88 protein-coding genes, 1 tRNA gene and 1 riboswitch (2 of these 90 cut by a window edge) are annotated in these 115343 nt (G+C 56.3%); of the genes, 22 read left to right on the forward strand and 67 right to left on the reverse strand.

What is annotated here, in order from left to right:
* The 8 genes from GCU45_RS10505 to GCU45_RS10540 all read right to left on the reverse strand — a co-directional run.
* Window positions 1-422 carry the 5' portion of a carbohydrate ABC transporter permease gene (locus GCU45_RS10505; protein WP_145028972.1) on the reverse strand. Its footprint begins 391 nt before the window's first position, so 422 of the gene's 813 nt are visible here — the first part of the coding sequence; the start codon lies at window positions 420-422; its stop codon lies beyond the left edge, outside the window.
* Window positions 419-1408, reverse strand: a complete 990-nt coding sequence (locus GCU45_RS10510; RefSeq protein ID WP_076175657.1) for a carbohydrate ABC transporter permease — start codon at window positions 1406-1408, stop codon at window positions 419-421. Before GCU45_RS10510 ends, GCU45_RS10505 begins: the two co-directional genes overlap by 4 nt.
* Before the next feature lie 25 nt (window positions 1409-1433).
* Window positions 1434-2699, reverse strand: a complete 1266-nt coding sequence (locus GCU45_RS10515) for an ABC transporter substrate-binding protein (RefSeq protein WP_105441931.1) — start codon at window positions 2697-2699, stop codon at window positions 1434-1436.
* A gap of 131 nt (window positions 2700-2830) precedes the next feature.
* Window positions 2831-4012, reverse strand: a complete 1182-nt coding sequence (locus tag GCU45_RS10520) for a response regulator transcription factor (protein WP_152398882.1) — start codon at window positions 4010-4012, stop codon at window positions 2831-2833.
* Window positions 3972-5735: a cache domain-containing sensor histidine kinase gene (locus tag GCU45_RS10525; RefSeq protein WP_152398883.1), complete on the reverse strand. Its 1764-nt coding sequence runs from the start codon at window positions 5733-5735 to the stop codon at window positions 3972-3974. The genes GCU45_RS10520 and GCU45_RS10525 overlap by 41 nt, the downstream gene beginning before the upstream one ends.
* A 215-nt stretch (window positions 5736-5950) precedes the next feature.
* Entirely contained in the window at window positions 5951-7660 is a 1710-nt protein-coding gene (locus tag GCU45_RS10530) for an amylo-alpha-1,6-glucosidase (protein WP_152398884.1), read from the reverse strand.
* Between the two features lie 183 nt (window positions 7661-7843).
* Window positions 7844-8740 (reverse strand): phytanoyl-CoA dioxygenase family protein, encoded by an 897-nt coding sequence (locus tag GCU45_RS10535; RefSeq protein ID WP_152398885.1) that lies wholly within the window; start codon window positions 8738-8740, stop codon window positions 7844-7846.
* A gap of 133 nt (window positions 8741-8873) precedes the next feature.
* Entirely contained in the window at window positions 8874-9656 is a 783-nt protein-coding gene (locus GCU45_RS10540) for an AraC family transcriptional regulator (RefSeq protein WP_244364507.1), read from the reverse strand.
* Between the two features lie 207 nt (window positions 9657-9863).
* Here GCU45_RS10540 and GCU45_RS10545 point away from each other — a divergent pair, with 207 nt between their 5' ends.
* Window positions 9864-10475: a hypothetical protein gene (locus GCU45_RS10545; protein ID WP_152398886.1), complete on the forward strand. Its 612-nt coding sequence runs from the start codon at window positions 9864-9866 to the stop codon at window positions 10473-10475.
* A 143-nt stretch (window positions 10476-10618) separates the two neighbouring features.
* On the opposite strand, the gene GCU45_RS10550 is transcribed toward GCU45_RS10545, so the two are convergent.
* The gene (locus tag GCU45_RS10550) at window positions 10619-11425 is read right to left on the reverse strand and encodes an aminoglycoside phosphotransferase/kinase family protein (protein ID WP_152398887.1); all 807 of its coding nucleotides are present in this window, start codon (window positions 11423-11425) and stop codon (window positions 10619-10621) included.
* A gap of 83 nt (window positions 11426-11508) precedes the next feature.
* Window positions 11509-13071, reverse strand: a complete 1563-nt coding sequence (locus GCU45_RS10555) for a sigma-70 family RNA polymerase sigma factor (protein WP_152398888.1) — start codon at window positions 13069-13071, stop codon at window positions 11509-11511.
* Between the two features lie 271 nt (window positions 13072-13342).
* On the opposite strand from GCU45_RS10555, the gene GCU45_RS10560 reads away from it, so the two are divergent.
* A complete protein-coding gene (locus GCU45_RS10560) occupies window positions 13343-13969 on the forward strand; it encodes a DUF3298 and DUF4163 domain-containing protein (protein WP_152398889.1) in 627 nt (208 codons plus the stop codon).
* Between the two features lie 199 nt (window positions 13970-14168).
* On the opposite strand, the gene GCU45_RS10565 is transcribed toward GCU45_RS10560, so the two are convergent.
* From GCU45_RS10565 to GCU45_RS10600, 8 genes are all read right to left on the reverse strand, one after another.
* Complete coding sequence (locus GCU45_RS10565; protein WP_105442000.1) at window positions 14169-15029, reverse strand: carbohydrate ABC transporter permease; 861 nt, start codon at window positions 15027-15029, stop codon at window positions 14169-14171.
* Window positions 15030-15134: 105 nt separating this feature from the next.
* Window positions 15135-16007: a carbohydrate ABC transporter permease gene (locus GCU45_RS10570; protein ID WP_116233896.1), complete on the reverse strand. Its 873-nt coding sequence runs from the start codon at window positions 16005-16007 to the stop codon at window positions 15135-15137.
* 1 nt (window position 16008) lies between these two features.
* The gene (locus tag GCU45_RS10575) at window positions 16009-17091 is read right to left on the reverse strand and encodes an ABC transporter ATP-binding protein (RefSeq protein WP_152398890.1); all 1083 of its coding nucleotides are present in this window, start codon (window positions 17089-17091) and stop codon (window positions 16009-16011) included.
* 54 nt (window positions 17092-17145) lie between these two features.
* Window positions 17146-18462 (reverse strand): ABC transporter substrate-binding protein, encoded by a 1317-nt coding sequence (locus tag GCU45_RS10580; protein ID WP_076175633.1) that lies wholly within the window; start codon window positions 18460-18462, stop codon window positions 17146-17148.
* A 218-nt stretch (window positions 18463-18680) separates the two neighbouring features.
* The gene (locus GCU45_RS10585) at window positions 18681-19277 is read right to left on the reverse strand and encodes a glycerol-3-phosphate responsive antiterminator (protein ID WP_244364508.1); all 597 of its coding nucleotides are present in this window, start codon (window positions 19275-19277) and stop codon (window positions 18681-18683) included.
* Between the two features lie 44 nt (window positions 19278-19321).
* A complete protein-coding gene (locus tag GCU45_RS10590) occupies window positions 19322-20164 on the reverse strand; it encodes a metallophosphoesterase family protein (protein WP_244364510.1) in 843 nt (280 codons plus the stop codon).
* 103 nt (window positions 20165-20267) lie between these two features.
* A complete protein-coding gene (locus GCU45_RS10595) occupies window positions 20268-20942 on the reverse strand; it encodes a hypothetical protein (protein WP_152398891.1) in 675 nt (224 codons plus the stop codon).
* Complete coding sequence (locus GCU45_RS10600) at window positions 20915-21922, reverse strand: ROK family protein (RefSeq protein WP_152398892.1); 1008 nt, start codon at window positions 21920-21922, stop codon at window positions 20915-20917. The genes GCU45_RS10595 and GCU45_RS10600 overlap by 28 nt, the downstream gene beginning before the upstream one ends.
* 304 nt (window positions 21923-22226) lie before the next feature.
* On the opposite strand from GCU45_RS10600, the gene GCU45_RS10605 reads away from it, so the two are divergent.
* Genes GCU45_RS10605 through GCU45_RS10615 form a run of 3 tightly spaced genes read left to right on the forward strand, consistent with a single transcriptional unit; the run spans window position 22227 to window position 25381 of the window.
* The gene (locus GCU45_RS10605) at window positions 22227-23360 is read left to right on the forward strand and encodes a CobW family GTP-binding protein (RefSeq protein ID WP_152398893.1); all 1134 of its coding nucleotides are present in this window, start codon (window positions 22227-22229) and stop codon (window positions 23358-23360) included.
* 35 nt (window positions 23361-23395) lie between these two features.
* Window positions 23396-24388: a permease gene (locus tag GCU45_RS10610; protein ID WP_152398894.1), complete on the forward strand. Its 993-nt coding sequence runs from the start codon at window positions 23396-23398 to the stop codon at window positions 24386-24388.
* A gap of 51 nt (window positions 24389-24439) precedes the next feature.
* A complete protein-coding gene (locus GCU45_RS10615; RefSeq protein WP_167527112.1) occupies window positions 24440-25381 on the forward strand; it encodes a TIGR03943 family putative permease subunit in 942 nt (313 codons plus the stop codon).
* Window positions 25382-25506: 125 nt separating this feature from the next.
* On the opposite strand, the gene GCU45_RS10620 is transcribed toward GCU45_RS10615, so the two are convergent.
* Together GCU45_RS10620 and GCU45_RS10625 are read right to left on the reverse strand one after the other, a co-directional pair.
* On the reverse strand, window positions 25507-26361 hold the full coding sequence (locus tag GCU45_RS10620) for an NAD-dependent epimerase/dehydratase family protein (RefSeq protein ID WP_152398896.1): 855 nt from the start codon (window positions 26359-26361) through the stop codon (window positions 25507-25509).
* A 57-nt stretch (window positions 26362-26418) separates the two neighbouring features.
* Window positions 26419-27357: an aldo/keto reductase family protein gene (locus GCU45_RS10625; protein WP_089548652.1), complete on the reverse strand. Its 939-nt coding sequence runs from the start codon at window positions 27355-27357 to the stop codon at window positions 26419-26421.
* A 146-nt stretch (window positions 27358-27503) separates the two neighbouring features.
* Between GCU45_RS10625 and GCU45_RS10630 the strand changes: the two genes are divergently transcribed.
* A complete protein-coding gene (locus GCU45_RS10630; protein ID WP_076175611.1) occupies window positions 27504-27848 on the forward strand; it encodes a winged helix-turn-helix transcriptional regulator in 345 nt (114 codons plus the stop codon).
* 44 nt (window positions 27849-27892) lie between these two features.
* Here the strand turns inward: GCU45_RS10630 and GCU45_RS10635 are convergent, their stop codons facing one another.
* Window positions 27893-29398, reverse strand: a complete 1506-nt coding sequence (locus GCU45_RS10635; RefSeq protein WP_152398897.1) for a serine hydrolase domain-containing protein — start codon at window positions 29396-29398, stop codon at window positions 27893-27895.
* A 187-nt stretch (window positions 29399-29585) separates the two neighbouring features.
* Window positions 29586-29879, reverse strand: a complete 294-nt coding sequence (locus tag GCU45_RS10640) for a hypothetical protein (RefSeq protein ID WP_152398898.1) — start codon at window positions 29877-29879, stop codon at window positions 29586-29588.
* 224 nt (window positions 29880-30103) lie between these two features.
* Here GCU45_RS10640 and GCU45_RS10645 point away from each other — a divergent pair, with 224 nt between their 5' ends.
* Window positions 30104-30682 carry a TetR/AcrR family transcriptional regulator gene (locus GCU45_RS10645; RefSeq protein WP_076175603.1) on the forward strand — a complete coding sequence of 193 codons (579 nt, stop codon included), beginning with the start codon at window positions 30104-30106 and terminating at the stop codon, window positions 30680-30682.
* Window positions 30683-30983: 301 nt separating this feature from the next.
* Window positions 30984-32108: a cytochrome P450 gene (locus GCU45_RS10650; RefSeq protein ID WP_105441947.1), complete on the forward strand. Its 1125-nt coding sequence runs from the start codon at window positions 30984-30986 to the stop codon at window positions 32106-32108.
* Window positions 32109-32317: 209 nt separating this feature from the next.
* On the opposite strand, the gene GCU45_RS10655 is transcribed toward GCU45_RS10650, so the two are convergent.
* Window positions 32318-33265 (reverse strand): aldose epimerase family protein, encoded by a 948-nt coding sequence (locus GCU45_RS10655; protein WP_152398899.1) that lies wholly within the window; start codon window positions 33263-33265, stop codon window positions 32318-32320.
* Window positions 33266-33295: 30 nt separating this feature from the next.
* Window positions 33296-36637 carry a DUF5107 domain-containing protein gene (locus GCU45_RS10660; protein WP_152398900.1) on the reverse strand — a complete coding sequence of 1114 codons (3342 nt, stop codon included), beginning with the start codon at window positions 36635-36637 and terminating at the stop codon, window positions 33296-33298.
* 192 nt (window positions 36638-36829) lie between these two features.
* Here GCU45_RS10660 and GCU45_RS34170 point away from each other — a divergent pair, with 192 nt between their 5' ends.
* Complete coding sequence (locus tag GCU45_RS34170) at window positions 36830-38008, forward strand: AraC family transcriptional regulator (RefSeq protein WP_244364511.1); 1179 nt, start codon at window positions 36830-36832, stop codon at window positions 38006-38008.
* 247 nt (window positions 38009-38255) lie between these two features.
* Here GCU45_RS34170 and GCU45_RS10675 read toward each other — a convergent pair whose 3' ends face one another.
* The 4 genes from GCU45_RS10675 to GCU45_RS10690 form a co-directional block, all read right to left on the reverse strand.
* Window positions 38256-40382 carry an alpha-galactosidase gene (locus GCU45_RS10675; protein ID WP_425281274.1) on the reverse strand — a complete coding sequence of 709 codons (2127 nt, stop codon included), beginning with the start codon at window positions 40380-40382 and terminating at the stop codon, window positions 38256-38258.
* Between the two features lie 131 nt (window positions 40383-40513).
* Entirely contained in the window at window positions 40514-42139 is a 1626-nt protein-coding gene (locus GCU45_RS10680) for an ABC transporter substrate-binding protein (RefSeq protein WP_105441949.1), read from the reverse strand.
* Window positions 42140-42278: 139 nt separating this feature from the next.
* Window positions 42279-44093, reverse strand: a complete 1815-nt coding sequence (locus GCU45_RS10685; RefSeq protein ID WP_152398901.1) for a cache domain-containing sensor histidine kinase — start codon at window positions 44091-44093, stop codon at window positions 42279-42281.
* On the reverse strand, window positions 44062-45609 hold the full coding sequence (locus GCU45_RS10690) for a response regulator (protein ID WP_152398902.1): 1548 nt from the start codon (window positions 45607-45609) through the stop codon (window positions 44062-44064). The genes GCU45_RS10685 and GCU45_RS10690 overlap by 32 nt, the downstream gene beginning before the upstream one ends.
* Before the next feature lie 266 nt (window positions 45610-45875).
* Here GCU45_RS10690 and GCU45_RS10695 point away from each other — a divergent pair, with 266 nt between their 5' ends.
* From GCU45_RS10695 to GCU45_RS10710, 4 genes are all read left to right on the forward strand, one after another.
* Window positions 45876-46847 (forward strand): ABC transporter permease, encoded by a 972-nt coding sequence (locus tag GCU45_RS10695; RefSeq protein ID WP_105441951.1) that lies wholly within the window; start codon window positions 45876-45878, stop codon window positions 46845-46847.
* A 21-nt stretch (window positions 46848-46868) separates the two neighbouring features.
* Window positions 46869-47762: a carbohydrate ABC transporter permease gene (locus tag GCU45_RS10700; RefSeq protein ID WP_076175584.1), complete on the forward strand. Its 894-nt coding sequence runs from the start codon at window positions 46869-46871 to the stop codon at window positions 47760-47762.
* A gap of 1164 nt (window positions 47763-48926) precedes the next feature.
* A complete protein-coding gene (locus tag GCU45_RS10705) occupies window positions 48927-49373 on the forward strand; it encodes a DUF5301 domain-containing protein (RefSeq protein WP_152398903.1) in 447 nt (148 codons plus the stop codon).
* 715 nt (window positions 49374-50088) lie between these two features.
* Window positions 50089-50988, forward strand: a complete 900-nt coding sequence (locus tag GCU45_RS10710; RefSeq protein ID WP_152398904.1) for an aminoglycoside 6-adenylyltransferase — start codon at window positions 50089-50091, stop codon at window positions 50986-50988.
* Between the two features lie 243 nt (window positions 50989-51231).
* Here the strand turns inward: GCU45_RS10710 and GCU45_RS10715 are convergent, their stop codons facing one another.
* From GCU45_RS10715 to GCU45_RS10750, 8 genes are all read right to left on the reverse strand, one after another.
* Window positions 51232-52515 (reverse strand): SGNH/GDSL hydrolase family protein, encoded by a 1284-nt coding sequence (locus tag GCU45_RS10715; protein WP_152398905.1) that lies wholly within the window; start codon window positions 52513-52515, stop codon window positions 51232-51234.
* On the reverse strand, window positions 52502-53146 hold the full coding sequence (locus tag GCU45_RS10720; protein WP_152398906.1) for an HAD family hydrolase: 645 nt from the start codon (window positions 53144-53146) through the stop codon (window positions 52502-52504). The genes GCU45_RS10715 and GCU45_RS10720 overlap by 14 nt, the downstream gene beginning before the upstream one ends.
* A gap of 17 nt (window positions 53147-53163) precedes the next feature.
* Window positions 53164-54939 (reverse strand): alpha-1,3-galactosidase-related protein, encoded by a 1776-nt coding sequence (locus GCU45_RS10725; protein ID WP_152398907.1) that lies wholly within the window; start codon window positions 54937-54939, stop codon window positions 53164-53166.
* Between the two features lie 164 nt (window positions 54940-55103).
* Entirely contained in the window at window positions 55104-56771 is a 1668-nt protein-coding gene (locus GCU45_RS10730; RefSeq protein ID WP_244364512.1) for an extracellular solute-binding protein, read from the reverse strand.
* Window positions 56772-56899: 128 nt separating this feature from the next.
* Window positions 56900-57808 (reverse strand): carbohydrate ABC transporter permease, encoded by a 909-nt coding sequence (locus GCU45_RS10735; protein WP_076175564.1) that lies wholly within the window; start codon window positions 57806-57808, stop codon window positions 56900-56902.
* 15 nt (window positions 57809-57823) lie between these two features.
* Window positions 57824-58765 (reverse strand): ABC transporter permease, encoded by a 942-nt coding sequence (locus GCU45_RS10740; protein WP_244364514.1) that lies wholly within the window; start codon window positions 58763-58765, stop codon window positions 57824-57826.
* Window positions 58766-59031: 266 nt separating this feature from the next.
* A complete protein-coding gene (locus GCU45_RS10745; RefSeq protein ID WP_152398908.1) occupies window positions 59032-61323 on the reverse strand; it encodes a helix-turn-helix domain-containing protein in 2292 nt (763 codons plus the stop codon).
* A 275-nt stretch (window positions 61324-61598) separates the two neighbouring features.
* Window positions 61599-63938, reverse strand: coding sequence for a glycoside hydrolase family 95 protein (locus tag GCU45_RS10750; protein WP_152398909.1), 2340 nt, complete (start codon window positions 63936-63938; stop codon window positions 61599-61601).
* 199 nt (window positions 63939-64137) lie between these two features.
* Here GCU45_RS10750 and GCU45_RS10755 point away from each other — a divergent pair, with 199 nt between their 5' ends.
* Complete coding sequence (locus tag GCU45_RS10755; protein WP_152398910.1) at window positions 64138-65004, forward strand: helix-turn-helix domain-containing protein; 867 nt, start codon at window positions 64138-64140, stop codon at window positions 65002-65004.
* Window positions 65005-65092: 88 nt separating this feature from the next.
* On the opposite strand, the gene GCU45_RS10760 is transcribed toward GCU45_RS10755, so the two are convergent.
* The 11 genes from GCU45_RS10760 to GCU45_RS10810 form a co-directional block, all read right to left on the reverse strand.
* A complete protein-coding gene (locus GCU45_RS10760) occupies window positions 65093-65920 on the reverse strand; it encodes an aldo/keto reductase (protein WP_152398911.1) in 828 nt (275 codons plus the stop codon).
* 96 nt (window positions 65921-66016) lie between these two features.
* Complete coding sequence (locus tag GCU45_RS10765; RefSeq protein ID WP_152398912.1) at window positions 66017-68623, reverse strand: carbohydrate-binding protein; 2607 nt, start codon at window positions 68621-68623, stop codon at window positions 66017-66019.
* A 30-nt stretch (window positions 68624-68653) separates the two neighbouring features.
* The gene (locus tag GCU45_RS10770; RefSeq protein WP_152398913.1) at window positions 68654-70714 is read right to left on the reverse strand and encodes an alpha-galactosidase; all 2061 of its coding nucleotides are present in this window, start codon (window positions 70712-70714) and stop codon (window positions 68654-68656) included.
* A gap of 707 nt (window positions 70715-71421) precedes the next feature.
* Window positions 71422-72093 (reverse strand): ThuA domain-containing protein, encoded by a 672-nt coding sequence (locus GCU45_RS10775; protein WP_152398914.1) that lies wholly within the window; start codon window positions 72091-72093, stop codon window positions 71422-71424.
* A 53-nt stretch (window positions 72094-72146) separates the two neighbouring features.
* Window positions 72147-72848 carry an SDR family oxidoreductase gene (locus GCU45_RS10780; protein WP_152398915.1) on the reverse strand — a complete coding sequence of 234 codons (702 nt, stop codon included), beginning with the start codon at window positions 72846-72848 and terminating at the stop codon, window positions 72147-72149.
* 28 nt (window positions 72849-72876) lie between these two features.
* The gene (locus tag GCU45_RS10785; protein WP_152398916.1) at window positions 72877-73329 is read right to left on the reverse strand and encodes a VOC family protein; all 453 of its coding nucleotides are present in this window, start codon (window positions 73327-73329) and stop codon (window positions 72877-72879) included.
* Window positions 73330-73468: 139 nt separating this feature from the next.
* Entirely contained in the window at window positions 73469-74506 is a 1038-nt protein-coding gene (locus tag GCU45_RS10790) for a LacI family DNA-binding transcriptional regulator (protein WP_152398917.1), read from the reverse strand.
* A 357-nt stretch (window positions 74507-74863) separates the two neighbouring features.
* Complete coding sequence (locus tag GCU45_RS10795; protein WP_152398918.1) at window positions 74864-76594, reverse strand: allophanate hydrolase; 1731 nt, start codon at window positions 76592-76594, stop codon at window positions 74864-74866.
* Window positions 76591-80223: an urea carboxylase gene (gene uca / locus GCU45_RS10800; protein ID WP_152398919.1), complete on the reverse strand. Its 3633-nt coding sequence runs from the start codon at window positions 80221-80223 to the stop codon at window positions 76591-76593. The genes GCU45_RS10795 and uca overlap by 4 nt, the downstream gene beginning before the upstream one ends.
* Window positions 80216-80884, reverse strand: coding sequence for an urea amidolyase associated protein UAAP2 (locus tag GCU45_RS10805; protein ID WP_152398920.1), 669 nt, complete (start codon window positions 80882-80884; stop codon window positions 80216-80218). Before GCU45_RS10805 ends, uca begins: the two co-directional genes overlap by 8 nt.
* 2 nt (window positions 80885-80886) lie before the next feature.
* Window positions 80887-81609 carry an urea amidolyase associated protein UAAP1 gene (locus GCU45_RS10810; RefSeq protein ID WP_152398921.1) on the reverse strand — a complete coding sequence of 241 codons (723 nt, stop codon included), beginning with the start codon at window positions 81607-81609 and terminating at the stop codon, window positions 80887-80889.
* Between the two features lie 119 nt (window positions 81610-81728).
* A riboswitch (guanidine-I (ykkC/yxkD leader) is annotated at window positions 81729-81837 on the reverse strand.
* Window positions 81838-82098: 261 nt separating this feature from the next.
* Between GCU45_RS10810 and GCU45_RS10815 the strand changes: the two genes are divergently transcribed.
* Window positions 82099-83430, forward strand: a complete 1332-nt coding sequence (locus tag GCU45_RS10815; protein WP_152398922.1) for an APC family permease — start codon at window positions 82099-82101, stop codon at window positions 83428-83430.
* A gap of 128 nt (window positions 83431-83558) precedes the next feature.
* Here GCU45_RS10815 and GCU45_RS10820 read toward each other — a convergent pair whose 3' ends face one another.
* The 16 genes from GCU45_RS10820 to GCU45_RS10895 all read right to left on the reverse strand — a co-directional run bounded on the left by GCU45_RS10820 (window position 83559) and on the right by GCU45_RS10895 (window position 105748).
* On the reverse strand, window positions 83559-84167 hold the full coding sequence (locus GCU45_RS10820; protein ID WP_152398923.1) for a YdcF family protein: 609 nt from the start codon (window positions 84165-84167) through the stop codon (window positions 83559-83561).
* A gap of 154 nt (window positions 84168-84321) precedes the next feature.
* Window positions 84322-84395, reverse strand: a tRNA-Pro gene (locus GCU45_RS10825).
* A gap of 390 nt (window positions 84396-84785) precedes the next feature.
* Entirely contained in the window at window positions 84786-85277 is a 492-nt protein-coding gene (locus GCU45_RS10830; RefSeq protein WP_152398924.1) for a hypothetical protein, read from the reverse strand.
* A 228-nt stretch (window positions 85278-85505) separates the two neighbouring features.
* A complete protein-coding gene (locus GCU45_RS10835) occupies window positions 85506-89168 on the reverse strand; it encodes an S-layer homology domain-containing protein (RefSeq protein ID WP_167527113.1) in 3663 nt (1220 codons plus the stop codon).
* Window positions 89169-89316: 148 nt separating this feature from the next.
* Window positions 89317-91935, reverse strand: coding sequence for a winged helix-turn-helix domain-containing protein (locus GCU45_RS10840; RefSeq protein WP_152398926.1), 2619 nt, complete (start codon window positions 91933-91935; stop codon window positions 89317-89319).
* 196 nt (window positions 91936-92131) lie between these two features.
* On the reverse strand, window positions 92132-92641 hold the full coding sequence (locus GCU45_RS10845) for a metallophosphoesterase family protein (RefSeq protein ID WP_145948344.1): 510 nt from the start codon (window positions 92639-92641) through the stop codon (window positions 92132-92134).
* Between the two features lie 358 nt (window positions 92642-92999).
* Window positions 93000-93317 carry a cupin domain-containing protein gene (locus GCU45_RS10850; protein ID WP_152398927.1) on the reverse strand — a complete coding sequence of 106 codons (318 nt, stop codon included), beginning with the start codon at window positions 93315-93317 and terminating at the stop codon, window positions 93000-93002.
* 36 nt (window positions 93318-93353) lie between these two features.
* Entirely contained in the window at window positions 93354-95669 is a 2316-nt protein-coding gene (locus GCU45_RS10855; RefSeq protein WP_152398928.1) for a heparinase II/III domain-containing protein, read from the reverse strand.
* A gap of 204 nt (window positions 95670-95873) precedes the next feature.
* On the reverse strand, window positions 95874-96641 hold the full coding sequence (locus GCU45_RS10860) for an SDR family NAD(P)-dependent oxidoreductase (RefSeq protein ID WP_152398929.1): 768 nt from the start codon (window positions 96639-96641) through the stop codon (window positions 95874-95876).
* Entirely contained in the window at window positions 96638-98491 is a 1854-nt protein-coding gene (locus GCU45_RS10865) for a sensor histidine kinase (RefSeq protein WP_167527114.1), read from the reverse strand. Before GCU45_RS10865 ends, GCU45_RS10860 begins: the two co-directional genes overlap by 4 nt.
* 1 nt (window position 98492) lies before the next feature.
* Complete coding sequence (locus GCU45_RS10870) at window positions 98493-99533, reverse strand: response regulator transcription factor (protein ID WP_152398931.1); 1041 nt, start codon at window positions 99531-99533, stop codon at window positions 98493-98495.
* 106 nt (window positions 99534-99639) lie between these two features.
* Window positions 99640-101211, reverse strand: coding sequence for an extracellular solute-binding protein (locus GCU45_RS10875; protein ID WP_152398932.1), 1572 nt, complete (start codon window positions 101209-101211; stop codon window positions 99640-99642).
* Between the two features lie 124 nt (window positions 101212-101335).
* Window positions 101336-102208, reverse strand: coding sequence for a carbohydrate ABC transporter permease (locus GCU45_RS10880; protein WP_152402962.1), 873 nt, complete (start codon window positions 102206-102208; stop codon window positions 101336-101338).
* Between the two features lie 25 nt (window positions 102209-102233).
* Window positions 102234-103205, reverse strand: coding sequence for an ABC transporter permease (locus tag GCU45_RS10885; protein ID WP_152398933.1), 972 nt, complete (start codon window positions 103203-103205; stop codon window positions 102234-102236).
* 983 nt (window positions 103206-104188) lie between these two features.
* Entirely contained in the window at window positions 104189-105001 is an 813-nt protein-coding gene (locus GCU45_RS10890) for an SDR family oxidoreductase (RefSeq protein WP_152398934.1), read from the reverse strand.
* A gap of 339 nt (window positions 105002-105340) precedes the next feature.
* The gene (locus tag GCU45_RS10895; protein WP_152398935.1) at window positions 105341-105748 is read right to left on the reverse strand and encodes a MerR family transcriptional regulator; all 408 of its coding nucleotides are present in this window, start codon (window positions 105746-105748) and stop codon (window positions 105341-105343) included.
* A gap of 182 nt (window positions 105749-105930) precedes the next feature.
* Between GCU45_RS10895 and GCU45_RS10900 the strand changes: the two genes are divergently transcribed.
* From GCU45_RS10900 to GCU45_RS10920, 6 genes are all read left to right on the forward strand, one after another.
* Window positions 105931-106311: a carboxymuconolactone decarboxylase family protein gene (locus GCU45_RS10900; RefSeq protein ID WP_152398936.1), complete on the forward strand. Its 381-nt coding sequence runs from the start codon at window positions 105931-105933 to the stop codon at window positions 106309-106311.
* Between the two features lie 148 nt (window positions 106312-106459).
* Window positions 106460-106792 (forward strand): YheC/YheD family protein, encoded by a 333-nt coding sequence (locus tag GCU45_RS34175; protein ID WP_244364516.1) that lies wholly within the window; start codon window positions 106460-106462, stop codon window positions 106790-106792.
* Entirely contained in the window at window positions 106735-107217 is a 483-nt protein-coding gene (locus tag GCU45_RS34180; RefSeq protein WP_244364517.1) for a YheC/YheD family protein, read from the forward strand. The genes GCU45_RS34175 and GCU45_RS34180 overlap by 58 nt, the downstream gene beginning before the upstream one ends.
* Before the next feature lie 173 nt (window positions 107218-107390).
* Complete coding sequence (locus GCU45_RS10910; protein WP_145948355.1) at window positions 107391-107873, forward strand: DUF2975 domain-containing protein; 483 nt, start codon at window positions 107391-107393, stop codon at window positions 107871-107873.
* Between the two features lie 10 nt (window positions 107874-107883).
* Window positions 107884-108108 carry a helix-turn-helix domain-containing protein gene (locus tag GCU45_RS10915; protein WP_076173767.1) on the forward strand — a complete coding sequence of 75 codons (225 nt, stop codon included), beginning with the start codon at window positions 107884-107886 and terminating at the stop codon, window positions 108106-108108.
* 22 nt (window positions 108109-108130) lie between these two features.
* A complete protein-coding gene (locus GCU45_RS10920; RefSeq protein WP_116233959.1) occupies window positions 108131-108901 on the forward strand; it encodes a DUF817 domain-containing protein in 771 nt (256 codons plus the stop codon).
* A gap of 122 nt (window positions 108902-109023) precedes the next feature.
* On the opposite strand, the gene GCU45_RS10925 is transcribed toward GCU45_RS10920, so the two are convergent.
* The 4 genes from GCU45_RS10925 to GCU45_RS10940 all read right to left on the reverse strand — a co-directional run bounded on the left by GCU45_RS10925 (window position 109024) and on the right by GCU45_RS10940 (window position 114675).
* Window positions 109024-109437 (reverse strand): DUF6508 domain-containing protein, encoded by a 414-nt coding sequence (locus tag GCU45_RS10925; RefSeq protein ID WP_152398937.1) that lies wholly within the window; start codon window positions 109435-109437, stop codon window positions 109024-109026.
* Between the two features lie 138 nt (window positions 109438-109575).
* The gene (locus tag GCU45_RS10930; protein WP_152398938.1) at window positions 109576-110700 is read right to left on the reverse strand and encodes a response regulator; all 1125 of its coding nucleotides are present in this window, start codon (window positions 110698-110700) and stop codon (window positions 109576-109578) included.
* 18 nt (window positions 110701-110718) lie between these two features.
* Window positions 110719-113829 carry an ATP-binding protein gene (locus GCU45_RS10935; protein WP_152398939.1) on the reverse strand — a complete coding sequence of 1037 codons (3111 nt, stop codon included), beginning with the start codon at window positions 113827-113829 and terminating at the stop codon, window positions 110719-110721.
* Window positions 113830-114174: 345 nt separating this feature from the next.
* Window positions 114175-114675 carry a CYTH domain-containing protein gene (locus GCU45_RS10940; RefSeq protein WP_152398940.1) on the reverse strand — a complete coding sequence of 167 codons (501 nt, stop codon included), beginning with the start codon at window positions 114673-114675 and terminating at the stop codon, window positions 114175-114177.
* 377 nt (window positions 114676-115052) lie between these two features.
* On the opposite strand from GCU45_RS10940, the gene GCU45_RS10945 reads away from it, so the two are divergent.
* Window positions 115053-115343, forward strand: the 5' portion of a protein-coding gene (locus GCU45_RS10945) for a class I SAM-dependent methyltransferase (RefSeq protein ID WP_152398941.1). It continues 459 nt past the right edge of the window; 291 of the gene's 750 nt are visible here — the first part of the coding sequence; the start codon lies at window positions 115053-115055; its stop codon lies beyond the right edge, outside the window.

A 115343-nucleotide genomic window follows, 5' to 3' on the forward strand; every position in this document is an offset into this window, starting at 1 on the left:
CATGACGGAACGATCAGCGGCTTGAGCGTATTGATCCACCCCAAATAATTGAACTCCATATACTGCGGGATCATCGTCACTTCCCACGGAATCATCATCGTGGCCAGCACGATCAGAAACAGCAGGTTCCGTCCCTTGAATTCGAACCGGGCGAAGCCGTAGGCCACAAGCGTACAGGATACCAGCTGGCCGAGGGTGGATAGCAACGTGACGATCAGCGTGTTTTTCAAAAACAGGTTAAAGGGCTGAATATTCCAGGCATCCGCAAAGTTGCTGAACCGGAAGACGGATGGAATCCATTTGGGCGGAAACAGGTACAGCTCCTGCGGAGACTTGAGCGCTGTCGTAATGGCCCAGAACAATGGCGCGATAAAGAGCAGGGACAAGAGGATCAGCGCAAGATAGCTCAGCGTCTTTTTCATCCTACCCTCCCTCCTTTCGCCGGCTTCGGCTTCTTCTGCGGTCCACGCTTCATTTCGCCTTCGTAGAACACCCACGCTTCCGAAGACTTGAACACCAGGAACGTCAGCGTCAGCACGATCAGGAACATGAACCAGGCGTTGGCGGCGGAGTAGCCCATTTTGAAATATTTAAATGCGTTCTCATACATGTACATCGCGTAAAAATACGTCGCTTTCATCGGTCCCCCGCCCGTCAGGAGCAGCGCCAGCGTCAGCTGCTGGAACGCCGCTATAATCGACGTGATCAGGTTGAATAGAATCGTCGGGGTGATCATCGGAACCGTGACGCTGACAAACTGCCGAAGCTTGCCTGCGCCGTCGATGGAGGCCGATTCGTACAGATCCTTCGGGATGCCTTTGAGCCCCGCCAGAAAAATGAGCATCATCGAGCCCTGTCCCCATAAGCTGGCGACGACCATGGCGACCAGCGACCATTTGGTGTCGTTCAGCCAATCCGGCCCCTGAATCCCGAAGATCGACAGAAAATAGTTCAGGATGCCGTAATCGCCGCTGTATACCCAGGACCAGATCATGGCCAGCGCCACACCCGAAATAACGGACGGGAGGTAGAACGCCGTGCGGAAAATCGCGCTGCCCCGAACCTTCTGGTTGAGCAGCATCGCAAGCCCGAGGGCGACAATGATGTTCAGCGGCACGAACAGCACGGCGAATTTCAGCGTCACCATCAGCGATTTCCAGAACAGCGGATCGTCGGTGAACATTTCCACGTAGTTGCCAAGCCCGATAAACGTCACTTTGCCGACGATCGGCCAGTCAAAGAACGAAATGACGAGCGAAAACAGCAGCGGTCCCAGCGTGAAAACCAGAAAGCCGAATATCCACGGAAAAATGAAGAGGTAGGGGGCAGCCCCACCCCGTCTGCGTTTCTTCAAGGCCTTGAGGGCGGCTGACTGTTCCCGTGCCGGGTGGAGGTAGGTTTGAGCCATCTCAAAAACCTTCTTTCTTCAGGTATTATTTCATGTAGCGCTCGCTGTCCTTTACGGCCTGGTTCAGCACATCCTGGGCATTACTGCCGTGCATGACCGATTCCACCGCGGCGGAGAGCTGCCGGTTAACCTCATTCCACTTCGGATTCAGCAGGAACGCCGGGGTGTTGTCGGAACGCTCCAGCATCGTATAGTACGGCTTGTAGAGCGGATCCTGGTCCTTTTTCAGCTCGGTCACGACGCTTTGACGCACCGGGAGGTCGGCAACCCGCATTTTGATCGACGCATCGGATACGTAGAACTTGATGAACTCCCAGGCCAGATCCTTCTGCTTGGAATCCTTCGCGATCGACAGCGCCGATTCAGCCAGTACGCCTTTGACCGGTTTGCCCGGGAAGGCCGGCATTTCAACCGTCCCTACATCGACACCTGCCTGACGGAATGATTCCAGCGGCCAGATGCCGCTTTCCCACATGGCGATTTTGCCTGCCTTGAAAATGTCGTCGCCGCTCTGCTGCCCCTTTCCGCCGGTCAGCACGGCCGAGCCGTTCTTCACCATGTCGCCGAACATCTGGATCGCCTCTGCGGTTTCCTTGCTGTTCATGTAGCCGTCGATCGTCTTGCCGTCAGGAGAAATGAACGAGCTCCCGTTGCTCCATACGAACCCCTGCAGATCGTAAGTGTCGTTCTCCGCGCGGACGCCGAAGCCGTACTGCTTCTTGGATTTGTCCGTCAGCTTTCCGGCCATCTCCTGGAATTCGGGCCAGGTCCAGCCGTCCTTCGGATGCGGCACGCCCGCCTCGTCAAACAGTTTCTTGTTGTAATACACCACCCGCGTCGTAAAGCCCGCCGGAATGCCGTACAGGGTACCGTCGATTTTGCCGTAATTGAACAGGCCCTTGTAGAAGTCGTCAATATTTAAGTCCTTGTCTTTGTCCGCATAACTGTCCAGCGGCTCCAGCGACTGGTGGTACGTCGGAAAATCCCACATGTACATCACGTCGGGCGGATTGGCAGCGCCGAAGCCCGCGGCGAGCTTCTGATCAAAGCCGTCCGCGTATGCCTCCACCTGCACCTTCGTGCCCGGATGGCTCTCTTCGAACTTCTTGGCGATGTCCTGCTCAATTTTGAGCGCATCCCCCGTATCCCAGGTGGCAAAGCGCAGCGTCTTCTCCGATCCGGAACCGCCGCCCTGGCCGGCCGTTTCGGCCTTGCCCCCGCTGCCGCCGCAGGCCGACAGTGACATCATCAACGCCGCTGCAAGAACGATAAGTGAAACCTGTTTTTTCATATTGTCAGCTCCTCTCGCGAATGAGGCATCTCATTTTTGAACCGCTTTCATCGTAACGCTTTTGAAAGCGGTTCAAAACGTGTGTTCATCGGCAATTTGGCGTCTTTTTGTTTGAACTTTCGTGCGGGGTGTCAAACTGTCCGGTCCGATTCGCCTTTTTGCACGGTCCGGAATTGGCTTGGAGTCTGGCCCGTGCAGCGCTTGAACCATTTGCTGAAATACTTGCTGTCGCCAAGCCCCGTCCGCTCGGCGATATCCTGCATCGTCAGGTCCGTATCCCGCAGCAGTCCCTGGGCCAGCCGGAGCTTCCGCTTGTATTGGAACGCGATGAAGCTGTCGCCGACCGTCTTTTTGAACAGGATGGAAAAATGGCTGCGGCTGAGCCCGACCTCTTCCGCCAGCTCGCTCGCCGACCAGTCGGAACCGGGCTGCTCATGAAGCAGCCGCACCGCCTTTTGGATCGGCTCGGGCCAATCTCCGCCGGATACGCCGTACGCCCGTTCCAGCTCGGCCTCTTTATGCAGGGAGCGGAATGCTTCCGCGATGGCGCTGCTGGTGCCCAAGGGGCCCTTGGCTGACCATTTCAGCAGGCCATGGCTGCCCTTGGCTTCGATCAGCAGGCTGTTGGCCGCCTCCTGCAGCCCTTCCGGCACGATCCAATAGCAGGCGTCGCCGCCATAGGGGATGACCGCTTCATTTTCCGAGCTGTGTACGAGCTGCTTCGCTTTCAGCCATTCGGCCCACGGCATGCCGCAGCCCTCCGTCCGGACAAGGTACACATGCACGTCCTGGCCGCCGAAACGCCATGCCTCCGCGCGAAGCCGCTCCAGCTCGGCGGGAAATCTTCCGCTGCTGCCGCTGAGCCAGCCGAACAGGAGCGCCTCCAGCTTCTCCCCGTCCAGCGGTGCCGGGGACGGACGCCGCTGAAGCTCCCGCCGCAGCTTCTCCAGCAGCCCTTCCAGCTCTTCGTCCTCAAACGCGGTCTTCAGAAGGTAGCCCGAAGCCCCCAACTGGATGCCCTGCTGCGCGTATTCAAAATCCCGGTGGCAGCTGAGCAGGATGATCTTCGTCCGTTCCTCGGCCTCCTTGACCCTGCGCAGCAGCTCGATGCCGTCCATCTCCGGCATCACGATATCGGTAATGACGATGTCCGGGCGGTGCTCCTTGAAGGCTTCCCACGCCTTCGCCCCGTTGGGCGCGTCGGCCACGACCTCCATACCGAACCGCTCCCAGGGCACCGTCGATCTCAGGCCTTTGCGCACGATGCTCTCATCATCGGCAATCAGCACTTTCAGGTTGTTTGCGTTCTCCATCCGGATGCTCCTCCTTTTTGGGCCAGCGAATCAGTATCGATGTTCCCTTTCCTTTGATTGAACGTACCGTAAGTCCGTACCGCGGGCCGAAATGCAGCTTGAATTTCTGGTCCGCGTTTCTTACGCCGAGCCCGCCGCGGCCGCGGGGCTCAGGATTCGGAGCCAGCAGCTGCGCAAGCTTCTCTTCGCTGATGCCGGCCCCGTTGTCTTTTAGTTCCAGCAGCAGCTCCTCCCCTTGCTCCCGGACGCGCAGCTCGATGACCCCGGCCCCGTCAGTAAAACCGTGGAAAAAGATGTTCTCAAACAGCGGCTGCAGCGTCATCCGCGGGATGACAAACCGTTTCAGAGCTTCCTCGCAGTCCAGCTTATACTGGAATACGGCTCCGTAGCGGATCTCCTGGATTTTCAAAAAATGCCCGATCATCCGCAGCTCCCGCTCCAGCGTGACGAGCTCCTGCGATATATCGAGGTTGCCTTCCAGCACCATCGTCAGGTGATACAGCATTCGGCGGATTTCCTCCGCCCCTTCCAGCCTGGCCTTCCACTGGATCGAGTTCAGCGTATTGAAGAGCAGGTGCGGATTGATCTGATAATGGAATGCCTTCAGCTCCGCCTCCTTCTTAAGGCGCTCGCTTCGCTCCACTTCCTGGACGAGCGACTGCACGCCGCTGACCATTCGGTTGAAGCTGATATCCAGGCTCCCGAGCTCGTCCCGTCCTTCGACCGGAACTCGCGTGTCCAGTTTGCCGAAGCTGACCTTTTGCATCGATTCCTTCAGGGAACGGATGCGCCCCGTAAACCGGGACGTAAACAGATAGGCCAGTCCGAAAGCGAGCAGGCAGGACCAAACCGCCACAATGACCGTGTTCGACCGGATGACTCCCGATGACTGGTAAAACGCCTTGGCAGGCAGCCTTGCCTCGATCTTCCAATGATTGACGGACAGCGTCTTGTCCCAGATGATATCGTTATCCCTCGGCGTAAAGGATTCCGTGCTTTCGTAAACGGTCCGGCCGTCCGGCGCTTGAATCGAAAGATGCGCCTTCGTGTCCTCCTCGAACTGACGGAACATACGCAGCAGCTCCCGGGCGTCCTCTTCAATCAGGATCGTGCTGCCGTCCTGGGCGCCGCCCGGGTTCCGGATCGGCACGGCCAGTCCGAGGACCGCGGGGCCGGCTTGCTCCGAGGCGGATATCGCATGGTTCTGCATGTAGAAGCCCAGCCAATAAGGGCCGCTATTCGAGACGGGCATGCTCTTCCAGGCCGGAATACCGGCGAGCTTGCCGACGTCGAGGTTATTTTCGCCGTAGTAATAGCCGGAAGGCGTAATAATATAAATCCCGGCCGTCTGGTCGTTAGCCAGCGATCTCAGGACGGATTCGAAGTCGTTCTTCTCCATAATTTCGCCGTAGGTGACCGGCGGATCGCTCCCGAGGTCCGCATGGGCGGGATCCAGCAAATACGAGTAGATCGTCTGGCTCATCTGCTTCATGCGGACCAGCATGGAGTCCGACTGCTGCTGCAGCTGGGCCACCGCGTTCTCGCCGTAACGGCCGAACTGGGAATTGACCGTTTTCGCCGACTGGTAGTAAGAAAGCGCCCCGAGCGAGAGCAGCGGGATCAGCGTCACAATCAGAAAGCATACAAGCAGTTTGGTCCGGATGCTGCGGTAAGCTCCTGCCGGAAGCCAGCGCCGCAGCGGTCCGTGCCGGCGGATATTCATGGCGGATCCCCTCCTCTTCACGGTAGTCGTCTATCTGCATTCTAGCATGGACGGACAGGGGACGGAGCCCTTTCGCCGCGCAATTGTTACCGCTTACAAGAAATCCGTGGTCAAGTGCCTTGTTTGCGGAAGCCAGGCACCTTTCAGAAACGGGAAAAGCACCTCCCCGGAGGACTTTTCCAAAAAGTCCCTTCCGAAGAAGTGCATGATCCCACTCATAGTTCCCCGTATTCGTGTCCGAGGATCAAAAATACGCTCGACGTCCAGGTAAAAGCCCTGTCCCGCAGCCCTTCCCCCGTCAGCGCGTCGAAGTTCTCCGCCATGCCGCTCTTGTTCAGCATGCGGCAGAACCGCTGCGCCACCTCTCTGGCGAGCTCCGTATCCCCCGCCGCGGCGGCGCCTTCCACAAGCAGCATGGTCGACGGCGCCCAGATCGGCCCGCGCCAGTAGCCGTCGGGCTGGTAATACGGGCTGCGGACGCTTTCGGTCGCCCAGCCGTTGCCGGTGAGGAAACGGCCCTCCTCCCGCAGCCCCTGCAGCAGCGCGGTCCGTATCTCTTCCGGCAGCCGGTTACCGAGCAGGATCGGCACGAACAGCAGTAGGCTGTCGCCTTGCGAACGCTCATGCGTCCCTGACCGGCATGCCGTGAACCGGCCGTTTTTCCAGAAATGGCTTAGCATGGCGTCCAGCGTATCCCCGGCAAGCCGGCGCCACCGCGCCGCTTCCTCCGCCTTGCCCAGCAGCCCGGCAATCTCGGCCAGAAGCTCCGCCTGCAGAATCAGAAAGGCCGACAGATCCGGGCTTTCCACCGGAATGCCGTTATTGAACGCCGTGCTGTTGTCCCAGCCGGAATCGTTGCCGTGATTGTACTGGGGAATGCCGTCGCCGTCGCCGTCCCGGTACCAGAACCACCAATCCGTCCATTTGGACAGCGGCCCGTATACCTCCCGAAGCTGCGCTTCGCCGATCCAATCGGTCCGGCGCATCATCCAGCCGAGCGTCCAGCCGTGGATCGGCGGCTTGTTGCAGTTCCACAGCTCGTACTTGTCGTTGATAAAATCGGGAAGCAGCCCGCTCTCATCCTGCCGGTCAAAAAAGATCATAAACTGGTCCCACGCCAACTTCGGATCGTGACGCACCAGCGCCATGGCGTTAAAGCAGTGGTCCCAGCTCCATATATTCGTCATCCAGTTCTTCGACATGTACATCGCTGGGCGCGTCAGGCAGCCTTCGGCAGGAACGAGACACGACCACGTAATGTAAGCCGCCAGCTCACGCCCTTCCTGCCAGCGCGCCGGAACCGCAAGGCTGTGATCCAGCCAGGCCGCAAATTCGGCCTCGGCTTCCTTCACCGCCGCCTCAAAGGGCTCCCAGTCCGGCCGCGGCTTCCACACCGTACGGAACTCTTCAATAGCGAATTCGGCCGTACCCGCGGCTCCGTCGGGCCTGAACTCCGCCACGATGCGCGAGCTCTTGATCTTGTCCCATATCACTTCCATCTTCATGCAGCCAGCGAGACGGGTCAGCATAAACCGGCATTCGTGCGTAAAGCTGTTCACTTCCCAGCTGCCGGGCACCACCTCGTAGGCATAATCGTAAGCCGCCGGCTGAAAGGTCAGCCGGATGCCGCAGCCTCTGGTCCGGAAGCGCGCGGTGCGGCTGTCCGATATGCACAGCTCTGCATAACTACCGCTGTCGAGGGCAGCTAGCTTCACGCTGGCGGGATTGGCTTCGGCCTTGAACGGCAGAAGCTCTCCGGCGTCACCCAGCAGCTCGATGCGGAACGCCTCCCCGAACTTGTCATCCCCGCCCCGGACGGTGCGCAGGTACAGCCCGGCTGGTCTATTTTTACCCTCAGGCAGCAGCGAAACCGCCAAAAACGTCTCTCTGCGGCTGAAGGGTACTACGTTCAGGTCAAAGTTCATGGCTGTTCTCCTTTTATCCAGGAATATAACGCTTTCATTGTAAACTGCGGCGCCTGGAAGGGAAACGGCCAGGTGTTTCCATGTACCTGCACATTTGTTGGGGACGGCTTTATTTTCCGGGCAATCGTGTCTTTTTGTCAGGTGGAAGGGGGGGCGATTGTTAGATTCAGCAATTTGCCTCCCTCATACGCCCCATTCCTTGCGGGCATCGGCGAGCGGCTTGGGCGTCGTTTTACCCCATGCATAATGCCCCTTCGGCTTGCGGCCCACCCATCTCTCATCGACCGGCTCCGATGCGAGCTGATAGCGGGTATCTGAGCTGATCCGGTAGCGGTCCGTCGTGTTGTTAAGCGAAGTATGCATCATGTACATGCCGAAAATAATGGCATCGCCCGCTTCGAAAGACGTTGTGGCCCATCGTCCCCCAAACGTATCGACGATTTCCACCGGGTCTTCGGAAAACCAGCCTGTCGCGACATTATCCCGGTCCACATCCATCTCGCCGTACGTTTGCCTAATTTTGCTGAAATGCTGGGAACCCAGGCACATGGCCAACGTGCCGAGCTCAAGCGGCGTGTCTCCGAAAGGGGTCCACACCGTATATACGTTTTTGGTGCCCCTTCCCATATACACGACGTCGTAATGCGCGCCGGTATTCCCGCCATGAGCTACGGCCCGCGGCCATTTATAGTCGTATGTCATCGATTTGCCGCCAAGCAGACGGTCAAAAAAATCCAGGACCGAAGGATGGTTCACCACATCCAAAAATCGGGGGAAGTCCGCCTGCAGTTCTTCCGCGCCGCCGCCCCACATCATGCTGCGGTTGTCTTGGGAAATGCGCCCTTCGTCCATCGGAGTCCCCGGCTCCAATCTGCCCATGGCCTGGAGTTTGCGTAAAAACTCCTCCCTTGCGGACAGCACCCGCTCGCGGTCGTGAAATCCGCGGATCAGCAGGTATCCTTCCTCCGCCAGACGTAATCTCAGCGCTTCCGTGCCCCCCAAAATATCGTTGCTGCTGCGCAGCTCGGTCAAATACCGGCTTCCCATCACAAGCTCTCTCGTTCCGATCGTCACGTTCATGCCGCTCTCTCCTTTCGAGGTATCACCGCGTTCCTGGCGGAAGCGGAAGATTCCCCCTCATCATAGCCCCCGCTTCAGGAGAAAGTCGTTAATCGAAACCCGCCACAATTTACGCAAAACCGGACCGGATGTCTTAATGATGGTCGCGGCGCTGCCTCATTCTCCACTCCGACGGTGGACAGCCTTCGGTCTTTTTGAACCACAGCGAAAACGAGTGCAGCTGAGCAAAGCCGATCTGCTCGGCTATGGCCTGCATATCCTTGTCCGTCGAGCTGAGCAGCCACTTGGCTTCTTCCAGGCGGCACATCTGCTGATACTGCTTGGGCGTCATGCCGTAGGCTTTGAAGAACCGTTTGCGGAAGCCTTCCTCCGACAGGCCGGCCATCTCCGCAAGGCTGCTGATGATAATAGGTTCTTGAAGATGCCGGCGAATATAATCGCCTGTATGCGATACCGTGAACGACTTCTGGTCCGGGTGGGAATGCTCGTTTAAAAACAGCAGCAAAATTTCGATCCAGGCCAAATCATTTCGGACCGGCTCTTTCAGCGTAGACGAACGGCTCCTCAGCCATTCCCGGAACAGCCGCTCGTAGCGGTCCTGGTCGAGGCGGGATAAGGCAATGAGGCGCGGTTTGCCAAGGACAATCAGCCGTTCGAACAGCTCACGTACATGCATCGGCATTCCGTCAACGAGCACAACCCCGAACCGGATCGGGGTCATCGCATGGAAAGAATGCGCAGCTAAGGACGGGATCAGCGCGACATGCCCTGCTTCGACCCGCCTTTCTTCCTGTTCATGAACAAAGCGCCCGCTTCCTTCCAACACGACGGTGATTTCCAAATCAGGATGGCTCCACTGCCGCTCGTCCTCCCAGTCTTTGCCGTGGGTTCCGATAAAACCTCTAATTTCAGGCAAAATCGCTTCATCCTCCTTGTCCGCAAGCTTGGGCCAAGCCAAGCGCTTGATGATGTTATGTTCACTATACATCAATCGCGAAGAGGAGCTACAGTCCCAAGCCTTATTGCTTGTCCATACTTTTTCATATCTCAGTTTTCAGCCTATGGTATAATCAGGAAAACTTATGTTTTAATGGTATATTGACAATAAGGGAGGAACTGGATCATGGGATGGTCGGAACTGCGGGCGGTGCCCAATGATTACGATGAGGAAATCCATGCGGTCGATACGCAGCTGATTGAGCTGCTCAACCACCGGAAAGCCCTGACGAAGGGGCGCCGGTGTTTTCCGCCTAAGGATGTGATGAAGGAGTTTGAAGAGAAATTCGGCTTGAAGCCTCCCCATTTGAATTGGCTGTTCCATTCGATTAACGGAGGGTTTCATCGCCCACGCTCCGACGGTCCCGGCGAGCTGCAAGGCATCCTGCAGATTATGAAAACAACCGTGCAGGAAGGGTACCAATACAGGATCACCCATGCGATGCAGCATGAGCATGGCAGTATCGTACATATCGAAATCAAACAGCTGGAGGATGTGGATGAATTCACCGATTTCCGCCCTCTTCTTCAGCTCGATGTTACTAGCCAAGATGGAGAATACAGTGTAGGGCGCAACGGATCCCGCGGTGGTGGAGGAATCAGCTCCATGTCCTTTATCGTCGAACCGCGCCTGCCGGAGCAGCTGGACACTGTGGACTTTGCGCTGATCCCGTTCGAAGAGCCTATGGATTTTAGCCGGAAGGAGATCTTTCTGGATCAGGAGGTTCATTTCGAGTAAGTCCTCGTGGATGAGTAAAAACAGAAAGAGTCAGATCCTTATGTACACCAAAGCAAAGAAGCAGGTAAGATGCCTGCTTCTTTGTCATGATCTGAACCTATGGCCGGTAGGACGGCGTCTGCTCATCCTGAGAAGATTCCACATCAACAAGGAAATGATGCAAGGTGCTCAATGATGGGCCTAAACGCCTCCGCTTCGGTGAAAAAGCGCTCCGTGTCCTCCCCGCAAAATATCGCGGATACCGACAGGCGGAAGATGACCGCCCGTAACAGCATTTCCCGGTAATGCCCGTCATTCGGCAGCAGACCTAGATCTGAGAGCGGACATCCCTGCCAGGCGATGCCGTCGCAGACGAGAATCGCTTCAGCATACGCCTGCGGGGCAACTGTCGGGGAAAAGTCGATGATCAGCGGACCGAGGGTCTCGTCGAACAGGATGTTCCCGGCCAGATCGCCGTGGATCAGCTGAACGGAATATTCCCCGCTTCTCTTGACCTTACCGAGCAGGCCCGCCAGGAAATCCCTCACAGGGACAGGGAACCCGGCCGGGAGTCCTTCGGTCTGCCACGCGATCCGGTGGCCCCGGGACCAAGGATGGTCCGGCTCCGAAAACCCGGCATAATGAATGCTGGCCAGATCCCGGTGGAACAACCGGGCGATTTTAAGCTTTTGTTCCAAACACCCTTGTACTTCCCTGCCCGGCTCGAACCGGCTGCACGTCCATCCATCGCTGACAAAAGACCCGTTCCGTGCCGGAACAGGCCTGGATACCCGGTATCCGCGCGGCTGAAGACCGTGCATGATGCCAAGCACCCACTCGTCATGCTGTTCATTTTCCGACGGTTTGAGAACCGCGTCCTGTACCTTCACCGACGTATTTTGCCCGCCTTCGAGAGGAACCGCCTCCCCTTGAAGCCCGAACGAATCCAGAATTCCCCTAGATAAAAGCATGACCTCTCTCACCTCCCTTCACCCTTCTATCTTACTGTATGGCGGCGATGATTTTGACCGGATTTCGCCTCCGATGGCCGTTCCTACTCCCCGCATTTCACCAGCCTTCTCCGATCCTGATCCCAACGCCACACAGGCTGGTCACCGCTCAAATGAACGCCTCCGTACCACCGGTCGATGCCGCAACGTTCCAGGTAATCCTCCCCGCGTAAAACCCGGGTCCCCCATTCCGTGATCTGGACCTTGCTGTCCCGGAAAGACGGAGAAGGTCCCGCATAGCCGGGAAAGGATTCCGCCCCCTCCAGCGTCAGCAGCGGACTTGGGCCCTGACACAGGCTGCGCAGTACATCCCAGTACTGCAGGTCGCCCATGCCCAACCCGTGCAGCCGGTCGCCGATCTGCCTGAACAGGTCCAGCGGCGAGTGAATCCCTTCGCTTACCTTTTCCAAAGTCATTTGCTCCACGATCCCCAGTCCGTTATAAACGGAAGGAAAACGGGACAGGTGCAGCTCAAACGCCTCCCGCACGAACGGAAGCGCCGAGGTGTCCTCCTCCAATAGCTGCTGGAGCTTCATCGGATCAGGTGAGGTGTATGCCTCCCAGACCCTGCTCCCCAGCTTCAGCTCTTCCGCTCCGATATGATGCCACGTTCCGGACAACGTCTTCAGCTGGCTGGCCGTTAGCTGGCCAAGTCCGCGGAACAGGCCGACTCCCGGATAATCTCCGATACAGAGCAGATTCAGCTTCGTCCCGCCAAGAGACTGCCGTCCAAACCAGTGCAGCAAATAAGACAGCATCGTTTGGTCAAACAGGTCATGCTCGAACCACAGCACGATTTCGTCATACTGCCGGAATCCGGCCAGTTTTTGCTCCTGTTCCTCGCAATTCCGGATATACTCATCAGCCGGGATGCCCATGTCTTTCTCAAGGTATCCCGCCCGGACCGCACGGCTCTCCGATTCCGCCGGCTCCAGAAACACCGGGCCTTCCGAATATACCTCGCGCCATACCAGGATATCCCCCTGAACGACTCCCTGCTTGAGCGTCTCGGCGACCGTATCGCCGTTAACAATATGCAGCATGCGTTTTCCTCCTTCGTGTAAATGCTTGAATACATGCGCGAAGTCAGCGACCGGCAGCGTGCCCCTCAACTTGCGGCGTGCGTCGAACAGCCGCTTTTTGAGCGCCGTCACCGGCGTTCCCGCATACTCCGAAATTTCCTGCAGACTATAGCCGTGAAAATAAAACAGCTGGATCGCCTCCCGCATGCCGGGCGATAAGGCCTGGACCGAATCGTGAAGCATCCGGTACAGCTCCTGCCGGGCCACGACCTCTCCGATATCCGGCTGGTCGGGTGCAGTCACTTCCCCTTCCTCCAGCGCGGAAGTCTGCGGCTTTCTGCGAATCAATCGATAGCACTGGCGATGCACAATCGTGCGCAGCCACCCCGGAAAGGCGTCCGCTTGCTGCAGCCGGCTAAGGTGGACGAATGCTTCCGCAAACGCCTCCTGCACCGCTTCCTCCGCCAAATCGTGATCCTGCAGCTTTCCGTATGCGGCCGTATGCGCCATCGCATAATACTGCCGGAAGAGACGGTTTAGCGCATCCCCGTCTCCCTGCCGGGCTTGTTCAATGATCTGCCGCACACCCACTCTCCTCCCTTTGATCTTGGTTTCAACCCTATAGTGCAATTTCAGATCCGTAAGGTTACCAGAGCCTCGGAATATTTTAAAAATATGCTGAGCCTGTTCAGAAAAATCGCCTGAACGCGGCGTGACCACTGTTCTCGTATTTACATTATATCGATTAGATCGGCTGACCTCAGGTGGAAGTAAGCTCCCGCGCTCCATTCGCGTCACCGAACGCCCAGGCCCGGAATAGGCTGGTATATACCATTCAACGATTGGAGCGAACCGCATGCCTCAATACGTACCGCCGGTCACCATCCATACCGTCACCTTTACGGCCCCCGGCACGGTGATCCACTATCCGCAGGTAACCGGGCTCGCCGACAAAACGGCCGAAAACAAAATCAACCACACGATCATCCGTACGATCCAAGACATGCAGCGCGCCCAGCAGGCGGTCCAGACGGGAAGCCAGCCGGAAACGACCGGAAATTTCGAGATCAAAACGAACGAGCGCGGCATTCTCAGTCTGGTGCTGAGCAATTACACCTATTCCACACCGATGGCGCATGGATACACGATCGCCAAGGGATTGACCTTTTCCATGCAAACGGGGAGCACCTATACCTTGTCCAGCCTGTTCAAACCGGGCTCCCCTTACCAAACGGTCCTGACCGCTGCCGTCAAGAAGCAGGTGCAGGAGCGGAATCTTCCGGTACTGGATGCGGGGAGCATCACAGTCGCGCCTAACCAGGATTTCTACCTCGCCGACAAGGCGTTGGTGCTCTTTTACCCATTGTACGCGATCACACCCTATTATGTCGGCATTCCGATGTTCCCGATTTCGGTCTATGATCTGCAGGACATCGCCGCTGAAAACGGCCCGCTTACGATACTTGCCGCAGATATCGTGTGAAGCAGCGCCCCAGATGACGGAGCTGAGAGGCCGCCGTTAACCATTTTCGCAGCCTAAAGTTACCCCCTATCTACAAGCTGGATAACTCCAAAAAAGCAAAGAGCCGCTTCCGTATCGTCCGATAGACGAAGGAGCAGCTCTTTTACACGTAAGCCTGCGTTCATGGTCACTGTGATACACGTGGCATACAGCATCCCTCTTACTTGACGCCGTTGTACACAAACGCTTTGATGATATGCTTTTGCGCCAGGAAAAAGGCGGCCAGAATCGGCGCGACCAAAATGACGTTGCCGGCCATCAGAATGTTCCAGGTGCCGCCGCCCTCGACCTCGCGGATTTTGGCGATGCCGATCGGCAGCGTTCGCGCCGTTTCGTTCGTCGTCATGACGAGCGGCCAGAAATAATCGTTCCAGTGTGCGATGAAGCTGAACAGGGCAAACGTCACAAGCACCGGCTTCACCATAGGCACCATGATGCGGACGATGATTTTCCATTCCTTGGCCTGATCCAGGCGGGAAGCCTCCACCAGCTCCTCAGGGATCTGCCGGAACGCCTGCCGGAGCAGGAAGATGCCGAACGCGCTGGACGCGAACGGGAGGATCAGCCCGAGATGGGTGTTCAGCAGCTTGAAGGCGCTCAGCTCCAAATATACCGGCAGAAAGATGAGCTGGGTCGGGATCATGAGCGTCACCATGACCAGGCTGAACAGAAAGCCGGAGCCGACAAACCGGTATCTGGCGAATGCGTACGCAGCCGGAATGATCGTCAGCATCTGCAGCAGCAAAATGCTGACCGAGATGACCGCGCTGTTCGTAATGTAATGCAGGAACGGCCCGGTTTGCCACGCGGAGGCGTAATTGCTCCATACCGGATTCCGGGGAATCCACTCCGGCGGGAAGATCATCGTCTCCGGCAGCGTTTTGAGGGATGTCGAGAGCATCCAGACAAACGGCATGGCAAAGATGAGGACCAGCAGCAGCAGCGCCGCCACATTCAGCGCCTTCAGCAGCAAGACGGCCGCGGAGCGCAGAAGGGCAGGTCTGCCCGGCGCTTCCAGCATGCGTCCGCCGGGAACGGCGACGGTATGCCCGTCAAAGGCACGGTTTGCGGGTTCCACGCGGTTTTCCCCCTTTTCTAAGATCATAGAAGCAGAAGTCGTTACCGGTTAACGGTAATGAACACGGCTGGACAGCAGCCGGAAATAGACGATGGTCAGGATGCCGACGATGAACAGCAGGATGACGCCGGCCGCTGAGGCATACCCGATTTTGAAGAAGCGGAAGCCGGCCTCGTAGATGTAATACACCAGCGTATTGGTCGAGTTGACCGGGCCGCCCTGCGTCATGATCGCGATCGTTTCGAACACCTGAAACGACCCGATCAAATTGATGATGACGAGGAAAAAGATCGTCGGCGACAGCATCGGCAGAATCAGCCGCGTGAACGTGGTCCACGGCCTGGAGCGGTCCAGGGAAGCTGCCTCGTATATATCCTGCGGGATGCTCTGCAGTCCCGCGATAAACACGAGCGTGTTATAGCCGAGCCCTTTCCACACGGCCACGATCACCAGGGAGATCAGCGAGGTGCTCGGATGGGACAGCCATTCCAGCTTCCCGAAGCCGAACAGGCCGATCACCCAGTTCAAGAGCCCGTATTCGGGGTCCATCAGCCAGCTCCACAAGAGCGAAATCGATACAAGCGAGATGATATGGGGGCTGAAGATCGCCCCCTGTACCAGGCCGTAGAAGAAGCCGCTGCGGTTCAGCCAGATCGCCATGAACAGGGAGAGTCCGGTCGTCAGCGTAACCGTCAGCACCGTATAAAGGGTCGTGTTCGACAGCACCTTGCGGAAATCCGGCTCCGACAGCAGATCAACGAAGTTCTGGATGCCGACGAACGTTTTTGTCGGGCTGACGAAGTTCCAGTCGAACAGGCTTAAGTACATCATGTAAAAAATCGGGTAGATGAAAAACATAGCAAAGACGATAATTGCCGGCGCGACCATGCTGTACGGGCGCAGCCGTTCCCAGACGGTCATGCTACACCCCTCCCGCTATCAGCTGCCGTGAGGGGGTCTTCTCGTTCGCCCCTCCAGACGTCTCCACCCGGCTGCCGTTGAGGCTGAAATAATAGAGATGCCCGTGCGGTACGGCGATGCGCACCCGCTCCGCCGTCACCAGCGGCTTCAGAAACGTTTTGACAAAAAACGCCCCCGCCTTGGAACGGATCTGATAGATGTGCTCCGCCCCCAGGCTCTCCCGAGTCAAGATGTCTCCTTCGAGCACAAGCCCTTCCACCGGGGTGTCCGGATTGATCTGTGCATGCTCGGGCCGGAAGCCGACATGGTAGGCTCCGGACTCGGGCTGGACGCGCAGCCCCTTGATGTCGCCGACCTTCATGATGTTCATCGCCGGCGTGCCGATAAACTGGGCGGTGAACAGGTTGGCGGGCTGTTCGTACAGCTTCATCGGCGAGTCCGCCTGCTGGACCGCCCCTTCGTTCATGACGACGATCTCGTCGCCCATGGACATGGCCTCGACCTGATCATGCGTCACGTAGACGAAGGTTGTGCCAAGGCGTTCGTGCAGCTGGATCAGCTCGGTACGCATCTGGTTCCGCAGCTTCGCGTCCAGGTTGGACAGCGGTTCGTCAAGGATAAACACCTTCGGCTGCTTCACCATCGCCCGGGCGAGCGCCACGCGCTGGCGCTGGCCGCCGGAGAGGTTCTGCGGCTTCTTGTCGAGGTATGGCCCGAGTCCGACAATTTCCGAAATGTCGGAGATCAGGCGCTCCCGCTCCTTGCGGGAAACGCCGCGGTTCTTAAGGCCGAACTCGATATTGCCCCGGACCGTCATGGTCGGGTACAGCGCGTAGTTTTGGAACACCATCGCCACGTCCCGTAGGCCGGGCGGCGTGTCGTTCACGCGCTGGCCATCGATGAGAATATCTCCTGCGGTCTGTCTTTCCAGCCCGGCCACCATGCGCAGCGTCGTCGATTTGCCGCAGCCGGACGGCCCGACCAGGACGGTAAACGAACCGTCCCGGATCGTCAGGTTAAGGTCCTGAATTACGGTTTCTTCCTTGTATTTCTTGCAAATGCCGATCAGCTCGATTTGGGCCATGCCGAATGCCTCCTTGTTTGGCGGGTCTGTTTCATTGCCTGACAGGTGATAAGCTTACTTGCCAAGCAGCTTATCCGACTTGGCCGCGGCTTCGTCCAGCGCTTGCTGCGGCGTCGTCTTCGGATCGATAATCGCCTTCTGGATCGCATCGCGGACGATCTTGGCGACTTCCGGATATCCGTTCTCCATCGGGCGCGGTCTCGCGTATTTCAGCTGGTCGACGGCGACTTTATACTGCGGATACTGGGTAAAATGCTCCTTGAGCTCTTCGCTTTCCACCGCCGACGTGCGGGTCGGCAGGTATCCGACATGCTTATGCTGGTAAATCGTGTTTTCCTGGGAGGTCATCCATTTCATGAATTCCCATGCCGCCGCCTTCTCCTCGGCGCTGCTCTTCGACGTCATGACAAGCTGGCATCCGCCTGTCGGCACGCCGTAATCCTTGTTGGCCGGCATGAAGGCCGTCTCCAGCTCAAAGCCGTTGCCTTTGGCGATTTCCAGGCTTTGAGACACGCCGGCGGTCGAGGCGAACTTAAACGCGGAAATTTGGTTCGCCCAATCCTTGTCCGCCGTATCCCCGGCTTCGTCGCCGACCGGCATTTTGATCAGGCCTTCGTTCACCAGCCGCTTCCAGAAGTCCACTGGCGCCACGCCGGCCGCGTTGTTGAAGGTTGCCTTTTTGCCGTCCTCGCTCAGCATCGTGCCGCCGCTCTGGGCCACCAGCGCCTCGTAGAACCAAATATCGACCGGCACGGTCATGCCGAGCTTGCCTTTCTCCTTGAGCACTTTGGAGTACTGCTCGAACTCATCCCACGTTTTGGGCCCGGATGGATCCAGACCGGCATCTTTCAGCATCGTCACGTTCTTGTACATGATTGGAGTACTGCGCATAAAAGGCAGCCCGTACAGCTTGTCGTCCACGTAGGCGTTCCCCATCAGTCCGGGGATAAAATCGTCCAGCTTCAGCTGGTCCTTGTCCTTCTCGGCGTATGAGGTCAGGTCTTCAAGCATGCCGGAATGGGCGAACACGCCCGTAGAGGCAATTTCCAGATCCGTGACCGCCGGGGCGTCCCCAGCCGCAAAAGCCGCCTGGACCTTCGCATGGAGATCATCGTAATTCCCCTGATGCTCGGCAACCACCTCGATCTTGTCCTGGGACTCATTGAACGTTTGGACCATATGCTGCTTAGCTTCCTCGATCTTGTCGCCGAAGGCGTACCAGTACTTGATGACGATTTTTTTATCCGGCTTGGCCGCTGCCGCTTCTGCTGTCTCGCTGCCGGCCGCCTTCTCGGCTCCACCGCCGCATCCGGCCAGCATGCCCGTCATTACCGCGGACAGTGTAAGCAGTGCGATCTTTTTCTTGAACATCGATTGATTCCTCCACCCTTGAATTTGGTTTATGTTTGCTGTACAACGACGGCTGCAGCCAAAAAATAAAGAAACCCGAATACCGCCGAGCAGGAACGCTGGCTTAGCGCTCTCTCGACAGATCAGGTTTCTCCATAACTCCAACCGTTCTATTTACTTGTCGATTTCATCATAAGGGACAACTATTAACGCGGTTTATGCGGAATATTAACGGGACATCAAATGATCTTTCTTCTCCACAGCTCAGGGCGGGACGCGGAAATGGCGGTCGCTCCCTGGTCCAGGCACTCCTGTGCATGGCTGTGCTCATACAGCAGGCCGCCGGTGATGATCGGGACTTCCGTAAAGCTCTTCACTCTGCGGATCATGTCCGGAATGCGGGCAGGCATCAGCTCGATGATGTCCGGCTCGGCCTGGGACAGGCTCTTCGCGATGTTCTCCAGCCCTTCGCTGTCGACGAGAAAGAAACGCTGCACCGTGAGCAGACCCATTTTTTTGGCGGTTTTGATGACGCTGGTTTTGGTCGAAATGATGCCGACCGGGCGGATGCTCTTGGCCAAATAATCCAGGCCGTAATGGTCCGTGCTGAGCCCGCCGATTTTTTCCAGATGCATGAACACCGGCAGACCGTGCTCCCGGAATACGTTCACATAGCCTTTGGCGACACCGATATGGCCCATCAGCAGAAAGACGCCGCTCAGCTCATCCCGGTGCTTCAAGGCGATTTCAATGTGGCGGGGGTCTTTGATGGAGGCAATCCGTTTATGCTTGGCGAGACCTTTGAAAAAATGCTCCCGGGTCATAACGTCATTCATGCGTGTACAGCCTCCCTTTCACGAAGGTCGTGATTACTCTATATTCAGATTTGCGGCGCAATCGGCAGCGGAACGAGGAGAGCCCGGTCGTCTTCCATCCCTCTCGCATCCGGATTCGGGCTGAAATGCTTCATATGCTGGTGAAGGAGCGCCATGTGATCCGGCAGCGTCGGGTCCATCACTTCGACCGGTGTGATGCGGATCGCGTCCTCCGCGATATCGACGATCCGGAAGCCCGGCTGATCCAGGCAGGCCGACAGCTGCACAAAAGACCAGTCCTGCCGATGGGCGATCGAGTCCATATGCGTATGGCCGTTGAAATAGATACCAATGCCCTGCTTTTGGTTCAAAATGCTCCACATGTCGATGATGGGATGAATCGAGCCCTTATCCTTCTCCGAACCCGCCGTCGTATTGTATACGGGGTGATGGCCGAAGACGAGCAGCGGCTTGTCTCCCGACAGTCCGACCTGCTCCTCAAGCCAGCCCAACTGTTCGGGATCGAGCCAGCCGCCCCAGTCCTTAAAATCCATTTCCTTGGCCGTGTCGAGAAACACGAGCATCGCTTGATCCGTGTCGATGGCATGGTACCTCTCCTGGCCTGTCATTTCCAGCACCTCGGCTCTGCGCTGCGCATACAAGTCATGATTGCCCAGCACGTGAATGAACGTCTTGTCCTGGCGGCGAAGCAGGTCGTACACTTCGCGAAGCTCGGAGGCCGTGCCGAAGTTGGTGAGATCCCCCAGCGAAATATACAGGTCCGCTTCCTGCTCCAAAAACTGCTCCAGCACCGTTTGATAGAATGCCCGCCGAGCTTCCTTCAGCCCCGGTACCGACTCGTCGATTTCGTGGTAATGCAAATCACCCAACAGCGCCAATCTCATCATTTCTCTCCTCCCGGCTTGTTCGAATTGGATTTTTCCTCCTTCATCTTATCGATGGATTGTTTCCGATCCGTTAATTGGGAAGGCTGATTATGTAAAATTACGGTTAATCGATTGTGGTCACGCTTCCGTTGGAAGGGAGGGATTCATCCTGAGTGACCTGATGGATGATGTTTCCGCTCTGGTCGTAGCCCGTAATCTCGAACTTCATGCCCTGTGACGCGTCCATAAACACATAGAACAATTTAAAATTTTGCTCGACGGAAACGATCTGCGCCTGCTTTTCGTAGCCGGTGGGGTCCTTGACCACAATGCGGCTGATGTCGGGATGCAGGGCGATACCGCAGTACAATGGAAAAGGAGTGCTTCCGACGTCCGTACCTTCCGTCCCCGGAAAGTACTCCGCATGGAAGCTTTCCTTGCGGGCTTCGGCATCGGAGAGCCCGGGACGATAGTTGCCCGCTGTGAACATTCCACCCCAAACATATTTCCATCCATCGGTGCTTTTCCTAACGTAATCCACAACAATGGCTGTGCCGCCGCTCTGTAATTTTCTCAGAAAAAAAGCCACTTCCCCATCAGCAACCGGATGTTCATGGATCATATAAGACACGAATCCTTTTCCATTGATCTTCTCAATCGCCTCCACCACCGTCGGGCTCCCTTCCGCTTTCTTATCTTGAAGGCCGAACAACTTTCCCTCGAAAGCGTAAATAACGACCAGGATGACCGCAGCCAGCACCAGCAGCATAATCAGCCTGTTAGCCCACTGTCTGACCATGAATTCCCTCCTTTCAAACGTCCGTCCGCATACACGGCGGCGCCCAGCATCCCGGCCTTGTCCCCAATCTCGGCCTGCACGATGCGGCAGACGCTGGCGGACAGCTGCAGCGCATGGCGGGCTACCGTCTCGCGCACCGGGCGCAAGAGCCGCTCACCGGCCGCGGCCATGCCGCCACCTACAATGATCATTTCGGGATTCAGCAAATTGATGGCGTTCGCTAGTCCATACCCGAGAAGCTCTCCCGTCTCGTGCATGACTTCAATAGCGAGCGCATCCTGCCGGTCATAGGCATCTGAAATGAGCTGTGCCGTCATTTGCGAGGGATCGTTGCCCGTCCATTCCTGAATGACGCTCTTCCGTCCTTCCGCCAGCTTTTCCGCAAACGTTCGGACCATGCCCACCGCGGACACGTAGCGGCCTAGGCAGCCCGAGCTGCCGCAGCGGCACGGCCGCCCTTCCCTGTACATGTTCATATGGCCAATCTCGCCTGCGCTCGAAGACGTGCCGTAGACAACCTTCCCCTGATAAATAATTCCCGAGCCCAGTCCGGTTCCCAAAGTAATGAGCATCAGGTTCCTGCAGCCCCTGCCGGCGCCAAACCGCCACTCCCCGTACATGTTGACGCGAACATCATTATCAATGAAAACCGGAAAAGCGAACTCCTCCCGCATCCGGTTTACGACGTGGATATTTTCCCATTCCGGAAAGTTGGGAGACAGAATCGACAGCCCTTCCCGCGGATCCAGGAGCCCCGGAATGCCCATCCCCATGCAGCTCACGTCCATCGGCCCGATCCCCGCTTCCTTCATCAGTTCATGAACGATCCGCTTCATCCGGTTCAGCACATGCTCCGGTCCCTTGTCCGCTTCGGTGGCGTCCATTCTTTCCGCGGCGATCCTCCAACCGGCATCCGCGTCAAATACCGCCGATTTGATCCGGGTTCCGCCGAGGTCCATGCCAATGACAAATTTGCTCATGCCTTCCTTCTCCTCCTCCGGAAATCCTTGGTCGCTGACATAAACCTATCATAAACGACTTCGGTCCGGATATGAATGGATCTATAGCATTCTTTTCCAGATTTCTCCTCAGCAGGTTGCCCGGTAATGGCATCAATCGCCGCGTTTCTGAATCAATCAGCACCTCCCGGACCGCCATATTCATAGGCATTAAATCGTAATCTTTACGTATAGATAAAATGGGAGAAAAATTCACGCTTGGTACAGGCTGTATCCCTGGGCCTGCTCTATATTCGACAACGAGGATAAAGGAGATGAATCGCACATGGTAACGCCCGTCATCATATTAAGTGGATTTTTGGGAAGCGGCAAAACAACGCTGCTGCTGTCCGTGCTCAAGGAGTGCTCGGCCCGGGGGCTGACCCCCGGCATCCTGATGAACGAGCTGGGCAAACGGGATGTGGACGGAACGATTCTGGAGGAACAGGCAGGGGTTCAGGTGCAGAAGCTGCTGGACGGATGCGTCTGCTGCAGCCGGAAAAGCGAGCTGCCGCAGGGTCTATCCACCTTGCTGGAGCGGTCGCCCGACGTCATCGTCATCGAGCTCACCGGCGTGGCCGATCCCGAAGAGATCCGCCGCACCCTTCAGGAGCCGGGGCTTGCCGACCGGTTACGGCACCATTATACGGTGACGATGCTCGACGCGGAGAACGTGCTGGAGTTCAACAGCCGCTTCTCCGCCGACAAAGAGCTGGTCCGCACGCTGCGCAAGCAGATCGAAAGCGCCGATCTGATCGCGGTCAACAAGCAGGATCTGGCCGCCCCGGGCACCATCGGCAAGATCGAAAGCATGATCCGTAAGCATAATCCCGAGGCTGCGATCGTATACACAGAGTATAGCCGGATTGACTTGTCCAGCCTGCTGGACGGGGTCGACCGCCGCCAAGGGTCCAAGGCCGCTGCCGTCCGGGCTGGTGCACAGACCCCAGCGCAGGAGGCGCTGAGCAGCCAGGCACAGCACAGGTTCGGTGGAGCTGTTGACCCTGCCGCTTCGCATGCTCACCACCTTGCCCATAACGGTCACGGTGCGGGATTTACGGCCACTGCCCACGCGCATGAAGGGCATGGCGGCCACGGCGGGCATGAACATCATGACGAGACTGCCTCTTTTTCCAAAGTCGTCACCGTCACGCTGACCTTTCCCCCGGCGGAGCAAAGCCCGGCTTCCCTGTCCAGGGAGCGGCTGGAGGCGTTCTTCCGTGAGTGCGGAGACGCGCTTCTTCGTGCCAAGGGGCATGTGGCGCTCGCCCGCCATGAACCGGTCCAGCTCGTCCAGTATGCCGGGACGCACACCTTCTGGGAAACCTCCCGCTACCCCGGCGCACCGTATCTCGTTATGATCGGCCTGAATTTGAACGAGGCGCGGCTGAAGGAACGCTGGTCCGAACTGTTTCGTTAAGCTTCATTATTCCTGTGGAAGGAGCTGATCCCGCCATGACCATCCTCTCCCCTTTTAAAATCATCCCGCTGCTTCTTCCCGCCGTCTTTCTGATTATCCTGCTCGTCCTGTGGCTGCCGGGGCGCATCGAGCTGCTGGATAACGTCTATATGGACACGTTCAAAACCAGCTTCGTCGGCATTCTGCTGGAGGCGCTGCCGTTCGTGCTGGCCGGGGCACTGCTCTCTTCACTGCTGCAGGTGTTTGTGCCGGACGAGGTTCTGTCGCGCTGGATTCCGAAAAAGCCGGTTCCGGCCATCCTGTTCGCCTGTCTCCTCGGCGTGATCTTCCCGGTGTGCGAGTGCGGCATGATCCCGCTCGTCCGCCGGCTCATTCATAAGGGCATGCCCGTGTATGTCGCGATCGTGTTCATTTTGTCCGGACCGATCATCAATCCGGTCGTCTACGGAGCCACCTTCATGGCGTTCCGCAGCCATCCGGATCTCGCATACGCCCGGATGGGACTGGCCTTCGCCGTCGCTTTCCTGATCGGGCTCATCGTCTACGTTACGGTAAAAAAATCGCCGGTGAGATGGTCGATGGAGCGGGAAACCGGCGGGAATGCTCATCTCCATGCCGCACGTGGCGGCCGGCTGGCGTCGGTATTCGTCCATACGTCGGACGAGTTTTTCGACATGGGCAAATATTTGATCATCGGCTGCCTGCTGACGTCGGGCATTCAGACGTTTATGGTCCGGGAAAGCCTCTCCGCCATCGGCGGCCATCCGCTGGGCTCGTATCTGTTTATGATGGGGCTAGCTTTTGCGCTCTCCCTTTGCTCCACGTCGGACGCTTTTGTCGCTTCCACCTTTCTGCACACTTTTCCCGCCGGTTCGCTGATCGCGTTCATGGTGCTGGGCCCGATGCTGGATTTCAAAAACGCCATGATGCTGATGGCGCTGTTCAAAACCAAGTTCGCCCTCTATCTGTTCTTCTTGATCGCCGCCTGCGTCTTTGTCGGTTCGGTTCTGATTTCGGCCTGGCTGTAAACGGACTGCTGGTTGTAACCCCATCCCTAATCCGACTGGAGGTTGAGCCAAGTGAACGACTCCCGCAGCATCCGGCTGCATTACCTGTTCCGGGCGGCCGTGCTGGCGGCTTTCGCCCTCTATATTCTGCACCTGATGCAGCAGGACGCGCTGCATTATTACGTCGCGCCTGCCCTGGCGAGATGGATCCGGCTGTGCCCGGTTCCGCTGGGCCTGATGGCGCTCAGCCTGGTGATCCAGGCGCTGCTCGGACGCAGCCAGGTGCTGTGTAACTGCGATCACCGCCTGCCTGCCGGCTTTTTGAAAAGCACCGGCCTGTACGGCTTGTTCGTGCTCCCGCTGCTGCTCGGGTTTCTCCTTCCGGATAAGGCCCTCGGCAGCATCGCCGCCGCCAAGAAGGGCATCTCCCTCTCCTATTCGGCGATGGAGCCGGAGAAGGCTATTCCCAGCGCATCCACAGTGCCGAACAAGTCAATTACCAGTGCTCCCACAGGTCCGGATACCACCGTCACCTTCGAGACTTCCGATCCGTATGCCAAGGAATTCGCCGAGCTCGCCAAGCTGCTGTACGCCCAGCCCGTCATCCCGGTCTACCCGGCGATTTACTCCGAGACGTTCGGGGCGATCGAGATGTTCAAGGAGCAGTTTGAAGGCAAGGAAATCGCCGTATCCGGCTTTGTTTACCGCGACCAGACAAGTGGAGCAAGCGGCCCTTTCGCGGTCAGCCGCTTTCTGGTGCAGTGCTGCACAGCGGACGCCACCCCTTTCGGCATTATGGTCGATCCGCAGCAGAAGCTGGCCCTGCCGGCCGATTCCTGGGTCAAGGTACAGGGCAAACTGAAGATCGTGTCCCAAGGGGGCAAGAATCTGATCGAGATCGAGGCTTCGCAAATCACGCCGATTGCCCAGCCACAGACCCCTTACATCTATACGAGCGCCGACTCGGTCGCCGCCTGGAAAGAGCTGCAGAAGGACGCCTCCAAGGCAAAATAGCAAGAAATGACCGACAAAAAAACCAAGAAGACTCCGGAACGATGCCCAGGTCTTCTTGGTTTGGAGTTTGCATAGAAGTATCTATTTCTGTGGTCCATGCTTCTTGCGGGTACTCCCAGCTGCGTTCAGCGAAGCTTCGCAACCTCGTCGCGCCAGCGGTGCTGCGGCTGCCAGCCGAGCAGGCGCTTCGCCTTCTCGTTGCTGAGCAGGGTCTCATGCCCCGCCAGCGGTGCGCGGATGTCCGTCACGCCGGGATACCTGGCGGCCAGCAGTTCGCGGCTCGGAACCGCCATGCTGGAGTCGTCGGCGGCCACGTTAAGGGCCACCGCACCGAGCCCGTCCGCCTCGACGGCCAGCCGGATGGCCGAAGCAGCGTCGCGGGTGTCGATGTAGCTCCACAGAATGCGGTCCCGTTCTTCGGGCTTGTCGATGAATGAGGGAAAACGCTCATACCATTCCGGAGGGATGACATTCCCGAGGCGAATGGAGACGACCTGCATGCCGGTGCGCCGGTGGAACATGTCGGCCGTCAATTCATTGACCACCTTGGATAGTCCGTAGCTGTCCTCGGGCAGCTGCGGATGCGCCTCGTCCACGGGCACGTACTGCGGGCTTAAGGGACTGACTGCAAATACGATGCCGTAGGACGATTCGCTGGACGCGATCACTGCTTTGCGGATTCCGAGGCCTGCGGCGGCCTCCAGCACGTTGTACGTCGACATGACGTTGTTCCGGAACGTAACTTCCGGCGTGCGGATATGCGCCGCCGGGATCGCCGCCAAATGAACGACGGCATCCGCCCCGGCCAGCGCACCGTAGGTCTCTCCCAAATCCTCAAGATTCGCAATCAGCGTAGGGCAGAGGTTCTCGTCGGGACGCCGGAAGTCCACGTTCAGCACCTCATACCCCTGCTCGATAAGATGACGCACGACCCACTGTCCAAGCATGCCGCTTCCGCCTGTAATGACGACTTTGGCCACAGGTAACGCCTCCTCTTCGCTTCGGTTCAAACCTGGCCGAACCCTTGGCCGGTCCGATTATTTCAGAATGTCTTCGATCCGCTCCTGCACGTCTTCGCTCAGGACGATACCCGAAGCCTTGGCATTCTCCGTCACCTGCTCCGGACGGCTTGCGCCGACCAGCGCGCTGGCCACGTTGTCTTTGCGCAGAATCCACGCAAGGGCCAGGTTGCCGACGGAAATGCCGAGCTCTTTGGCTACGCCTTCAAGCTGCTGCACTTTGGCAATTTTTTCTTCGGTGATGCCTTTGCGCATCCAATCGAGCTTCGCCGCGCGGCTGTCCTGCGGAATATCGGAAGCCGACGTGTATTTGCCTGTCAGCAGGCCTTGAGCCAGCGGGGAGAACACCACTTGTCCGATCCCTACGCGTTCGCTGAGCGGCATGACTTCCTTCTCGATGTAGCGCTCGAACATGTTGTAAATCGGCTGGTTGACCACAATGCGGTCCAGCAGATAACGGTCGGCTACGCCGATCGCTTCGGCGATCTGCGATGCCTGCCATTCGCTCACGCCGACGTATAGCACTTTGCCTTGGCGAACCAGGTCGTCGATCGCGCGCAGCGTCTCTTCCAGCGGCGTCTCCGGATCATGGCGGTGGCAGTAGAAAATGTCCACATAGTCATGTCCAAGCCGCTTCAGGCTGGCATTCGCCTGCTCCGTAATATGCTTGCGCGACAAGCCGCGGTCGTTCGGGCCTTCGCCCATCGGCCAGAACGCCTTGGTCGCCAGCACGTAGGATTCGCGCGGATACGCTTTCAGCGCTTTGCCGACAAGCTCTTCCGCCGCGCCTTTTTCATAGACATTCGCCGTATCGAAAAAGTTGATGCCCAAATCGTAAGCCGTTTTGATCGAATTCACCGCATTTTCGCGTTCCACGTAACCGCCATATGTAAGCCAGCTGCCCAAGCTGATTTCGCTGACTTTAAGCCCGCTTCTTCCCAGTCTCCGGTATTTCATTCCATCTACCTCCTTGTTGTCCTGTTACCCTTTTCATTCTATAAAAGTTCATATATGATTTAAAGAAGTGAAATGTTTTTCACTTAATTATATCAAGGGTAGATACTATATAGAGTATAGTTATATACATATAAGGAGGAGAGTCTATGGAAACAGTCAAAAAAGCGAGCAGTTACATTCCGAAAAACCCGACGCATATCGAATGCAACATTGAAAAAACACTGGATGTGCTGGGCGGAAAATGGGCCTTTCTCGTCATCCGCGAGCTGTTCTGCGGCACTCTTCGCTTTGGTGAGCTGCAGCGCCGTATTCCCAGCGTAAGCCCCCGCGCCCTGACCAGTACGCTGCGCCATTTGGAGGAGCAGGGCGTGCTGGAGCGGGAAGTATTCCCTACCGTACCGGTGACGGTGGAATACTCGCTCACGCCTAAGGGACAGGACCTGCATGTCATCTGCCATGAAATGAAGCTGTGGGCGGCCCGCTGGACTTAAGTAGCTCACGATTCGGAAATGTCATCAAGAAAAAAGCTCAGGCACTAGGCCTGGGCTTTTTGGTGTTCCCGTAATATCGCAACCATGTAGAGGGCCTTGCGGACGAAGCCGATTGCGCCAAACGCCGACAGCAGCGCCAGCCAAATCACGACGCTCGGCATCAGCAGGAAAATTTGCTCCCATTTCACCACTCTCCCGCCGCCAACGAAGGTCAGGATCTGCGGCAGGCTGATGAAAATCGCAAGCGGGATCAAGGTGGCGAGCATCCGCAGCGAAGTTAGCCAAACGCGGCGCTGCCGGGCCTTGTGTTCCCACCGCTTCCAGCGGAAAAAGAATCCCCGCACCCACAGCAGGACGGTCAGCAGCGTCAGCAGCGCGATCCCCGCTTCGATCATCCCTACGGAAATCGCTGACTTTGGCGGCTCCTCCCCGCTCAAAATGTCGGCAATGCCTGAAGCAAAGGTGCCATAGTTAACCAGCGCATTCAAACCGCTGTCAAACAGGATGACGATCCCGTAGCCGCTCTCCGGCATCAGCAGCTGATCCGCCTGATACGTCCACAAAATGCCGTTATGGCTTAACCTTGCACCGTCTACCGTCCATCCCATACCGTAACGGCTCTCCACACCGGCGGGAGCTTCGCGCATTGCCGCAATCCCCTCCGGGCTGAGCAGACGTGTTCCCCCATAAGTCCCCCCACCGAGCTGCAGCATCAGCCACCGTGCCATATCGTTTGCGGTCGAGACATTCCCTGCCGCTCCCTCCACGAACCAATCCGGTTCCTTCAAGGCGACCGGCTGGCCATAGAGCAGCATGTGGCCCGGTTCTTTAAAAGAACCGGTCAACGCGGCGTCCGTCGTACGGTCCATGCGCAGCGGAGCAAAGATGAGCTTTTGCAAATAGTCCGGAAAAGGCTCCTTGCTCACCGTCTCCACGATCAGCGCCAGCAGCTGATAATTAGTGTTATGGTAATGAAACGCTGTTCCCGGGTCGCTGGCGAGCTTGACCCCTTTCAAGCGGGCAATCGATTCGCCGAGCGAAGCGGGCTGCGCCGAAAATGCCATTTCCGGAAACACGGTATCGGCCAGACCGCTCGTCTGGTTCAGCAGCTGCCGCACCGTGATCTCCTTCCCTCTCGGATCGTCCATCCGGAAGGACGGAAGAAGGTCCGCCGCCTTGTCTTCCAGGCGGATCTTCCCCGCTTCAACCAGCTGCATGACGGCCAGCGCCGTGATCGACTTGCTCAGGGAAGCGACCGGAAGCGGCGTGTCCGGCGTGACGGCTGCACCGCTTCCGGTTTTCCCGTACCCTTTGGAGTATACGACTTCGCCGTCGTGGACAATCGCGACAGACAATCCGGGAATCCGGTTCTGATGCATGCGGGTCTCGATGAACCGGTCGATCTGATCCTCCCGGCCTGTCTCAAGCTTGGGAGCTGCTGACGCCAAGTTGGTGTAAGCTCCTGAGAAGACGGCTGCCAGGAGCAGCACGAGTATCATTTTTCGGGATATAGAGGCTATGGACCTCCGCTTTTCTTTACTCTTCATCATGAATTGAATTCCTCCTCTTGTATCGTAAGCCCAGTATAGGAGCCAAAACGAAAGAGAAGTTAAAGACAATCCTTAAGAAAGGGTTAAGTTGAACACTACGATGTTGTATGCTGGAATGCCCACAAAAAAGAGGAGCAAGCGCAAAGCTTGATCCTCTCTTGATCTATCCACGCGAACGCAGGATAGGCTACCCGTTATTCGCGGCATAATCCGCATTCGCTTGTTCCAGCATGGTTTTCCAATCCTTAAAGTCGGTCTGCCGGGACACATGCCGATCCAGCAGCTCATCCGGTATTTTATTCAACTCTTCTTCGGTTTCCGCGTGAAAATTGCCATTTTCCAAAAAATCCTGAAAGCTGGCAAACGACGAATGCTTGCGCATAAACGAGCCGTTTAAAAGCTTGTCGAGGGCAATGCGGCCGGATTCTTCCTGCGCCGACTTTTGGCCTTTCAATTCCATCAGCAGATCGTCAAAGGACATGGATTTATTCTTTCTCAGAAGATCACTCCTAAATTGAATTTATGCTCAGTATAACATATCAGGTTTCATTCTATCTCATACCTTTAAAAATCGGGCGTTTCCCCACCCATCGATGCGGGTCCAGTTGACTAAATATTCCCAGCGTGTTATGTTGTTTTTGAACTGACCAGTCAGATTAATCCCGTCCAACCGACGAATGAGATGGAAAGGACCGATACACCACCGTGAGCAAAGAAAAGATTCTGCACGCAGCCACCCGTGTCTTCTCCGAATACGGCTATCACCGGGCCAGCATGGATGAGATAGCCCAGCAGGCGCAGGTCGCCAAAGGCACCTTGTACTACAACTTCCCGGGAAAGTCCCAGCTCTTCAAAGCCGTGGTAAAAGCCGGATTCGAGGACATCATGGAGCGGACGAAAACCGACCTTAGCTCCGCGCTTCCGATCAAAGAGCAGATCCTTCGGGTTCTCCGCCACCATCTGGACTTGTTCCTCGACTCCCGCCATTTTGCCCATATCGTGTTCAACGAAATTTCCAACGGCATTGAGCCCGATGTGCTGGATGAACTGAAGCAGCTCCGGCGAGAGCATTTAAGCTTTCTGGCCGGCATTCTTAGAGAAGCCCAATGCGAGGGCGGTGTTATGCGCGACGTCGACGCGGACCTGGCTGCAGCCAGTACGATCGGCATGCTGGAAAGCACATGCAATTATTATTTGAGCCACCAGGAGGAGTACAGCCGCGAAGACCTGGAAAGCTTCGTATTCACGGTCGTCGCCGAAGGTCTGTTTAAGTCGCTTGATTAAGCAGGACCTTTTTTTGCCCACATCAAACTGACCAGTCAGTTCAAAAAATTGCAGAGCGTTAAACAGAAGACCTTTATTAGGAAACAGAGAGAGACCGAGACACAAAACCTATTTTCAGAAATTCATCCCATCTAGAAAAAGATCAAATCTAGCAGCCAGACCTCGTTTACTTGTTGACAGACCCTTTTTATGTGTAGACAGACCTCATGGATCGGAAGTTCTCCAGCGGAATGATCGTAAATCGGCTTTGCCCAAAATTTAGGTTGTTCTCATCTAAAAAAGAAAGCGACGGTGTTGCTTCATGGAATGGAATGCAAATGGACTGCTCCCTTTGGAATGGTATAAAAAGATGCGCCGGGATTCCCCCGTTGTCCAGTCCAACGACGGGCAAGTTTGGAACGTGTACGGATATGACGATGTAAAGACGGTATTTACGAATCACGATATTTTTTCCTCGTCGGCCTTCCCTGACTCCGAGGACCCGCTTGAGCACAGCATTCTGCGGCAGGATCCGCCCAAGCACCGGCAGCTGCGCCGGCTGGTGACCCAGGCGTTCACGCCGCGCGTTATCGAGTCGCTGGCTCCCAAAATCCAATCGATCACCACCTCGCTGTTGGACGAAGCGGAGAAAAAGGGGCGGATGGACGCCATCGCTGACTTTGCCAGCCCGCTGCCGATCGTCGTCATCGCCGAGATGCTCGGCGTGTCGCTGGACCACCGCGAACAATTCAAAGCCTGGTCCGACGCCCTGGTCGGAGACAGCGGCGAAGATTTCTATCAGTGCCAGCGCGAGATGAGCGAATACTTCTCCGAAATTGCCGAGGACCGCAGACGCCATCCGCAGGACGATCTGGTCACCAAGCTGGTCGAGGCTCGAATCGACAATGAGCATCTGACGGACCTCGAGATCATCGGCTTCTGCATCCTGCTCCTCGTGGCTGGCAACGAAACGACGACCAACCTGATCTCCTCGGCGATGCTCGGCATCGACACCCTGCCGGACGTCCGTGCGCAGCTGCTTGCCGACCGCAGCCTCATTCCCGGCGCGCTGGAGGAAGTGTTCCGCTATTTCTCGCCGGTGCAGGTCATGTTCCGCCGCGTGAAGCAGGATACCGTCCTTGGCGGCCAGGAGATGAAAGTAGGTCAATTCGTCCATATCTGGATGGCGTCGGCCAACCATGACGAGAAGGTGTTCGAACGTCCGGAGGAATTTAATATCCACCGCAATCCGAACCCGCACCTGGGACTGGGCAGCGGCATCCATTACTGCCTCGGCTCCCAGCTTGCCCGCCTCGAGTCCAAAATCGCGATCGAAACGCTGCTTGCCCGTTTTCCCGAATACCGCCGCGACCGTTCCGCTGAGCTGGCCCGAATGGACAGCATGATGATGTTCGCGCTGAAGGAACTGCCGATTATTTTGACATAGACTTTGGGCCACAAAAAAAATCCTGCACCCCTGGAAAGGATGCAGGATTTTTGTCAGTTGATGCAAAGGAATCGCGGATCGGGAATTCGCAGCTATCGACTGAACTCCTGCTGCCCCTCCGGTACAGGGCTTCCGTCAATCGAACCCCCTGCCGCAATGGTTCGGATTTCGATCGGCTTGTCGTTCAGCCACCCGGTTTCGGTTAGATCTCACCGCTCCCCTTCTGTCCAGCTCACTTCCAAATGCCACGTATACGTTCCGCCGCCCTCCACGACAGCTGCGGCATCCTGCTTCATGGCATGCGCCAAGTCGTCCAGGAAACCCGTGGCCGGCTCCAGTGCCAGATGATACTGCCCCTGGTAGCCGCCGTAATTCGCCCACACTGACAGGTAAGGCACCTTCTCCTTCGGAAAGGTAAAGGTGATTCCTTCCCGCTTGACCGGATCATAAACGGAAGCCTTTCCTTCCGGCAGCTCACCCGTAAAGTAAAATTTCTCGGCCGTCCGCTCCTCACGGCTTCCCGTGCGGTCCAGGCGGCATTCCGGGCGATCAAGAAAGGGCTGCGGCCACGCCCGCAGATCTCCCCTTTTCCCAAGCCTGTCACGTTCCGAATAGGATACGGCAATCTGCCGAGGGTCGCCCGGCACGATGATCTCCATCCCTTCCCTGATTTGCAGCAGCGGATGGGCCGCCCACAGGAACGCAAACGGGAACGGGCTGAGATTGGTCACCTGATAGTCGATCCGGAGCCGGTCCTCTGCGGCAAAAGAATACGTCTTCTCGAGCCGGTACGGCATCCTCACGCCGTGCACGATGCACGAAAGGCGATCTCCATGTCCCTCAGCCTTCCAGGGAATGGACCAGACCTCACCGTGATCCGGAAGCTCCGTCCCCTTCCAGGGATGCTCCGGATACCGGCATACGTTGATCGTCGGGAACATTTCATCCCATCCGCTTCCGTCGCTGTCCGCGAAGGAGCTGGCGTAGCCCCGATTCCCGAGCGGTCCGTCCGCCGGCGCGAGCCATTCCCGTCCGGTCATACGGTTGCGGAGGGAGACCATTTTGCTGCCGAGCTCCGGCAGCAGAGTGACCTCCATAGCAGAGGTCCTTCCCGTCCAGGCGTTAAAGCCGTTGATTTGGTGCGGTGTCCAGCTCATCTTTCGCCCCCTTTTCCCCGGCCTGAGACGTCATATTCCCGTCCGGCATACTTCAAGATGCTGCGCGGCCCCCTGATGATGCGGCTCCAGCGCCAGCGCCTGCCGGAAATGCTCCTCGGCTTCCCGAATTCGGCCCAGACCCAGCTGCCCAAGTCCCATCATGTAATGGCAGTGGATTTCGTTGCGCTTGTGCAGATCGTCCTCAAACACGAGGAAGTCGGGAAGCGACACGGCGAAATAATCGATTTGCGGCTGGTCGAACAGATGCTTTTCCCCGTAGTCGACCAGCTTGTTGAAGCGGCTCCGCGCTTCCGCTTCCCGCCCCTGCCTGCGCAGGGCCGCGCCCTGGTAGAAAATCATGTGCGGCGGCTGGTCGTTGTAATACATGGCGCTGGCCGGCTCCTCCAGCCCTTGCGACGCCTGAAGCAGCGCATTTTGCGCTTCCTCCTGCCGGCCGAGCAGGCCGTACGCCACGCCGAGGTAATAGTCGATGTTGTTCTCCTGAGCGCCTTCCAGCTTGCCCTCGCCGATGTTCAGCGGGTACTGCTTCGCGAGCAGCAGCTGCTCGGCGGCCTCCTCCGCCCGGCCTTCGTTCAGCAGCCTTTTGGCAATTTCGACACGGGCAGTCACGTATTGAGCCGGCACTTTGCCTTCCCCGCCTTCCCATGGATGGAAGCTGCGGGCCAGAATGAGACTGAGCGCCTCCTCATGGCAGTTCAGCGTATTGTGCAGCGTTAAGTATTCGAGGTACAGGTCATCCCGAAGCTCTACAAGCTCTCGGTGCGCTTCCAGCGCCTGCAGCCGTGACTCCGGCGGGCGGCCGATCTTTTTGTACAGCTGGTCCAGCTCGTAAAAGACACGTGCGTCCGCCGGGTTCAGCCGAAACGCCGTCTCCAGCGCTGCTTGCGCGTCGTCCGGACGGTTCAGCTTGTTGTAGTAGGCGAGCGCCAAGTTGCGGTAAGGCGTTGCAAAGCTGCCGTCCAGAGCCACCGAAGCTTCCCAGCACGCGGCCGCCTCGGCATGGCGCTTTTTGTCATAGAGCAGGTTGCCCAAGTAGTACCTTGCCTTGGCGTCTTCTGGGTGCAGCGCCTCCGCTTCTTTGAGCACGGCGTAATCGTGCAGCGTGTTCGGGAAGCAGTACGCCGGATCCGCCGCAGCAGCCAGCTCATCATAAGCGGCTGCCTGCTCATCCTGTCCGTTTTTCCGGCTCCAGCTCGCCTGGTAATAGCGGACCATCGGGTAGACACCCGGCTGGTCCGGTGCTGCGATGCGGCCCAGGACCTCCAGCGCGACAGCGTACTGGCCGGCTTCGGCGTAATCCTGAGCCAAGGCGATGTAATTGTGCGCATCGCCGCGCATGAGGCCCGCCAGGCTGTCCAGCGCCTCCTGCGCCTCAGCTGTCCGGCCGGTATCGCGGTATACGGCGATCAGCTCGTTACGGGCCGCGAATTCCACCGGATCGATGCGGATCGTCTCCCGCACGAGCGTCTCGGCCTCTGCGGCGCGACCCAGCCTCCGCAGGATGACGCTTTTGAGATGACGGGCCTTGTAATGACGGTATTGGACGTTCAGGGAACGGTCCACCAGCTCGAGCGCCTCGTCGTACTGCCCCTGCCCGCAGGCGATCTGCGCGAGGGCAAAGTATCCCGCCGCCTGCCATGCTCCCGTCCACACGCTCTTGTAGAAGGCGGCGTATGCCTCTTCGAGCCTCCCCTGCCATTTGAGCGTCTGGCCGAGGTGATAGAATGGCTCGCTGTCATACGGCCTTGCGTTGTGGCGCGTCAGCGTCTCGATCGCTTTTCGGAAATACACCTCGCTGTTCTCAAAGCATCCCCTCCGCAGCAGCAGCAGTCCGTAAGCGTTGTTCAGCCGGATGTCGCCGGGATCCCGCTTCAGGCCCTCCAAATAATAAGCTTCCGGCTCACGGGTCGCGTGCCGGTACTGCTCCAGATGCAGTCCCGCCAAATATAGCGCTTCGGTGCTTGGCAGCAGCTCCGGCGCCTCGATGGCTTTGGCCGGATCGGGGACCTGCTCGATCTTTTTCGGTATCGGCCGGTAGGAGATCAGCTCCCTTCCGTCCGCGTCCAGTACGATGACCCGCAGCTCCTCTTCCCGGACTTCGGCGCCAATGTTCACCTCTGCCTGGAACACGTCGCTCGGCGACAGCTTCACGATTTTGTCCAGAACGATCTGTCCGGCGCTCTTCAGCAGCACGCGCGCTTGTTCAAACACCGAAGTGGCGTACACCTGAACTATTGCCTGCCCGTCCGCCGTCTCCAGGTTTACGGCCGCGTCGATGGAGGCGTTCTTCACCAGACCTATTTTTTTATACGGCATGAAATACTGCTTGAAGCTCTTCTCCTCGTACGGCGCGAGCCAGCTGAAGTCCGGCTGGTTGTCGGTGTAGACTCCTGTCATGAGCTCGATGTACGGACCGTCCTCGTCCGTCAAATTGCGGTCCCACGCCTGGCCGAACTCCCCGTGTCCCCAGGTCCACTGCTTTTTCCCTGGCGACACATGCCTGTTCGCGACATGCAGCAGCCCTGCGCCGACACCGTGGTCGTAACCGCCGACAAAATTATAGTCCGAGTGGTAGGCCATGTAGGAGGTGGGCACGGGAATGTTGCTGTATTTGGAAATGTCTACGCCGGCGGAGTAGTCCATTTTATAATACGTGCCCGTGGCGATCGGAAACTTGGACACGTCGCGCTTCCCGTGGTCGAACACCGCATGCACGTCCGGCGGAAACACGGACTGCGTGTGGTCGTTGACCGCGACCGCCGGGTTGGCCCACCACAGAAACGTCTGCGGCGCCGCTGTCCGGTTGTACAGCTGGGCCTGAATTTCGAGGTAGGCCTTGCCCGGATGGAGGGTGAAGCCGGTCGTCACCTTGGTGCCGTACATGCGGTCGATTTCCCCGACCCATACCGTTGCGCTTCCATCCGGATTGCGTTCGATCGTATGCTCCACCTCGCCGAACGTGTTCGGGCGGTGATGCTGCGGCCAGTTGAACTCGATCCCCCCGGAAATCCACGGTCCGGCAAGGCCCACCAGCGCCGGCTTGATCACCTGGTTATGATAGACAAAGTCGTACCCGTTCGTCTTGTCGACCGCCCGGTAAATCCGTCCGCCGATCTCCGGCATGACCTGGATCTGGACGTATTCATTTTCCAAAAAGATGATACGGTACGACTTCGAAACTTTTTCGTCGTAAATTTTATCGATGACCGGCAGCGGATAGACCCGTCCCGAGCTTCCTTGGTACACGCGCTTCTCCAAAAACATCGGGTTCGGATCGGGCTTACCTGCCTCGTAAGTCGGGATTTCCACCCGCTCTTCCCATACCTTTACTTCTTCAGGCGCTTTGGCCATGCTGACTCATCCTTTCTTTCGCTTGCCGCTTGTATCATTGGCAATGGCGATGTCTGCATTCGGGAACCTTTCAAAACTCTATCCTCATCTTAAAAGGAAGCGGCGACGCCCTCCATTCACGATCTCATGAGAATGATGGATTATATTATGATTTTTCAGTGTTGATAGGGAGTGTTGAGACGGAGGTTTCCATTGACAAAGTACATGGCCCAAACCATAGTAAATACTATGGAAAAGATACGAAAACCCGACGGATTCAAATCCGAGAAACTCATCGTCCTGCCGGATCATATTCTGATGGAGGCGTCGTCGCATCCGCTGGTCCGTCCCCTCTACGTGACCGATACCGGATACTTCCCGCGCGCGCTGCATCATTACCGGGAGCGGCCCGAAGGCAGCGAAGCGGTCATCGTCATATTTTGCATGGAAGGAGAAGGCTGGTACCGCTTGGGAAGCGGCCGGGCGCAGCCGGTCGGCCAGGGCCAGGCCATCGTGATTCCCGCGCGGACTCCCCACGCCTATGGCTCGTCGGAGGAGCATCCGTGGAGCATTTACTGGTGGCATTTCAAGGGGGAGCAGACAGAGGCGTTTTTTGAGGGATTTGGTATGGGACCCGGTCCAGGGCACGAGTCAGGACACGAGTCAGGGCATGAGCCAGGACACGAGTCAGGTCACGGGCCAGAGGCCGAGGAAACCAGTACGCATGTTAGCGAATCGGATGAATGGAATATCGGTGCGAGCGCTGGCGCGGCAGGGAGTCTATCAGACGTTAAGACTGCCCTAGGTGTGGGTGCACCGGGAGCCTCGGACAGCGGGGACCTGACAGAGCCGCCTTCCCGTCCGGTTAAAACCGCCGCCGCATCCCTTTCCGTCACCCTGCCTCCGGACAAAGCGCGCCAGCTGACGGAGCTGTTCCAGGAAGGGTATGCGCTTCTGGAGCAGGGCTATACGCTGAACCATATCATTTATGTGTCGCAGCTGGCGCATCACCTGGCGGCGATTTTGAGACTGTGCCGGCTGCAGCCGCAGGATGGGATTTTCCGCCACAGCCAGCACGATATCACGCAAACGGTGCGGTATATGATGGACCGCCTGGAAGGCACCGTCACACTGAAGCAGCTTGCGGCTCAGGCGCGTGTGTCAGTTCCGCATTTTATCCAGCGCTTCAAGGAGGCGACCGGCTACTCGCCGATCGACTACTACCTGCGGCTGAAAATCCAGCTGGCCTGCAGGCACCTGGACCTCACCGGGCAAAGCGTAAAGGAAATCAGCCATCGGCTCGGGTTCCAGGACCCGTATTACTTCTCTCGGCTGTTCAAAAAAATTATGGGCAAGTCGCCCTCCGAGTACCGGGGGACGCGGAAGGGGTAAAATGGGGGGGCCAGGTGTCTTCTTTGTCTCAAGTAACTCGGCTCAGCACTACGTCCTGCCCCATAAGAAAAAGACGCCCCCGGCAATTTCCCCGGGGGCGTCCTCACGTCCACTCTCTTCAGTTCGTGCGGCTGAATGGTCATCGCCTTTTGACCCGGGACCGGCTCGCAAACTACCGCCGGTGAGCCCCATCAGCTGGGCGGTCTACAGCCTGCCGGCCATCTACCGGCCACCAGCCAACATTCGCCTACTCCACCGCCGTCACCCGGTACAGCAGGCTGTCAAAATCGCCCCACAGCGGCAGCTCAATCCCGATGTTCATCAGCGCGCGTCCGCTCCAGCTGCCGGGCAGCCCTTCGATGGCGTACGCCCGGTCCGCCTGCAGCCCCTGCAGGCGCAGCCTCGGCAGCGGTTCGCCGAGGCGCTGCGAATGCAGGAAGGCGAACACGGCGCTGTCCGTGCCGGCATCATCGACATACTGCACGGCGGTAACGCCCTTGTGCTGGAGATCGGCCAGCCGGTACTGGCGGCCGAACTGCACAAGCGGGCGGATCGCCTTGTACTGGCGGATGAATTCGCAGGACTGCTCGATCAGCTCGTCGCTCCACTCGTTCAGGTTGGAGCCGATGCCGAGCGTGCCAATCATCGCGCTGTGGAACCGGTACTTCAGCGACACATTCCGCTTGTTCATGCCTGTCGGCGATTCTGTCACCCAGCAGGTCATCATCCGCGGCGCATACGTGTACGAGAAGCCCTCCTGGATGCTTAAGCGGTCGAACGCGTCGGTGTTGTCGCTCGGCCAGGACTGGTCGGCATACCGGAAGATGCCGAGGTCGATCCGCGCGCCGCCGCCCGCGCACGTCTCGAATTCCACATGCGGGAACCGGCGCCGCAGCTCGGCCCAAATCTCGTACAGGCTGTGAACGTGGCGGATCCACAGCTCCTTCTGCCGGTGCAGCGGATGGCCCGGCATCCCCGGCTCGGTGACCGTGCGGTTCATGTCCCATTTGATGAACTTGATGTGGTGGTTCTGCAGCAGCTCGGTCATGAACTGGAGGATGTACGCCTTGACCTCCGGCTTCGAAATGTTCAGCAGCAGCTGGTTGCGCAGCTCCGTCCGCGGCCGCGTCTCGAAATGATACACCCAATCCGGGTGAGCCCGGTACAAGTCGCTGTCCGGATTGACCGCCTCCGGCTCGACCCAGATGCCGAACTCCATGCCAAGCTCGTGAACCTTGCCGATCAGCTCGCCCAAACCGTTCGGAAACTTCTCCTTATTCACGTACCAGTCTCCAAGCCCGGCCCGGTCGTGGTTCCGCTGGCCGAACCAGCCGTCGTCGACGACGAACAGCTCGACGCCCATCCGCGCGGCCCGCTCGGCCAGAGCCATCTGGTCCGCGGCGTTCACGTTGAAATACGTCGCCTCCCAGGAGTTGTACAGCACCTTGCGCGGCTCAGAGCTTGGCAGCACGTACGCCTGCTGGTACTGATGCAGATTCCGGCTCATGCCGCCGAAGCCGCCGGCCGTGTACCCGCCAACAAACCACGGCGCATCGAACGACTCGCCGGCTCCCAGCACCCACTCGCTGTCGAAATCGTTGATCCCGCCGGTCACCCGGACATGATTGAACACCGTTTTCTCCGCGGTAATCTTCCAGTTGCCGCTCCAGGCGAGCGCTCCGAACCAGACGCGGCCGTCCGTTTCGGTCGACTGGCCTTCATCGACGGCAAACCACGGGTTAGTGTGGCTGTCGGTAAAGCCTCTGCGCGACTCCAGCACCTTTTTCCCCTCGCTCAGCACGTTGCGGCGAAGCTGGAATTCGCCCGACCATTTGCCGGTGACATGCGTCAGCCGGTAATCCCGCAGATCCGGCAGGCTCCACGCAGCCGACTGGACGCTCTCAAGGACGATGTCCTCCCCGCCGGTATTGACGATGCGCGCGGAACGCTCAATCAGGTCATATTCCGGAATGACCCGGTACAGCAGATGGGCTTCCAGCGGGTAGACCCGGTCCTTCAACACAATGACCAGCGTCTGCCGGCCGTCCTCCTCGCGGATTTCATGGCGCACATAACCCGCCGAAAGGTCCCGGACGCCGTCCGGCATGCGCACCTTCAGGGAAGGCTCGTCATAGTTGACCCCGCCCCAAAAGCTGTACTCCTCGGCCTCCATATCCACTTCGGCGTCAAAGGAGCTATGCGACCGCCCTCGCAGCAGCGGCGCGCAGTCGTCGATCGTGACAAGCTCGCCCCAATACAGATGCTGCAGCCGGTCCCGTTCATTGATCCCGAACACGTAGGAGCTGCGCTGCGTATGAATCGCAAAGATCCGGCTTTTTTCCTCAAACTCAAACTGCATGTCTACATTTCCCATCGTCCCTCATCCTTTACCGTTTGAAAATGGATCGTTTCCCGCTAGCTTCGGGCGTGCAAGCCATCACGGCCTGCGCCCCGGCAAAGAAGGGAGGCCAAAGACAAAGGCCGTCTTTTCCTCCCCCGCTTGCGTTATTTAGACTCCGTCCACAGCTGCTGGCGCTTCTTATAGTTCTCGGTGTAGATTTTCTCCAGTTTGGAGAGGCCAGCCGCCTCGACTTCCTTCATCATTTGGTTGTACTGCTCGGTCACCTGCTCTTCGGTCGGAGCCAGGGCCATCTTCAGGAAATATTTGTTGATCGTATCGTTGACCTTCGTATCCATGATCGCTTCCGGCGTACCGCCCGCAGGTCCCAAATTATCGTATGGGGCTGTGTCAAAGGAGGTATCGGCCAGGTTTTTAATCGCCAGGTCCGTCACCGGATCAGACTGGAAGCGGCCGATCAGGTCGTAAGGTGTGCCATCCGAGCCCGGTCCGTTCTTGATCATCCACGTCCATTTGCGGATGCCTGTCGTCCGGGAAGCCTCATCCCAGTTTTTCTTGAACGCATCGAGCACTTCCGGACGCGGCACATGCTTGCCGTCCTTCATGTCCCAGTCCTTGCCTTCCACGCCCCACATCAGGAGGTACTGTCCCTCCTCGCTGGCCAGGAAGTCCAGCAGCTTCATCGTACGCTCCGGATCCTTGTTCGAGCGGGTGATCGCTACGCCGTCCCAGCCCAAGGAGCTCTTCGGACCATACGTCGTCTGGTCGGCGCTCACGCCCGGAGCCAGCACTTTATATTGATAGAACTGGCGCTCGTCGGCTTTGGCCGGATCGGACGCTTCCGATTTCAGCAGCGAGTTGGGGTTGCCCACGTTCCACAGCGCTTCGGCCGTAGCGAACACGTTGCCGCCCGCCAGCTTCTGCTCGAACTGCTTCGTTTTCATCGTCGCCCATTCCTTGTCGAGCAGTCCTTTACGGTACAAGGAGTTCAGGAATTTCACCATCTCCAGGTAACGCGGATCGCGGATGTCCTTCTTCAGCTCTCCGTTCGTTTCATAATACGGCATCATGCCGAACATGCCTTTGAAGGTGCCGGATACGCTGCCGATATTTTCGCCGTTCAGCGTCATCGGGATCGATTCCTTGCCGTCGATCGTCGGATATTTCTCCTTGAACTTCACCAGGAGGTTCTCGAACTCTTCTGCCGTAAACGGCTCGCCGTTGTTCACTTTGTCCCCGACGCCGAGCTCCTTCATCATATCCATACGCATCATAAAGCCGAAGACCGGGTATTTCTCAAGGCCGTACCAATTGGCAAAATAATAGTTTTTCCCGTCGTCGTTTTTCGTTTTGGCCAGGGTGTCGCCGTACATTTCTTTAATATGCGGACCGTATTTGTCGATCAGATCGTTCAGCGGGATAATCGCGCCCGATGAAATATATTTGTTCATGATGTCGCTGCCGCGGTCCAGCATGACGACGTCCGGCAGGTCGCCGCTCGCCAGCATCAGGTTCAGCTTCTCCACCGGGTTGCCGGTCGGCTGTTGAATCTCTACCGTGACGCCGGTCTTTTCCGTAATCGCTTTGGCCACCGGGTTGTTGAACGCATCCCCCGTATTTTTATCGAACCACGTCAGCGTGATCGGCGCATTGCTGTCCGCGGCCGCGCCTTTGTCATCACCGGATGCCGCTTTCTCGCCTCCTCCGCCGCCACAGCCAGTAAGCGCTGTCATAACGAGGGCTGCCGCGAGAATCCCTTTGATCGTTTTCATTGCCTGAACCCCTTTCTGAAGTCGTCATATTCTTGTTCCCGAATACATGTCTAATTGTAAAAACGGGGAGTTCAATTAGCTATAACGCAATATTACAATTCATAATGGAAAACGTCTTTCATCGTTTCAACGCGGCTTCTCATCCCGGTGCTTTTGCGGCAGACGGAGGCGGATCGAGCGGTATCCGGATCGTGACGGCGGTGCCGATGCCCGGTTTGCTGAACATGGACACCCCGTATTCCCCGCCATAAGTGAGCTTAATGCGGTCATCCACGTTTTTGATGCCGTATCCGGAAGCTCCGGAAGGACTGTCGCTCTTCTGCATTGCCTGGTCCAGCTGCTCCGCCGTCATCCCGGCACCGTCGTCAATGACCTGCAGCAGCATGTCATGCCCGTCCCGCTGCAGCTTGACGTTAATGTTAACGCCCGACTCGTCCCACATCGCGTGGTTGATGCAGTTCTCGATAAAAGGCTGCAAAATCAGCTTGATCGTCGTCCGCTGGAACAGCTCTTCATCGAGGTCGTAGTGCATATGCAGCTTGTCCCGGAAACGGATGTCCTGAATCGCCACGTAATTTTTGACGAGATTGATTTCCTGCTCCACCAGAATGATCCGCTTTCCCTTGTTCAGCGACACCCGGTAGTACTTGGCCAAATAGTTGACCATGCGGTAGACCTGCCCGGCCCCCTCTTTCAAGGCCAGTGAAGAGATCGACGACAGCGTGTTATACAGAAAATGCGGATTGATCTGCGCCTGCAGCGTGTTCAGCTCCGATTCCTTCATGGCGATTTCCTTCACGTACACATCCTGGATCAGATTCTGGATCGTTGAGGCCATTTTATTAAAGGCAAAAGACAGCTGGCCGATCTCATCATGCCCCATCGGTTTGATGGAGAGGCGGAAGTCGCCCCGTTCCACCTTGCGGATCTGCTGCAGCAGCACCTCGATCCGTTTGGTCAGCACCTTGGTGGTGAAATACAGCAACAGAATGGCGATGCTGATCGTGATCGCGGAGAACCAGATGATTTTTCCCGTAGCCTTGTTCGTGTTGGACAACAGCTCGTCATACGGCACGGTAATGACCGTACTCCAGCCGTTGCTCAGCTTGTTATAGGTGAAAAAGCGCTCCTGCCCGTTCATTTTCAAGTCAAAATGACCCGATTTCCCGCTCAGCTCCTTTTGAATGGGATAAAGGTCGTACAGCAGGCTGGAAGCCAGGTTCTGATCCCCCGTGCTGATGATCCTTCCATTTTCGTCGATAATGTAGACGCTTTTGTTGTTGTTTTCCATCTTGATGAGGGAGTACAGCTCGTTGTCGCTAATATCCAGCGTTAAAATCCCGTAGGGATGCTGGAGGCTGAAATAGCTCAGCGAACGGGCCAGCGTAAAATGCGCATCCGGCGCCGTGTAGTCGTCCGTATGGGTATAGACGGTGCTTCCGGCGGCTTTCAGCGCCTTTTCTTTGATCTCCGCGGGCAGCTCCTCCATATATTTCACATACTGGCCGTCGGAGTACAGCGTTTTGTTGCCGGTAAAGATCGTGATGTTCTGAATATTGGAATTCAGTGTCATCAGTGAGGGCAGCGTGCGGTTGATGTATTGAAAAGCGTCCAAATAATAAAACGCCTGCTCGTAATCCGTCGATAAATAATTGCGCAGCTGGGCATCCATGTACAAAATGTTCGACAGCTGGTTATAGTAATCCAGCCGCTTCTCCACGTTGGTGTTGATCTGGGCCAATGTCACATTGAGCGCAGTATACGTCTGCTTCGTAATCGTGCTGCGGGTCGACGTATACGAATAATAGATCAGAATGGAGAACGGCAGAATAATGACGATCAGAAAGATGAGGAAAAATTTGTGCCGCAGGCGCGGGCGGGCAAGCCTGCCTGTCCGGGTGAACGGAATGCGCGCAGCGATTTTATCCCAGAAGGAGATGTTTTCGGTATTCATTCGGCGTGACTCCTTGGTTTTTCACGAATAAGGAAATAAAGTAGGACGTGCTCTCGTAACCCACCATCTGAGCGATGTCCTGCACCTTCAGCGATTCGTCGGCAAGGTAGCTTTTGGCCTTGTCGAGTCGGATTTGGGTCAGGTAGTCGTGAATCGTCATCCCCGTTTTCTCTTTAAAAATGGACCGCAGGTAGTTCGGCGACAGGTACACCTGATCCGACAGGCTGTTAATCGTAATCGGCTGATGGAAGTTCTGGTCGATCATCGTCCGCACCTGGTGCACCAGCTTGGCGTTCTTGTCCGCAAACCGCTGCCGGACCGAATCCGCCGCCTGCTTGGCGTAGTCCATCACCAGCGCTTCAATCTCGTAAATGGTTTGACAGCCGTACACGGTATGGTACAGCTCGGCACGCTTATGGCTTTCAACAATCGGCTCGTGAATGTGCTCCAGCAGGTGCTCGATCCAGCCGATGGCCGCGCCGCACACCTCGTTTTTCACAACCCTCAGCGCCACCAGCTTGGCGATTTGCTCACTTAAAATCTCACCCGCCCGTTTCAGATCATGCCCGTCCAGCGCTTCGATCCATTCCTTCTCCGCAAGCGCGGGCGCCTCCCCACCCTTGGACTGCTGAACGTCCTCCGGCCCGATGACTTTTCCTTTTCCCGTGTAAAAAATCTCCGCTAATATGACCCGAGTTTGCCGGTACAGCACCTGAATTCCCGTCAACGGTTCCTCCTGCGGTGCCGTAGCGATCGTTACCGTAAAATGCAGCGATTGCCGGATACGCTCCAGCAGGTCGTTCCAACCATACTCACCCGGCTTGGCCGCAGCGTCCATAAATAGGCCCATCTCGCCTTCCTTGAACAAGACGATGTCGGCATCTATTCGTTTCTCGGCCAGCCATTCCCCGATCAGCTCGGACACCTGGTCGCGTCCGTCTTCCACGGATACGCTTTGTGCCTCGGCGCTGATCCCGTCTAACTGCAGCAGGGCCAATGCGTACTTCTGACCCTCCGGGTGGCGCGATAGCCGGCGAAAGCTGGCGGCCAGATTTCCGGTGCGCTCCGCATCGGATTCATGGGCCAGCTCCTTCAAAATATGGGAGCGGGTCACGCGGATCGAACGGTTCTTCATCCGCACTTCCTCGCATTGATGCTTTACTTTTTCGATAACGCTTACAATTTCGCTGAGATCAAGCGGTTTCAGTAAATACCCGACGGCTCCCACGTTCAAGGCCGATTTGACGTAATCAAATTCGTCGTGCCCCGTCAGGAACACGAGCTGCATCCAGTCATAACGCTCCCGGATATGCCGCGCCAGGTCGAGGCCGTTCATCAGCGGCATCTGCACGTCGGTCAGCACGATGTCGGGCTGGATCGCCTCGATCTTCTCTACGGCATCCCGTCCATTGACGGCCGTGCCTGCGACATAGAGCCCCATTTCTTCCCAGCGAATATAGTCCCTCATCATCTCAAGCTCCAGCTCTTCGTCGTCCACCAGAAAAATACTGTACATGGTCTACCCCTCCAGTCCCCTTTTGCTAACGTTTATATAGAAATGAACTAAAGAAAGTCCTTTTCTTACACGGAAATGCCCCGTGAATCAAGCGATAACGATAGAAAACTTTAGCTCATTCTATATTATAGTGGTTTCCCGTTACTTAACTAAGGGTCCTCACAAATGTAAGTCATTTTCAAGCATCTTTCGTTACAATGGCGTATCGACACTCATTTTTTGCGGGTTTTATAATTTGAGTTAACTTAAGATGCGAGGTGCCCCCTATGAAAACCGAACTGGCTTTACAGAAAAGATCGGAGCTCCCGATCCCCCGGCGCAAGCTCTGGGTGACCGTCAAACAACAGAAGTATCTGTTCCTCATGATGCTGCCCGCGATCGTCTGGGCGCTCATCTTTGCTTATACGCCCATGGTGGGGCTGTACATGTCCTTTGTCAATTACCAGCCGACGCTGGGCGGCTTCTGGCATACGCTGTTTCACAGCGAATTTGTCGGATTCAAGTGGTTCCAGTACTTTTTCAACAACGGCGACTTTCTCATCGTCATGCGCAACACGCTGGCGTCGACTTTAATTACACTGCTGTTCTCGTTTCCAATGCCGATCCTCATTGCCATCGCCATCAACGAAATCCGCAGCGTTCGCTTTAAAAAGACGGTGCAGACCGCATCGTATCTGCCATACTTTATTTCCTGGGTTATCGCGGCCAATATTATCGTGACGCTGCTGTCCTCGGACGGCGCAATCAACGGTATATTGAAGTTTCTACATATTACGCGTGAGAGCGTTTTATTCCTGCAGCACGGCTCCTACTTCTGGTGGATCGTCGCGATCGGTAACACGTGGAAGGACATGGGCTACAACTCGATCATGTATCTGGCCGCCATCTCCTCCATTAACCAGGAGCTGTACGAAGCCGCCAAGGTCGACGGTGCCAGCCGTTTCAAGCAGATCCGTTACATCACGCTGCCGCACCTGAAGCCGACGATCGTCATTTTGCTGATCCTGGCCCTCGGCGGCATTCTAAATGCCGGCTTTGACCAACACTTCCTGCTCGGCAACGATTTGACGCGCGACTACTCCGATGTGCTGTCAACCTATTCGTTCCGCTACGGTATTCAGAACGGCATGTTCTCTTACGCCTCGGCCGTCGGTATGTTCAGCTCCGTCGTCGCTTTTATCATCGTCATCATCGTCAACGGCATCGCCAAGCGGCTCAACGGCCAGTCTTTATTCTAATCGACCCGGGAGGTTTACGATATGAAAAACAGCAAAACGGTCCCCGAGCATCTGTTCGATGCCTCACTGTACGTCTTTTTGGCCATCATCTTCCTTGCGACGTTCTATCCGTTCTGGAACATCTTCGTCATTTCCCTGAACGACGCGACGGACACGTTAAAAGGAGGGCTGTATTTCTGGCCGCGCGTGCCGACCTTTGAAAGCTACATGACCATCTTCCGCAACCCGGAAATTTGGAGCGCCATCAAAATCACCGTGCTGCGGACGGTCGTCGGCACCGCCGTGTCCATCTTCTGCATCTCCATGCTGGCCTACGCACTCAGCAAACGGAACCTGATCGGCTGGAAGTACTTCTCCTTCTTCTTCGTGTTCACGATGTATTTCGGCGGCGGCCTGATTCCGACCTATATGGTCATCAAATCCGTCGGGCTGATCGATTCGTTTTGGGTGTATATTTTCCCCGGCCTGATCGGCGTGTTCCTGATGATTCTCGTCCGGACCTTTATCGAGCAAATCCCCGGTGAAATCGAGGAATCGTCCAAAATCGACGGTGCGAACGACCTGCAAATCTTTTTCCGCATCATCATGCCGCTCTGCGTTCCCGTGCTGGCCACCATCGGCCTGTTTCTGGCCATCGGCCACTGGAACTCGTGGTACGATTCCTACGTGTACACCTACAAGCCCGAGCTGAAGACGCTGCAGGCTGTGCTGGTCAAGATCCTGAACCAGTTCCAGACGGCCAGCATGATGTCCGACGCCCAGCAGCTGGCCCAAAGCTCCAAGCGCATCCCGGTATCGAGCGAGAGCATCCGGATGGCGGTGACCATGGTCGCCACCCTGCCGATCATTCTGGTCTATCCGTTCGTGCAGCGGTATTTTGTGAAGGGGATCATGATGGGGGCGATCAAGAGCTGAGGAAGGACTGGGTGTGTGCGGGGATGGCAAAACCGAGTGTGGTAAGTCTGTGAGCGGCTTGGCTATGCCAAGCTGTCTAGATGGCTGGCGAAACCCGGACGTTTGGCGCGTGTGGTAAGTGCGAGTGGTGAGTGAGTGGAGGAAACCCAGACGTTTGTGCGTGGGAGGGGCGGGATTGGGGTTTCAGCCGCTGTTGAGACCGGGTTCCTTGAATCGATAAGGTGGTTGGAACCCGGTCTCAAAGGCGGCACGTAGACTTTCCACCCCAATTCCCGCCTCCTCTTGGAGCCACTTTTCCGTTGACTTCCACGTTTGTGAGGCCCTTCCCCATCTCTTGATGGGGAAAGAATAGGCTCGTTCCGGGCGGCTTTGGCCGTGAACTCGCCTGAGACTGATCAGACATCAGCGCCTGGCCTTTGGCCAGGCTGCTTGTTCTTGCTGCAAATTCGTAATGAAACCTAAACGTTTGCATGTGGGAGGGCCCACTTCCCCCAACTCTTAATAGGGAAGAAATAGGGTCGTTCCGGGCGGCTTTGGCCGCCGTGAACTCGCTTGAGAATGATCAGACATCAGCGCCTGGCCTCTGGCCAGGCTGCTTTGATTTGCTTAAAGCCATTGTTTTATTGCATCCAAGTATTGAGCAAAGTTCGAAAGATATCATGTCATCTTGGATTCGCTTCTTTTAGTTTAAAATCACCGGTTCGTTAGGCTTGCCACCTGGAACATGCAGATCATATCGATCACCTTCTCAATCATGCTTCCCCTGTTAGTTCAACTACTCCGCCAGGCGCACCACGCCGCCGGAGTAGTTGAACTATCCGAACAAGGAGGAACGCACAGCGGCAAATCCTTGTTCGGATATCAGGGTATGATAGGCTTGTGTAGGGGGCATGTTCGACCCAAAGGCCGGGATTTCGGAGTAGCCGAAATCAACCATTCTCTAAAAATAAGCCGACGGCTGCAGGCTTCTCATATGGAGTGTTTCCCTGAAACAGATCTGACTCGATTGGTCGTTTCTTAGGTTGCCTTAGGCAACCTGATTGAATAGAAACAAATTATCGCTTGATTTATGCCTCTCATTATTAATAGAATTGGGAGTAAAAGTAAATTTTTAAATCCGCAGCATACTTTACGCTATTGGTCAGAACGAAGGGGGATGAAGTGATGAAACGACTCGTATACCTTGCGGCCGCCGTCCTCATCGTGGTCGGCTTGGGGATTTTCTACTTTTCACCAAAAACCTTTACGCTCGAAGAAGCTGTACTTGATAAGCTCGATACCAACCGTGTTACATCCATTGAAGTTATCAAACGCGATCAGCAGGGTGAGCACACCAAAAATGTAACGAATTCGGAAGAAATCAATGAAATATTGAACTCACTTTCTGCGGCGAAATTAAAAAAATCCAGAGCATCTGACATCGAATTTACCGAATCCTACTGGATGACCCTGAAAACAAAAGACAAAGGAAGAGTTTACGGGATGACTCTCTATGACAATCACCACATAAATACTTTCGAATACAACGCCTCCGTGCCTAAAAATGCATCTAGGTCATACAAAATTACGAACAACTTCGATGCTGCAGCCATTCGAAATGTATTTAAATAACTGTTGCTTGCAAGCCCGGTCCCTTTTATTGTGAAATGAAAAGCATTCGCCTCTTGGCCACCTCAATGAGGATCAAATCCGTCCTTCCTCAATGGACAATTTCTTACTTTGTCTTACAAAAGAAGGACTCGATACACTACATTCTCCTGCCGGCGGATCGACTCTAAAACCTCTGTATCTAGTACTAATACCACATTTTTTCACTATATATAGAATTCAACAGTTGGGAAAGGATATGTTCTTCTGTCCACCATTTAAAAGACAAAGTCTCAATTTGTTCATCATCTGTAGACAATCAGTCTAAAATAACTGTGAACTCGCTTTATGACAAACCATTCAGCTATCCCCTTTATAATCCAGATTTTTGGACTATTCGTTGCCCCCCGACGGTCCGGTCATAAAACGGAATGTTACCGAATATTTGCTTCAGGAGAATTCACCTAAGTTGAGCAGCACCGCTTTCCCGCCCTCCCCCAACTTGTGGTAAGATGTCAGTAATTATGGTATGGGCGGCATACCGCCTGTCATGATCCTTACAATTCCGTTCTACCGATGATGCACCCACCACTAAAAAGGAGGACAATCATCATGAAGAAGCTGCTTGACCACTTATAACGTGAACTCGTCGTTCGCTGGAGTATCCGAATTCGTGGACCGCCTCTTGTAAGCATGAACCAACTCCAAATGAATATAAAAAAGGGAGGCTGTACCCGGAATGAGAAGCGAACGAGAAATGTTGGATTTGATATTAAATGTAGCCAAAAGCGACGAGCGTATCCGGGCCGTTGGGATGAACGGCTCGCGCACGAATGCGAATGCACCGAAGGATGTTTTCCAGGATTACGATATTGTGTATGTCGTGACTGACGTGGGGTCTTTTATCCAGGATCCCGACTGGGTTAACGTATTCGGCGACCGGATCGTCATGCAAAAACCGGAGGAGATGAAGCTCGTTCCTCCGTCTATGGACGGATTTTATCCGTATCTCATGCTGTTCACGGATGGCAATCGGATTGACCTGACTCTTTGCCCGATCGATAAAAAGGATGACTGGAACGGCGCTGACCGCTTGGCCGTGGTGCTGCTCGACAAAGACCAGAGCCTGCCGCAGCTGGCGGAGCCTACGGATCAGGGGTATTGGGTACAGCAGCCGACCGCTAAATTATTTGCCGACTGCTGCAACGAGTTTTGGTGGGTCTCGCCCTACGTCGCCAAAGGCTTGTGGAGACAGGAGATCCTGTATGCGCTCGACCATTTGAACATCATCCGGGAGATGCTGGTCAAGATGCTCGAATGGAAGGCCGGCATCCTTACCGGGTTCTCGGTGAGCACCGGCAAAAACGGGAAGTACTTAAAGGGCTTCATTCAGGAATCGAGCTGGGAACAGCTTTTGGCCACCTATCCAAAAGGCCAATACGAAGATGCTTGGAACGCGCTGTTTACTATGACCGACCTATTCCGCAGCACGGCGCAAGAAGTGGCGGCAAAATTCGGCTTTGCCTATCCCAATGAAGATGACCGCCGGGTGACGGCTTACCTGGAGCGTGTCCGAACACTGGAACCCGGGGCAGCTGAAATATTCCCGCCAGGTCGTGAGCCAGGTAAAGAAGCGTAGGTACAGCACTACTAACGTTTGCGACCTGCACCGAACGTCAATAACATCGAAAACCAGCCGGAACCCTGACGGGGGCCTGGCTGGTTTTTCTTTGGAAGGTGGTTTTGCTGCTTTCGTGGCCCGGCTGTTTTTTTAGAAAGTAGTCCGTGCAACTTTCGTGATCCTACGCGTTCTTCTTTAGAGAGTGGTCTGTGGCTCAAGTGTTACGAGTGTTACGACCAGAGCGAGACGTGCTATCCCTTTTTAATGGCTCAGGATTCGCAGCACCTGCAGTCGCGTTCCCAGACTCTCCACGTCTTTTCGTCCTGTGTTTCTGATCTCCACCCGCATTTCGGCCGGTTCGGAACCGCTGGCCAGCATGATGATCACGGGTCTGTAAGCCAGCTTGCACCAATCGTCGAAAAGTTTCACCTCTTGAAAAGGGCCTCCGTTCACGGCGTATTCCAGAATGCCGGAGTCGGGGCCCATGAACAGACAGAGTCCCGTTCCGCGGCCAGTCACGATATAACTGAGGCTTGCTCCTTCGTTCAGCGCCTCCAAGTGTCCGTCATCGTACCGCCAGTTCATAACAGGCTTATGCTGAAGCCCGTTGTAGTCAAATCCTCTTTGGCTTAAAATGCTGTCCGCCCGGATCATCCGTCCGTACTCGTAATTCCCCGCCTCCAAAGGCGGGAGGGAAAGGATATCCCTCTCGTTGCTAGAGGCTTGCCCCTTCACGCTGGCTGTGTCCCTTGATCCCATGTCCGATCCTTCTGACTCGATCTCAGCTTTGATTTCCGGCTCGTTCCTGTTCTCAATCTTCGCCCCGCTTCCTGAATTTAGCCCGGTTTCAGCTGTCGCAGCCGCTCTTGTCTCAAAGAAAGGCTCCAGGAATTCCCGGGCAAAGCCGGCATACAGCGCGTGACCCTCGTCGTTCGGATGGACGCTATCCGGGGCGAGTTCCCTCCATGTCCAGCGCCCCTCATCGATGCCCTGCTGTATGGCGGAGGCGTAGTTGACGGAAGAGATGCCGTAATAAGCGGCGACCTCCTCATGTACTGCGATGTTGAACGGGACGCCCGGTCCCAAATTTTTGTCCGCCGCGGTGTAGACAAAGCAAAGGTCCGTCTGCGGCGAGCGTCGCTTGCAGCCGCGGACGATCCCCTCCATGCCGCGGATCGACTCGCTGCGGTCCGTCCCGTCGTTGACGCTGAATTCGACGAACAGAAGATCGACCGGCCCGTGCTCCAGGACATGCTCCTGCAGCCGGTGCGCGCCGAAGGTCGAGTCGGTGCCGCCGACACCGGCGTTGATGCAGGCCACCCGGCCGGCGCCGTGCCGATCCTCGAGCCAGGCCTGCGTCAGACCCCGCCAGCTGGTCTTATCTGCGTCCGAAGCTCCCGCTCCCTCTGTGATGGACCCGCCAAGGAAGGCAACGGTTACGGGCAGTCCCTTGCGTAACTTATCCTGAAATGCGGGTAGACCGCTCCGGGTATGGATGATGGGTTGGGGATACGCATGCGGATGAATCGGCTTAGAATGCGGCATGGTCCTCGGCCCCCTTTGCTTGGCGTTCCTGCCGCTCCTGCCGCTCTTGCCGTACTTTCCGGGGTTCGGAGCTTTCTCCTTCCGTTTCCGCTGCCCCAAGCTCCACTTCCAGCCGATTGACAAGTTCGATGAGCTGCATCGGTTCGCTGATCGTATAAGCAGGCTGCTCAGACTCGTCTGCCGGCGTATGGGGGTACCTTGGCGTCCAGCTTTGAAAAACGCTGATGATGCCAAGGGCGTTCGCTCCTTTAATATCCCTGCTCAAATTGTTGCCGACCATGACGATGCGGGCAAAATCCGCTTCGGACCCGTTCAGCGCACCGATCGCCGCTTTAAACATCCGCGGGCTCGGCTTGGTGGCCTTGATCAGCTCGGAAATGATGAGCGCATCGAAATAATCGTGCAGGCGGTGCTGACTCAGCACGTTTTTAAAGGATTGTGCGTCTCCGTCGGCCACGAGCGCAAGCGTAAAGCCAAGCGAATGCAGCGTCTTCACCATCTCCGCGGCCCCCGGAATCAGGTCGGCGCTAACCACGATTCCGTCTTCGTCACGAACCTCGGTAGACTCATCCACCAGCGTATCCCCACTGTCCAAAAATACGATCAGTCTTTTCTTGTCGATGACGTCCATCTCCTTTATTCCTCGTTCTATTCGTCTGTCGGAGCCACCATGAAGTCGACCGAATTGTCGGCCATATTAACTCCGCTGCAGCGTTCCAGCTTAAAAAGTCCGTCGGGGTACAGCCCATTAATGAGCCCGCCCGGAGATAGCCCATCTTTACTGCCAACCTTCCCAACGAGCAAAATCTCGTTTCGGTAGAAGGCAAGCCCTTCCGTGCTTTGCGCCGACAGCAGCACGGCATGAGCCGTTCTGAACCGGTTGTCCTCGATCCGGATGTTGCGGTGGACCGGCACTTCCGGCACGTCCGGCACGGAAGGCTCATTCTCGGGAGCGATCCGGATCACGGGATGCTCCTCTCCGCCGCAGTCGATAAATTGGTTGCCCGCAATGCGCACATCCGTGACAGCGCCTGATTCATACCAGGAATTCGCGTCACCCGCAACCAGAACGGCACTCATGTTCATGCGTTCAAACCTGTTGCCCTCTATGACCGTCTTCCGCGGCGACGACACCAGTATGCCCCGGGTCGGTATTCTGGCAAAATGGTTCCTTTCGATCACGACCTCCGGTGTCCACGTCACGTTCTCGATGACATCATACGCCCCTATCGATGCCGGGGCCGGCTGCTCCAATGTCAGAAGAAACTCGCGGGGGCCGAGCATCTTCACGGCGGCGATCCGTCCGAAAGCATAGGACGTAAGACTGCGCGCATCGACAAAAGCTAACTCGTCCCCCGAAAAGAAGGCGCGGAATCCATACGTTTGCGGATGCATGAATCGAACCCGCACTTGATCGGGCGCCGGCTGGCCGACGATGCGGAGGTATGTGCCGTGAACGTTGATCGCATCGTCATGGGCTCCGGCAAACCGGCTGTCCGTGATCGAAACGCGGCCCCGGCAGCCTGAACAATGGATAAAATCGGCGAAGCCCGCCACCGTTCTCCCTGTCTCAGGGCGCGGCGTCACATCCAGATCGGCGAAGGTCAAATCCGCGCTAAACTGGCCGACGATGCCCAGCCCATGCATAAAATGAAGGCCCATGCCGATCAGACGGATCCTCTCGCATTCCAGGATCAGCACGCCGACCTGGTCGCGAATACCGTCTCTCATTTGTACGGTCATTCCAGGCGAAACATGCGGAACGGGTTCCTCCTCAAAATGAAACCGCAGCCGCCGGCTGCCGATTTCCTCAATACGCTCAGCCCGTGACGGCCAATCTTCCACACGCCAGGTGGCATTTTGGACCAAGTCGCAGTGCTGTATCGGCCCTTCCCGGAACCTCCATCCTTCACCGGCCCAAGTGAGACGTCCGTTTTCCAGTTCATAATGTGAATCCGGATGCACGCAAACGTCGAGCTCATGCTCTCCGCGCCGCTCCACGGTCATCTCGGTCACGGTCGGCACCGCATAGTCGAAGCACAGGTTGCGGATTTCGATATCCGCGCAGCCGTCCAGCAGCAGCATCGTTTGCTTGCCGTGAATCACAAAAAGGGAACCGTTCCCCTCCAGCGTCAGCCGGCGAAGCCCCTTCAGCAGCAGCGCGACCGTTTTAGTGACGTCCGGGTTTTCCTCCTCGCTGGCCGTATTGGTAATATGATAAGCCGCCTTGACGGCATGTTCCGGATAAAAATGATATGTTCCAAATGGGACGTCCAATACGACAGGGCCATCATGCGAACCGGCTGCCTCGAGTGCAAGCCGCATGGCCACCCCTGCATTGGCTTGTAAGCCCTCAGCGTCGCCAAAGTCCGCCAGTGATATCATTTTGAACAGCGCCGGACCCGGATTTCCAGAATCAGTCATGCCTTGCTCCTTTCGATGCGTTGTCTGCCCCATCCTTGAATTACAATCGCAGCCCGTGTTGCAAAAATAAAGGAAAACGCGGAAGATGCCAGTCTGTTATAGAACCGGCATCCCGCAAAGGAACCAGCAGGCTTAGCCGGCCGCCGGTTCCTTGTTATATCGTATTATTTTGCTAATTTATCATAAGCCGTCTGCAAAATTTCAAGGTAACGGTCAAGCTGCAGGTCCTTCAAGCCTTTCACATAAGCGTCCCAGTCTTTGTCCAGGTCTTTGTTGCCGGTCACGAACTGCAGTTCATTTTGCTCAATGTAATTTTTCAGGTTGGTCTGCAGCATGCTGGCTTCGTCGATTTCGGTTGGATCGATCCAGACAGACCAAATCGGGAAGATTTCTTTAGGCTCATGTCCTTGGTACAGAAGCGTAGCGTTGTACAGTCTGCGCTCATAGCCGTCCGAAGCGTAAATATCGGTGCCCTGTACCCAGGTGTCGCGGTATTCTTTCGGCATGTAGAAATGCCCCATTCCGCTCCATCCCGCATTGTGCGGCTGCTCGCCTTCCTTCGTCGGAATCGTTTTGACCATCGGCTTGACGCCTTCACCAAGCGCTTTGTCTCCCGGCTCCGGATCCGTCCAATCGATGCCCTTCATACCGGTTCCGGCATTGGTTTGCCCTTCGGGCGTGAACATATAATCCACCATTTTGATTAATGCGATCTGCGCTTCTTTGCTTGCTTTATTCGTAATCACGAATTTGGCTCCGGAAGTGACGCCCCCGGCATCATGCGTGGCATACGAGATGCCGTTCGGACCAGTCAATGGCGGCAGCGGGTTATAGTGTGCGGAACGGGTGTTGCCCGGGTCGATATTGACAAAGATGGCCGGGTGCATGCCTGCTCCTGCGCCAAGAATTTCAGCACCGGCATTTTCGCCGACTTTTTTGAAGGCCTCAGCATTTTGCGTAAATGCACCCGGGTCGATCAGTCCTTCATCATAAAGGGACTTAACGTATTTCAATCCTTCCTTCCACTCCGGCGTAATGGCGGCGGACTGCACTTTGCCGCTGCTCATCGTCAAATAATTCCGGTCATCGTCATAGATAAAGCTGTTCATCAGATAAGGAATGATGCGGACGCCGAAGTCCTCTGTCGAACCGCTGAGCGGAACTTCGTCGGCTTTGCCGTTGCCGTTGGGATCTTTCGTTTTAAAAGCCTTCAGAACCTCTCTGAATTCCTCCGTGGTCTTCGGCTCTTGAAGATTGAGCTTTTTCAGCCATTCGGTATTGAGCCACATTTTGTTCGGATAGGAACAGTGGAAGCATTCGGTGTAGGCTCCAAGCCCATAGATATTGCCATCAGGGGCCGTGACAAGAGCTTTCATTTCAGGACTCTCTTCCATCGCCTTCTTGATGTTGGGCCCATATTGGTCGATCAGATCGTTCAGAGGAATCAGCACCCCCTGCTGCCCGTATTTCAAGACATCGGCCTGTGAAAATTCATCGATGTAGGCTGTCAGCAGATAAGCATCGGGGTAATCGCCGCTTGCCAGCGAAATCTGGCGTTTCTCTTTGGCTCCGTCGGAAGGGTTAATCTGCCATTTAAACTGAATGTTAAATTTGTCCTCGACGAATTTGGTAAACTTGTTCGTCGGAATGTCGATTCCCGATTCCTGGACAGCGAACACGCTGACCTGTACAGGCTTCGACGATCCTCCGTCGGCTGCGGTACCGCCTCCCTGTGCGCTGTCCGGGCTATCTGTCTTTTTGCCGGAGCAGCCGCTGATGACGATGAAGGTGGCCATCAGCAGGATAAACATTCGTATTAGGCTTTTTTTCAATCGAATCGCTCCCTTTTTAATAGTTCTGCAGCAATCTTGTAATGCCTTCCTCTTCTCAAAAAAGGGCACCACCTCCATTTGAAATGGAATAAGAATCAGGATGGCGTGCCGAAATCAGCACCTCAAGGTTATCCTTTGACCGATCCGACCAGCATCCCCTGCACGAAATAGCGCTGCACGAACGGGTAAATGACTAGCACCGGAAGGGTCGCGACCACGATCAGCGCATATTTCAACAGCTCGGCCAGCTGCTGCTTCTGCACCATCGCCATGGCATCCATCGTTCCTCCCGAGCTGTTGTTCTGGATAATAATACTCCGAAGGACTAGCTGCAGCGGGAACAGGTCTGCGCTTCTGAGATAGATCAACGCATCGAAGTAGGCATTCCATTGTCCAACGGCGTACATCAGCACCAGAACGGCAATGATCGGCTTGGACAGCGGGAGCACGACGCTGCGGATAAACCGGATATCGCTGCAGCCGTCGATCTCGCTGGCCTCCAGCAGTTCTCCCGGAATCGACGATTGAAAAAAGGAGCGGGCGATAATCACCTGCCATACCCAGATGGCGTTAGGAATGAGCAGCGCCCACCTTGTGTCGATCAAGTGCAGCTCTTTCACCACCATATAGGTGGGAATTAACCCGCCGCTGAAAATCATCGTAAACGTGATGATCATCATGAATACGTTGCGCCCAAAGAGGGACCTCCGGGACAAAGGGTAGGCAATCATGACCGTCAGCGTGACACTGATCAGGGTGCCTGCCGCCGTATAAATAATTGAGTTTAAATAGCCCGTCATAATTTCCTGCCTGCTGAAAAGCACGCGGAAGCCCTCAAACGAAATGTCGACCGGCCACAGCCATACCTTTCCGGAGGTAACCGCCGCCGGACTGCTGATGGAGCTGCTTAAAATGTAGACGAGCGGATACAGAACCGCCAGGACGACCAAGATCAAAATGGTGTAGACGATGCCTAAAAACAGGCGGTCGCCCTTCGACTCCTTGATTGCTTTTCTTCCCGCGAGTTGAATGGTCATACCTTTGCTCCTTCCTTACCAAATGCTATTGTTCGTCAGCCGCTTCGCCAATCCATTTACGGTCAGCAGCAGGATGAGATTGATGACGGAATTAAACAGGCCGACGGCTGTGGCAAAGCTGTAGTTTGCGTTCAGCAATCCAATCCGGTACACATAGGTTGCGATAATTTCCGAATTCACCTGATTCAGCGGATTTTGCAGAAGATATACTTTTTCAAAACCGATCGCCATGACGTTGCCGACGTTAAGAATCAGAATGATGACGATGGTCGGAACGATGCCCGGCAAATCGACATGCCAGATTTTCTGGAACCGCGAAGCGCCGTCCACCTTTGCCGCTTCGTACAAAGTCGGGTCGATTCCCGCCAGCGCCGCCAAATAGATGACCGCGCTGTAGCCGGCCGTCTGCCAAATATCGGACCAGACATAGATGGAGCGGAACATGCCCGGGTCGCCCAGAAAATTCACGGATTCAAGCCCAAAATAATTCAGGACGACGTTGGCGAAGCCCAGTCTTGGGGACAGGAACAGCATGACGATCGACACCATGACCACCGTGGAAATGAAATAAGGGGCAAAGGTGACCATCTGCACGAACTTCTTAAATCTCTTCCCGCGCAATTCGTTAATCATCAGCGCCAGAATAATCGGAATCGGAAATCCGGCAAGGATCAAATAACCGCTTAGCAGAAGCGTGTTTTTGAGCAATGTCCAAAACAGCGGATTTTTAAAGAACAGCTCAAAATGCTTGAATCCTACCCATGGACTGCCCCAAATCCCCTTAATGACGTTATAATCCTTGAATGCAAGGACTGCATTAAGCATCGGGTAGTATTTGAAAATAAGGAAAAATAACATCGGAGGAATCACGAGCAGATAGAGCTGCCAGTGCTTCTTCATGCTTTTACCGGCAATCTGCCAGTAACTGACCTTGCGCGTACTGCTTTTGCGCTTCATTGGAATTGCGGCTTGCTTGTTCAGAATAATAATCCCCCCTATGCCATCAGCGTGGATGCGTGATGAAATGACAGCGTTTTCTTTCTTGCTTGAGCATAGTGGATCAAACGGGCGCTTGAACAGGTACACTTCGGTCGTTTTGCATCCAATTTCCCTTTTTTCGGGGGTCCATCGCTCTAAGCGCTGTACATATTTCCGCTTCGGCTTCCGCACGCACAAAAGCCGCATCGTCCTCAAACGGATCCTGCGGCTTACAAGAGCTGGTGCTATTCGTCGAGCGTTTGCCTGTATACGCTCGGCGTCACGCCGATCAATCGCTTAAACGCCCGGCGGAACGAATGGGAGCTGTTGTACCCCACCCGGGCGGCGATATCGTCGACCGTATGATTGCTTTCTTTGAGCAGTTCAGCAGCTTTCTCCATGCGTACCTTTATCAGATGGTCCGAGTAATTGACCCCGGTCACTTCTTTAAATAACTGGGAAATGTATTTTTCCGGACGTTCCACATATTCGGCCACCCGGTACAGGGTCAAATCGGGATTGGCGTACATCTCCTCCGTGTACTGGTACATCCGCTGAACCAGTTTGGCGTGGGAGTCTTTTTTCTTGTTAGCGATATAGCTGCACAGCGTAGCGGTAATGCTCTTGATTTCCGCCTGAACGGAATCCAGCGGCTCGGCGGGGCCGATGTCGATGACCCTCCGCTTCACGGTTTCAACCATGTTCGTCTCCTGGAAAACCTTCTGATCGAGCAGCTTGAGGAAGGTTCCTTTGATCTCGCCGACGAGCTGATGCTTCATCTCGACAGACAATTCGCGCCTTGCGATATTCTGCTCGAAAATGCCGTCGATGATCTTGCCAGCCTCCTCCTCTTCCCCGGCCCGGATCGTACTTGCGAGGCGCTGCTCCGCGTCGAGCGGGTAATAATACGTCGTGTTTTCGATGCGGGCTTCATGATTCCACAGCATGCCCTTGGAGTTCACAAACACGGCATATTCCAGCGCCTGCTTGGCCTGCTCGAACGATTGGCTCACATCCATCAACGTCTCAAAGCCCTCGCCGAAACCAGCCTGGATGGAAACCTTGTATTCCTGGAACAGATGCTGGATCAGCTCTTCCATCAGCGCGGTTATCCGCTCCTCCTCGTCCTGCCCGGGTTCCCGGTTCTCGTGCGAGAAAAACAAGACGACAAGCTTATCGGATCCAAGGTCGGATACCGGCAGCGGACCCGCGATTTCCAGCAGCGCTTGTTTCACAAGGAGGCGTGTGGCGCTGAGCTCATTCAAAATTTCCACGCTGTCCATACCCGAGTATCCGTTAATGCAGAGAATGCCTGCATAACCGCTCTCCTTTTCGAGCGAAATGTTGGCCTGTTTGGCCGCCGCCACGATGACATCGTGCGATTCGAATTCGCCTGCAATGAGGCGCTTAATGAAAGCGTCGCGGACCAGCGGAAGCTGAAGGGTCAGCTCGCCTTCGAGCTGTTTGTTTGTCTTGATCATATTGGCGATATTGCCGCTCAGAAAATCATACGCATTCCTTTTCTCCAGCTCGTCCCGGCCGAACTGTTCTTTGATAATGCCGATCATGCTTTGGATCGGAACGCTGTGACGACGCGCCAGCAGCAGCCCGACCAGCAGGCCGATCAGCATCGTCCCTCCGGTCAGGATAAAGGTTGCGTGCTTGATCTTGTTGGCGTTCTCCATGAGGGTGGTCCGCGGAATGCCCGCCTGGTACACCCATCCGTTCTTGTCCGAACGGGTTGTGATGACCAGGTCATCCTTATAAAATTGACTCGTTTTATTGGCATCAAAAGCCGGGTCATCCTTCAATTTGTCCACATACGACGGAACGCTCCCTTGGAGCGCAAGCGTATTTCCTTGACTGTCATAAATATGCACCCATCCGCCAAATCCTTTGGTCAGACCTGACAGCAAACCGGTAATGGTTTTTTCGTCGATCACGACCACCACACTCGCCGGTGAGGAATCATTGAAGCTGTCGAGCGGCAAGGACTGCATAAACGTAATGACGGAAGTACCCATTCCCCTCTCCGTATAGGCAGTCAACGGTTTGATTTCGCTGCGGTGGGTCTTTAGCAGCACTTGGGTCTTCCATTCGTCAAACGACATATCGTCATAATGAAAATATTCATAATAATGCTCAGGCCGGAAAGTGGAGCCTGAAGTCAGGATCAAATCGTAATTGGCCAAATAAATGAAATAGTTTTGAAGAAAATCGTTGGTTTGCCCAAAGGTCAGCACGTTCCGCATCGCCTTCCACAAACCGTACACATCCTGCACTTGATGGCGGTCGTTCATCAGCATATTCACTTCCTGGCTGATGGCGATTTGCCGGGTCATGCCTTCCACCTCCGCCATCCGGTGCTCCAGCAGCTCCTGGCTCTTTTCCAGCTGTATCAAGCTGTTATCGATCGAGATGGACTGTGTAACGGATATCGAGGTGAGGTAAGAAATGTAACCGCCCACACAGGGGATCAGAAGAATGACGATATAAGAAATCAGAAAATTTCGAAAAACGCTGGAACGTTTCAGCATGATATCCCCCTTGTTTTGATAGCGCTATCATTTTGTGGGTTGAATGATGTATGGCCTGCTCATGCAGCGTACATTCCATAATAAAGCCTTGATCGCAAATTTGTATAGGTACACTCCAGCCAAAAGGTACATTTTTCCCTGTTTTGCGGTTAGAATGCAGCATCACCGGGACTGAGGAGGCCGTAAATCAAGATTTGTTGATATAGAAAAGGCAACCGCAGCCCATACGGCTGCAATTGCCTTTATGCCTAAAGTTCACCGAAGCTCGGCGCGGCTCAGCTTGTTCGTCCGGCAGCCGTACTCGCGGCGAGCGCTCCGTCCAGCGTATGCACCCCGCCGGCGGTCAAATTCAGCGTCACGCTCCGATCCCCGCAGTATACCTGAACGGTTCCGCCCGACAAGGCCTGTATCCGGGCCTGGACAAGCTTGCCATGCTTCCATGTCAAGTCCACTTCCAAGTTTCCTTTGGCCCGAAGCCCCCGAACTTCCCCGTCCGGCCAGCTGTCCGGCAGCGCCGGCAGCAGATGAATTTCCCCATCATGGCTCTGCAGCAGCATCTCCGCGATCGCGGCCGTCCCGCCGAAGTTGCCGTCGATCACGAAGATGTTCGTCTCGGCCCCGGCGATCCCCGACTTGGAATAGGTCAGCATGTTGTCCAGGCACAGCTCGCCGATCAAATGGGCGATATGATGCTCGGCCCGGCCCGCGTCGTGCAGCCTGGCGAAGAAGAGACCGAATAAGGCGGCGGTAAATTCCACGTCCTCAAGGTCGATGCGTTCCATGCGGTTTTGCAGCGTTACCCGCGCCGCCTCCGCCAATGCCGGCGTATGATGCGGCGTGATCTGGCTGCCGGGATACAGGGCAAACAGATGGGCCAAATGGCGGTGCTCCGGCTGCGCTTCGCCGTAATCCTTCAGCCACTCCTGCAGCTGGCCGCGCCGGCCGACCTGCAATGGAGGCAGCAGTGAGATGGCGTGCTCCCACTTCCGCTGCAGCTCGGCGTCCACATCCAGTTTTAGGGCTGAGTTCAGACAGAAGGTGAAGAGATCCCGCACCAATACCTGGTCCATCGTCGGGCCCATGGAGAGCTGCTGTGCTCCTTCATCCGGAGACCCGGGATAGAAGCTGTTCTCCGGCGAGTTGGAAGGACCGGTCACCAGCCAGCCGAATTCCGGATGCACGGTCATGTAGTCCAGGAAAAAGGCCGCGGCTGCTTTGAGCACCGGGTACGCCTCTTCGGCCAGGAACTTGTCGTCCATGCCGTATTCGTAGTGCTCCATCATATGGGTCGCGAGCCAAAGGCCGCCCGTCACGTTCAGGCCCCACGACGTCTCCCATCCGGGCGAGCAGAAGCCCCAGACGTTGGAGAACACGTGGGCCACCCATCCTTCTGCGCCGTAATACTGCCGCGCGGCCGACCGGCCGGCCTGGGCGAGCTCCCGGACGTAGCGCATCAGCGGCTCGTGGGAATCGCCAAGATTGGCAATTTCCGCCGGAAAATAGTTCATCTGCGTATTAATGTCCAGATGGTAGTCGCAGCTCCAGCCCATGCGGCACGCTTCACCGTCATTCCAGATGCCCTGCAGGTGCAGCGGCAGCGGCGAGTCTTGGCGCGATCCGGCGATCATCAGATAGCGGCCGTACTGGAAGAAGAGCGCGAACAGCGCCGGATCATCCGTCTGGCCTGCCCGGAATCGGCGCATCCGCTCATCGGTCGGCAGGCCGGCCGCCGCTGACGTGCCGAGATCCAGCCGCACCCGCCCCAGCAGCGGCCGGTAATCGGCGGCATGGTCCGCCTTGAGCCGGTCATAGCCTTTGCCCAGCGCCTGCTCCAGCTGGCGGAAGCCCGCTTCCCTCCATGCATCGTCCGGCTGGCGGTAATCCGTGTGGACGGCGGTGTACACCCACACTTCTTCCGCCCCCTCCACCCGGATCGTTCCCGATGAGGCAAGCACGCTGCCGCCGTGAGCCTGGACACGTACCGCTCCGCTGCAGGACACCCCACATGTTCCGTCGCTGTGCACGGTTTCCACCGCTTTGCCGGCGAAGGCCAGCATGTCCGTCCCTTGGGCTTCGCTGCCGAATTCCTCCGTGCGGCCCTCGAGCCGGAGCGTGAACGTTAGCCCCGCCGGGTCCTCGGTCCACAGCCGGGACACCATCAGATCGTCCGCATGGGAAATGAATGTCTCCCGTTCAAACCGGTATCCGTTCATTGTACCGGCGGAGCGTGCCTCGGCCTGCTGCAAATCCAGCTCCCTGCGCATTTCCGCTCCCCCTTCCGAGGCTGCCGCAGGCCACTCCAGAATGATGTCGCACAGGCTCAAATTCGTGCCGAAGTTGCGCTTGGGCGGCTGCAAATGCTCCTTCGCCAGCCTGTCGCCAGCGGCATAATCGCCCGCAAAAAAGCGCTCACGCATCCGCTCCAGATCCTGCTTCGTATTGGAGCGGCCGTGGCAGGGCTCCGCTTGTCCCGACCAATATGTGACCTCGGTCAGGCTCCAAACCTCCTTGTGCGGAGCCGATATAATCACGCCGCCCATTCTGCCGTTTCCGAGCGGCAGCCCCTGTGCCCAGCCTGCCGCAGGGCCCTCGTACCAAAGCTTCAAGTCATTCATCCGATATCCTCCACCAAAAATTATTTGCGAATTCATCCGCTTTTCTTACTGAATTCTATTCCGGTACCGTTGATTTTATCGTATCATTTTGATGTATAATCCGTCTTTGTTAACGCATCCATTGATTTATCAATTCATCCGCCAATCTATCGTTTGGAATCAGCAAACATACACCTTCTAAATGCGGGGGAGACATGATATGAACAAAAGCTTATCCGAGATAACTCCATTCGTAGGCGACTCCATGAGTTATCTGTACGACGGCAGCAGCAACGAGCATCTGCGCGCAGGCAGCGTGTATGCCCTTCACTTGTTTAATGAAGGCCCCGGGGAAATGGAGGTCGAAGGGGTCAAATATCCGATCGAGCGGGGAACGCTCATTTTTTTGCGTCCGGGCCAGCCGCATGCTTTTCACATCCGCCCGTCCCATCCGCTGCCTTCGTATAATCTGTATTTCGATTTATGGGATGACGCCAACCCGCTCTCTCCGAGCCGGTCTTTCATCCATGCGCCCGAGCCTTTTATTTTTGACCGATTGTCTATCGAACTGCCCTGCGATGAACTGGACCGGCTTCCGAGCGTCTTCTCCCTGCGCGCCCATCCCCATTTGTATGATGGAATCGCCATGATCGCCAGGATGTACAGCGAATCCAAGTTTTACCGCAGCGAAACGGTGAACAGCTTTCTGTACGGCTGGATGCTGTCCTGGCACAACGCCGTGAACGTGCAGCATCCGAGCGATTACCGCATCGTCCGCCTGCTGGAGTATTTGAACAGCCGTCCGGAGCATGGACAGTCGGTAGAAGCCTGGTCCCGGTTCTGCGGTCTGAAACGCACTTATTTCCATGAGCTGTTTCTGCGCGAAACGGGGATGACCCCGAAGGCCTACCATCATCAGCTCGTCATGAAGCGGGCGGCCCATATGCTGGTCGAGACCGACCTGAGCATTACGGCGATTGCGGAAAAGTTGGGGTACCCGTCCATCCACCCGTTTTCCCGGCACTTCAGCAGCTTTCACGGCACGACTCCCAGCCAGTACCGGCTGAATCCGCTGCACCGGATATGAGTCCGGGGAAGGAATAAAAAAATCGCGCATCCGCTGGTCAGCCGGAATACGCGATTGGGTTGGTCATACTTGCTCTGATAGATGCTGCTTAGAAATTAAAATTATCCGGGTCCCCGCCGGTCCGTTGGTTCCGGTTCAACCCGTCGATCTGCTGCATTTCGTCCGTCGTCAATTCGAAGTCGAACACATCGGCATTTTCGATGATCCGGTGCTCCTTGACCGATTTCGGAATCGTCACGATCTCGTGCTGAAGATCCCAGCGGATGATGACCTGCGCGGTGGATTTACCATATTTGGCGCCGATGCCTGCCAGCACTTCATTGTCCAGCAGCTGGCCCGCAGCCAGCGGCGACCAGGCTTCGATCTGAATGCCCTGCGATTTGCAGTAGCTGCGCAGTTCCGTTTGGGAGAGCAGCGGATGCAGCTCCACCTGATTGACGGCCGGTTTCACCTCGGCATCCTGCATCAGATCTTCCAAATGATGAACGTGGAAGTTGGATACGCCGATCGTACGGACCCTGCCGTCCTTTTGCAGCTTTTCCAGCGCACGCCATGTATCCTTGTATTTGCCTTTGACCGGCCAGTGAATCAAGTACAGATCCACATAGTCCAGGCCGAGCTTGCTTATACTTTGTTCAAACGCCTTTAGGGTAGAGTCATAACCTTGATCCGAATTCCAAACTTTGGTGGTAATGAACAGCTCCTCACGCGGAACACCGGATTCCCGGACCGCCTTGCCGACACCTTCTTCGTTACCGTACAGCGCAGCCGTGTCAATACTGCGGTAGCCGTGCGCAATGGCCGCTTTTACCGCGCCAACGACCTCACTGCCTTCCTGTGCCTTGTAGACGCCCAGCCCGAGCCATGGCATGGCATATCCGCTGGACAAGGTTGTGGTGGACTGCAGATTGTTCATGAGTAAGACGCCTCCTTCGAATCAGGTAAATGTCGTGGATGACTGAAAACCACCCATCCTGTCCCAAGATAAACCAGCCTATGGGCAAAGTCAAATTCAAGGACTAATTTGGTACAGCTTGGATTCGGCGCTTTTCAGCGTAACGTCCAGCGTTGCACCTGCCGTTACCTTTTCCCCGGTCCACAAGTCGGTCACTTGAACGGAAGCCCCCGCTTGGACAGGAATGCCGGCACGCTTCAGGTCGATCTGACGCTGCTCCGAATTTTGGGTGTAATTGAACACGGCCAGATAATACGTGCCTTGATCTTCAAGCACAAACAGGTCGGCCGCTTTCGTGCCGGTATTTCCTTCCACCGGCTTAAAGGCCTTGCCCTTCACCGCCAGCGCGTTCACTTCCGGATTGGTGAGCAACCTCTCCATGTACTGGCGTGCCGCCGGGTCGTTCACATCGTCGGAGTTCAGGAAGACCGTACCCGAAATGGCCGCCGCATTGACACGGGTCTGCGCTCCTTCATACGAGCCGCCCTTCACCAGCGTCATATAGTCCGGGTCGGTGTAATGATAAATCGTCCCGTTCTGCCACCAGCCGTAAGTCAAGTTGTTCAGCTGGTATTCCGTGCTGCCCAGGCTTCCGTCCACGTCGCAGGAAATGCGGCGGCTGTGCGCATATTGGCTCGGGAACAGCGGAGCGATCGATTCGCTGATGAACATCGTGCCGCCAATGGCCTGATCCAGGTAAGCCATTCCCTGATTGTACGCCTGAATGCCGGTTTGCACGTTCGGATCGTAATGCCGGCCTTCCAAAGAGCCATGGGACAGGAAGTCTACCTTAATATACTCAAAACCTTCCTTTTTGAAACGGTTCATATAGTAGTCGATCCGGGCTTTCACGGCCGGATGGGTCGGGTCCACGGCATAAGCGCCGTCCAGCTTCGGCAGAACGTTGCCGGATGCATCCCTCAGCACGATATCCCCGTACTTGTATTTGCCGTCCGTCCCTTCGACCGCCTGGTCCATGTTGTCCCCCCAATAAACGAACGGGGAGTAGTAGATGCCTGCCTTCTGGCCGTTGCCGTGAATCAGCTTCACGAGATCGGTCAGCTGCTGGTCGGTCATGTTGTCCCAATACGAATCGAGGTTAATATACACGTTCCCTTTGTTCTCGAAAGAGTTGTTCTGCAGATGCTCCTTCACATAGTTGGAGACAGCTGCTGCGTTGTCGTAGCTGAGATGATCGGCATAAGCGCCCCAGCTGTTCCAGCCGACCGGTACACCTTCAGGGATGTTTTGGCTAAAAGCAAGCGGCGGCGCAATCGCGGCGTTCACCTGGCCGTAACCCTCCATGCCTTTGCGGTAGTCGTCGTACAAACCGATAAACACCTTCGGCGAAGTCACGCTCTTTCCGGACACGCTTCCGTGCGGCAGGCTGTCATGCGTGGAAGCCTGGGAAGTAAAGCCCCCGTACACGCGCAGCTCGTTCAGCTTATTGTCGGTGCCGCTCCAGTGGATTCCCGTTTTCCATGTGTCATGCGTAACGGAACCGACCACCAGACCTTTTCGGCTTGTATTGTCATAAATGGCTGTTAGTTCGGAACTGACATAGTTATCCGTATTTAAGCGAGTATTGATACTTTTCGCCTGATACCTGGACCAGCTGTCGTTATCAAAAGGCGTCACGAGCACCCGGTTGTCGCCGTAGCTGCCGATATCGACGCCGCCCCGGGCCTCCACAGCCAGCGGCACAATTTGGTTGGTCGTCAGCCCGGCGGCTTGGGAAGCCGTCACCTCCGTCAACACGTACGGTCCATTGTTATAAATGTAAAAGACCTGGCTCAGATCCGGCAGTCCTTTTTGCTCGCTGCGGACCGTAACCTTGATGCCTTCGCCCGTGGCGTCACGGAAGGGAGTCACACCGTCCTTGGCTTTAAACGTATGCTTGCCGTAATCCTTGCTCGCTACCGTTTTGTCGAGCTGGATTTCGCTATAGGCACCTTTGATCACCGGCTTATGGTTCCAGTTGTACTGGGACAGGCCTGTTGAAGTGTTGTACAGCAGCTCATATGACGGATTGGCCACACTAAATCCACGCTGATACTCGGTCAGCGTAATGGAGCCGTACTTCGTGACATGGAGCTGTTTGCCCAGTTCGCCAATGCTGCCGTCATTGTCCGGCACGCCGTCGCCGGCCGATGCCAACTGCAGCTTGATCAGGTCGATATCCGGCGAGTATCCGCCGCCGTCGTCGAAGAGGATCGTATTGCTGCCCTGCTTCAAGTCGATCTGGATATCGTAGGTGCCGACCGTATTCCAGTCCGCCGTTTTGGGAAAGTTGAAATTTTCCCCTTCCGCCCCGTTGACCGAAATGACGGCGGCGCGGGGGTCGCCGGAAATGTAGTGCACCGTCATCGTATAGACGCCGGTCTGATCCGCGGTGACGCCGTTAAACTGCAGAGTGGAGCCGCCGTACAGGTTGCCGCCTTTTTTGCCGCCCGAGCAGGTTCCGCAGTCCGCAGGACCCGCATTGCCCGTAAACGTGTTGGCGCCAGCCTCCGCCTCGTACGAAACAACAGCTGCAGCATCAGCTCCCGTTCCGGCAGCCGTTTCAGAAGATGCGGCCCAGGAAGCCCCGGGCCAGGACAAGGCCAACAGCCCCGCCCATATCATCAGCAATATTTTCGGGATAAACCGGGTTCGTGTACTCATCGGAATCCTCAATCCTCCTTGGCATTTGAATTAGGGTTGGATGCATAACTTCAATATGGTGGACGCCACAGGTTCAAGACTTAAGCGGACTTCCCCGCTGGCCTCGCTCTCGGTCCCTTCCCACAGGTCGGTTACGCGGTAAGTTGCGAGCGGTTCGAGTCCTAGGCGGACCAGAGGGACTGTCTTGTTCGCTGCCTGTTTGCCGTCGAAGTTGAACACAGCCAGGTAGACCGTCCCCTCCTCGTCCGGATCAGCCAGCATAAAAGCGTCCGCCGCACGGCCGCCCAGGGTGCTTTCCACCGGAACGAATGTTGTGCCCTTCCGCGCAAGCTCCATGATGCTGCCGTTCCGCAGCCAAGCCTTGGCGCGGGAGGCTGCTTCTTCCTGCCTGAAATCGTCTCCGAGCAGCAGCAACGTTCCTGCGATCACGGATGCTGTCAGCCGGGTCCGCCCCTCATGGCGAGTGGTGGCCTCCTGGTTGAAGCTCTTGTACAGCACCGAGTGATCGGGGTCGTTGAACCGGTACAGCGTATCGTTCATCCACCAGCCGTAGGTCAGCGAATTTAGCAGATACTCCGTATCCCCGATCATGCCGAACACGTCGCAGGAAATTCTCCGGCTGTGCGCAAAAGCGTACGGGAACAGTGGCGCGATCGACAGGTTGATGAAGATCGGCTTTCCGGCCGCTTCCGGAGACAGCTTTTTCGCCAAATAAGACAGCCCGTAATGATAGGCAGCAATGCCTGTGGTGATTTCAGGGCGGTAATGCTGTCCCTCCAGCGCACCGTGCGCCATAAAATCGAGCTTGATGTACTCAAAGCCCTCCCGGATGATTTTGTCCGTAAACCAATCGATGCGCTTCAGCGCCCCCGGATGGGTCGGATCGATCGCCAGGCCGCCGGCGATGTCCGGCAGGATTTCGCCTTCGGCGTCCCGCAGCAAAATGTCGCTGTACGTGAACTCGCCATCCGTTCCCTCCACGGGCTTGTCGAATTGGGACGGACTGCCCCAGAAGGCAAACGGTGTCCAGTACGTCCCCGGCTTATGGCCGTTTTGCCTCACCCGGTTCAGCGCATCCTCCATCTCTTCATCCGTCAGGCGGTCCCAGAAAGCGTCGAAGTTGATGTAGAGCGTGTCGTTATTTTGAAAACCATCCGCCTGAACCTCGCGCTTCAAAAAATCACTCGTCGATGTGTACAGATCGTAATCCAGCGTACTCATCGCGGCAGACCAGCTGTTCCAGCCAACAGGGACCCCGCCTTCCCACGGAAGCGCCGGCGACAGGGTAGCATTAGCCCGTCCGTAAGCCTCCAGGCCGCGGCGGTAATCGTCGTACCCACCGACGAATACGACCGGAGACGCCACGCGTGTCCCATGGACGTAGCCGTGCGGCTGAAAATCCCGGGTCATTTCCCCGGCCGCGCCGGCGTACAACTCCAGTTCGTCCAGCGTTCCCGGCTGTTCGCCCTGGATTTTAATGCCGGTTTTCCAGACGTCATGACTCAGTGAACCGGCAACGATCCCTTGCCGGCTGTGCGGCCGGAACAAGACCGTAACCTCGTAGCTCTCGGTGCGCAGCGGCGCCGTCTGTGTCTCATAGCGCACCCACTTGTCGTTGTCGTAGGGAACGCGGAGCACCGTAAGCTCGTCTTCCTTGTCCATGGTCGGCCCAAAGGACAGCTGCCCGCACCGCAGCACCGTCATCCGGTTCAGCCGGATGCGCGTCTTATGGACAGCCACCAGCTGCGTCAGGTAAAACGGCGCACCCTCGTAAATCCAAAAATGCTGCTCCAGCGTCGGGAGCATGTCGGATTCATGCACAAGCGATAAATGAACGCCGGTTCCGAAGGCATCCTCGATGCTCTCCGGCTCCCCATTCAAGCTGTGGCGGTCGTAGCTGCCCGTATGGTATTCGCGCCCGTTCCACCGGATGGCGCTGCGGATTTCTTTCCAGTCCCACAGCGTGCCGCCGGCAGCGCTGTAATGGCCCTGTTCCAGGTCGACCTCCAGCGTCACCCGATCCGTGGATACGCGGATCAGGGAGCCGGTTTGCCGGACCTGGACCGCGTCCGTTTGGCTGTTTGTGATCATTCGCCTTATTTTCCTCCTGTCTCTGCAAGTCTCTGGCTGCACGGGCAAAAGTCAGGAATGCTTGGCATCCGCTTCCGCCCCAGCCGTATGACTTCATTATAGAAAGCGCTTTATCGGCTTGCTATAGAGCGATCTACCGATTGATAGCGGGAATTAACGCTTCTGGAAGATAGGCGGGCTGTTAAAATGCGGCATGGGGGTGGCCGATGGTGAGTGCTTGAGGTTCGATGAAGCTGGTGCTTCGATGGATGCTGGTGCTTCGATGGGCGCTCCGTGTACGAAACATTCCTCCGATCGCTGTTGCCCCCGAATTTTCGCGGAATCTATAGAAGGATAAAATTCGGGGACAGCCTGGGCTTCCGAAGTGAGCTTTCCTGCGGAAAGCTTTCAGGCGACCGCTCCGCTTCTCCGGAATTGTTTCGTCCCCTCCGCTGCGTTGTGCTGGGAGGGCATACGGTGCGGGGCTAAACATCAAGAATAGCTCGAACCCCTGCATCTGATATCACAAACAACACCAGCCGACATGGCAACGCGCCCTCATTATATCGCCGCCAAGGCACAACGACACCCGCCTCCAAGTCGGTTTAGACAACAAAAAAAGCAGACGCATCTGTCTGCTTTTGGGTCCTATCACCTTCAATCTATAGAAGCTAACATGCCCGCCTTCGTCCTCAGAACCGACTCCTCCTCAGGACCACTTTCCTTCCCTACGCATCCACCGGCTCGAGCTTCAGGCTCCATGCGATCACCCGCTGCATCAGCCGGATGAACCCTTCGTTCAGCAATCCCTCAGGCAGATGTGCCGGCGACACGCAGGCTACCCGTCCCTCGCCGTAAGGATGCAGCCAGCCGGCAATGGATTCGCCGTCCCGCGAAGAAGACCGCAGGAACACCTCGGTCTCCTGCTCGGAGCAAGCGACAAAGTAGTGTTCATCCTTGAACCGGAACGTACCGTCCATCTCGCCCAAGGCTGATCCGCCGACCGGTGTATAGGTCACCTCACTGTGCTCCTTCGGGTGTGACAAAAAATACCCTCGCAGCATGTTCACATACGCGCCGTCCTCGGGATACGACGCCAGCCCGGAATGCCATGCGACCCAGGCACCCCTGCCACTCACATAAGCTTCGATCTGCCGGCCGATGTCCTCGGTCATCCAGGCTGCCTCCGGGTCGCTTTGCGGCTCAAGGCGGTTCTCCGCAAATAAAATAACGAGGTCCGGCTTCTGCCCAAGCTGCCCGGCGGCGAGATCGGAAACTTCCTTGTACAGCAGCCCGGTTTGTCCATTCGCCAGGAAGGGCTCTAAAACTTGTTCAAGTGACTTTTTCGCCGGCTCGGCTTCATGATAAAAGTCGCCGACAACCGCCCAAATCGTTTTCATGTGGCATCCTCCTTATTGTCGAAAGCAATACGGTGGTCCAAAGATCGCGACCGTTAAAAAGGCATCGCTTCCCCGCGATGATTCACCATCCAGGCATTCGGGTCGGGGATGACGGTTCGTTCCACAATGCGCAGCAAGCCCTGCGCGGTATCCGCCGGGTCGCCCGGCGCTTGGTCGCCGCCCATTGGGGTCCGGATCCAACCGGGGTGCACCGCATAAACCGCAAAATTCTGAGGAGTCAGCTCCTTGCGGAGCTGCGCGGTAAAGTAGTTCAGCCCGCTTTTGGAAATCGCGTAAGGGTAATCCCCGCCGTAGGCCCCGGTAAAGCATCCGGCCTCCGAGCTGATGTTGAGGATGCACGGCTGGGCGCTCCTGCGCAGCAGCGGAAGGAAATGCTTCACGGCCTTCATCGGTCCGTACAGGTTCGCCAGCATGGACCGGTCCATATCGGCAAAATCCAGCTCCTCCAGCTTATGCTCGCGGCCGATCAGCACGCCTGCGTTGTTAATCAAGGCATCGAGCACATCCGTATGCTCCAGCACGGCTGCCTTGGCGTTTTTCACGCTCTCTTCATCAGTGACATCCATTGCGATCAGCGTGAGCCGGTCCGGATGGGCTGCACGCAATGCACGAAGCGGCTCGGTATGCCGCTCCATATCCCGCACGCCTGCAAACACGGTATGCCCAAGCGCAAGCGCCGCTTTGACCGTTTCAAAGCCAAGCCCCCGGGCCGATCCCGTAATCAAAATATTCATAGCTTCAGCACCTCACCTGCTTATCGGATTAATCGTTTTCCAGCAGCTCGATCAGAACTTTCAGCTCGTTGCTGCTGTCGATGTATGCGTAGCGCCCGCCGGTGTATTCGCCTTTTTGAATCAGCGGCATGTGACGGCCTTCCAGTACGGCAATCTTGTCCTTCATTCCTTGAATCCCAAACGCGATATGATGCACGCCTTCACCATGCTCATCCAAAAATTCGCGCCAGGTCGACGGATGCTCATCCGGCTCGATCAGCTCGATCTGCAGCTGCCCGCAGTCAAAAAAGGCCAGCTTCGCACGTGCCACCGAAGGCTGCCCGTTAAACTCCGTCTGGGCGACATCCACGGTGTCGGTCAAGGACCATTTCGGCCGCTCCACCCCCAGAAAATCCGCATAGCTCTGCGAAACGGTATCGATGTCTTTCACGACAATCCCGATTTGTGTAACCAGCTTGGTTCCTAATGCGCCTACCGTCATGTGAAGATCCTCCTTAACAGTGCTGAATTGGAAAAGCATTTTTCACTTCGAACCCTAAGCAGCCAATAGATTCCCTCTTCTGTTCCCGCCAAACATCAAATCCCCAAATCCGACGCACATTTCATCCTTACTGTTTAAATTAGACTTTCCGGCACGAGTCCCGGATGACCAGCTCCGCGGTCCCTACGTATTTTTTGAACATCTGTGTCTCGTCCTCAACGGTGTCGATGACCTGCCGCGTCAGCATGTCGATCATTTCGGAAAAGTTCACCCGTATGGTCGTCAGCGACGGCTGAATGCGCGAGCTCAAGAGATGATCGTCAAACCCCATCAGGGAGATGTCTTCAGGTACCCGTAGTCCGGCCTCGTTCAAGGCCCGAAGTGCCCCGAATGCCACGCTGTCGTTGCAGGCGAAAATGGCCGTCGGCAGGTCTGGGATGCTCTGAAGCCAGCGCGCGGTCGACTCGTATCCGCTTCGTTCGGAGAAATCCGATGGCAGGACCCAGTCCGGGTTCACCTTCAGACCGTTAGCCGCCATTGCATCCTGAAAAGCCACCATTCTCTCGGGACCGGAGCAGCGAAGCGGATCCCCTGCAATGAACGCAATGTTCCGGTGTCCCAGGCCTACCAGGTAATCGACTCCCTGCTTCATGCCCAGCTTGTTGTCAAAATTGCAGATCACCCGATTCGGCTCCATCCGCCCCTCCAGATGCTGGTCCACGATTCCCGCCACAAATCCTTTGGCAATGAGCTCCTCGATAAACGGCTCATGATTCGCCGCGCCGATAAATATGCCGCCGTCAATCCGCCGCTGATAAAACGTATCCTTCACCTTGCGGACAGTCTCCGTGTCCCCTGTGCTCCGGATAATGTGGGTCAGGACGTAGTAGCCGCGGCGGGACGCGCTCTCGATCACATCGCCGATCAGCGCGTGGGTCAGCGTGTCGTGAATCGCCTCCGGCGAAATCAGGAACAGACCAATCGTAAGCGTTTTCATACCGGTCATGATGCGTGCTGAGAAATTAGGAGAATAGCCGTACCTCTCGATGACCTGCATGACCTTCTCCCGCGTAGCCTCCGGCACGTTTGGGTAATTGTTGATCACCCGGCTGACGGTGCTTCGCGAGACACCTGCGATTCTGGCGATTTCGATGCTGTTGATGTCGTTCTTCCTCATCCTGCACACTCCAAATTCATTAACACGTGTTCACAAAAGGCGGCACAGCTGCAGTATCCGTGAGCTCCGCTTCACCATGCCTGTATGTATAATCGCGAATCCGGCATTCGCCATTCAAAAAAATAACACCTTTAGGCATAAACACGTGTTTATGAGTTCAATCTATCCCCTCTTCCACATGTTGTCAATACATTTTCAAGGAGGCGGAGGGCCATGCGTTAACCGTGCTTGCTATTTGAGCCGTTTGGGAAAAAGAGTTTAAGTATGCTCTTAACAATCTCTCGGTTTTTGTTGCCATAAAAAAAGGCCAGAACCGGTTGAGACCGGACTGGCTGGCTGACTTTCTATCATAAAAAATTATACTTCGGCCATCGCGTTTCTCCATCCCCCTGAAACCGTAATGTCCAGCGCCCCTTCTGCGGCGTACGCCTCGCAGACAAAACCCGGGACGCTCCGCCCGTCCGCTAGCTCCACCCGACCGATCCCGAGCGGCGCTGGAATCGAGGCTGTGAACCTGCCGAAAGACTCCACCGGCATATCCCACAGCTCCACCGCGATCGGCGCCCCTCCTAGAGGCGTCCGTACCAGCCCAGGCTTCGGCGGCTCGGTCGCAAGTTTGTACAGCCGGTACACCGGGGCGGTTTGTGCCTCTTCCGCAAATACCGCGCCGAGCCCCGTCATCTGCGGCTCCAGCGGCATGCCGCGCATATGCAGTCCGCAGACGGCGACACGAATTGTGTCCTGCTGCCGCAGCAGGAAGCGCGCTGCTTCAGCCAGGTTCGCTTCTTCTTCAGGAAGCACAAACAGCGTCACGCCGAAAGGGAGCTCCGGCCCCGCCTGCCCGGCCGGAATCGCCAGCGCGCTGAGATCCAGCAAATTGCAATGGTTCGTATAGAGGCCCATCTTGCTGTTCGTTCCGATGGGGTCGGCGCCGACCTGCTCCCTCGTCCACGTGCCACCGCAGGTCGGCAGCACCAGCACGGCTTGCCGCAGCCAGGAACGGACCACCCTGCGAATCTCAGCCAACCGGTGCTGGGCGCGAAAAAGGGCTGCCGCCGTATGCTCGGCCTGGGTTCCTGAGCGCAGAATCGTTTCCGTCACCGGAAACGTCGACCCGGGATGCGCCTCGATGAAGCCGGCGAGCGCGCTCCAGCGCTCGGCCACGAGCGGCCCCTCGTACAGCAGGGCCGCCGCTTCCTGCAGCAGGGACACATCCACCTGCTGCACGCGGACCCCGGACCGGGCGATCGTCTCCTTCGCCCGCTCCCAGGCCGCCTCGTATTCGGCCGCGAACGGGCCGAAAAACTCGGGGCGGCCCTGCGGGAGCAGCCACGTCTTCGGCTGCTCGCCGCGGTGCGGACGGTCCGCGGAGTACGGATCATCCGCGCACCACCCGCGTGCGGCCGCATCCACGGCGGCCGCGTCGTCCACGTGACGGGCGAACACCGTCACGCAGTCGATGCTGCGGCAGGCGGGAACGACGCCCGCCGCAGGCCAGGCGCCGACGGCCGGCTTGTAGCCGACCAGGCCGTTCAGCGCCGCGGGCACCCGGCCCGAGCCGGCCGTGTCGGTGCCGAGGGCGAACGCAGCCTGCCCGCGGGCGACGCAGACGGCCGAGCCGGAGCTTGAGCCGCCGCTGATCAGCTCCGGACGGAGCGCATTATGCGTCTCGCCGTAGGGGCTGCGCGTGCCGACAAGGCCGGTGGCGAACTGGTCCAGGTTCGTCTTGCCCACCGGAATCGCCCCGGCCTGGATGAGCCGCTCCACCACCGGCGCGTGCCGTTCCGGCACATAGGCGTAGTCGGGACAAGCCGCGGTGACCGGCCAGCCGGCCACGTCGATGTTGTCTTTCACCGCAAACGGGATGCCCCATAACGGACAGACAGCCGGATCCAGCCCCTTCAGCCCTTCGAGATAAGGAGCAATTCGTTCCTCCTCCGGCGGCATGATCCAAATATTCATCCCGCTGTCCCGTTCCGCACGCCTGATAATGGCCGCGATCACCTCTTGCGGCGTAAAGCTGCTACTCCGATAACCCTGCTGGAGGGCATGGATGCTCAGTCCTAAAGGAACCGCCTGAATGCTCATGACGCCGCCTCCTTTTCTACCGGATAGATCGCTGCGATGCAGTCGCCTGCCCGCACCTGATCGCCGGACGCCACAAAGACGGAGGCAATGATGCCATCGAACGGAGCAGGCTGGGAAAACTCCATTTTCATACTTTCTTCTATTATAATAGTCTCGCCCTTGCGGACCTCCTGGCCCGGCTCTACGAGCACCTTCCAGACGCTGCCCGACATCGAGCTGTTCACGCCGAGGCTTCCTTTCGGGAGCGCCCCCTGCTCTTGGGTCGCGGCTGCCTCTGGTTCGGATACATGCTCCGCGATGCCAAGCTCCTTCCAGTACGCGCGCTCCTGCTGAAACGCGGCCTGCCGGGACGTCCGGAACACCGCTGATTCCTCCTGGATCGTGCCCAGCCAGGCCAGATACTCGCCGAGATTAAACGTCGTTTCTTCGACGTCCACGGTAAACTCCCCGCGTGGGAAGTCCTCACGCATTCGCAGCAGCTCCTCCTCCGACACCGGATAGAAGCGGATCTGGTCAAAAAAGCGCAGCAGCCACGGCTTCCCCTGCTCAAAGTTCGACGTCCGGCGGAATTTGTTCCACATCTGTACCGTGCGCCCCACGAACTGGTAGCCCCCTGGGCCTTCCATGCCGTATACGCACAGGTAGGCTCCGCCGATGCCGACAGCATTCTCCGGCGTCCAGGTGCGGGCCGGATTGTATTTGGTCGTCACCAGCCGATGGCGGGGGTCCAGCGGAACCGCAACCGGCGCTCCCAGGTATACATCCCCGAGCCCCATGACCAGATAGGAGGCGTTAAAAACGATTTCAGCCACCTCCTCAATCGAGCCCAGCCCGTTCATGCGGCGGATAAACTCCAGGTTGCTTGGGCACCAAGGCGCATCCGGACGCACGTTTTGCTGATAGCGCTCGATCGCCAGCCTTGTGGCCGGATCGTCCCATGATAAAGGCAGCTTGACGATTCTGGAAGGGACCTCAATGGAATCGAGCGGCGGCAGCGTCCGGTCGATCTCCATCACCTTCGCCGCCGCTTCCTTCACGGACATACGGGCCGCATCTACATGAATTTGCAGGGAACGGATGCCCGGTGTCATTTCGATATACGGGATGCTTCCGCTGTCCGTGACCGCCTGCATCAGGACGTACACCTGGAAGCGGTACAGCAGGTCGAGTTCGCGTTCCCCGTATTCCACCAAAATATTTTCGTCCCCGGAGCAGCGCACCGCAATCGGAAAACGCCGCCCTTCTTCCTCGTATGCGAGCAGCGGCATATAGTCGCCGCGGGATGTATGTGGAAGCTCAGGCAGCTTCGGCACAGACGCCCCGCCGGAGAGCTCACGCAGAAATTCCTTCTGGGCTGCTCTCAGCTCTTCGGCTTCCTCTACAGTGATCAGCCGGAAACGGACCTGATCGCCCGGGCGGAGCTGCCCTATTTTCCAGAGCTCCGCCGTCGCTGTCGTGACCGGGCACACGAACCCACCGAGGCTCGGCCCGTCCGGTCCAAGCAGGATCGGCATGTCACCCGTCAGGTCCAGGGCGCCGACGGCGTAGGCGTTGTCGTGGATGTTCGACGGATGCAGCCCGGCGTCGCCTCCATCCTCCCGGGCCCACAGCGGCGCAGGGCCGATCAGGCGGACGCCGGTGCGCGAGCTGTTGAAATGCACCTCCCACACCGTGGAGGTTAGCTGGTCCAAATACGCCGGAAGCAGGTATTCGGCGGTACAATGCGGGCCGGGAATGACCCCGAGGGTCCATTCCCGCGTCAGCGCCGGCTGCGATGCCGGTGCGAGGAAGCTTAGAGGCTCGGACTGGCGGTCCGGCGAGTCGCTACAGACCCGGAGCACCGCCCCCGGCCGCAGCGCGCTGCCGGTATGGCCGCCGAAGCCGCCGAGCGTAAACGTCGACGCGCTGCCCAGCGTCAGCGGCATATCCAGGCCCCCAGCGACGAGTAGGTAAGCCCTCATCCCGGCGGCGGCTTCGCCCAGGGTCAGCACCGAGCCGGCGGACGCCGTCACCGGGGTATACGCCGGCACCGGTTCGCCGTCCAGCTCCGCCTGCATATCGGCCCCGGTCAGGCAGAACCGCATGGCGCCGCGGAAGCGGTAGCTTCCTCCGCGCAGCGTCATTTCCAGGCCCGGCGCTTCCTCCGGATTGCCGAGCAGCCGGTTGCCGATGGCAAAGGCCAACCGGTCCATCGGCCCTGACGGAGGTACGCCGATATCCCAGTACCCCGTTCGGCCCGGAAGGTCCTGTACGGTGGTTTGAACGCCGCCGTCCAGCACCTCGATCGCCGGCTCGACCGGCTCAAAACCGGCCAGCATGTTCGTATAGACCCGCCCTTCGCGGAACGCTTCGGTATCCAGAAAAGCTTCGATATAAGACTGGTTTGTCGTCACACCGTACACGCGCAGCGACTGCAGCGCCTCGATCATCCGGGAGACGGCTTCCTGCCGCGTCTTGGCGTGGACGATGATTTTGGCCAGCATCGGGTCATAGAGTGTGGTCACTTCGAGGCCCGGCTGAATCCACGTCTCGATCCTTGCGCGTTCCGGCCAGACCACCGCGTCGATCCGGCCGTCCGCCGGACGGAAAGCATTGACGCAGTCCTCCGCGTACAGACGCACCTGCAGGCTGTGCCCCTCCGGTTCACGCACCCGCTGTGCGAGTCCCGGCAAATCGCCGGCCGCCTCCCGGACCATCCATTCCACGAGGTCGATGCCGAGCACCTCCTCCGTGACGCCGTGCTCCACCTGCAGCCGAGTGTTCACCTCCAGGAAGTAGTACTTCTCCTCCTGCGGATCGTACAAAAACTCGACCGTGCCGGCGCTGCGGTAACCTGCGGCTGCGGCAAGACGCCTGGCGCTTTCGTGCATTTCCCGGCGCACCGGTTCCGCCAGCAGCGGCGCCGGCGTCTCTTCAATGATCTTCTGGTTCCTGCGCTGCACGGAACAGTCGCGCTCGCCCAGAGCGACCGCTTCGCCGTCGCTGTTGCCGAAAATCTGCACCTCAACGTGGCGCGCCCGCTCGATATACTTCTCCAGAAAAACGCCCCCGTCATTGAAATTCGCCGCTGCCAGCCGGGTCACGGATTCGAATGCATCCCGCAACGCCGCTTCGTCGCCGCAAATACGCATCCCGATGCCTCCGCCGCCGGCTGTGCTCTTGAGCATGACGGGGTAGCCGATCGCTTCAGCCTGCCTGGCGGCTTCGTCCACCGACGAAATAAGCCCCGTGCCCGGCAGCAGCGGCACCCCCGCCTGCTCAGCCATCGAGCGCGCGGTATGTTTCAGGCCGAACAGCTCGATATGCCCGGGGGACGGCCCGATAAACGTGATGCCGTGCTCCGCGCAGGCTCTGGCAAATCCGGCGTTTTCGCTTAAGAAGCCGTATCCGGGATGCACCGCGTCCGCCCCGGTGTCGAGAGCCGTGCGCAGGATCAGCTCGGCATTCACGTAGCTCTCCTTGGCTGGGCCATCCCCGATGAGCACGGCTTCGTCGGCCTGCTCCACGTGCAGGCTGTCCCGGTCCGCTTTTGTGTACACGGCCACCGACGCAATGCCCATCGCGCGCAGCGTCCGGATAATTCGTACCGCGATCGTTCCGCGGTTGGCGATCAGCACCTTTTTAAACATCGCCTTCGCCTCCTTCCGCATTCCAGACCAGCACCTGCGCCGGCGTCGGGTTATAGGCATTGCAAGGATTGTTCAGCTGCGGACAGTTGCTGATCAGGACGGTGACCGGCGCCAGCGCCGTCAGCTCGACGTAACGTCCCGGTCCGGATACGCCGTCCGCAAAGGTGAGCTCCCCTTCCGGCGTCACCGGCACATTCATGAAAAAATTGACGTTCGGGGCCAAATCCCGCTTCGTGAATTCATCCCGGCCCGCCAGCATCAGCATGAAGGTATCCCGGCAGTTATGCATCGGGAGCGTATCGTGTGAATACCGCACCGTATTGCTCTGGGCCGAGCAGGCACCGCCAAGCGTGTCATGCCGGCCGCAGGTGTCGGCTGTAATCTGCAGCAGCTCCCGGCCTGATTCGGCAACGAGCACCGAGCCTGTGGTCAGATAAATGTTATTTTGGCGGGTAATCGTACGGACCGCACTGTAATGATCGCCCGGATCTTCCTTGGAATAAAACAGGGTGTCCACCGCCTGATTGCCCTCCACATCGACGATGCGCAACACCTGCCCAGGGAACAGGTCATAAATCCAGCCCTCTCCTGCAGCTATGATGCGGTTGTACACGGCATCCGCCGCGTTTCGTTCGCTTGCCACCGCTTGAAATGTGCTCATTTTCAATTCGCCCCTTTCATGAGTGCATAGGCATTCCATGTGTTTTCAAAAGCTCGCCGGTTCTCACCGCAGTGGTTCACGCACAGATCGTCTTCCGTCATTGGCGCGGCATCCGTTATACGGATCTCCACCGCTGCCCCCGGATACACCGCCGAGGGGTTGAGTGGATGCGGCGTGTTCGACACGACCAGCAGCACATCCATTTCCGTCCGGAGGGTGACGGAGCGCCCATCGGTTGGCTGGGGAACATACCTCATCGTCCCGTCCAGCTCGCACACCACTTTCGAAAAGAAATTCACCGGCGCGCTTAAATCCCGCGGCGTCAGGTTATGGCGGTACAGCTCCACCGTCAGGTTTTCCTCGCCGCTTCGCAGCCAGGCGTTGCGCTCCTGCTGGTACGAAGTCGGACCATACTTGCCGTCCGTTCCCTTACGGGTCGTGTACCCGCCCAGGGGATCATGCCAGCCGGCAGTATCTTCAATGATGGATGCGAGGACGCGGCCCTGATCGCTCATCAGCACGTGACCTGCCGTATAAAAAGCGGTATGCTGCGCCTTGAGCGAATCCGGCATGTTGTACCTCTCCGACGGATACGACGCATGATACAGCAGCGCAGACACATTCGCTGAATCGCCCGCGGCCGTCAAGGTGACCGACTTGCCTTTGCCGATATAGGCGGACCATTTGCCGCCGGGTCCCATCGTAATCGAAAAGCTTACTGTCATTTTCATTCCTCCTATGGAGCAGGCCTGCTGCTGGCCGGACATAAACGCCAGTGAGCCCCAAACCTGCCAATTAAAAATAAAAAAAGCCCGGGAGAAACATCAAAGCGTGCTTTGATAGATTCTCCCGGGCTTTTTTCCCGCCGTGTACACCAGGCTGCCCCGGTGCGCCTTCTCTCGGACCAGCCAGCCGATGACTTTCACCGACCCGGAACCCTAGAAGACATTTCGTATGCGGTTGTTTATGTTAAGAATACTAACATGATTTCTTGGCAGCATGCAATAAAAACTTACAAAAAAATTTATGAAAATGCGGATATTTAGCTGTAAAAGGCGTTTAAATGTGAGGTTATAGGCCACAAAGGAACATGTGTTTGTATGAAAACTCAGAAATAAGACTTGATTTTTCGGAAATAGCCTGCAAAAATGTGAGATGTCATGACATATCGGATCGCCGTCAGTTGCTTTATCCCTTTGGAGGAGGAATGTCATATGTCAAATAACATAACATTAAAAAGAGATTTATCCTTGTCCCATGTCGTGACCATGGGCCTGGCCTGGATGTCTCCCATGATCTTTTTCACCAGCTTCGGCGTGCTTCACGAGGGTTCGGGAGGCATGCTCCTGGCCGCTTACATGCTGGCGTTTGTAGCCATCGTCTTCACGGCGGCAAGCTACGGGCAAATGGCGAAGGCTTTCCCCGTCTCGGGTTCGGCGTACACCTACGTGACCAAAGCGATGAACCCGTTTCTCGGCTTTGTGGTGGGCTGGGCCGTCCTGCTCGACTATTTATTTTCGTGCATTATCGCCGTGCTCATGTTCGGAATTAATTTGAACGCGCAGTTCCCATCCGTACCCTCGGCGGTCTGGATCATCCTCCTGACAGCTGTCGTCATGGCGATCAATATCATTGGCATCAAAACATCGGCCAATGTCAGCAAAATCTTCGTCCTGATGCAAATTTTGTTTATCGCCGGCTTCTGTGCGCTCCTGGTATACAAAGCGCTGCAAGGCGGGATTACCGCGGGACTCGACCCGTTTGCCGCAGGAAAAGGCGTCTCGTTCTCTTCCATTCTGGCCGGAGCCTCGCTGGTCTGCTTCTCCTTCCTCGGATTTGACTCCATTACGACGATGGCCGAAGAAACAAAAGACCCGAAGAAGACGATCCCCCGTGCCATTATGGTCATTGTCGTCCTGGCCGGACTGATGTATTTTGCCACCGCTTATTTGATCCAGCAAATGTACCCTTCCTTTTCGTTTGCGAGCGCCGACTCCGCCGGCTTTGAGCTGATGCAGTCCATCGGAGGCAGCGTGCTGGCCTCGGTGTTTACGTTCGTCATCATTTTCTCCATTCTGTCCCAGGGCATGTCCTCCATGACAACTGTCACCCGGCTGCTGTTCGTCATGGGAAGAACCTCTCTCCTGCCCAAAACATTCGCTTCCATCCATCCCAAGTTCCGTACGCCCGTGTTCAATATCGTGCTGGCCAGCGTTATTTCCTTGTCCGCCCTGTTCATCAGTCTCGAAACGGCGATCAAATTTGTGAATTTCGGCGCGCTGACGGCGTTTCTGTTCGTCAACCTGTCCGTGATTTTCCACTACATCGTCCGCGAAAAGGGCCGCACTCCCAAAGACCTCATTTTCCGTCTTTTGTGCCCGCTACTCGGTGCCGGCTTCGTGCTGTACCTCGTCACCCTTCTGGACGTTTCCTCACTGCTGCTTGGCGGCGGCTGGCTTATATTCGGACTGCTGTTCTATGCGCTGCGGCGGGCCAAACCGGCGGTACATGAAGCACCGAGTGCGGAAATGGAGAGCGCGGTTTAAGGGAAAATGACTGCTCGCCATCCTGCCGTTTACACAAGAGGCGGATATTTCGAAAAAAAAGAAAAAGGACACGGCCCGCCTGAACCGCTCAGCGCTGCCGTTGTCCTTTTTTAACTAAAGCATGGGAACTATCCCAAATCCAACATATCGTCCGCAATGATTCCGTTTTGCACATACCGGACCAGCTTGCCGGCTTCATTCGAAGCCCGGTTGAACCCTTCCGGCGTCAACCACCAGTTGTCCTCCCGGGTCGACGCATCCTCTGCGGCACACATCGAGTATTCGATCCAGGAGGGCATGTACGTCTTTAAGGTCAAGTACGCCCGCCGCATATGGTATGCGGAAGTAACAATCAGAATCCGGCGGATACATTGCAGCGAAATGGCCCGGTCCAGGACCAGCAGCGAGGCGAGCACATTCTCCTTCGTATGCCGCGACTCCTGCTCCACCACAATTTGTCCGGCAGGGACCCCCAGTTCCACCGCCCTTTCTTTCATCATCAGCGCTTCGGGCAGAGGCTGCCCTTTCCAGATCGTACCTCCCGAAAAAAGAATCATCGGTGCCCGGCCATCCTTGTATAATTGAACCGCTGCGGGAACGCGGTACTTTGCGCCCTTGTTGCTTCCGAACACGAAAATGCAGTCACCTGGCCGACCGTCGTCGGAAATTCCCTTGTACAGCAGTGCGGTAATTTGCTCGTGCGATAATTGGCCGGGATTGCATTCTGAAATCATCATCTCCGGCACCCCCGTTTTCCTATGGATTTCTTAGCAAAACTTGCAATAAATGATAGAACCACTTCAATTGTATGAAACAACAACTGAAATGGTTCTCAATTACGTCGTATATGATGACGATGCCCAGGCATCGCCGCGCTGATAAAGGGAACTATCGGAGTAGCGGGATTCGAACCCACGGCCTCACCCACCCCAAGGGTGCGCGCTACCAGACTGCGCCATACCCCGATAATATGAACCGCATAACGCGCGGTAAATCAACCGCATGGCGGTGCGGTTTCAAACGCTCAATGTGCTTAGTCATGGAAATGGTTACGTTTTCCATCACCGTATTTAACGCTATTATAGCGTATTCGCGCGCACGCCCGCAATACTTTAGGTACGCAGCTTTGCGGATAAATTTTTGAACTCAGCAATCGGTCAGAAGTAATCTTCGCTTAATCGCCGTAACCACGATCAGATGCAGATGATGACTTTTCCTATATTGCAGGATGAAGCACGAACTTTACAGACGGCTTGATGACGGGTACAAGAAGAAAGAACCGCAGCAACGCGGTTCTTTCTAAATGATGTAAAGTATGCTATTTAAACGTATAGCCGTGTTTTGGAAAACGTAATTTATGCCCGCATTTGAAACAGCGTCTGTCCTGGCGCAGCCTTTTCCCGATTGCCCAGAAGCGAGGAAATTCCGTCCACGGTATAGTATCCGGCGAACCGTTTTTTCCTTACCGCCTTCGTCAGCCAGCTGAAAAAATCCCACACCGGGTCGTCGACCCATCTTCCGCCATGGTTGATCAGAACGGGCGTATACGAGATTTTTAACGCACAAGCGCCCTGCCATTCGAAAAAGAAGATGTTCTCCGTATTTTTTTTCTGCAGTAAAAAGGAGTAGCAGCCCTCCTGAAGAAGATATTTGTCCTGGTTGTGAAAGAAAACCGGTCCTTCCTCCGTCGCCACGATCCCAATCAAGTCGCCGTTGTGATGAACGTAAAAACCCCGGGTGTATTCGATGTTCATATCGGGTGTGAGCCGAACTTCCTGAAGCGAATAGGGTTCGACTCCCCGGTGTCTGGTTTGCGCTGCGTCCTGAAAATGACTAATGATTTTCATGATTACACATAACCTCCCTCTTCGTACAACGCTTCAATGAGTATACCGCTTGATTCTATACCAATTCTGAACATTGCGGGGCAAGCATCCCCATTGTCCACGACTTCCCTCACTGTCCATTTGATTTTTTAAGAACTCCGCAATCTTGCCGAACATCTCCTTTTGTAAAATACAGCCCTGGTACGGCAGTGCCGTACCAGGGCCGACAGCTTCAACCTTGATAATCCTCTATTTGTTTTGATCGAGCATGCGGACCAGTATGACAGCCGCTTCCGCTCGTGTGGTCAAGGCGGTCGGGTCAAACCGGTTGCCTTCGCGTCCGGCCACCAGTCCGAGCTCGAAGGCCTGAACGGCAGCAGGTCGTGCCCATGAAGGAATATTTGCCGCATCGGCAAAAGTCAAAGCGGATGATACTTCCTCCTCCCCTCGATTCAAAGATCGCATCAGCATGACCGTCATTTCCGCCCGGCTGATAAATCCGGACGGACGGAACGCACCATCCTCATACCCGCTGACCCATCCGCTCTCTGCTGCCAGGGTAACAGCCTTCTGTGCCCACACCGGGATCTGGGCTGCATCGGTAAAGGCCGGATGGCTGCCTCCCGATCCGGTATCCGGCTCGCCGAGCGCACGGATCAGCATCACCGCAAATTCGGCCCTCGTAATCTGGCGGTCAGGCGTAAAGCGGCCGTCCGCTCCGCCGGTGACCAGTCCGCGGGCTGTCGCTTCCTCAATCCAGGCTTTCGCCCAATGCCCCTGAATGTCCGGGAACCTCGGCACGGGTGGTTCCGTTACCGGCTGCTCCTGCGGCTTATCGACCGCAAAGACGGCAAATTTAGCAAAGCGTTCTACAGATGCCTTGAATAGGCCGTTCGCTGCCGTTCCCTTCACTTCCCTCCACTGTCCGGCAGACTCATCCAGGTAGAACAATCCAGCCCGCTGCCCCTCCATTACGCGATCCGCCGAATAACGAATGGTGAGCTGTGCCGGTTTGGCCAGCGTTCCTTGAATGCTGCTTCCGAGCTCATATACCGCACTTACCGGCGTCATTCCCTTCGGCAGACGATCGTCCGGCAGTATAATTTGTTGAATGATGACCGTGTAGCTTCCGGATACCGCTCCCTCCGGAAGCGTGAAAGTGACGTCTTTGCCGAGGCTGGCCGTACAGGACCGCGACTCCGCGCAGCCCGTCACGCTGCGGGCAGGATCCGACTGCACCGTCGGTGGTGTCACTGGAGGCGATGAGGGCAGCTGTGATCCCACTCCCGGTGATCCCGGATTTCCCGGAGGAACTCCCGGATCCGGGTCTGGGTCTGGGTTTGGCTCCGGGTCCGGGTTTGGCTCGGGATCCGGATCGGCCTCCTTGTAGACCTCTACCTCCGCACTGGCCGAAAACGTCCCATAGCTGACGTTAATCACTGCAGACCCCGGCGATATCCCTACCACCTCGCCGATCGGTTTTACGGTGGCGATTTCCGGTTTGCTGGACCTGAATACGAGTTCCGAGGGCGCTGCTTCCTGCTTGCTGCCGTCAGAATAGACGGCGGTCACGACCGTGGCATGGGTTTCCCCGACCTTCAACCGGTAAGAAGACTCATCCAGCGTAATCCCCGTGACGACCGGTTCTTCCTGCGGCGGAGCCTTCAGCGTGACGACCACAGACGCCTTGAGTCCCGATGGATTGGCAATTCCTTGAGGAGGCGTCAGCGTGCCGGTGAAGGCGTACTCACCTGCAGCTCCGGCATCGAACGGCGGCGTCCCCCCATCCCAGGTAACATCCGCTTGAGATTTCTCACCGCTGCTCAGCGTAATTTCCACGCTGCCTGGCAGTCCAAGCTGATCCAGCTCCGTTCCAACCGGAGCCTCGATTCCCGGGATCGGCGCTACCTCCAGGATGGAAGGCGATACGGGAGGGAAGCCAATCATGACGATGGTCATAGCCCTGAGTCCCAGCGTATTGCCGACGCCAAGCGGCGGGGTCAACACGCCCGTGAACGTGAATATTCCCGGCATCCCGTTGTAGACCGGAACGCCTGCATCCCAGGTGACCCGGGCGACAGCCTTGGAGTCATCGCTCAACATGACTTCAACGGTATCAGGCAGCCCTAATGAAGAAACCGGCGTGCCCGCTTCCGCCGAGATCGGAGCGATCGGGTAGACAGCCTTGATATTCAGGGCGGTGAAGTCGTTAACGACCATGACTGAAGCTATGATACCCGAGGGGTTCTGTACCTGCCCGGGGAGAAGCAGCGTTCCCTGAAATAACGTAAGCATTCCTGGAAAGCTGCCTGTATAAGGAGGACCTCCCTGATCCCATACCACGCCGGCCTCAACCTTGCTTCCATCGCTGAGCGTCACTTGAACGAATTGCGGCAGCGGCAAGTCCGCGCGCGAAGTTCCCACGGGAACCGTAATTGGCGCCAGCGGCTCCACGGTTGAAACCGTTAGCGGATTTATCGTAAACTTAAACTTGACGGGCTCCCCCGCCTCATAACCAGCTTTGCTGTCTTTTTGATATCGGACCCATACCTCAATATCACCCTCAAACGCCTTGATAGTCGCGGGTTCGTAAGGCGTGTAGCTGGTTCCCTGATTCATGGAGTATTCCATCGTCTCATCCAGGCCGGTAATGGTGTTCGTCAGGTCATCTGCAGCCAGACCCGCCGGCGGGCCGACCTTCAGCTTCCAAATCACGGCCTCATCCGTCTCCTCGCTTCCTCCAGCCACCCAATAGCTTCCGTCCGGCTGCTGCAGCGCTGCTCTCGAGTACTTGAAATCACCAGTCGATTTGGACCACTGAAGGGTCCCATCTCTGCTAACTTTCATAAGCAGCATATCCTCGTTGGATCCGGAGGATGCCCCAACCGCTGCATACCCTCCGTCCGACGTCTCGATCACGTCTTTACCGGTCAGGTTTTTGCCGGTGTCGTAGACGTTTTGCCACTCTATCTGGCCGTCATGATCCGTTTTGATGAGGGCAAGCTTCATGCTGGAACGATTAGCCGCGAGCATCCCGCCAGACAATATAAACCCTCCGTCCGACGTTCGGAATGCGCCGAGCAGCGCCAGTGAGGTGCCGTCCGCATGATACACCTGCTCCCACAAAATATCGCCGTTCCCATTGATGTTCAACGCATATCCTTTATTCTGAGTGCTGCTATTCGTAGCACCAATAAGCAAAAAGCTCCCGTCACCGGCAGGAATCGCGCGGTAAACGCTCTGGGCATCCGGTTGGTTCAAACGTTTGAACCACAGCTCGGTTCCTGTGGCGCTCAACCGCGTTACCGCCAAGTCCCGATCACCTCCGAATTCAGAAACTGTTCCGATAACAAGGTAGCCCATCCCCTGCTCATCCTTGACTTCGACTATGGATTCGGCCGTCTTGTGCATGGAGTCGGCAAGATCGCCTCGATTGGACCACTCCAATTTTCCTTGACCGCTCACCTTTCCGTATAATGGCGCCATATTAAAATACTCATCCCGGATGTACCCCGAAAAAACAAAGCCGCCGTCCGAAGTTGAGCTTACGTCCTGAATCCAATATCCCCCGATGCCCAGGCTCCATTCCTTCTCGCCGGAACGGTTCAGCTTCAGCAAGTACCCGTTTGTATTCAGCGGGGCATCCGGATTGCTGCCAACGGCAGCATATCCCCCGTCCGGACTGCGCACCATGTCGGAAACTTGTCCAAGCCCCGGGAATACCGTACTGGTTGACGCAAGTCGTTCTGAAGCAGCGCCCGCAGCGGCTTCGCCCCCTACAGTTCCGTCTGTATCTTCTAACCCGCCCGCTGCTGCCGAGTCATTCCCGATATACATGCCGGGAAGCAGCAGCAGTACCGCCATCAGCAGCCTCGCCACGCTCCACCGGTGCCCACTCCGCCTGTCTTTCAATCCCCGTTCCCCCCATACTTGATAAAAATAGTTTTCGCGATGTGCCGCATATTTCATTGTAAGACAACGCAGAACGCAGGAAATCCCCCTCCGGGGGGATGGAGGGGGATGTCTAATGAACTTTTTTCACCGGCTGTCATCCCGGCGTTTATTCTTTTTTATCACCGGCCAGCCGGGCGGCGGCCCGCACCGCCTCCTCCCGGCTGGACACGCCGAGCTTGCCGTAAATCCGGCTGCGGTGCGTTTTGACCGTTTCGTATGTAATGTTCAGCCGCTCCGCGATTTCCTTCCCGCTCAAACGATCCAAGAGTCCCTGGAACACATCCATTTCTCTGGCGGTAAAGAGCGATTCCAGAGGGGAATCGGCCGGCTGCGCCAAGCCTCCCGCTGCTGCGATGACCGACCGTACAAAGGAGAGCGAGGAAGCTTCTTTGCCGCGGAAGTACCCCTTCTGCTTTTCCTGGGCCAGCTCATGAAGCAGGTGGCGGACCGTCTCGTCCTCCTCGAGGAAAACCCCGATAAATCCGTTGTCTTCCGCAGTTCTCAGCCCCTCTTCCAGCTGGACCAGCGCCTTCTGGCGATCGCCTTGGTCCAGCAGCATCAGGGCGGTGATACACCGGATTTCGGCGGCATCGATCGGTCGCAGCTCCCGCTCCGCCAAATAGAGCAGCCGGTCCAGCAGATCGGCAGCCTCCTCCAACCGCTGCTGCGTCACCAGAACGCGGGCGAACAGCTGGTAATCGTAAAGCTCGTACAGGGATACCCTGTCCTGTGCCGTCAGCCGGCACGTTCTGCCCCATGCCAGGGCAGGCTCCGCATTGCCGGACAAGAGCTGCAGTCGAAAGCCCTCCAGTTCCAGAATTTCAGCGCCCCTGGGAACGTCCATCCATTTCATGCGCCGCCGTCCGCTTTCCAGCAGATCCAGCGCTTCCGCCAATCGCCCTTCCCCGGCTTTCAGCTTGGCCTGCAGGATCCAGGCTGGAACAAGATCATGTTCTGGCCGGCTTGGGTTCTGCATAATCCATGCCATGGCCTCCGCAAGATAAGACGAGGCGGCGGGCAGATCGTTCCAGTAATACAGCACCTCCGCATGGTTAAGAAACAGCTTGCCGAGGAAGATCGGGTTCACCGCCCGATACAGCTCTGCCATCTGCATCGTATACGGTTCGGCGATAGCCCTCGCGGCATGTCCTTTGCCGATTTTATACGTCCTCACGTTCATCGGCTGTACCGGCTTCTCCGGCAGTCCGAAGATAATCCGGATGCCGTCCGGGGCATGCCGCACCGCCTCCGCATACTCTTCCTTCGCCCGCCGGAGGTCGTTCTCCCCGAAGACCATCAAAGTTCCGCGCACATAATGCCGCATGGCCAAATATTGTGCCCGCTCCGCTTCTGTCATGTCTTTCGAAGATATCGAATACCACTCATCCGCACGGTACAGCAGCCTTTTCCCTTCCGTCAGATCCCCAGCCTCTTCCGCAATGAGCGCATTGACGTAGGAAAAAAACAAAACGGGGTGCTTCAGCAGCATCTCGCTTGGGATGGAAGACAACCATTTTTGCAGCAGGGACCATTCCCAGTCCACAACCCGGGACGTCATGTCGCTGAGCAGCTGCACGGCCCGCAGGTAATATTTACCCTGGAGATAGTATTCCACAGCTTCTTCCTCGAGGCCTTGCGCATAAAACCAATCGCCCGCAGCCAGGTACAGCTCTTCAACCCGCCCGCCGCTGTCCTGCTCCAGCCGCTGTTCCAGAAACTCGGCAAACAGGTGGTGGAACCTGAACCATCGGCCCCGGTGATCCAGCGCGACAACGAACAGATGGGTCCGCAGGAGTTCCTCCAGCAGCTCCCGGCTGTCCTCAAACCCAGTCACGGCTTGGCATACCGCCGCATTCCAGCGTTTCAGAATGGAGCACCGGAACAGAAACTGCTGCATGCGCGGGCTTTGACCGGCAAAAACCTCCTCCAGCAGGTATTGCCTTACCGCACGGTTGTCTCCGCCAAACTCGCGAACGAAGTGCCCCGGATCCTCCTGCCTGCGCATCGCCATGGAAGCCAGCTTCAACCCTGTGATCCATCCTTCCGTCTTCCGTACCAACGCGGAGATCTCTTCCCCGTTAAGAAGCACCTCGGCGCCATCAAGAAAGCGGCCGCCCTCCTCTTCCGTGAAGCGCATATCCTCCGTTTCCAGCCGCAGCAGCGCCTGCCGTGCCTCCATGCGGGCCAGCGAAAACCCGGGCTCCGAGCGGCTGAGCAGAATCACGTGCACCTGCATTGGCAAATGTCCGGCAAAGTAGGCGAACGAATCCAACAGCCGTTCCTCCTGAATGACGTGAAAATCGTCCAGGACGAGCATGATTTCTTGATCCAGCCTGTCCAGCGCGTTCAGCCACAAAATCAGCCCCTGCTCAAAGTTCGATGTATGGAGCAGCGGAAGAACGGACCTGACCTCCTCTCCACCGTATCCCGGTACCAGCGCATGTATGGCTTCGAACAGGTACCGCCACAACCTCGAGCCCTGGTTATCTCCAGGGTCGAGCGATACCCAGGCAGCTCGCCTGCCCGTGGACATCAGCCATTCGCTGACCAGGGTGGTTTTGCCGAAACCGGCCGGGGCCACGATCAGCGTCAGCGGGCCGCGTACCGCCTCCTCCAGTCTCGTCTCAAGCCGGGGACGGGGCACCAGATCCGCTACGGTGCGGGGAACCGCCAGCTTGGAGCGCAGCAGCGGCTCACTCATTTCGACATCGGTTCCTTGCTTCATTGTTCTTAAATCACTCCTTCCCGTCGGACGGGGCAGGTTCAGCCTGCAAGCCGCCGCCCTTCCCAGAGATGCCTGTGTTTTTCCTCTATTCTATCACTGCTGTCCGCCCGCTAATAGACAGGTTTAACCAGTGCTGGTAACGGAAGAGGGAACGGAGAACAAGCAGGGAGCTGAAGTGAACACGTATGGGCGGATCCTATCCTTTATCCTCATAAAAAACATGCCGTGGGAAGACTTGGCCACCCTTGATTTCAAGCAGTCCAAACGAATACAGCTTCTCCCTGCGCTTGTCCGTAGGAGAACCGGGATTAAACATCAGCACGCCGTCGTCCATCTCCAGGTAAGGCTGGTGGGAATGGCCGAACAGGATGCAGGAAACCGGCTCGCCCTCAAAGGCCTTCCTGGCCTTCTGCGGAGTGGTTATTCTTGATGAATAAGGCTCATGTCCGTGAACAAGCCCGATCTGTACCCCTTCAAAGGAGAGTATCTTTTTTTCGCCAAATCGCTCAATGATCTCGTACCCGTCATTATTTCCGGCGATGCCGTCCACAGGAGCTAATTTCGACAGCTGATCGTACACCTCTAGGGTCATCCAATCGCCCAAATGAAGAATATGGTCTACCTCCCGGAACGCTTCCGTCAACTTTGCGGGGAGCTTTACTCTCCCTTCTCTTAAGTGCGTATCCGAAACAACACCGATAATCATGGTCGTTCCTCCTTTTTTCACTTTGATCACTTTTCCGCAGATCACATTTCACATGAAAATTACATTTTTCCAGTTACTCCATCTATACCCTGCCTGGCCGATCATCATAAGTACACTTGTGCAGCTATTTTCCCCTGGTCCAACTATTATAGCAACGCCACTGTCTGTGGTCCCGCACAAAAAAGACTGCCCCGCGGCTTCCATATGGACAGTTCAACGTCCAAAAGGTGCCGAGAGGCAGTCTAGGAACAGCCTGAGTGAAGGCTGTCATGGTACAGTCACGGTACTTCATGGTACTAACTTGGCCACGCTTAACTTCGTCCAAACGAACCTGAAGCAGCGACCGTCGTGCCGTCAATTAATACTTGATCAAGTCGGCACGCAGCGGCGTGAAGCAGTCCAGCAATACGCTGGCTTCCAGCGCCTTCGCCCCATGCCTGGCGCCCATCGGAATGACGATGTGCTCGCCCTGCGCGATGACCGTCTTCTTGCCTTCGATCGTGAACTCGACGCGCCCCCGCAGGCAGTAGGACATCTGCTCATGCGGGTGGGCATGCTCATATCCTTCTGCACCGGCTTCAAAATGCACTTCCATCATCATCAGCGACGCCCCCGGCTGCAAAATTTTGCGTTTTACGCCGGGCTCCGCGTCCTCCCAAACTCCGATATTGCTCACGCTTGTTCCGCCTCCTTATGCTTGTCAATTCATAAACTAAAACGCCTTCGCGATCTCGATCTTCTGCGTTTGCCCGTTGTCCGTCAAATATAAATTATAACTGAATCCTTGATCGTCCATAAAATAAGAAATGTATTTGCCGCCCTCATCCAGCCGCTTTGGCACGAGCAGCGTGGCGATCCGGTGCGAAGACGCAGCCTTCGTCTCCGCCGACAGATGCCAGTGCGTATCGAGCCCGACGATTTCCTCGGGATCCACGCCCTCGAATCCGCTTGTCTGCGAGAGCGTAAGCTCTCCGGACGTGCTGAAGATGAAGCGGCCTTCCATCAGGGCTTTCTTGCCGTTCACGTGGAAGGACTGTCCCTTCAGCTCCATCTCGTACAGCGTGTGAAAGAGCCACTGCACCCGTCCCGGCTGCTCCAGGTCGATCGAATCGACAATAACGAAGTAGCTGTTTTGCACAAAATAAATCTCACGCTTATACTGCTTCAAATACGGTACATGCTCCCTGTAAGCGGAAGTTGGATTCAATCGGGTGTAGGATACGCCCTTGTCATGCCAGGCGTCCTCGACCTCCCCTTTAGCCGCCAGGTTCAGCGCCTTGTTCATGCCGGCGAACTGCCCCTGCCCGTCGATGAGGACGGCGTTTTTGGACTTGGTCTGCCTGCGCCAATGCAGATGCATCGAGCTGTTAAACGCGACATAATACCCGCTCTCAATGGCCAGCGGCTCCCCGTAAGCGTGCAGCAGGAATGCGCCCTGATCGCCGTGGCTATGGCTGACCGAGCCGTACCGGCTGCTCTTGGCGATGAGGGAAACCTGCTCCGCGGGATCGTGCAGGCGGTGATGCATCGCAACCCAGCCGATGTCGCGGAACCATTTGACGGGCTCGATGCCGGAAGGCTCTACCGGTTCAACCTCCGGATAATTGTGCTGGTACACGAGGTCATCGAAGGCAAAATCCCACCAGCCGTAGTTGTAAAACATGCGGTCGGCCTCCGGATTCGCGTCCTTCAGCTGGTCGAAGTACCATTGGTACCATCCGTTTCCGGTCACACCGGCAAACTCGCGCATGTTGTAGCCGACCTTTTTGATGATATCGTCCCCGAGCGTCGAGTTGTCGCCAAAGGCCGTGCGCGTCGACGTGGTGGGGCTGTAGCAGTAGAGGGGAAAATCGCCTGTACGCTGAAAAAAAGGCCGCCGGAACACGTCGAGCTCCGAAAAGTTTTTGAGCAGGCTCAGGCCCTCCGTCAGGTAAGCCATGCCCGTCGTCCAGTAGTGGGGCCCTTCGGCCCAGCCGCCGTCCTTGCCTCCCCATGGGGAGAACAGTGTGTAATAGTACTCCACCGTGTAGTCCAGCCATTCCCTGGCCTCCGGCGCCTCGTCGAACAAGGCGATGCAGCAGGGCACGAGCACCGAAGATAAGGAGCGGACAGCGTGGCTGTCGTAAGGGACATGATGGATCTTCGAGCGCTGGATCACATGGTACGCCACCTGCCGGGTCCGGGCGAGCAGCGGCTCCCGCACTGCTTCCCGCTCATCCTCCGTCAGCTCGCCGTGGAGCCAGTCGTAGCCCCAGGCCAGCGCCGCGGCGATCCGAAATGCCGCTTCGTCGTTATAGTCACGGCTGGTCGGGCCGTCCGGGTCCCAGGACGCGGCGTGCAGCAGCCAGGCTTTCGCCTTCGCGAGCAGCTCGGCATCCTGCAGCACGGCACCGGCAACGCTCAAATGCCGGATGGCGTACAGCACCTCCTGGCAGGCCAAATAGCTTCCGCGCCACAGCGCCGCCGTCCGGCGGTTGTCCGGATAGGGCTGCGGCTCCGCAATCAGCTCCCGGGTCAGCCAAGGCTTGACCGATTGCTCGAAGAAGGCCTGCCATCCGCTGCTAGCCGCATCCTCCCTTACTGTGCCGCGGTACGCTTCCAGCTCATCCGGCTGCAGCCACAGCCGGGGATGACCGGTGCGTACGCGGCTGTAGCGCTCGCTCCGGGACGGGAGCGCCGTCTCCGGCAGTCCTTCCGGCACCTGAAATTCTCTTACGGTGCTCCATTCGGACTGCTGTGCCTCCGGCCCTTCTCCTTCGAGCAGTGCGTACCTCCAATAATACGTACCCGGGCCCAAGGCCTCGGGAGGCGTAAAGAAATTGTAGGGGACCGGCCCGTAGATTCGGGTCGTCTCCCCGGTAAAATCCGGCGCGGATGACACCTCCAGCACGTACCGGTCATCTTCCAGCTTCGCCGGGATCCAGGTAAACCTCGGCGGGTTCTCGATCAGCTCCGTTTGCCCGGAAGGCGCATACTGCACCGTTAAATCGCCGCTTTGCGGCTGATACAATCCGTTTGCCGTTGCCATTGTCCGTATCCCTCCAGTTTGGGTGACGCTGTAGTAAGCTTTTAGTCCTGATCCCTTATCCTTATCTCACTGTGCCCCTATATCACGTTCCTTGTCCGTCGTCTGTTGTTCATCATTCGTATCATTTCAGCTCAGCTGTCCATTTCCGTTTGAAATATTTCCAGGGCAATGTCCTTTGGCCGTTACTGCCTTTAGTCGAAACCCTTACCGCATGAACAAGCCGCCGTTCACTTCAATGGTCTCGCCCGTAAGATAACGGGACAGGTCCGAAGCCAGATACAGCACCGTATCGGCGACATCCTGCGGCGTTCCTTCCCGCCCGAGCGGGATTTTGGACACCGTTGCTGCCCGGCCCTCATCCGAGGTGAAGGTCGCATGAAAAGCCGTTCGGCCGATAAAGCCCGGCGAAACGCAGTTGACCCGGATGCCCTGCGGCGCTACTTCCTTGGCCAGTCCTTTGGAGAAGGAAATGACCGCCGCTTTGCTGGCCGCATACACCGATGCCCCCGGCCCGCCGCCGTCATGGGCGGCGACCGAAGTCATGTTGATGATGGACCCGCCGCCTCGGGCTGCCATGCCCGGAATGACCAGCTTGCTCAAAAATACGCAGGATTTGAAATTGACATCCATGACGTGCGTATAATGCGCCTCGGTCATTTCGGCATTCGGTACCCGCTTCACCAGGTGGCCCGCATTGTTCACCAAAATATCCACCGGGCCGCCCAGCTCCCGCTCTACCGTGTCGAGCATCGCCGTCAGTTCCTCGATGCGGGTGACGTCGGCCTGGACGACGGCGGCCCTGCCGCCCGACGCGGCGATTTCCGCCGCTAGGGCTTCCGCCTCCTCCCGGCCCCGGTTATAATGAACCGCCACCGCGGCTCCCGCGGCCGCGAGCGACCTGGCCGCTTCCCGGCCGATGCCTGAGCTGGCACCGGTCACCAGCGCCATTTTCCCCTGTAAATCGATCTTCATCCCACGTTCTCCTCCTCATACATGCAAGTGATGCTGCCGTCGAACGGCAGCGACATCCGAATCGTCGTTCCGTGATGCAAAGCGCTGTCAATCGTCAATCCGTACGTTTCTCCATAGACCATCTGAATCCGCCGGTGCACGTTCATGAGGCCCAACCCTCCTTTGTGGTACAGGGAGCCCGATTCGGACTCCGCGAGCCGGTTCAGCTCCAGCTTTTGGCGCAGCGAATGAAGCTTCTCCTCCGTCATACCGGCGCCGTTATCCTGCACGGTCAGCCGGAACCCTCCTTCGCGGACCTCCGCGCCGATCCGGATCCGGTGATGATCCTGAATCCCGTCGGGGAACGCATGCTGGAACATGTTTTCGATCAGCGGCTGCAGCGTCAGCCGAACCATCTTGTGCAGCAGCAGATCTGGAGGAACATCAACATCCAGCTCAAACTGCCGCTGGGTCCGGTACTGCAGGATGGTCATGTAATTCAGCACATGCTTCAGCTCGTCGACGACCGTAATCTCCGACAGGTTCGTCTGAATCGCATACCTCAGCATGGCCGCCATCGCTTCGACCATTTCCATGATTTCTTCGGAATCCTGGACGACGGCGTAGCATTTGATGGTCTCGAGCGTGTTGTACAGAAAATGCGGATTGATCTGCAGCTGCAGCGCCTGGAATTCGGCCTTATGCTGCTCCAGCGCGATTTTCTGCAGATTCAGCTCCGTCTTGTGTGAGCGGATTTCCGCTTCGTAGACGCGCTCGATCATCTCCGACAGCCGCGTCAGCATCAGGTTGTAGCTCGAGATCAGGAACCCGAACTCATCCTGGCGCTGCTCCTCACCCTCAATCGTCTTCCACTCGCCTTTTTCCATCATGCGCATATTGCGGACGAGCTTCTTGAGCGGCTGCACGAGAGACCGGCCGAACCGGCCCGCAATCCACATCGCGACAATTAACGTGATGAAGCCGGCAATGACCGTCGTATAGCGGATGTTCATGATCGGTTTACGAAGCTCCTTCACCGGGACCGAAATGACCATCTGCCAATCGGCGGCGCTGAGCCGCTGCGACACATACATTCGCTTTTCCCCGTTGACGACGGCCGTGAAGGTGCCCTGCCCGCTGAGCAGATTTTTCTTGACTTCATCGTCCATGAACTCCGGGATGACGGCGTCCTCCGGCTTGTCGACGAAATTGCCCTTGCTGTCCACGATGAAGGAGTAGCCTTTGTCCCCCAGGTCCATTTGTCCCCACAGCTTGGATATCTCCCTGGTGTTAAGCTTCATGCCGAGGATACCCCGCGGCTGGTGCGACAGAAGCCCGCGAACGCGGCGGATGAACGTAATGTACTGCTCTTCCCCCGGATCCACTGCTGCTGAATTGATGATTGCGCCGAGACCGTCCTTCGGAATATTTTGCTCGATTAAACGATAATACGATTTATAATCCTTGACCTCATCCTGGATGATGTCCTTCGTCGTGATCGCCTTGCCGTCCTGATTAATGACGTAAATCAGTTCGATCTGCGGATAAATGATAAAGGCTGAATCGAACACCTTGCTCTGAATCCGCCGCGACAGCTCGTAATACTGAAAACTGTTGTCCGGGTCCATCTCCATGAACTTCAGGACGTCCGGGTCAGACAGAATGATTTTGCTGGCATTGTCGAACGTCTGGAGGTACAAGTCCGTATGATAGGCCGCGTGGGTGATCATTTGGGACAGGTAGCGTTCCAGCTGGCGGTCCAGAAGTTTGGACGACTGCACGTAAGTGATGGTGCCGACCACCGATAAGGAAATGACGATGAGTACCATGAAGTAGCCGAAAATGCGGTGGGAGATGCTTCTGCGGAACATGTCAGATCCCCAGCCGCTGCCGGTATTCCGAAGGTGAGATGCCTTCGTATTTCTTGAAGGTTTTCGTGAAGTTGGAATGGTCGGCATATCCAACCGCGTATGAAATGTCGGTGATCCGGTGCGATTCCTCGCCGAGCATCCGCTTGGCGTATTCCATGCGCCGCTTCGTGCGGTACTGGACGAAGGTCTCTCCCGTCGCCTGCTTGAACATGACGCTGAAATAGTTGGGATGCAGCCCCAGCTGATCCGCTACTTCCTCCAGCGACACCTCGCTGGCCAAATTGCGCTCGATGTAATGCTTGGCTTCCTCGATCGGGTCTTTCCATTTCCCTTTCCTCTTCCGGTACAGGCGGTCCAGCGTCTGGCCGATCCGCTCGGCGAACCGCCCGAAGGCCTCTTCCCCGGTTGAGTCCGGGCTGAGCTCCAGGCTGTCGTCCAGTTCGATGTTCATCTCCCTGGCTCTCAGCTTCTTAACGAGCAGGCCGTGGAATTCCTCCAGCATTTCGGCCTTTTGCCGCTCCTGAAGCTGAAAAGCCGAAGTCTCCTGCCGCCACTCCTCCAGCAGCTCCTGAACCTGGCTGCGGTTCATATAGTAGATGGCCTGGTCAAACCGCTCCAGCCATGCATCCATCTTGGCGACGGAAAGGTAGGCGGAGGCCGGCTTCTGCTTCTCGGCCCGCTGCACCAGGCGCCGCAGCGTATCTGCAAGCTCCCGTTTGGCCACCGGCTTCAGCAGGTATTCCCTGACGCCGAAGGCCATACAGGCCTGGGCATATGAGAAATCGCCATAACCGGATACGACCACCGTCTGCACCGGGTACTCCTGCTTGGCGATGGCCTCGCACAGGGACAGGCCGTCCATGACCGGCATCCGGATATCCGTAAACACGAAATCGGGGAGCTCCTCCCCGATCGCCTGCAGCGCCTCGCGCCCGTTGGCGGCGAGCCGGATGGATGAAATCCGGATCCCGGACTGCTGAATGAATACGCTTAGTCCTTTCAGAATCATAGGTTCATCGTCAACGAGCAAAATCCGATACATCCTCAAGAGCTCCTTTCGATTTCGTATTCAGTGTTCGTTTCTGGGCGGCGGGAACCGGTGAGGGTCGCCGCCCCAATATCTCTAGCAGGTGAACAACCGCCAATTCCTACTTCCGCGGCAAGAAGATGCCCTCTTTTTTCTGGTAGCGTTCATTGGCCTCCTTCAATACGGCGCTGCCTCCCTTTGACTTCCATTCCTCGATCACCTTCGGCCAATTTTCGATCGGCTCCTGGCCGTAGACCATTTTGACCATGTGGGTCACGAGCACCGGCGGCGGCGTATCCGAAAGCGGAGTGATGTCCGGGTTCTTTTTAAGCGCTTCCAATCTGGGGTCAAATTCGATGCCGTCACGGCCCTCGTTCGCCAGAATGTTATCGAACACACCCATCAGCTTGCGCCCGTCTTCCGTCAGGCTGAGCGATCCCTTGTTGTACGTCGTGTCCTGCACGAGCCACAGGAAGGACTGCCGGTAGCGCTCCTCGTCAACTGCTTTGGAGTCGGTCGGCTGCTTGTAGTTGATTTTGTCCCCGTCCATCGTGTACGCTTCGCCTTCGACACCGAAGGTAAAAAACTCCTCGGCTTCATCCGATACCATCCAGTCGAGGAATTGGATGATTTTCTCCGGATGTTCGTATTTGGCATTAATGAAATAAGAACGGTTTACGTCGCCGTACAAATAATATCCGCCCTTGCCGTCCGGTCCGGTCGGGGAGGGGATCACTTCGAGCTTCGCGTCAGGAACCGTATCCTGCAGCTGGGTCTGCCATTGGAGCAGCTCGTTGGCGTTCATCGACCAGATACCGGCTTTTCCGGACAGGATTGTGTTCTTGAACGTCGTCGGGTTGATCGTGGCAAATTCCTTGTTGATCAGCCCTTCGTCATACATCGTTTTGTAGGTGGACAGAGCTTTCATCATATTGTCTGCATCGAAAAATTTGGGCTGCACCTGACCGTCCACTTCCTCAAACTGGCTTAAATACGGGAAAACATCGTACGCTCCGAAGACCGTATCCGCATATTTGAAGTCCTGACGGCCCATGTACGGATTTTCGACGCCCATCTTTTTAAAAGCGCGCAGCACTTCCATAAAATCGTCGATCGTCTTCGGCACCAGCAGGCCTGCTTTGTCCAACAGATCCTTGCGGATCCAGGTCGCGCGGCGGGAAGGGTTGCCGAGCCACTCCGGAATACCATAGATTTTACCTTCATAGGTCATGCGATTCCAGGCTTCTTTCGGGATTTTTTGCAGCAGGTTCTGCCCGTACTTCTGCAGCAGGTCGTCCAGCGGCATAAAGACCCCCGCCTCCACCGACCCCGCCATCTCTTTCCCGGTGACTCCGCCCTGGCCCTGTACCACGTCCGGAATGTCGCCCGTGGCAAACATTTGCGCCATCTTCTGGTCGTATTCGCTATGCGGAACCAGGCGGATGTCCATGTCGGTGTTCGTCAGCTCCTCCAGCTTCTTCACCCACTTATCCGCGTTAATATCCGGCGATTTTTCCACATGGCCGAAATTCAGCGTCCGCAGCGAAATCGAAAACTTGGTGACCCCGTTGTCCTCCGTGCTCGTCCCCGCATCCTTGCCGCTGGCGGATGAATCATTGTCCTTGCCGCCGCACCCGGCGAGCAGAGATGCCGTCATTACGGTGGCCAGCATCAGGCTTACCCATTTTTTCATCGTATCCCCTCTTTCCCCGCTTTGATTGCTCTTGTGTATGCTCTTTGTTGGATTTGGCAAGTTGATTGTATCGTTAACGTTTGCCCGACCGTGAGGTGGCAACTTCAGTTCGGGTAGTTCATTTTTAAGATTTGACCGCGCCGAGTGTAAGCCCTTTCACAAAATGCTTCTGCAGGAACGGATACAGCAAAATGATCGGCAACGTCGCGATGACAATGGTCGCCATCTTGATTCCCTCCGGGGAGGTAAACGCCAGCTCGCTGAACTGCGAGGCGCCGGGGTCGATGCTGAGATCGTCGGTCTCGAACATCTTTTTCAGCAGCACCTGAAGCGGCCACCACTTCGGCTGATCGATGTAATACAGCGCGTTCATATAGGCGTTCCAATGTCCTACCGCGTAAAAAATACCGAGCGAGGCCATCACCGGCTTGGAGAGCGGCACCACCATCTTCATCAGGATGCGTACCTCCCCGCAGCCGTCGATGCGGGCGGAATCGATGACCTCCGCGGGCAGCTGCTTGAAGAACGAATGCATCACAAAAAAGTTAAACGCGCTGATCGCACCGGGCAAAATCATGGCCCACGGGGTATTCATCAAATGCAGATTTTTCATCAGCAAAAAGTTCGGAATCAGCGGCGCGCTGAAAATCATCGTAATCAGCACCATCAGCATGATCAGCTTCCGCCCGACATACTCCTCGCGGGACACCGGGTAAGCCAGCGTTGCCGTCGCCACCAGGTTGATCAACGTTCCGGCCACCGTAATGAAGACGGAAACCGCGAACGCGCGCCATATGGACGCGTCACTGAACACGTACCGGTAGTTGATCGTCGTAGCGTCCACCGGCCAGAACGTCACCTTGCCCGACGTGACCGCTTCCGATGCGCTGAAGGACTGGGCGATGACGTTCAGAAACGGCAGGAACATGGCGAGCCCGAGCAGGCACATGAACAGGATGTTGAACGCGTTGAATAGTAGATAGCTCCTAGACATCATTCGGTGCAACCGTCGTTCCTCCCTTCTAGTACAGGCCTTCGCCCGTCGTTTTCTTGCTGAGCATGTTGCCGATGAGGACCAGCACCAGCCCCACCACCGATTTGAACAAGCCTACCGCCGTCGTATAGCTGTACAGCTGCGACAGGAGGCCGGAGCGGTAGATGTACGTGTCGAGAATCTCCCCGTTTTCCGTATTGAGCGCGTTCAGGAACACCCACACCCGCTCAAAGCCGAAGTCGAGAAACTTGCCGATGTGCAGCAGGAACAAAATCATGATCGTCGGCAGCAGCGCCGGCAGCGTGATCCGGAGCGTCTGCTTCCACCGGTTCGCCCCGTCGATCTCGGCCGCTTCGTACAGGTCGGGATTGATTCCCGCCAGGGCGGCCAGGTACAGGATCGTGCCGTATCCCATGTCCCGCCAAATGCCCGAGCCGACCAGCACGCTGCGGATGTAGGCGTTGTCGCCGAGGAAGTACACCGGCTCAATGCCGAACAGACCGAGCAGCTGGTTCAAAATGCCCGTGGACGGGGACAAAATGGCCACCGACATGCCGGCGATGACGACCCAGGACAGAAAGTGCGGCATATACACCACGGTTTGGATGACCCTTTTGAACACGACCAGCCTCAGCTCGTTGAGCAGCAGGGCCAGAATGATCGGGGCCGGAAACGCAATGATCAGATCGTAGAGCCCGATGAGCAGCGTATTTTTCAAAATCCGCAAAAAGTCGTAATGCTGGAACATCATCGTAAAGTTGGCGAAGCCCACCCACTCGCTGCCCGTGAATCCCTTAAAAATGTTGTAATCCTGAAACGCGATGATCGAGCCGCCCAGCGGAATGTACTTGAAGATGAGAAAATACACGATCCCGGGAAGGGAAATCACGTACAGCGCCTTGTACTTCCACATGAGGTGGATCAGTCCGCCGCCCCTTCCCGGCCTTCGGACCACGCTTTGGGCCGTCAGCTCGGCTGCTTCCGTTTTGATCGTCGACATATCGGTCCTCCTTTTCGCGCACGTCGTATAGCTGTGCTTATTTTTCATAGTAACGGTGGAGGGATGGGGGTTGCTTGGCATGAACAGGGGTGGGCTGGTTATTTTTTAAGATTGGGGGCGTGGTTGAAAAAAGGACGAAGCCAATACGCCGCTGTATCTTCTTTGGGTGGAGCCGCCTCGAAGAAAGAAATAACGAAACCCAGACTTTTGTGCTCGGGGAGGGACGCATTTGGGATTCCAGCCGCTGTTGAAGCCGTGTTCCTTGATGAGACAAGGAGGTGGGAACACGGCTTCAAAGGCGGCACGTAAACTTTCCACCCCATATGCTTTCCCTCTTTGGAGTTCAGGTGGCAGTGACTGCTGCGTTACAGTTCGATAATTGAAGCTACCTTCTCCCTCTTTCCTGCTGCTAGCCATTTTTATCGCCTCCGGTTACCGCACCAGCACAACGCCTCCGCTCGTGACCTTATAAAATACCCAGCTTGTGGGGGGATGCAAAAAAAGAGGCGTGTGGCCTTACGGCACGCCTCTTTTGGTTATCTAGCTGATTCGAAGGAGCAATAAGGAAACCCATACTTCAGCGCTCGGGGGAGGGACGCATTTGGGGCTTCAGCCGCTGTTGAAGCCGTGTTCCTTTGATGAGATAAGGAGGTGGGAACACGGCTTCAAAGGCGGCACGTAAACTTTCCACCCCATATGCTTTCCCTCTTTGGAGTTCATTTTAGCGGGGACTGCTACCTCTGAGTTAGCTTGCGGAGACTGGCCTTGTCTCCTTACTTTAGCTGCTTGGCCAATTAGTTTTTCCTACGGTTACTGCCGTCAGCACTACTCACCCGCTCGTGACCTTATAAAATACCCAGCTTGTGGGGGGGATGCAAAAAAGAGGCGTGTCGCCTTACGGCACGCCTCTTTGGGTTATCTAGCTGATTCAAAGGAGCAGCAGCGAAACCCCTACACCGGTGCTCAGGAGTGAGCCCCTCCTATCACCGGAACTGCTCAGCAATACCGGCCATAAATTCCTCCTCCGGCACCCTGCTGCGCAAATCCAGCAGGAACTCGGCGTCCGGACCGGCGATATACCGGAACCGGGGAGAAGGATCGGCCGCCGCCTCGTAGATCGTCTTGGCGATGTGCTCTGGTGTGGACGACTGGGTTTCGAAGCTCTCCAGCTGCTTTTTCATAACGGTGCCGGTATAGGCTGCGTACGCCTCCAGCGAATCGTCCTTCAGCACATCCAGCGAACGTCCGGTAAAATCCGTCGCCACGTTGCCCGGCTCCACGAGCTTCACCCGGATGTTGAGCTCAGCCAGCTCATAGTAGAGCGATTCGGAGAATCCTTCCACCGCCCACTTGCTCGCGTGGTACAACGACAGCAGCGGGAAAGCCACCCTGCCGCCGGCCGACGAGACGTTGATCACTGTTCCGCCGCCCTGGGCCCGGAAATGTGGAAGAAGCGCCCGGGTCGTCTGCATCACGCCATGGACGTTGACATCAAACTGTTTGCGTACCTGGGCGTCCGTCGCCGCTTCAAAAGCGCCGAATGCCGCATAACCCGCGTTGTTCAGCAGGACATCGATCCGCCCAAACCGGTCCATCCCCTCTGCTACCGCCGCCTCGATGGTATCCTTCCGCTCCACATCCAAACGGGTCACCAGCACCCGCTCCAAGGACCGCAGTCCGGTTTCCTGTTCCGGCGAACGCATCGTCGCAATGACATTCCACCCCTGCTGCTGAAAAAACTGTGCCGCCGCTTTTCCAATACCTGATGAAGCACCCGTAATCAAAATCGATTTCACGCCAATTCCTCCTCGTTTCTCATTTACAAGGAGATTATAGCGCGTAGAATGAACTATGTAAACTGATATTAACTATTTTAGTTAAGTTTATATAAAATAATTTATATCGTTTGTCTCCACAGCAGACTAAGACGAGCACGGATGCGGGACGGACAAAGGTGATTTAAAGATTTAGGAGGCAAATGGGGAGTCGCCGCAAAGGGAGCCTAAGAACTTCCGTTAGCGTATTACCTAGGAATGAGATTTAGTGTACTACCTCGGAATGAGATTGAGTGTTTTCCCTCGGAATGAAGGATATGGTGCAGACAACAAAAAGAGGCCAACGCGGCCTCTTCTTGCTCATTTACCGGACGGCACTTTGGGTGGCACCGCCTGGTTTTGTTCTTTTTCCATCCCTTTGTAATGATCGATTTTATCGTCAATACTTCGCAAATGATCCCGAAGCACCCGCATTTGCTCATAAATGTGCGCCTGGTGGGCCTCCAGCATTTCCCGCCTTTCCGTTATCGTGGAATCGCCTTCGCTCCGCAGGTCCGAAAACCGCTTCATCTCGCTGATCGGCATTCCCGTTCCCCTTAATCGCATCAAAAATTCAACCCATAACAAATCGGACTCCCGGTACAGGCGGTAGCCGTGCTCATCCCGGGGTACCCCTTCCAACAAGCCAATCCGCTCGTAGTAACGCAGCGTATGCACAGACAGACCCGTTTTTTGGGAAAGCTTCTGAATCGTGTATTGGTTCTCCATGGCTGCATTATATCACTAAATCCCCTGCACAGCGGGCCCTTTGCTTCGATCTGCTTTAATCCCTTGCGTCTCTCTGGAATGGTAAAGTTCCTTGCAAAAAAAGCCTTGCTTTAGAGCGCGCTCAAAGCTGTAGCATAAAACTCAAGAAGCGGTTAAAACATCATTTCAGGAGGTCAAAAACAATGACAAACGAACGTTACGAACGCGGATGGGAAAAGCTGCTGGAAGTCGATGGCGACGGCGGGCAGCGTGTGATGGACTCACTCAGCGATATCGCCCCGGACCTGGGGAAATACATCATCGAATTTGCCTTTGGCGACATTTATTCACGGGAGGGGCTGGACCTGAGGCAGCGCGAACTGATTACGATCGCTTCCCTGACGACGCAAGGGGGATGTGAAGCGCAGCTGAACGTGCACATCAACGCCGGGCTGAATGTCGGGCTGACCGCCGGCGAAATTGTGGAAGCCATCATCCAGTGCGCGCCGTACACCGGCTTTCCCCGGGTGCTGAACGCGGTATTCGAGGCAAAACGGATTTTTAAAGAACGCCATTTAATATAATGGGCGAAGGGGCGGCGGATGAGCCGCCTTTTTTGATCTGCTAGCTGATAGAACTTTAACTTTTTCCGTTCTTATCGCCACAATAGACAGATATCGTTGCAAGCACATCACTACATTCATATGTTAGGTCAGGAAGGTGGTGGTATGTATGGCTAAGTACAAAAGCAGCTCGATCAGCGATAAATGGAAGAAAACGAATTGGTTATTAGAGCAGGGCAATTTACGGAAACATGTCCCCCACACGGAAACTTTTGATAGAAAAAACCTGTTCTCCATGCTTTCCAAATATTCAACCGTTTACTTCAAACCAACGCATGGTTCCGGCGGGGCGGGCATTATTCGGATCAATAAAAAAACAATGGGTACCAAACCCAATTCAAGAAAGAAAAATCCTTCTTTTCAACAGCTGACGAGCTATATCATATGCTTTCCCGCTTTTCTAACAAAAGGCCGTATTTGTTACAGAAGGGGATCCAATTAGCTAAAACGAACGGAAAGCTGTTCGATATTCGCGTGATGGTGCAGAAAACGAAAAAAGGGGAGTGGATCAGTACGGCCGTCTTCGCGAAGATCGGGAGTCCTGGAAAGATTGCAACGAACTATAACCAGGGAGGAAGCCTCGGTTTATTTCAGCCAACGCTGACAGGCGCGGGATTTCATTCGGCCTCCATTCAAAGTACGGAAAAAGCGCTGAAGCAGTTAGGAGTTTCGGTAGCGAAAAATTTTGACCGCCATCTCAAAGGATTTCAGGAACTGGGTTTGGATGTAGCGGTGGAAAAAAAGGAGAAGCTGTGGATATTGGAGGTCAATACACGGCCTCAAATTTATCCGCTAAAATATTTAAAAGACAAAAAGTTATACCAACGAACCCTATCTTATGCAAAGCAATATGGGAGGCTCAAATAACAGCCATCAAGACGCCATGAGCAAACATGGCTTTTTTTGTTATACATCAATCCTTCGAGAAGATCCTTAACTCGACTAACAACAAAATGATAATATTATTCATTAATTATTTATTGTAAAACGATAAATGATGTGCTAAATTCGAGGAACAATAATGATTAAGAGGTGTTTTTATGAAACGGGTGTCAACTCTCTTCTTAAAGGTGGCTGTGTTTCTGATCGGCATGCCAATCCTTGCTTTGTGCATCTTTGTGGTGCCCGGGATTGCGAATTTCGCAGCAGAATTGTATCCGGATCATGCCTATCTCAAATATCTCGTGTTTGCTGACTTGTATGCATCGGCAGTCCCTTTTTACCTCGCTCTGTATCAATCCTTTAGACTGTTGATTTATATCGACAGAAATGAAGCCTTCTCGGAGTTGTCCGTAAGAGCGCTAAAGAATATCAAATACTGTGCGGTCGCCATCAGTATTTTGTATGTGGCCGGCTTGCCCCTCCTATATCTGATTGCGGAGGCAGACGACGCTCCGGGTGTCATTTTAATCGGACTAGTCATTATTTTTGCATCCATGGTGATCGCTTTCTTTGCTGCTGTTCTTCAGAGGCTTTTGAAAGAAGCGATCGATATCAAATCGGAAAATGACTTAACGGTCTGAGGTGAAAACAATGGCTATCGTAATCAATATCGATGTAATGCTGGCGAAAAGAAAAATGAGCGTAACCGAGCTGTCGGAACGGGTAGGAATCACCATGGCTAACCTGTCTATATTGAAGAACGGGAAGGCGAAAGCGATTCGATTATCGACGTTAGAGGCGATTTGTAAGGCGTTGGATTGCCAACCCGGAGACATTTTAGAGTATCGGAGTGATGAAGATCATGATGGATCATAGCCGAATAGTGGAGTCACCGGTTATCAGAGCGTTCAAGCAGCTCGTTCGATTCGGTTGGGAGCAGGCTTTATCCTGTTTGTTCCCGGTCGTGATTTTTGCCTCCTTGGCTTTGACGAAAATCATCCCCCTCCCCTTTCTGCCCAGGTATGATTGGCTGCTGATCATTTGCCTCCTGATGCAGTGGTGGATGGTTCGCTCCGGACTCGAAACACGGGACGAACTCAAGGTGATCACGATGTTCCATCTGATCGGGCTGGCACTTGAACTTTTCAAGGTACATATGGGCTCTTGGTCATACCCGGGAGAAGGATATTTCAAAATATTCGGAGTCCCTTTATACAGCGGGTTCATGTACGCCAGCGTAGCGAGTTATCTTTGCCAGGCATGGAGAAGACTCAAGGTTGAACTGATGAATTGGCCGCCGTTTGCGGTCGTTGTCCCCCTTGCGGCTGCGATCTACTTGAATTTTTTCATACACCATTTCTGGATTGATGTCCGTTGGTGGTTGTCCGGACTTGTCATCCTTGTCTTTTGGCGGTCCTGGGTTCAATATGAGGTGAACGGAACGCGTTACCGTATGCCGCTTGCCCTGTCCTTTGTGCTTATCGGATTTTTTATTTGGATCGCAGAAAATATCGCCACGTTCTTTGGCGCCTGGCAATACCCTAACCAGGCTGAGGCCTGGAGTCTCGTTCATCTTGGAAAAGTAAGTTCATGGCTCTTGTTGGTGATCGTCAGTTTTCTGATTGTAGCGACGTTAAAGCAGGTAAAAGGAAAAATCCCATCGGAGTAGACCGGGGACATTTAAGCGATGATTATCGCAAGCCCGGAAGTGATTATAAAAAAGAAAGGCGGCCGGATGGGCCGCTTTTATGATTCCAGCATATGTTTTTCGGATAGTCCCGTCGTTCCCCATTAGGTTCCCGGCCTTGATCCCCGCTCAGCCTCCCGCAGCTTATACAAAATGCTCAGGAAAATGCCTTCCCGGATCGCCTTCTCCCACAGCCCGTCGCAAAAGCGTTCCTGCCGGACGAAATAGGTCAACGCCGCCCGCAGCAATTCCATATCCCGGGGCATCTCCATTCCGCTGATCGCTACCGGCGCAAGAGCATCCCCCTTCTCGAGCTGCTGCAAATAATCCTTCATCATCAGTCCGCTGCCGCTGACGGCTGCGATGAAGCGCTGAACACCGGCGTCGTATACCGGATAAGGCATCGTTATCACGCCTTCCTCGCTTTGGGTGCCTCCGACCCATGTGCAGAAGGACGTGTTTTTATTTTCAAAATAACGGATCCATTCCTGCAGCTCCTGCTCCTGAAAACCCACCATTGCCGATCCCTCCTTGGTTCTAACATATCACAGCTGCCGTAAGCTGCGCTTCCCGAAAAGGACATTCGATTGGGCGATTCATACAACCTGGTCATTGGGTGCGCCTATATCGGTCCGACGTGAGGTGTACCTGTACGGCTAGAAAATTTGCTCCGCCAGCATCACCGTTTCCATCTCCGGCTCAGCGTCCAGCTCCTCGGACAGGACCCGTACAAACGCATCGTAATGCCTCTGTGCCTCGCCTGTTTCGCCGGCCTGAAGGTAACTGAGCAGAACTTTCCGGCATACCTCATCCGAAAAAGGTTCGACGCTCTGCAGACCCAGCAGCCGGTCCAGGGCCCTGCGCGCCTGTCCGACGGCTTGTTCATATTCGGCGGCCAGCAGGCTGGAACGCACGAATTGGCGCCGAAGCTCCTCGCGGGCCGACATCGCCCAGCCGTAATCATGCTCCTCAAGATAGTCGCCCTGATATTGGGCCAGTCCGCTCTGCAGGCGCTGCAGGTCGCGCAGGTCACGGATTTCTTCCATGGCGGTATCCCTCAGGAACCCGTCCACGTCCACCTCGACTTCCCGCTGAACCAGACAATAGCTCTCATGGGAATAATCCACGGTGGAGCCCAGTCCCCAGGCTTTCAGCATTTTGCGGACCTGGTACACGGAAGTATGCAGCTGGGTCACCGCCTTATCGGCGGAGAGTTCCGGCCATAGGGTCATCAAAATCTGGTCCTTCGCGACCCACCGGTTGCGGTGATGCACCAGCAGGGCGAACATCTCCTGCGCTTTCTGCGTCCGCCATTTGAGCCGGCTGCCGCTCCCCGTGCCATCCAATACCTCAATCCGCTTAAAGCAAATGATTTGGGGATCCTGCCGGACAAGGACAGGTGCCGCGGTCTGCTGCTGGGGCGCCAAACGCGCCTCGAGCCGGCTCACCGTTTTGGCAAACCGCTCGGGATCGACCGGCTTCAGCAGATAGTCGATCGCGTTTACCTCGAACGCTTCAATCGCGTACTGATTGTACGCCGTCACGAACACCACCTGAATGCCGGGATGCATAGCGTGCAGGCGTTCCGCCGCCTCCAGCCCGTTCAGACCTGGCATTTCGATATCCAGAAACGCGATGTCCACCGGAATTCCCTCGGCATGCTTCAGCGCCGCCCGGACCTGTGTAAACTTGCCGGCGATCTCGATTCGCCCGTCCCCTTGAATCAGCCGCTCCAACTGAAGCAGCGCCGGATTTTCGTCATCGACCAATATCGCTCTCATGCTTGTCCTCCTCTTGTGTCATCCGAGAGTCACGCGCTGTTTCTGCTTCGGCACATGGAACCGGACCACGGTTCCCCGCTCCGGATCGCTGTCGATCATAAGCTCCGTGCCAAAAAGCGTCAGCAGGCGGGCGTTAATATTTTTCAGCCCTACACCGTTCCCGGCTCTGCCTTCCCGTACGGCTTCCATCCGCTCCGGGGTCATGCCTGTCCCATTGTCCTCGACTGTAATCTCCAGCCGTTCCTCCAGCTCCTGCACTGATATCCGAACCCTGCCGCCCTCTTCCTTGCGCATGATTCCGTGCCTGACCGCATTTTCAACGATCGGCTGGATCGTGAGCGGGGGCACCAGACGATTCATATCCGCCTGAATGTCGTAGTCGACCTGCAGCCGGTCCTCAAACCGGGCCTTCTCCAGGTTTAAGTAGGACGTAACCAAGGCCATCTCCTGACGAAGGACGGTCAGCTGGTCCCGGTTGCGGAAATCGAAGCTCCCCCGCAAATATCGGCTGAGCTCGTGAAGCAATTCCGCCGTCTTCTCCGGGTCGATAGGCAGCAGGGCGATCATCGTATTCAGCGCATTATACAGAAAATGCGGCTTAATCTGGGCCTGAAGAAAGGCCATTTCCGCCGAAATGGCGTTCCGGACCGACCTGCGCAGCTCCAGCAGGGTTCTGACCCTGGCCCGCAGCTCTTCGGCATCAACCGGCTTGCGCAGGAAATCGTTCGCTCCGGCCGACAGCCCGATGCGGACATCCTCCGGCAGGCTTCTGGCCGTCAGAAGAAGAATCGGAAGGGCCGACAGGGAAAACTGCCGGCGCACGCTTCGGCACAGGTCGAGGCCCGACATGCCCGGCATCATCCAATCGGCAATGACCAGATCGATCGACTGCCCGGACTGGATCTTTTCCAGCGCCTCCTGCCCGTTGCTGGCCGTCATCAACCGGTAGCCCTCGAGTGCAAGCAGATTGCGCAGCACCTGAAGATTAACGGGATCGTCGTCCACCATCAGGACGGTTGCGCGTTCCGCCCCGTGATCAGGCATCTGCGGATCCGCAGGCGCCAGTGCCGCAGCCGTTTCCTCGCGGATGCGTTCCGAAGAGATGCCGGCTGCTGCGCGATCTGCCGTTGTCGGTCTTGGACCGGCGGCAGGAACGGTGAAATGAAAGGTTGAGCCCCGTCCCAGCTGCGATTCGACCCAAATGCGGCCGCCGCTCAGCTCAACGAGCCTTTTGGTAATGCTGAGCCCAAGGCCGGTGCCGGAAGATTCGTGCCCCTCCGGCATGTCCAACTGATCAAACGGAGTAAAAATAGCCTCCAGCCGATCCGCCGCAATGCCAATCCCGGTGTCGGCCACTGAGATATGCACGGCGTCGCCCCGTTGGCCGGCCGCAATCCGGATACTTCCGCTGGAAGTATTCTTCACCGCATTGCCAAGGAGATTAAACAAAATCTGCTGAAGACGGTCCTCGTCCGTCAGCAGGAAAGGCAGATCCTCCGGCAGGCTTTCCTCCAGCATGATTCGTTTGCTCCCCGCGAGATTGCGGATGATCTCCAGCACGGAACCGGTCACCGAAGCCAAATCGACTGGCTGCCGCCTCATGACGATCTCCCCGTTCTTCAGCTTGGCAAAATCCAAAATATCGTTGATGAGGAGCGTCAGCCGCTTCCCTGTCGTCATGATCAGCTTGAGATTGCCGCGCTGCTCCCGGTTCAGTTCCCCGGAGGCCCCTTCCAGCAAGGATTGGGCCATGTTGACCATTCCGTGCACGGGTGTCCGCAGCTCATGGGAGGTGTTCGCCATAAACTCATCCTTCAAACCATCCAGGGTCAGGAGCCTGCGGGACAACTGCTCCACTTCATTAAACGTCCGGTCGTAGCGCCGGGCGAGCAGGGCCGACTGAGTCACGACGAAGATCAGCATTTCTACGGGAGTAAAAACCATGCCTTCGTAGACCCCGATCAACGGGAGCAGGTTGGTGATAATAACCATGAGGATGCTGATGATGCCGAGAATCGTCAGCAGGTATTCTCCCGAATTTCGCAGCCGGCGGAGGTCCCGCAGCATGATGCCGATAATGTAGGTGATGCATAACGCTGAGAAGGCGACCAGCAAAGGTTCGATCTTGGAGAACAAAATACTGGGAAAAATAATCGCAACCGCGATGGATGCCCCGCCGAGAAACGCGTAGGAACGCATGACGATGGGATGAACACCGCCGCGTACTGAAGCGGACACAAACTTTAATAAAAAATAGTAGATCAGTGCGGATATTATCAGCTGGCTCTTTAAGATCCACTCATAGGATAGGCCCGGCAAAATGCCGGCAATCAGCTTCTCTCCGTGCAGCAGGACATAACCCATCGCCGTCAGGCAAAACAACCCTAGATGCAGGGAGGCCGGCTCCTTCTTGCGGATTTGCTGAAATCCGAGAAAATATATGGCCGCGGTAAAAAATCCGGCGATCGTCATCCAGTTGGCGAACAAATACATCTCCTTGCTCTGCATAATCGCGTGCTGCTCCCCGAACAGGATCGACGTAAATACGCCGCCGGTGGTATACAAGTAATTGGCGACCTGAACGATAATTTCGATCCGTCCGCCTGAAAGGGTGGCAAAACCCAAGAAGGGAACGTTATTCTGAACGCCTTCATCGGCGGTACGCCCAGGATTTCCGCTGGCTCCAATCTCGTAACCGCCCATGAACACCCGGCTGGCGGAACGGATATTGTTGGTCTGCAGGCCATACGTCAGCGCTTGCCCCGGCTTGACCTGAACGATCAGGCGAAACGTCCCGTAGCCCGCGGCCATTCGCTGTCCGTCCTCCGCAATATAATCGTTCCAGGCGCCCGGCAGGCGTGCCATCCCGGACAGCCTTGGACGCTCGTCTTCCTTCACGGTGATGCTGCGGTCAAAATCTTTTGGGGTCAGCAGCTGGCTCCGGTAAAATTCCCATTCCCCGTTCAAGCTGATCGCTCCCTGATGCCCGAGATCCAGCTTACTGAGGTCAAGGACCCCTTCCACCGCCGTAGGCTGCCTGTCCATCACGAACTGCTGCCAAACGGCGTACACCGGCAGAAACAGCACCAGCAGCATGCCGATGATAAAAATAATCCATTGCCTTTTCATCCCAACGCTCCCCGGGCTTTACGCAGGGTAAAGCCTATATTCAAGCCGCTTATCGCGCGCTTTATTCCGTCAAAGCAACCGCTATACTTTATGTCGGCGCCTTGAGCCCAAAACGTAATAAAAAGCCCCCCTCAAAAAACATTTTTTTAACCATCAAAAGTAAAAAACGTCTATCGGCGTCATTCAAGGAAGCCAAACCGTTGTACTATGGCAGCTTTTCTTGCGATATAAGGAATCCAGGTCTCCGAAGCATCACATCCTTGGATCAAAAAAAGAGACCTTTCGGTCTCTTGATTCCCAGCCACAACTTGATCCGTCCCATGGCCAAACGAGCTTCATAATTCCCTAACTTTGCTGGGACTGAAGCTCACGCCAAACCTTCTTGTTGCTGTATTCCTTATCCGTGCTGATGTCCTTCCCGAACCATGCCGGGGGAACGAAGCTTTCGGCCTCCTCCTCCGAGCCGAACTCCACTTCCAGCACCATCAGCTGGATTTGATCGTACTCATCGATCTCCACCTGCACGCCATCCCACAGCGCCGTAGAACGCTTTTTGATCAAAGGAACGGCGCCATGGGCCTGAATCATCTGATCATACAAGCCGCCGGCGATGGATACCTCCACCTCTTCCCGGGCGATGCCGAACCCCCTCTTGAACGTATGCGTATACTCTACGTCTCCGCTGGCGGCGTCGGTTATTTTCCGAACCCTCAGTTCCTGATCTTCATACAGCGCAAGATACGTCTGCTCGATCAGCTGCTCCTTGACGATCCGCAGTTTTCCTTCCCTAACCTGAGCCGCCGGGAATTCCGGCAGCAAAAATTTGCGTTCAATTTCTAGCGGCACCCGCTGTTCCCCCTTGAAAATGGTTAAGCCGGTACCCGGCTCTATCCATCCATTCATTTTGATTTAAGACTTACCCCTTACACTTCATCCACAACATAGCATTACCCATTATACGAACGAAACCATAGGAGGACAATCATTGGATTGCCGTTCACCCTTGTATTCCGGGATTTAGGCCTTTTATAATGTAACTATTCTTTCAAAGGGGTGAAGCGAATCGTGGCACTGCATTTCGTTCGAGGTATGTAATTTCCGGGCTGGGTCAAAACGCGTACCAGCTATCAAGGGACACGTCTGTCCTTTGATCCATTTGGAAACGAACCGGCAACGTCTGCACGCGTCACTATTCTCTTACTTTTTGAAAGGTGGAACAATCTATGGATTCTTTTGATTATAAAAAATTTTACAATGAAGTCGGCCAAATGAACGGCTGGGATTTCAGCCGATTGAGCGTGACTGTTGAAAATGCCCTGTGGAATTTTTGGAGCGAAGTTTCCTCCCGCTGTAAGGCCGGAGATATTTTACTGGATATCGGCACCGGAGGCGGCGAGGCTCTGCTGCGCTTGGCGGATGCGGCCCTGCTTCTGATCGGCATCGACCATTCGGCAGCCATGATTCATACCGCCAACCGGAACCGGGAACAATCCGGTAGGTCCAACATCCGCTTC

This window comes from Paenibacillus cellulositrophicus (genome assembly GCF_009363095.1).
Lineage (GTDB): Bacteria > Bacillota > Bacilli > Paenibacillales > Paenibacillaceae > Paenibacillus_AQ > Paenibacillus_AQ favisporus.

What these genes read in the sequence shown, in the direction of transcription:
- GCU45_RS10510 (WP_076175657.1), bottom strand. Translation starts at nt 1,408, where the DNA reads ATGGCTCAAACCTACCTCCACCCGGCACGGGAACAGTCAGCCGCCCTC.
- GCU45_RS10515 (WP_105441931.1), bottom strand. Translation starts at nt 2,699, where the DNA reads ATGAAAAAACAGGTTTCACTTATCGTTCTTGCAGCGGCGTTGATGATG.
- GCU45_RS10520 (WP_152398882.1), bottom strand. Translation starts at nt 4,012, where the DNA reads ATGGAGAACGCAAACAACCTGAAAGTGCTGATTGCCGATGATGAGAGC.
- GCU45_RS10525 (WP_152398883.1), bottom strand. Translation starts at nt 5,735, where the DNA reads ATGAATATCCGCCGGCACGGACCGCTGCGGCGCTGGCTTCCGGCAGGA.
- GCU45_RS10530 (WP_152398884.1), bottom strand. Translation starts at nt 7,660, where the DNA reads ATGAACTTTGACCTGAACGTAGTACCCTTCAGCCGCAGAGAGACGTTT.
- GCU45_RS10535 (WP_152398885.1), bottom strand. Translation starts at nt 8,740, where the DNA reads ATGAACGTGACGATCGGAACGAGAGAGCTTGTGATGGGAAGCCGGTAT.
- GCU45_RS10545 (WP_152398886.1), top strand. Translation starts at nt 9,864, where the DNA reads ATGGGATGGTCGGAACTGCGGGCGGTGCCCAATGATTACGATGAGGAA.
- GCU45_RS10550 (WP_152398887.1), bottom strand. Translation starts at nt 11,425, where the DNA reads ATGCTTTTATCTAGGGGAATTCTGGATTCGTTCGGGCTTCAAGGGGAG.
- GCU45_RS10560 (WP_152398889.1), top strand. Translation starts at nt 13,343, where the DNA reads ATGCCTCAATACGTACCGCCGGTCACCATCCATACCGTCACCTTTACG.
- GCU45_RS10565 (WP_105442000.1), bottom strand. Translation starts at nt 15,029, where the DNA reads ATGCTGGAAGCGCCGGGCAGACCTGCCCTTCTGCGCTCCGCGGCCGTC.
- GCU45_RS10570 (WP_116233896.1), bottom strand. Translation starts at nt 16,007, where the DNA reads ATGACCGTCTGGGAACGGCTGCGCCCGTACAGCATGGTCGCGCCGGCA.
- GCU45_RS10575 (WP_152398890.1), bottom strand. Translation starts at nt 17,091, where the DNA reads ATGGCCCAAATCGAGCTGATCGGCATTTGCAAGAAATACAAGGAAGAA.
- GCU45_RS10580 (WP_076175633.1), bottom strand. Translation starts at nt 18,462, where the DNA reads ATGTTCAAGAAAAAGATCGCACTGCTTACACTGTCCGCGGTAATGACG.
- GCU45_RS10585 (WP_244364508.1), bottom strand. Translation starts at nt 19,277, where the DNA reads ATGAATGACGTTATGACCCGGGAGCATTTTTTCAAAGGTCTCGCCAAG.
- GCU45_RS10590 (WP_244364510.1), bottom strand. Translation starts at nt 20,164, where the DNA reads ATGATGAGATTGGCGCTGTTGGGTGATTTGCATTACCACGAAATCGAC.
- GCU45_RS10595 (WP_152398891.1), bottom strand. Translation starts at nt 20,942, where the DNA reads ATGGTCAGACAGTGGGCTAACAGGCTGATTATGCTGCTGGTGCTGGCT.
- GCU45_RS10600 (WP_152398892.1), bottom strand. Translation starts at nt 21,922, where the DNA reads ATGAGCAAATTTGTCATTGGCATGGACCTCGGCGGAACCCGGATCAAA.
- GCU45_RS10605 (WP_152398893.1), top strand. Translation starts at nt 22,227, where the DNA reads ATGGTAACGCCCGTCATCATATTAAGTGGATTTTTGGGAAGCGGCAAA.
- GCU45_RS10610 (WP_152398894.1), top strand. Translation starts at nt 23,396, where the DNA reads ATGACCATCCTCTCCCCTTTTAAAATCATCCCGCTGCTTCTTCCCGCC.
- GCU45_RS10625 (WP_089548652.1), bottom strand. Translation starts at nt 27,357, where the DNA reads ATGAAATACCGGAGACTGGGAAGAAGCGGGCTTAAAGTCAGCGAAATC.
- GCU45_RS10630 (WP_076175611.1), top strand. Translation starts at nt 27,504, where the DNA reads ATGGAAACAGTCAAAAAAGCGAGCAGTTACATTCCGAAAAACCCGACG.
- GCU45_RS10635 (WP_152398897.1), bottom strand. Translation starts at nt 29,398, where the DNA reads ATGATGAAGAGTAAAGAAAAGCGGAGGTCCATAGCCTCTATATCCCGA.
- GCU45_RS10640 (WP_152398898.1), bottom strand. Translation starts at nt 29,879, where the DNA reads ATGTCCTTTGACGATCTGCTGATGGAATTGAAAGGCCAAAAGTCGGCG.
- GCU45_RS10650 (WP_105441947.1), top strand. Translation starts at nt 30,984, where the DNA reads ATGGAATGGAATGCAAATGGACTGCTCCCTTTGGAATGGTATAAAAAG.
- GCU45_RS10655 (WP_152398899.1), bottom strand. Translation starts at nt 33,265, where the DNA reads ATGAGCTGGACACCGCACCAAATCAACGGCTTTAACGCCTGGACGGGA.
- GCU45_RS10660 (WP_152398900.1), bottom strand. Translation starts at nt 36,637, where the DNA reads ATGGCCAAAGCGCCTGAAGAAGTAAAGGTATGGGAAGAGCGGGTGGAA.
- GCU45_RS10675 (WP_425281274.1), bottom strand. Translation starts at nt 40,382, where the DNA reads ATGGGAAATGTAGACATGCAGTTTGAGTTTGAGGAAAAAAGCCGGATC.
- GCU45_RS10680 (WP_105441949.1), bottom strand. Translation starts at nt 42,139, where the DNA reads ATGAAAACGATCAAAGGGATTCTCGCGGCAGCCCTCGTTATGACAGCG.
- GCU45_RS10685 (WP_152398901.1), bottom strand. Translation starts at nt 44,093, where the DNA reads ATGAATACCGAAAACATCTCCTTCTGGGATAAAATCGCTGCGCGCATT.
- GCU45_RS10690 (WP_152398902.1), bottom strand. Translation starts at nt 45,609, where the DNA reads ATGTACAGTATTTTTCTGGTGGACGACGAAGAGCTGGAGCTTGAGATG.
- GCU45_RS10695 (WP_105441951.1), top strand. Translation starts at nt 45,876, where the DNA reads ATGAAAACCGAACTGGCTTTACAGAAAAGATCGGAGCTCCCGATCCCC.
- GCU45_RS10700 (WP_076175584.1), top strand. Translation starts at nt 46,869, where the DNA reads ATGAAAAACAGCAAAACGGTCCCCGAGCATCTGTTCGATGCCTCACTG.
- GCU45_RS10705 (WP_152398903.1), top strand. Translation starts at nt 48,927, where the DNA reads ATGAAACGACTCGTATACCTTGCGGCCGCCGTCCTCATCGTGGTCGGC.
- GCU45_RS10710 (WP_152398904.1), top strand. Translation starts at nt 50,089, where the DNA reads ATGAGAAGCGAACGAGAAATGTTGGATTTGATATTAAATGTAGCCAAA.
- GCU45_RS10715 (WP_152398905.1), bottom strand. Translation starts at nt 52,515, where the DNA reads ATGCCGCATTCTAAGCCGATTCATCCGCATGCGTATCCCCAACCCATC.
- GCU45_RS10720 (WP_152398906.1), bottom strand. Translation starts at nt 53,146, where the DNA reads ATGGACGTCATCGACAAGAAAAGACTGATCGTATTTTTGGACAGTGGG.
- GCU45_RS10725 (WP_152398907.1), bottom strand. Translation starts at nt 54,939, where the DNA reads ATGACTGATTCTGGAAATCCGGGTCCGGCGCTGTTCAAAATGATATCA.
- GCU45_RS10735 (WP_076175564.1), bottom strand. Translation starts at nt 57,808, where the DNA reads ATGACCATTCAACTCGCGGGAAGAAAAGCAATCAAGGAGTCGAAGGGC.
- GCU45_RS10740 (WP_244364514.1), bottom strand. Translation starts at nt 58,765, where the DNA reads ATGAAGCGCAAAAGCAGTACGCGCAAGGTCAGTTACTGGCAGATTGCC.
- GCU45_RS10745 (WP_152398908.1), bottom strand. Translation starts at nt 61,323, where the DNA reads ATGCTGAAACGTTCCAGCGTTTTTCGAAATTTTCTGATTTCTTATATC.
- GCU45_RS10750 (WP_152398909.1), bottom strand. Translation starts at nt 63,938, where the DNA reads ATGAATGACTTGAAGCTTTGGTACGAGGGCCCTGCGGCAGGCTGGGCA.
- GCU45_RS10755 (WP_152398910.1), top strand. Translation starts at nt 64,138, where the DNA reads ATGAACAAAAGCTTATCCGAGATAACTCCATTCGTAGGCGACTCCATG.
- GCU45_RS10760 (WP_152398911.1), bottom strand. Translation starts at nt 65,920, where the DNA reads ATGAACAATCTGCAGTCCACCACAACCTTGTCCAGCGGATATGCCATG.
- GCU45_RS10765 (WP_152398912.1), bottom strand. Translation starts at nt 68,623, where the DNA reads ATGAGTACACGAACCCGGTTTATCCCGAAAATATTGCTGATGATATGG.
- GCU45_RS10770 (WP_152398913.1), bottom strand. Translation starts at nt 70,714, where the DNA reads ATGATCACAAACAGCCAAACGGACGCGGTCCAGGTCCGGCAAACCGGC.
- GCU45_RS10775 (WP_152398914.1), bottom strand. Translation starts at nt 72,093, where the DNA reads ATGAAAACGATTTGGGCGGTTGTCGGCGACTTTTATCATGAAGCCGAG.
- GCU45_RS10780 (WP_152398915.1), bottom strand. Translation starts at nt 72,848, where the DNA reads ATGAATATTTTGATTACGGGATCGGCCCGGGGGCTTGGCTTTGAAACG.
- GCU45_RS10785 (WP_152398916.1), bottom strand. Translation starts at nt 73,329, where the DNA reads ATGACGGTAGGCGCATTAGGAACCAAGCTGGTTACACAAATCGGGATT.
- GCU45_RS10790 (WP_152398917.1), bottom strand. Translation starts at nt 74,506, where the DNA reads ATGAGGAAGAACGACATCAACAGCATCGAAATCGCCAGAATCGCAGGT.
- GCU45_RS10795 (WP_152398918.1), bottom strand. Translation starts at nt 76,594, where the DNA reads ATGAGCATTCAGGCGGTTCCTTTAGGACTGAGCATCCATGCCCTCCAG.
- uca (WP_152398919.1), bottom strand. Translation starts at nt 80,223, where the DNA reads ATGTTTAAAAAGGTGCTGATCGCCAACCGCGGAACGATCGCGGTACGA.
- GCU45_RS10805 (WP_152398920.1), bottom strand. Translation starts at nt 80,884, where the DNA reads ATGAGCACATTTCAAGCGGTGGCAAGCGAACGAAACGCGGCGGATGCC.
- GCU45_RS10810 (WP_152398921.1), bottom strand. Translation starts at nt 81,609, where the DNA reads ATGACAGTAAGCTTTTCGATTACGATGGGACCCGGCGGCAAATGGTCC.
- GCU45_RS10815 (WP_152398922.1), top strand. Translation starts at nt 82,099, where the DNA reads ATGTCAAATAACATAACATTAAAAAGAGATTTATCCTTGTCCCATGTC.
- GCU45_RS10820 (WP_152398923.1), bottom strand. Translation starts at nt 84,167, where the DNA reads ATGATGATTTCAGAATGCAATCCCGGCCAATTATCGCACGAGCAAATT.
- GCU45_RS10830 (WP_152398924.1), bottom strand. Translation starts at nt 85,277, where the DNA reads ATGAAAATCATTAGTCATTTTCAGGACGCAGCGCAAACCAGACACCGG.
- GCU45_RS10840 (WP_152398926.1), bottom strand. Translation starts at nt 91,935, where the DNA reads ATGAAGCAAGGAACCGATGTCGAAATGAGTGAGCCGCTGCTGCGCTCC.
- GCU45_RS10845 (WP_145948344.1), bottom strand. Translation starts at nt 92,641, where the DNA reads ATGATTATCGGTGTTGTTTCGGATACGCACTTAAGAGAAGGGAGAGTA.
- GCU45_RS10855 (WP_152398928.1), bottom strand. Translation starts at nt 95,669, where the DNA reads ATGGCAACGGCAAACGGATTGTATCAGCCGCAAAGCGGCGATTTAACG.
- GCU45_RS10860 (WP_152398929.1), bottom strand. Translation starts at nt 96,641, where the DNA reads ATGAAGATCGATTTACAGGGGAAAATGGCGCTGGTGACCGGTGCCAGC.
- GCU45_RS10865 (WP_167527114.1), bottom strand. Translation starts at nt 98,491, where the DNA reads ATGTTCCGCAGAAGCATCTCCCACCGCATTTTCGGCTACTTCATGGTA.
- GCU45_RS10870 (WP_152398931.1), bottom strand. Translation starts at nt 99,533, where the DNA reads ATGTATCGGATTTTGCTCGTTGACGATGAACCTATGATTCTGAAAGGA.
- GCU45_RS10875 (WP_152398932.1), bottom strand. Translation starts at nt 101,211, where the DNA reads ATGAAAAAATGGGTAAGCCTGATGCTGGCCACCGTAATGACGGCATCT.
- GCU45_RS10880 (WP_152402962.1), bottom strand. Translation starts at nt 102,208, where the DNA reads ATGATGTCTAGGAGCTATCTACTATTCAACGCGTTCAACATCCTGTTC.
- GCU45_RS10885 (WP_152398933.1), bottom strand. Translation starts at nt 103,205, where the DNA reads ATGTCGACGATCAAAACGGAAGCAGCCGAGCTGACGGCCCAAAGCGTG.
- GCU45_RS10895 (WP_152398935.1), bottom strand. Translation starts at nt 105,748, where the DNA reads ATGGAGAACCAATACACGATTCAGAAGCTTTCCCAAAAAACGGGTCTG.
- GCU45_RS10900 (WP_152398936.1), top strand. Translation starts at nt 105,931, where the DNA reads ATGACAAACGAACGTTACGAACGCGGATGGGAAAAGCTGCTGGAAGTC.
- GCU45_RS34175 (WP_244364516.1), top strand. Translation starts at nt 106,460, where the DNA reads ATGGCTAAGTACAAAAGCAGCTCGATCAGCGATAAATGGAAGAAAACG.
- GCU45_RS34180 (WP_244364517.1), top strand. Translation starts at nt 106,735, where the DNA reads ATGCTTTCCCGCTTTTCTAACAAAAGGCCGTATTTGTTACAGAAGGGG.
- GCU45_RS10910 (WP_145948355.1), top strand. Translation starts at nt 107,391, where the DNA reads ATGAAACGGGTGTCAACTCTCTTCTTAAAGGTGGCTGTGTTTCTGATC.
- GCU45_RS10915 (WP_076173767.1), top strand. Translation starts at nt 107,884, where the DNA reads ATGGCTATCGTAATCAATATCGATGTAATGCTGGCGAAAAGAAAAATG.
- GCU45_RS10925 (WP_152398937.1), bottom strand. Translation starts at nt 109,437, where the DNA reads ATGGTGGGTTTTCAGGAGCAGGAGCTGCAGGAATGGATCCGTTATTTT.
- GCU45_RS10930 (WP_152398938.1), bottom strand. Translation starts at nt 110,700, where the DNA reads ATGAGAGCGATATTGGTCGATGACGAAAATCCGGCGCTGCTTCAGTTG.
- GCU45_RS10935 (WP_152398939.1), bottom strand. Translation starts at nt 113,829, where the DNA reads ATGAAAAGGCAATGGATTATTTTTATCATCGGCATGCTGCTGGTGCTG.